The organism is Pseudomonas jinjuensis, from assembly GCF_900103845.1.
Classification (GTDB): domain Bacteria; phylum Pseudomonadota; class Gammaproteobacteria; order Pseudomonadales; family Pseudomonadaceae; genus Pseudomonas; species Pseudomonas jinjuensis.
In genome coordinates this window covers 113,611-197,042 of record NZ_FNIJ01000012.1, presented here as the reverse complement: position 1 = coordinate 197,042, position 83,432 = coordinate 113,611, and the positions used below count along the sequence as shown (strand labels likewise).

At 65.4% G+C, this 83,432-nt stretch carries 77 protein-coding genes and 1 pseudogene (1 of these 78 running past the window's edge); 51 read left to right on the top strand and 27 right to left on the bottom strand.

Annotation, left to right across the window (positions count from 1 at the left end; translation table 11 throughout):
- The 3 genes and pseudogenes from BLR75_RS18020 to BLR75_RS18010 form a co-directional block, all read left to right on the top strand.
- Positions 1 to 345, top strand: a pseudogene (locus BLR75_RS18020) (IS4 family transposase); the annotation flags it as partial.
- Between the two features lie 99 nt (positions 346 to 444).
- Positions 445 to 1,416, top strand: a complete 972-nt coding sequence (locus tag BLR75_RS18015) for a GGDEF domain-containing protein (protein WP_084311604.1) — start codon at positions 445 to 447, stop codon at positions 1,414 to 1,416.
- Positions 1,417 to 1,829: 413 nt separating this feature from the next.
- Positions 1,830 to 3,197: an OprD family porin gene (locus tag BLR75_RS18010; RefSeq protein WP_084311605.1), complete on the top strand. Its 1,368-nt coding sequence runs from the start codon at positions 1,830 to 1,832 to the stop codon at positions 3,195 to 3,197.
- A gap of 145 nt (positions 3,198 to 3,342) precedes the next feature.
- Here the strand turns inward: BLR75_RS18010 and aguA are convergent, their stop codons facing one another.
- From aguA to BLR75_RS17985, 5 genes are all read right to left on the bottom strand, one after another.
- Positions 3,343 to 4,449, bottom strand: coding sequence for an agmatine deiminase (aguA, locus tag BLR75_RS18005; protein WP_084311606.1), 1,107 nt, complete (start codon positions 4,447 to 4,449; stop codon positions 3,343 to 3,345).
- Between the two features lie 81 nt (positions 4,450 to 4,530).
- Entirely contained in the window at positions 4,531 to 5,412 is an 882-nt protein-coding gene (aguB, locus tag BLR75_RS18000) for an N-carbamoylputrescine amidase (protein ID WP_084311607.1), read from the bottom strand.
- A gap of 270 nt (positions 5,413 to 5,682) precedes the next feature.
- The gene (locus BLR75_RS17995; RefSeq protein WP_084311608.1) at positions 5,683 to 6,315 is read right to left on the bottom strand and encodes a TetR/AcrR family transcriptional regulator; all 633 of its coding nucleotides are present in this window, start codon (positions 6,313 to 6,315) and stop codon (positions 5,683 to 5,685) included.
- Positions 6,316 to 6,378: 63 nt separating this feature from the next.
- Positions 6,379 to 7,440 (bottom strand): polyamine ABC transporter substrate-binding protein, encoded by a 1,062-nt coding sequence (locus tag BLR75_RS17990; RefSeq protein WP_084311609.1) that lies wholly within the window; start codon positions 7,438 to 7,440, stop codon positions 6,379 to 6,381.
- A gap of 168 nt (positions 7,441 to 7,608) precedes the next feature.
- The gene (locus BLR75_RS17985) at positions 7,609 to 8,985 is read right to left on the bottom strand and encodes a glutamine synthetase family protein (protein WP_084311610.1); all 1,377 of its coding nucleotides are present in this window, start codon (positions 8,983 to 8,985) and stop codon (positions 7,609 to 7,611) included.
- A 277-nt stretch (positions 8,986 to 9,262) separates the two neighbouring features.
- Between BLR75_RS17985 and BLR75_RS17980 the strand changes: the two genes are divergently transcribed.
- From BLR75_RS17980 to BLR75_RS17945, 8 genes are all read left to right on the top strand, one after another.
- Complete coding sequence (locus BLR75_RS17980; protein WP_084311611.1) at positions 9,263 to 10,015, top strand: gamma-glutamyl-gamma-aminobutyrate hydrolase family protein; 753 nt, start codon at positions 9,263 to 9,265, stop codon at positions 10,013 to 10,015.
- 41 nt (positions 10,016 to 10,056) lie between these two features.
- Positions 10,057 to 11,415: a glutamine synthetase family protein gene (locus BLR75_RS17975; RefSeq protein ID WP_084311612.1), complete on the top strand. Its 1,359-nt coding sequence runs from the start codon at positions 10,057 to 10,059 to the stop codon at positions 11,413 to 11,415.
- Between the two features lie 58 nt (positions 11,416 to 11,473).
- Positions 11,474 to 12,838: an aspartate aminotransferase family protein gene (locus tag BLR75_RS17970; RefSeq protein WP_084311613.1), complete on the top strand. Its 1,365-nt coding sequence runs from the start codon at positions 11,474 to 11,476 to the stop codon at positions 12,836 to 12,838.
- Positions 12,839 to 12,952: 114 nt separating this feature from the next.
- Positions 12,953 to 14,053 (top strand): polyamine ABC transporter substrate-binding protein, encoded by a 1,101-nt coding sequence (locus tag BLR75_RS17965; protein WP_084311614.1) that lies wholly within the window; start codon positions 12,953 to 12,955, stop codon positions 14,051 to 14,053.
- Positions 14,054 to 14,277: 224 nt separating this feature from the next.
- The gene (locus BLR75_RS17960; protein WP_084311615.1) at positions 14,278 to 15,372 is read left to right on the top strand and encodes a polyamine ABC transporter substrate-binding protein; all 1,095 of its coding nucleotides are present in this window, start codon (positions 14,278 to 14,280) and stop codon (positions 15,370 to 15,372) included.
- A gap of 67 nt (positions 15,373 to 15,439) precedes the next feature.
- Positions 15,440 to 16,594 carry an ABC transporter ATP-binding protein gene (locus tag BLR75_RS17955; protein ID WP_084311616.1) on the top strand — a complete coding sequence of 385 codons (1,155 nt, stop codon included), beginning with the start codon at positions 15,440 to 15,442 and terminating at the stop codon, positions 16,592 to 16,594.
- Between the two features lie 23 nt (positions 16,595 to 16,617).
- Positions 16,618 to 17,499, top strand: a complete 882-nt coding sequence (locus BLR75_RS17950) for an ABC transporter permease subunit (protein WP_090416118.1) — start codon at positions 16,618 to 16,620, stop codon at positions 17,497 to 17,499.
- Positions 17,496 to 18,368 carry an ABC transporter permease subunit gene (locus BLR75_RS17945; RefSeq protein WP_084311618.1) on the top strand — a complete coding sequence of 291 codons (873 nt, stop codon included), beginning with the start codon at positions 17,496 to 17,498 and terminating at the stop codon, positions 18,366 to 18,368. Before BLR75_RS17950 ends, BLR75_RS17945 begins: the two co-directional genes overlap by 4 nt.
- A gap of 385 nt (positions 18,369 to 18,753) precedes the next feature.
- Here BLR75_RS17945 and BLR75_RS17940 read toward each other — a convergent pair whose 3' ends face one another.
- Together BLR75_RS17940 and BLR75_RS17935 are read right to left on the bottom strand one after the other, a co-directional pair.
- The gene (locus tag BLR75_RS17940) at positions 18,754 to 19,263 is read right to left on the bottom strand and encodes a transcriptional regulator (RefSeq protein WP_084311619.1); all 510 of its coding nucleotides are present in this window, start codon (positions 19,261 to 19,263) and stop codon (positions 18,754 to 18,756) included.
- A 65-nt stretch (positions 19,264 to 19,328) separates the two neighbouring features.
- Positions 19,329 to 19,904: a DUF6436 domain-containing protein gene (locus BLR75_RS17935; RefSeq protein WP_084311620.1), complete on the bottom strand. Its 576-nt coding sequence runs from the start codon at positions 19,902 to 19,904 to the stop codon at positions 19,329 to 19,331.
- A 111-nt stretch (positions 19,905 to 20,015) separates the two neighbouring features.
- Here BLR75_RS17935 and bipL point away from each other — a divergent pair, with 111 nt between their 5' ends.
- Positions 20,016 to 20,954: a phospholipase BipL gene (gene bipL, locus BLR75_RS17930; protein ID WP_084311621.1), complete on the top strand. Its 939-nt coding sequence runs from the start codon at positions 20,016 to 20,018 to the stop codon at positions 20,952 to 20,954.
- Between the two features lie 156 nt (positions 20,955 to 21,110).
- Here the strand turns inward: bipL and BLR75_RS17925 are convergent, their stop codons facing one another.
- Positions 21,111 to 21,845 carry a hypothetical protein gene (locus BLR75_RS17925; RefSeq protein WP_084311622.1) on the bottom strand — a complete coding sequence of 245 codons (735 nt, stop codon included), beginning with the start codon at positions 21,843 to 21,845 and terminating at the stop codon, positions 21,111 to 21,113.
- Between the two features lie 98 nt (positions 21,846 to 21,943).
- Here BLR75_RS17925 and BLR75_RS17920 point away from each other — a divergent pair, with 98 nt between their 5' ends.
- From BLR75_RS17920 to BLR75_RS17910, 3 genes are all read left to right on the top strand, one after another.
- Positions 21,944 to 22,567, top strand: a complete 624-nt coding sequence (locus tag BLR75_RS17920) for a 2OG-Fe(II) oxygenase (RefSeq protein WP_084311623.1) — start codon at positions 21,944 to 21,946, stop codon at positions 22,565 to 22,567.
- Between the two features lie 79 nt (positions 22,568 to 22,646).
- Positions 22,647 to 23,141 (top strand): 2-thiouracil desulfurase family protein, encoded by a 495-nt coding sequence (locus tag BLR75_RS17915; RefSeq protein WP_084311624.1) that lies wholly within the window; start codon positions 22,647 to 22,649, stop codon positions 23,139 to 23,141.
- Between the two features lie 104 nt (positions 23,142 to 23,245).
- Entirely contained in the window at positions 23,246 to 23,683 is a 438-nt protein-coding gene (locus BLR75_RS17910; RefSeq protein WP_084311625.1) for a DUF4399 domain-containing protein, read from the top strand.
- Positions 23,684 to 23,853: 170 nt separating this feature from the next.
- Here the strand turns inward: BLR75_RS17910 and serA are convergent, their stop codons facing one another.
- The gene (gene serA, locus BLR75_RS17905; protein WP_084311626.1) at positions 23,854 to 25,083 is read right to left on the bottom strand and encodes a phosphoglycerate dehydrogenase; all 1,230 of its coding nucleotides are present in this window, start codon (positions 25,081 to 25,083) and stop codon (positions 23,854 to 23,856) included.
- Between the two features lie 195 nt (positions 25,084 to 25,278).
- Here serA and BLR75_RS17900 point away from each other — a divergent pair, with 195 nt between their 5' ends.
- The 4 genes from BLR75_RS17900 to BLR75_RS17885 all read left to right on the top strand — a co-directional run bounded on the left by BLR75_RS17900 (position 25,279) and on the right by BLR75_RS17885 (position 28,978).
- Positions 25,279 to 26,673, top strand: coding sequence for an FAD-binding oxidoreductase (locus BLR75_RS17900; protein ID WP_084311627.1), 1,395 nt, complete (start codon positions 25,279 to 25,281; stop codon positions 26,671 to 26,673).
- Between the two features lie 152 nt (positions 26,674 to 26,825).
- The gene (locus BLR75_RS17895; protein WP_084311628.1) at positions 26,826 to 27,491 is read left to right on the top strand and encodes a fumarylacetoacetate hydrolase family protein; all 666 of its coding nucleotides are present in this window, start codon (positions 26,826 to 26,828) and stop codon (positions 27,489 to 27,491) included.
- 82 nt (positions 27,492 to 27,573) lie between these two features.
- Positions 27,574 to 28,512 carry an SdiA-regulated domain-containing protein gene (locus BLR75_RS17890; protein ID WP_084311629.1) on the top strand — a complete coding sequence of 313 codons (939 nt, stop codon included), beginning with the start codon at positions 27,574 to 27,576 and terminating at the stop codon, positions 28,510 to 28,512.
- Between the two features lie 94 nt (positions 28,513 to 28,606).
- On the top strand, positions 28,607 to 28,978 hold the full coding sequence (locus BLR75_RS17885) for a NirD/YgiW/YdeI family stress tolerance protein (RefSeq protein WP_084311630.1): 372 nt from the start codon (positions 28,607 to 28,609) through the stop codon (positions 28,976 to 28,978).
- Between the two features lie 165 nt (positions 28,979 to 29,143).
- Here BLR75_RS17885 and BLR75_RS17880 read toward each other — a convergent pair whose 3' ends face one another.
- The 6 genes from BLR75_RS17880 to BLR75_RS17855 all read right to left on the bottom strand — a co-directional run bounded on the left by BLR75_RS17880 (position 29,144) and on the right by BLR75_RS17855 (position 35,429).
- A complete protein-coding gene (locus BLR75_RS17880; RefSeq protein WP_084311631.1) occupies positions 29,144 to 30,175 on the bottom strand; it encodes a histone deacetylase family protein in 1,032 nt (343 codons plus the stop codon).
- Positions 30,176 to 30,253: 78 nt separating this feature from the next.
- Positions 30,254 to 31,300 (bottom strand): ABC transporter substrate-binding protein, encoded by a 1,047-nt coding sequence (locus tag BLR75_RS17875; protein ID WP_084311632.1) that lies wholly within the window; start codon positions 31,298 to 31,300, stop codon positions 30,254 to 30,256.
- Positions 31,301 to 31,336: 36 nt separating this feature from the next.
- Positions 31,337 to 32,125 (bottom strand): ABC transporter permease, encoded by a 789-nt coding sequence (locus BLR75_RS17870; protein ID WP_084311633.1) that lies wholly within the window; start codon positions 32,123 to 32,125, stop codon positions 31,337 to 31,339.
- Positions 32,122 to 33,042, bottom strand: coding sequence for an ABC transporter permease (locus tag BLR75_RS17865; RefSeq protein WP_084311634.1), 921 nt, complete (start codon positions 33,040 to 33,042; stop codon positions 32,122 to 32,124). The genes BLR75_RS17870 and BLR75_RS17865 overlap by 4 nt, the downstream gene beginning before the upstream one ends.
- Positions 33,039 to 34,088, bottom strand: a complete 1,050-nt coding sequence (locus BLR75_RS17860) for an ABC transporter ATP-binding protein (RefSeq protein ID WP_084311635.1) — start codon at positions 34,086 to 34,088, stop codon at positions 33,039 to 33,041. The genes BLR75_RS17865 and BLR75_RS17860 overlap by 4 nt, the downstream gene beginning before the upstream one ends.
- Positions 34,089 to 34,409: 321 nt before the next feature.
- Positions 34,410 to 35,429, bottom strand: coding sequence for an AraC family transcriptional regulator (locus tag BLR75_RS17855; RefSeq protein WP_084311636.1), 1,020 nt, complete (start codon positions 35,427 to 35,429; stop codon positions 34,410 to 34,412).
- Between the two features lie 150 nt (positions 35,430 to 35,579).
- On the opposite strand from BLR75_RS17855, the gene BLR75_RS17850 reads away from it, so the two are divergent.
- Positions 35,580 to 36,500 (top strand): SdiA-regulated domain-containing protein, encoded by a 921-nt coding sequence (locus BLR75_RS17850; protein WP_084311637.1) that lies wholly within the window; start codon positions 35,580 to 35,582, stop codon positions 36,498 to 36,500.
- 6 nt (positions 36,501 to 36,506) lie between these two features.
- Here BLR75_RS17850 and BLR75_RS17845 read toward each other — a convergent pair whose 3' ends face one another.
- Positions 36,507 to 36,839 (bottom strand): YegP family protein, encoded by a 333-nt coding sequence (locus tag BLR75_RS17845; protein WP_084311638.1) that lies wholly within the window; start codon positions 36,837 to 36,839, stop codon positions 36,507 to 36,509.
- Positions 36,840 to 37,090: 251 nt separating this feature from the next.
- A complete protein-coding gene (rpiA, locus tag BLR75_RS17840; protein ID WP_084311639.1) occupies positions 37,091 to 37,762 on the bottom strand; it encodes a ribose-5-phosphate isomerase RpiA in 672 nt (223 codons plus the stop codon).
- A gap of 134 nt (positions 37,763 to 37,896) precedes the next feature.
- On the opposite strand from rpiA, the gene ilvA reads away from it, so the two are divergent.
- Positions 37,897 to 39,411: a threonine ammonia-lyase, biosynthetic gene (gene ilvA, locus BLR75_RS17835; RefSeq protein WP_084311640.1), complete on the top strand. Its 1,515-nt coding sequence runs from the start codon at positions 37,897 to 37,899 to the stop codon at positions 39,409 to 39,411.
- 53 nt (positions 39,412 to 39,464) lie between these two features.
- A complete protein-coding gene (locus BLR75_RS17830; RefSeq protein ID WP_084311641.1) occupies positions 39,465 to 39,932 on the top strand; it encodes a DUF2269 domain-containing protein in 468 nt (155 codons plus the stop codon).
- A 109-nt stretch (positions 39,933 to 40,041) separates the two neighbouring features.
- Here BLR75_RS17830 and BLR75_RS17825 read toward each other — a convergent pair whose 3' ends face one another.
- Positions 40,042 to 40,701 (bottom strand): histidinol-phosphatase, encoded by a 660-nt coding sequence (locus BLR75_RS17825; protein WP_084311642.1) that lies wholly within the window; start codon positions 40,699 to 40,701, stop codon positions 40,042 to 40,044.
- 144 nt (positions 40,702 to 40,845) lie between these two features.
- On the opposite strand from BLR75_RS17825, the gene BLR75_RS17820 reads away from it, so the two are divergent.
- Positions 40,846 to 41,325 carry an RNA pyrophosphohydrolase gene (locus tag BLR75_RS17820; protein ID WP_084311643.1) on the top strand — a complete coding sequence of 160 codons (480 nt, stop codon included), beginning with the start codon at positions 40,846 to 40,848 and terminating at the stop codon, positions 41,323 to 41,325.
- A gap of 32 nt (positions 41,326 to 41,357) precedes the next feature.
- Positions 41,358 to 43,637: a phosphoenolpyruvate--protein phosphotransferase gene (gene ptsP, locus BLR75_RS17815; RefSeq protein WP_084311644.1), complete on the top strand. Its 2,280-nt coding sequence runs from the start codon at positions 41,358 to 41,360 to the stop codon at positions 43,635 to 43,637.
- Positions 43,638 to 43,721: 84 nt separating this feature from the next.
- On the opposite strand, the gene BLR75_RS17810 is transcribed toward ptsP, so the two are convergent.
- Positions 43,722 to 44,468: an NRDE family protein gene (locus BLR75_RS17810; RefSeq protein ID WP_084311645.1), complete on the bottom strand. Its 747-nt coding sequence runs from the start codon at positions 44,466 to 44,468 to the stop codon at positions 43,722 to 43,724.
- 336 nt (positions 44,469 to 44,804) lie between these two features.
- Between BLR75_RS17810 and trbB the strand changes: the two genes are divergently transcribed.
- From trbB to lgt, 23 genes are all read left to right on the top strand, one after another.
- Positions 44,805 to 45,761, top strand: coding sequence for a P-type conjugative transfer ATPase TrbB (gene trbB, locus BLR75_RS17805; RefSeq protein ID WP_084311646.1), 957 nt, complete (start codon positions 44,805 to 44,807; stop codon positions 45,759 to 45,761).
- Positions 45,762 to 45,775: 14 nt separating this feature from the next.
- Positions 45,776 to 46,174, top strand: coding sequence for a conjugal transfer system pilin TrbC (trbC, locus tag BLR75_RS17800; RefSeq protein ID WP_084311647.1), 399 nt, complete (start codon positions 45,776 to 45,778; stop codon positions 46,172 to 46,174).
- A 3-nt stretch (positions 46,175 to 46,177) separates the two neighbouring features.
- Positions 46,178 to 46,489 carry a conjugal transfer protein TrbD gene (locus BLR75_RS17795; RefSeq protein ID WP_084311648.1) on the top strand — a complete coding sequence of 104 codons (312 nt, stop codon included), beginning with the start codon at positions 46,178 to 46,180 and terminating at the stop codon, positions 46,487 to 46,489.
- Positions 46,486 to 49,044 carry a VirB4 family type IV secretion/conjugal transfer ATPase gene (locus BLR75_RS17790; protein ID WP_084311649.1) on the top strand — a complete coding sequence of 853 codons (2,559 nt, stop codon included), beginning with the start codon at positions 46,486 to 46,488 and terminating at the stop codon, positions 49,042 to 49,044. Before BLR75_RS17795 ends, BLR75_RS17790 begins: the two co-directional genes overlap by 4 nt.
- Positions 49,041 to 49,790, top strand: a complete 750-nt coding sequence (locus tag BLR75_RS17785) for a conjugal transfer protein TrbF (protein ID WP_084311650.1) — start codon at positions 49,041 to 49,043, stop codon at positions 49,788 to 49,790. The genes BLR75_RS17790 and BLR75_RS17785 overlap by 4 nt, the downstream gene beginning before the upstream one ends.
- 10 nt (positions 49,791 to 49,800) lie before the next feature.
- Complete coding sequence (gene trbG, locus BLR75_RS17780; RefSeq protein WP_084311651.1) at positions 49,801 to 50,691, top strand: P-type conjugative transfer protein TrbG; 891 nt, start codon at positions 49,801 to 49,803, stop codon at positions 50,689 to 50,691.
- Positions 50,692 to 50,693: 2 nt separating this feature from the next.
- On the top strand, positions 50,694 to 51,140 hold the full coding sequence (locus BLR75_RS17775) for a hypothetical protein (protein ID WP_084311652.1): 447 nt from the start codon (positions 50,694 to 50,696) through the stop codon (positions 51,138 to 51,140).
- Between the two features lie 6 nt (positions 51,141 to 51,146).
- Positions 51,147 to 52,550 (top strand): TrbI/VirB10 family protein, encoded by a 1,404-nt coding sequence (locus BLR75_RS17770; RefSeq protein ID WP_084311653.1) that lies wholly within the window; start codon positions 51,147 to 51,149, stop codon positions 52,548 to 52,550.
- A gap of 53 nt (positions 52,551 to 52,603) precedes the next feature.
- Positions 52,604 to 52,780 (top strand): hypothetical protein, encoded by a 177-nt coding sequence (locus BLR75_RS26780; RefSeq protein WP_169720245.1) that lies wholly within the window; start codon positions 52,604 to 52,606, stop codon positions 52,778 to 52,780.
- Between the two features lie 335 nt (positions 52,781 to 53,115).
- Positions 53,116 to 53,289, top strand: coding sequence for a hypothetical protein (locus BLR75_RS26775; RefSeq protein ID WP_169720246.1), 174 nt, complete (start codon positions 53,116 to 53,118; stop codon positions 53,287 to 53,289).
- A 99-nt stretch (positions 53,290 to 53,388) separates the two neighbouring features.
- Positions 53,389 to 54,150 (top strand): P-type conjugative transfer protein TrbJ, encoded by a 762-nt coding sequence (gene trbJ / locus BLR75_RS17765; RefSeq protein ID WP_084311763.1) that lies wholly within the window; start codon positions 53,389 to 53,391, stop codon positions 54,148 to 54,150.
- 2 nt (positions 54,151 to 54,152) lie between these two features.
- Positions 54,153 to 54,311, top strand: a complete 159-nt coding sequence (locus tag BLR75_RS26770; RefSeq protein ID WP_169720247.1) for a hypothetical protein — start codon at positions 54,153 to 54,155, stop codon at positions 54,309 to 54,311.
- Between the two features lie 103 nt (positions 54,312 to 54,414).
- Positions 54,415 to 56,034 carry a P-type conjugative transfer protein TrbL gene (gene trbL, locus BLR75_RS17760; protein ID WP_169720248.1) on the top strand — a complete coding sequence of 540 codons (1,620 nt, stop codon included), beginning with the start codon at positions 54,415 to 54,417 and terminating at the stop codon, positions 56,032 to 56,034.
- Positions 56,035 to 56,047: 13 nt separating this feature from the next.
- Positions 56,048 to 56,350, top strand: a complete 303-nt coding sequence (locus BLR75_RS17755; RefSeq protein WP_084311655.1) for a TrbM/KikA/MpfK family conjugal transfer protein — start codon at positions 56,048 to 56,050, stop codon at positions 56,348 to 56,350.
- A gap of 11 nt (positions 56,351 to 56,361) precedes the next feature.
- Positions 56,362 to 57,012 carry a lysozyme family protein gene (locus tag BLR75_RS17750; protein WP_084311656.1) on the top strand — a complete coding sequence of 217 codons (651 nt, stop codon included), beginning with the start codon at positions 56,362 to 56,364 and terminating at the stop codon, positions 57,010 to 57,012.
- 164 nt (positions 57,013 to 57,176) lie between these two features.
- Entirely contained in the window at positions 57,177 to 57,635 is a 459-nt protein-coding gene (locus tag BLR75_RS17745) for a hypothetical protein (RefSeq protein WP_084311657.1), read from the top strand.
- 69 nt (positions 57,636 to 57,704) lie between these two features.
- The gene (locus BLR75_RS17740) at positions 57,705 to 59,405 is read left to right on the top strand and encodes a phospholipase effector Tle1 domain-containing protein (RefSeq protein ID WP_084311658.1); all 1,701 of its coding nucleotides are present in this window, start codon (positions 57,705 to 57,707) and stop codon (positions 59,403 to 59,405) included.
- Positions 59,402 to 60,172, top strand: coding sequence for a TraX family protein (locus BLR75_RS17735; RefSeq protein WP_084311659.1), 771 nt, complete (start codon positions 59,402 to 59,404; stop codon positions 60,170 to 60,172). The genes BLR75_RS17740 and BLR75_RS17735 overlap by 4 nt, the downstream gene beginning before the upstream one ends.
- Before the next feature lie 11 nt (positions 60,173 to 60,183).
- On the top strand, positions 60,184 to 60,723 hold the full coding sequence (locus tag BLR75_RS17730; RefSeq protein ID WP_084311660.1) for an IncP plasmid survival protein KfrC family protein: 540 nt from the start codon (positions 60,184 to 60,186) through the stop codon (positions 60,721 to 60,723).
- Positions 60,720 to 62,597 (top strand): type IV secretory system conjugative DNA transfer family protein, encoded by a 1,878-nt coding sequence (locus BLR75_RS17725; protein ID WP_425439024.1) that lies wholly within the window; start codon positions 60,720 to 60,722, stop codon positions 62,595 to 62,597. Before BLR75_RS17730 ends, BLR75_RS17725 begins: the two co-directional genes overlap by 4 nt.
- Positions 62,594 to 63,133 (top strand): conjugative transfer signal peptidase TraF, encoded by a 540-nt coding sequence (gene traF / locus BLR75_RS17720; protein ID WP_090416114.1) that lies wholly within the window; start codon positions 62,594 to 62,596, stop codon positions 63,131 to 63,133. The genes BLR75_RS17725 and traF overlap by 4 nt, the downstream gene beginning before the upstream one ends.
- 76 nt (positions 63,134 to 63,209) lie before the next feature.
- Positions 63,210 to 63,992: a sulfite exporter TauE/SafE family protein gene (locus BLR75_RS17715; protein ID WP_084311663.1), complete on the top strand. Its 783-nt coding sequence runs from the start codon at positions 63,210 to 63,212 to the stop codon at positions 63,990 to 63,992.
- Positions 63,993 to 64,009: 17 nt separating this feature from the next.
- Positions 64,010 to 64,810, top strand: coding sequence for a prolipoprotein diacylglyceryl transferase (gene lgt / locus BLR75_RS17710; RefSeq protein ID WP_084311664.1), 801 nt, complete (start codon positions 64,010 to 64,012; stop codon positions 64,808 to 64,810).
- Positions 64,811 to 65,091: 281 nt separating this feature from the next.
- Here lgt and tfpB read toward each other — a convergent pair whose 3' ends face one another.
- From tfpB to BLR75_RS17690, 4 genes are all read right to left on the bottom strand, one after another.
- On the bottom strand, positions 65,092 to 66,882 hold the full coding sequence (gene tfpB, locus BLR75_RS17705; protein ID WP_084311665.1) for a type IV pilus assembly ATPase TfpB: 1,791 nt from the start codon (positions 66,880 to 66,882) through the stop codon (positions 65,092 to 65,094).
- A 64-nt stretch (positions 66,883 to 66,946) separates the two neighbouring features.
- Positions 66,947 to 68,302 carry a CYTH domain-containing protein gene (locus BLR75_RS17700; protein WP_084311666.1) on the bottom strand — a complete coding sequence of 452 codons (1,356 nt, stop codon included), beginning with the start codon at positions 68,300 to 68,302 and terminating at the stop codon, positions 66,947 to 66,949.
- A 166-nt stretch (positions 68,303 to 68,468) separates the two neighbouring features.
- Entirely contained in the window at positions 68,469 to 69,494 is a 1,026-nt protein-coding gene (locus BLR75_RS17695) for an SCO family protein (RefSeq protein WP_084311667.1), read from the bottom strand.
- 81 nt (positions 69,495 to 69,575) lie between these two features.
- Positions 69,576 to 72,365 (bottom strand): multicopper oxidase domain-containing protein, encoded by a 2,790-nt coding sequence (locus BLR75_RS17690; protein ID WP_371858123.1) that lies wholly within the window; start codon positions 72,363 to 72,365, stop codon positions 69,576 to 69,578.
- 653 nt (positions 72,366 to 73,018) lie between these two features.
- On the opposite strand from BLR75_RS17690, the gene argE reads away from it, so the two are divergent.
- Both argE and argA read left to right on the top strand, forming a co-directional pair.
- On the top strand, positions 73,019 to 74,158 hold the full coding sequence (gene argE, locus BLR75_RS17685) for an acetylornithine deacetylase (RefSeq protein WP_084311669.1): 1,140 nt from the start codon (positions 73,019 to 73,021) through the stop codon (positions 74,156 to 74,158).
- A 129-nt stretch (positions 74,159 to 74,287) separates the two neighbouring features.
- Entirely contained in the window at positions 74,288 to 75,586 is a 1,299-nt protein-coding gene (gene argA, locus BLR75_RS17680; protein ID WP_084311670.1) for an amino-acid N-acetyltransferase, read from the top strand.
- Between the two features lie 334 nt (positions 75,587 to 75,920).
- Here the strand turns inward: argA and gshA are convergent, their stop codons facing one another.
- The 3 genes from gshA to BLR75_RS17665 form a co-directional block, all read right to left on the bottom strand.
- Entirely contained in the window at positions 75,921 to 77,507 is a 1,587-nt protein-coding gene (gene gshA / locus BLR75_RS17675; protein ID WP_084311671.1) for a glutamate--cysteine ligase, read from the bottom strand.
- A 218-nt stretch (positions 77,508 to 77,725) separates the two neighbouring features.
- Positions 77,726 to 78,112: a PaaI family thioesterase gene (locus BLR75_RS17670; RefSeq protein ID WP_084311672.1), complete on the bottom strand. Its 387-nt coding sequence runs from the start codon at positions 78,110 to 78,112 to the stop codon at positions 77,726 to 77,728.
- 3 nt (positions 78,113 to 78,115) lie between these two features.
- Positions 78,116 to 80,446, bottom strand: a complete 2,331-nt coding sequence (locus BLR75_RS17665) for a Tex family protein (RefSeq protein ID WP_084311673.1) — start codon at positions 80,444 to 80,446, stop codon at positions 78,116 to 78,118.
- A gap of 191 nt (positions 80,447 to 80,637) precedes the next feature.
- Between BLR75_RS17665 and ompR the strand changes: the two genes are divergently transcribed.
- Positions 80,638 to 81,378: an osmolarity response regulator transcription factor OmpR gene (ompR, locus tag BLR75_RS17660; protein ID WP_084311674.1), complete on the top strand. Its 741-nt coding sequence runs from the start codon at positions 80,638 to 80,640 to the stop codon at positions 81,376 to 81,378.
- Positions 81,379 to 81,477: 99 nt separating this feature from the next.
- Complete coding sequence (locus tag BLR75_RS17655; RefSeq protein WP_084311675.1) at positions 81,478 to 82,797, top strand: ATP-binding protein; 1,320 nt, start codon at positions 81,478 to 81,480, stop codon at positions 82,795 to 82,797.
- A gap of 228 nt (positions 82,798 to 83,025) precedes the next feature.
- Here the strand turns inward: BLR75_RS17655 and rimK are convergent, their stop codons facing one another.
- Positions 83,026 to 83,432, bottom strand: the final stretch of a protein-coding gene (gene rimK, locus BLR75_RS17650; RefSeq protein ID WP_084311676.1) for a 30S ribosomal protein S6--L-glutamate ligase. Its footprint extends 499 nt past the window's final position; 407 of the gene's 906 nt are visible here — the last part of the coding sequence; the start codon falls outside the window, past its right edge; it ends in the stop codon at positions 83,026 to 83,028.

Here is an 83,432-nt window from a genome sequence, read left to right as displayed (position 1 = left end):
GCGGTCACCCTGCGCAGCAAGAAGGTCGAGCTTATCTATCAGGAAGTCTGGGGGTTGCTGCTGAGCTACAACGTCATTCGCCGTGAGGCGAGTCAGGCAGCGGTGGCCTTCGGCCGCTCAGTATCCGAGATACGCTTCAAGCCGGTAGCCCACTACATCGCCGTTCAACTGATCGTGATGGCAGCGGCCAATCCGATTTCTGCTACCGGAAGGCGATTGACAGAGTTGCGGGCCGGGATCGGCGGGCTGTTTCTGGATCGCCGTCCAAGGCCTACCAGGCCAAGGACGGTGAAGATCTCAAAGACTCGCTACCCGGTGAACCGCAAGGCCGCTCCGCTTAAGTGAACAGTATTACGCCGTTCGGCGGGCTTTTTGTTTTTCCTGCAACCGTCTATTTAACTAAGGGTCACATCTGCTTTCGATGAAAGATTCAGGAGTGGCGAAATGGACGGACAGGGACGGATCCCCAAGAGCGAAGAGGAGGCTCTGCTGGCGCTGCTGCACAGCCGCGCCGAGGTGGAGCGCCTGAAAGAGCGCGAGCAGCTGTTCAGCACCCTGCTGGCCAGCGTCAATGCGGTGCTCTGGGCCTACGACTGGCAGGCCCGGCGCATGGTCTACGTCAGCCCGGCGTACGAGCATATCTTCGGCCGTTCCGCCGCGCTGCTGCTGGCCGACTTCGACGAGTGGCGCAACTCGGTCTATCCGGACGACCTCGACTACGCCGAGAGTTCGCTGCTGCAGGTGCTGGAAACCGGCGCCGTGGAGCAGCGCGAATACCGCATCATCCGCGCCGACGGCGAGGTGCGCTGGCTCAGCGACAAGTGCTTCGTCGGCCATCACGGCGAGGCGGGACAGCCGCTGATGATCGTCGGCATCGCCGAGGACATCACCGACAAGAAGCACATGGAGAACGAATTGCAGCGGCTGGCGACCACCGACGTGCTGACCCAGAGCAGCAACCGCCGCTACTTCTTCGACAGCGCCGAGCAGGCCTTCAGGGACTGCCAGGCGGCGGGCACCGCGCTGGCCTTCCTGCTGCTGGACGTCGATGACTTCAAGCTGATCAACGACCGCTACGGCCACCAGGTCGGCGACCAGGTGCTGCAGCGCATCGCCCAGTGCGGCGCCTCGGCCCTGCGCCGCGGCGACCTGTTCGGGCGGATCGGCGGCGAGGAGTTCGCCGTGCTGCTCACCGGCTGCGACGAGAACACCGCGCGGCACATCGGCGAACGTCTGCAGCGCGAAGTCCAGCGCCTGCGCTTCTGCGAGACGGGGCAGTACTTCAGCGTATCCATCAGCCAGGGCATGACCCTGCTGCAGCCGGGCGACGAGAACCTTTCCGCCCTCTACAGCCGCGCCGACGCGGCGCTCTACGAGGCCAAACGCACCGGCAAGGACCGTCTGGTGCAGGGCTGACCGGCGATTTCGCCGGGCAGCGGATGCCGGAGATTTCCGGCATCCGCTGCCCGCTTTCCTTCTGGGGATACCTCTTCAGGCAGACAGACCGGGCACCTTGCTCGTGCTAAGATATATTCCCAAAAAGAATTACCTACAAATAATTAATTCTTTTTTGATTTATAAATCTTCTTTTATCTTTGCCGTCAGCTTTTTCGCACGGCCAAGAACCTCAGAAAAACAATGCGATCCGACGCCTATCTGCATCGATAAGCCAGGATCTCCCGCCTGTGCCTGATCACGGTCTGCCGCGATCGAATCACCGTCCGAACACCGTTGCCAGCGACCTGCCAGGGCTCGCGCGGCTGCGTGCGGCCGGCTGAAACGAGCGGAAGGCCAGCCAGCTTCAAGACCACAATGGGGACAACTACAACATGGACATTCGCAGCAAAGCGCAATCCGGCCTTTCTCTCGCCGTGGCCGCCGCGAGCCTCGGCCTCCTGGCCCAGTCGGCCGCCGCCGACGGATTCCTCGAAGACAGCAAGGCCAGCCTGACCTTGCGCAACTTCTACATCAACAGCGACAACCGCAACGGCAGCAACGCCCCGAACAAGCAGGAAGAGTGGGGGCAGGGCTTCCTGCTCAACTACCAGTCCGGCTTCACCGAAGGCACCGTCGGTGTCGGTGTCGACGCGCTGGGCCTGCTCGGCGTGCGTCTCGACAGCGGCAAGGGCACCCACTACAACCCGACCAGCAGCAGCTACTCCGGCACCGTCTTCCCCACCGATGGCGATGGCCGCGCGGTGGATGACTTCTCCAGCCTCGGCCTGACCGCCAAGGCGAAGGTGTCCAGCACCGAGTTCCGCTACGGCACCCTGCAGCCCAAGCTGCCGGTGGTGACCTACAACGACGGCCGCCTGCTGCCGCAGACCTTCGAGGGCGGCCAGGTGACCTCCAGCGAGATCAAGGGCCTGACCCTGATCGGCGGCCAGCTGGAACACGCCAAGGGACGCAGTTCGAGCAACAACGAAGGGCTGTCCATCGCCGGCGCGAACAACGCCCAGACCGGCGAGTTCGTCAACAAGTTCTACTACGCCGGCGGCGACTACAAGCTCACCGGCGACCTGACGCTGCAGTACTACTACGGCAACCTCGAGGACTTCTACAAACAGCACTTCCTCGGCCTGCTGCACAACTGGCAGATCGGCCCGGGCGTGCTGAAGACCGACCTGCGCTACTTCAACAGCCGCAACGACGGCGCCAACGGCCACGACCGGGCCTTCTTCACCACCGGCTACTACGGCAACGGCGTGACCAAGGGCGAAGTGGACAACCAGGCCTACAGCGGCCTGTTCACCTACACCGTCTCGGGCCACAGCTTCGGCGCGGGCTACCAGGTGCTGAACGGCGACAGCGACTTCCCGTTCATCAACAACGGCGACGGCGCCACCGCCTACCTGATCACCGACGTGCAGATCGGCAAGTTCCAGCGTGCCGGCGAGCGCACCTGGCAGGTCCGCTACGGCTACGACTTCGCCAAGCTCGGCCTGCCAGGCCTGACCTTCAGCACCCTCTACTTGCGCGGCGACGACATCAAGACCGGCCGCGGCGACCAGAGCGAGTGGGAACGCGACATCGCCCTGGCCTACGTGGTACCGGACGGCGCCCTCAAGGGCCTGGGCCTGGCCTGGAAGAACGCCTCGCTGCGCAGCGGCCTGCCGGTTTCCGGCACTGGCACCGCGACCCAGCGCGACCAGGACGAGAACCGCCTGATCGTCAGCTACACCATCCCGCTGCTGTAATTCTCCAGCGGCAAGAAAAAACCGCCGAACCCGTGAGGGTCGGCGGTTTTTTCGTTTCGGCGCTGCAGGAGCGAGCTTGCTCGCGAAAGGTTTCCGACAACGGAAGGGCCGGTTCGCGAGCAAGCTCGCTCCTGCACGGCGCAGATCAGTTCTTCTGCGGCGCCGGCTGCTGCTGGGTGATGCAGTGGATGTTGCCGCCGCCGAGAAGGATCTCCCGGCCCGGCACCATCACCACCTCGTGCTGCGGGAACACGCGCTTGAGGATGGCTTCGGCCTCGGCGTCCTTCGGGTCGCCGAAGCTCGGCGCGACGATGCCGCCGTTGACGATCAGGAAGTTGACGTAGGAACCGGCCAGGCGGATCGACGGATCGCGTTCCTGGGTGCCGGCGACCAGGTCGACGCCGGCGCATTCCTCCTCGGTCGCGTGGATCGGCCCGGGGATCGGCATCTTGTGCACCACCAGCTGGCGACCCTTGGCGTCGCGGGCGCTGTCGAGCACGCGCATGGCGGCCTGGCAGCGCGGGTAATTCGGGTCCTGCGGATCGTCGGTCCAGGCCAGCAGCACTTCGCCGGGGCGCACGTAGCAGCAGAAGTTATCCACATGGCCGTCGGTTTCGTCGTTGTACAGGCCGTCCGGCAGCCAGATCACCGTGTCGATGGCCAGGTGCTTGCGCAGGACCTGCTCGATCTGCTCGCGGGAGAGGTGCGGATTGCGGTTGCGGTTGAGCAGGCATTCCTCGGTGGTGATCAGGGTGCCTTCGCCGTCGACGTGGATCGAGCCGCCTTCCAGCACGAAGCCTTCAGTGCGGTAGCGCTGGCAGCGTTCGATCTCGAGGATCTTGCCGGCCACCCGGTCGTCGGTCTGCCACGGCGCGTAGAGGCCGCCGTCGAAGCCGCCCCAGGCGTTGAAGGTCCAGTCCACGCCGCGCACTTCGCCCTTGTCGTCGGTGACGAAGGTCGGGCCGGTGTCGCGCACCCAGGAATCATCGGTGCTGATCTCGACCACGCGGATATTGGCGTCGTCGAGGCGGGCGCGGGCGTTTTCGTATTGCCCGGCGGAAACGCAGACGGTGACCGGCTCGAAGCGCGCGATGGCCTTGGCCACGGCGGTGAAGGCGGCCTGCGCCGGCTTGCCGCCGTGGCGCCAGTTGTCCGGGCGCTCCGGCCAGACCATCCAGGTCTGGGTGTGGGGTTCCCATTCGGCCGGCATGCGGAAGCCGTCGGCGCGCGGGGTGCTGTTGAGAGTGGTCATATGCATGGACTCGCAGGTCTCTGGCAGGAGCCAGGGAACGCCTGGCTCCTGCAGGTCATCCCGCCAACGCGGGACGGGCCGTTATTCGGAGAGGTTCTCGCCGTCGAGGCTGGCGATCGGCCAGTAGAGGTTCGGCCGACGGTCGCGGAATACGCCCCAGGCGGTGCGGATCTTCTCCAGCGCGTCCAGATCGAAGCTGTGCACCAGCACGCCTTCCTCGGTCTCGTCGAGTTCCTCGACCTTCTTGCCGAACTGGTCGGCGATGAAGGAGGAACCGTAGAAGGTGATGTCGTAGCCGTCCTGCTCTTCCTTGCCGATGCGGTTGGAGGCCACCAGCGGCATCAGGTTGGCGCCGGCGTGGCCCTGCTGCACGCGCTGCCAGTGGTCGCGCGAGGTGATGGTCGGGTCATGCGGCTCGCTGCCGATGGCGGTCGGGTAGAAGAGGATTTCCGCGCCCATCAGCGCCATGCTGCGCGCCGTTTCCGGGAACCACTGGTCCCAGCAGATGGCCACTCCGATCTTCGCGTAGCGGGTCTGCCATACCTTGAAACCGGTGTCGCCCGGGTTGAAGTAGTACTTCTCGTGGTAGCCCGGGCCGTCCGGGATGTGGCTCTTGCGGTAGACGCCGAGCAGGCTGCCGTCGGCATCGATGATCGCGATGCTGTTGAAGCGGGCGCGGCCGGCGCGCTCGAAGAAGCTGATCGGCAGCACCACCTTCAGCTCGGCGGCGACCTTCCGGAAGTGCGCGATGGCTTCGTTCTCTTCCACGCTGGTGGCCAGCTGGGTGTAGTCGGCGTTCGGCTTCTGGCAGAAGTAGGGGGTCTCGAACAGTTCCTGGATCAGGATGATCTGCGCACCCTGCGCGGCCGCCTGGCGCACCAGCTTCTCGGCGTTGGCGATGTTGGCGGAGCGATCCCAGGAACAGGCCATCTGGGTGGCTGCGACGGTGACGTTGCGAGTCATTGGAACACCTCATATGCGGACGCGAATCGGCTTTCTGAGCTTGGCAGAGGCCGGTGACAGTTCTGCACGATAGCTTTCGTACAGGATTGTTCAATTTATATCCGATAAAAATCGGCTTTGAAAGCGATTTTTTACGAAGCGCCTCGCTTGACGGATTTTAATCCGGATAAATATCGATTATTGGCTTCAGGCTTCAGGCTTCAGGCTTCAGGCTTCAGGCTTCAGGCTTCAGGCTGGCGGCGAAGTCTGGTCTTGCCCGCCGCCCGCCGCCTAAAGCTGCCTTTTCGGCAGAAACGGCGGCAGATACAGCGCCAGGTAGGCATCGAACACGCGCATGCCTTCCTCCGCCAGGCGTTCGCTGATCAGGCCGTGGCGCTGCACGGAGAGGGCGTAGACGCGATCGCCGAGCTCCATCGCCAGGCTGAACACCTCGATATCCGTGGGCAGCGGCGGCAGCTGGAAGTGGCGGTCGAACAGGGCGCGCATGGATTCGCCGAGCTGCACGTCGTGCTGGCGGTCGGCGAGGGTGACGTCGGCCAGGCCGTGGCTGGCGAGGATCAGCTGGCGGGCGGCGGGGTCGCGGGCGTAGACCGTCAGCATGCGTTCCTCGACGATCCGCGACAGGTCGCGCCAGCTGCGCAGGGCGTCGTGGTCCACCGGTTCGGCCAGGCAGGCGCGGAAGGCGGCGTGGACCTCGCTGGTGAGCCCCTGGAGCAGGGCCGGCACGCTGGGGAAGAAGTGGTACACCGAGGACGGCGGCATTTCCGCGCGTTCGGCCACCACATAGATCGACAGCCCGGCGGCGCCGCTCTCGGCCAGCAGCGCGCGGGCGGCGTCGAGGATGGCGGCGATGCGCGCCTGGCTGCTGGCGCGGGGTTTGCGGGGGCTGGCGGCTTGCTGCATGGCGGTCTCCGGGGTTGAGCCGTTATTGGACGTCAGCCCGGGGCTCCCGGCAAGTCGACGGATTCAGCTGCCGTCGCCGCGCAGCTGGTTCCAGACTTCCTGCAGCACCGGCGCGCTCTTCTCCGGCAGGGTTTCCAGGGCGAACAGGCGGCGCTTGGTGGCCTGGTCCGGGTAGAGGCCCGGCTGGCTGCGCAGCGCCGGATCGAGGAATTCGGCGGCGTCGGCGTTGCCGCTGGGATAGAGCGTCGCCTGGGTGATCCGCGCGGCGACCTGCGGCTGCATCAGGTAGTCGATCAGGCGCAGGGCCAGGTCCGGGCGCGCGGCGCTGGCCGGCAGCACCAGGTTGTCGATGAACAGCACCGAGCCTTCCTCCGGCACCACGAAGCGCACCGGCTGGCCGGCACTGGCGGCGCGCAGGGCGTCGCCGACCCAGGCCATGGCGACGCACAGGTGGCCGCCGTCGAGGTCCTGGATGTAGCGCTCGCTGTCGATGTAGCGCAGGTTGGGGCGCAGCTCGCGAAGGCTTTCCCCGGCGCGGCGCAACTGCGAGGGCGCGCTGCGGGCGAAGTTGCGTCCCTGATAGTTCATCAGCACCGAGAAGGTCTCCTCGGGCGCATCCAGCAGGCTGATGCCGCAGCTCTTCAGGCGCTGGCTCTGCTGCGGGTCGAACAGCAGGCTCCAGCTGTCCGGCAGCGGCCCGCCGAAGGCCCGCTCGGCCTGCGGCTGGTTGATCGCCAGGCCCACGGCGCCCCACAGGTAGGGCACGGCATGGCGGTTGCCGGGGTCGGCCGCGGCCAGCTTGGCGAGCAGTTGCGGGTCCAGGTGGCGGCGGTTGGGCAGGCGGGCGAAGTCCAGCGGCTGCAGCAGCCCGTCCCTGATCAGCCCCGGCAGGTCGTTGTGCGAGGGAACGGCGACGTCGATGCGCTCGCCGCTGCGCAGGGCCTTGTCGAGCTCTTCGGCGGTGCTGTAGGTGTGGTATTCGACGCGGATGCCGGTGTCCTTGCGGAAGTCCTCCAGCACCGTGGGTTCGATGTAGTCGTTCCAGTTGTAGACGCGGATCAGGTCCTCGGCGTGGCCGAGCAGTGGGCAGAGCGCAAGGAACAGCAAGGCGGACAGGCGTGGCATTGGCATTCTCCATATGACAAGGCACAGCATGAAGCGAGGTGTTGCGGGTCTTGCTCTGGTGGCATCCGCAGGCGGATACGAAACGGGGCGAACCCCGATCGTCCGCGCTGGGATCGATCCGGATTCGCCCCGGGAGCGCCGGCGCGGGGCCGGCACGGGAGGCGCGGGTCAGACGGTGTGCAGGTACCAGTTGTACTCGAGGTCGGAGATCGAATACTCGAACTCCTGCATCTCGTGCTCCTTGCACGCGACGAAGATGTCGATGTACTCGGGGCTGATGTACTTGTTCATCACATCGCTGTCGTCCAACTCGCGCAGGGCGTCGCGCAGGTTGTTCGGCAGGCTCTGCTCCAGCTGCTCGTAGGCGTTGCCTTCGATCGGCGCGCCCGGCTCGACCTGGTTGGTCAGGCCGTGATGAATGCCGGCGAGCACCGCCGACAGCAGCAGGTAGGGGTTGGCGTCGGCACCGGCGACGCGATGCTCGATGCGCACCGCTTCCGGCGCGCCGGTGGGTACGCGCAGGGACACGGTGCGGTTGTCCAGGCCCCAGCTCGGTGCGTTCGGCACGAAGAAGGCCGAGCCGAAACGGCGGTACGAGTTGACGTTCGGGCAGAGGAACGCCATCGACGCCGGCAGGGTCTCGAGCACACCGCCGATCGCGTGGCGCAACGCGGCGTTCTGCTCGGGATCCTCGCTGGTGAAGATGTTCCGGCCGTCCTTGTCCAGCAGCGAGACGTGGACGTGCAGACCGTTGCCGGCCTGACCCGGATAGGGCTTGGCCATGAAGGTCGAGTCCATCTCGTGGTCGTAGGCGACGTTCTTGATCAGGCGCTTGAGCAGCACCGCGTAGTCGCAGGCCTTCAGCGCGTCGTCGACGTGGTGCAGGTTGACTTCGAACTGCGCCGGGGCGCTTTCCTTGACGATGGCGTCGGCCGGAATGCCCTGGGCGCGGGCGCCGTCGATGATGTCCTGCAGGCAGTCGGCGTATTCGTCGAGGTCGTCGATGGAATACACCTGCACCGATTGCGGGCGCTTGCCGGAAATCGGCGAACGCGGCGGCTGCGGACGGCCGTTCACGTTCTCCTGGTCGATCAGATAGAACTCCAGCTCGAAGGCCGCGACTATGGTCAGGCCCATGTCGGTGAACTTCTGGATCACCTGGCGCAGCACTTCACGCGGGTCGGCGAAGAACGGCCGGCCTTCCATTTCGTGCATGGTCATCAGCAGTTGCGCGGTCGGGCGCTTCTGCCAGGGTTCCATGGCCAGGGTGTCGGCGATGGGGTAGCAGACGCGATCGGCATCGCCGATGTCCAGGCCCAGGCCGGTGCTCTCGACGGTGGAACCGGTGATGTCGAGGGCGAACAGAGAGGCGGGGAGGTTGATGCCTTTCTCGAATACCTTGGGCAGGTTGGTGCGCTCTATGCGCTTGCCGCGCACCACACCATTCATGTCTGCAATAAGAAGGTCGACGAACTGGACCTCGGGGTGTTCCTTCAGGAACTCGGTCGCTTCGGAGACCGGAACGGCACTCGGGGGTACCGACATGATGTAACACCTTTTTTGTTAAAAATTTCAATCACGCGGGGGCTAGGGTGTGAGTCAATCCGAAAGGCCTGCCATTGTCAATAGCGGCCCCCGGCGCCTCCGTCTGGTGCGAGGTGGCCGTTTTTGGGGCATTTCAGGCCATTTCAGTGACTCCGATCTGCCTGGATGGGAGGGTGTTCAGTGGGTCGTGTTTGATTTTTTACATAGCTATTGTGTAAAAAATTGAACAAAGCTAAGCTCCATCGCAACCCATAACACATACAAATACGGGTGTCCCATGCCTCGCCTGCCGTTGATCGGCGTCAGCGCCTGCACCAAGCAGATCGGTCTCCATCCCTTCCACATTTCCGGCGACAAGTACCTGCGAGCAGTGGTCACCGGAGCGGGTGGTTTTCCGCTGATCATTCCTTCACTGGGCGAACTTCTCGACCAGCAAACCCTGCTCGATACGGTCGACGGTTTGCTGTTCACCGGCTCTCCGTCGAACATCGAGCCTCTTCATTATAGTGGCCCGGCGAGCGAAGCCGGCAGCGAACGTGACCCCGCGCGAGACAGCACTACACTTCCTCTTATACGCGCTGCGGTTGCCGCCGGTATTCCGGTGCTCGGCATCTGCCGTGGGTTCCAGGAAATGAATGTGGCTTTCGGCGGCACCCTGCACCAGAAGGTGCACGAAACCGGAACTTTCATGGACCACCGCGAGCCGGCCGACCAGCCGGTCGAGGTGCAGTACGCCCCCAGCCATGCGGTGCATGTGCAACCGGGCGGGATTCTCGCCGGCATCGGCTTGCCGGAGGAGATTCAGGTCAATTCCATCCATGGCCAGGGCGTTGAACGTCTGGCGCCGGGCCTTCGAGTCGAAGCGCTGGCGCCCGACGGGTTGGTCGAATCCTTCTCGGTCGAAGGTGCCAGGGCCTTCGCTCTCGGCGTGCAGTGGCACCCGGAGTGGCAGGTCGCAACGAACCCCAACTATCTCGCTATCTTCCAGGCTTTCGGCAAGGCCTGCAGCAAGAGGGCGGGGCAACGTTGAGTCCGGCGGTTGGGGCCGGGCTCTCAAACCCTGAGGTCTTTATGACTACCAAGCTAGACCAGCTGACCAGCTGGCTGAAGGAACGCAAGATCACTGAAGTCGAATGCCTGATTTCGGACCTGACCGGGATCGCGCGCGGCAAGATTTCGCCGACCAACAAGTTCCTCAACGAGAAGGGCATGCGTCTGCCGGAAAGCGTCCTGCTGCAGACCGTGACCGGCGACTACGTCGAGGACGACATCTATTACGACCTGCTGGACCCGGCCGACATCGATATGGTCTGCCGCCCGGACGAGAATGCCGTGTTCCTCGTCCCCTGGGCCATCGAGCCCACCGCGATGGTCATCCACGACTCCTTCGACAAGCTCGGCAACCCCATCGAGCTGTCGCCGCGCAACGTCCTCAAGCGCGTGCTCAAGCTGTACGCCGACAAGGGCTGGAAGCCGATCGTGGCGCCGGAGATGGAGTTCTACCTGACCAAGCGCAGCGACGACCCCGACTACCCGCTGCAGGCTCCGGTCGGCCGCTCCGGGCGCCAGGAAACCGGCCGCCAGTCCTTCTCCATCGACGCGGCGAACGAATTCGACCCGCTGTTCGAGGACATGTACGACTGGTGCGAGTCCCAGGGCCTGGACCTGGACACGCTGATCCACGAGGAAGGTACCGCGCAGATGGAGATCAACTTCCGTCACGGCGACGCCCTCGACCTGGCCGACCAGATCCTGGTGTTCAAGCGCACCATGCGCGAGGCCGCGCTCAAGCACAACGTGGCCGCCACCTTCATGGCCAAGCCGATGACCGGCGAGCCGGGCAGCGCCATGCACCTGCACCAGAGCATCGTCGACCTCAAGACCGGCGAGAACATCTTCTCCAATGCCGACGGCAGCATGAGCGAGCTGTTCCTGCACCACGTCGGCGGCCTGCAGAAGTTCATCCCGGAAGCGCTGCCGCTGTTCGCGCCCAACGTCAACTCGTTCCGCCGCTTCCTGCCGGATACCTCCGCGCCGGTGAACGTCGAGTGGGGCGAGGAGAACCGCACCGTCGGCCTGCGCGTGCCGGATTCCGATCCGCAGAACCGCCGGGTGGAGAACCGCCTGGCCGGCGCCGACGCCAACCCCTACCTGGCCCTGGCCGCCAGCCTGCTGTGCGGCTACATCGGCATGGTCGAGGGCATCGAGCCCAGCGCCCAGGTCAAGGGGCGCGGCTACGAGCGGCGTAACCTGCGCCTGCCGCTGACCATCGAGGCGGCGCTGGAACGCATGGAAAACAGCTCGGCGCTGGAGCAGTACCTGGGCGCCAAGTTCATCCGCGGCTACGTCGCGGTGAAGCGTGCCGAGCACGAGAACTACAAGCGGGTGATCAGTTCCTGGGAACGCGAGTTCCTCCTGCTGTCCGTTTGATCGTTGCGGGGCCGGCCCGGACGGCCGGCTTCCCGTCGTAATAGAGAGAGGTTGGAAAATGACTAAAGAGATCAGCGCCCAGACCCAGCATTGGCAGGCGCTCAGCCGTGAACACCACCTGGCACCGTTCACCGACTACAAGCAACTGAATGCCAAGGGCGCGCGGATCATCACCAAGGCCGAAGGCGTGTACCTGTGGGACAGCGAGGGCAACAAGATCCTCGACGGCATGGCCGGTCTCTGGTGCGTCAACGTCGGCTACGGCCGCAAGGAGCTGGCTGAAGCCGCCTACAAGCAGATGCAGGAGCTGCCCTACTACAACCTGTTCTTCCAGACCGCCCACCCGCCGGCACTGGAACTGGCCAAGGCGATCGCCGACATCGCGCCGGAAGGCATGAACCACGTGTTCTTCACCGGTTCCGGCTCGGAGTCCAACGACACCGTGCTGCGCATGGTCCGCCACTACTGGGCGATCAAGGGCCAGCCGCAGAAGAAGGTGGTGATCGGCCGCTGGAACGGCTACCACGGCTCCACCGTCGCCGGCGTCAGCCTCGGCGGCATGAAGGCGCTGCACGAGCAGGGCGACCTGCCGATCCCGGGCATCGAACACATCGCCCAGCCGTACTGGTTCGGCGAGGGCGGCGACATGGACCCGGAAGAGTTCGGCGTATGGGCGGCCGAGCAGCTGGAGAAGAAGATTCTCGAAGTCGGCGAGGACAAGGTCGCGGCCTTCATCGCCGAGCCGATCCAGGGCGCGGGCGGCGTGATCGTTCCGCCGGAAAGCTACTGGCCGAAGATCCGCGAGATCCTCGCCAGATACGACATCCTGTTCATCGCCGACGAAGTCATCTGCGGCTTCGGCCGTACCGGCGAGTGGTTCGGCAGCCAGTACTACGGCAACGCCCCGGACCTGATGCCGATCGCCAAGGGCCTGACTTCGGGGTACATCCCCATGGGTGGGGTGATCGTCCGCGACGAGATCGTCGAGACCCTCAACGAAGGCGGCGAGTTCTACCACGGCTTCACCTACTCCGGGCACCCGGTGGCGGCGGCGGTGGCGCTGGAGAACATCCGCATCCTGCGCGAAGAGAAGATCGTCGAGAAGGTGAAGAACGAAACGGCACCCTATTTGCAGCAGCGCTGGCAGGAGCTGGCCGATCACCCGCTGGTTGGCGAGGCGCGCGGCGTCGGCCTGGTGGCCGCGCTGGAGCTGGTCAAGAACAAGAAGACCCGCGAGCGCTTCGAGGGCGGTATCGGGATGCTGTGCCGCGAGCACTGCTTCCGTAACGGACTGATCATGCGTGCGGTTGGCGACACCATGATCATTTCGCCGCCGCTGGTGATCGAGAAGGCACAGATCGACGATCTGATCACTCTGGCGCGCAAGTGCCTCGATCAAACCGCCGCCGCTGTTCTGTCTTGAGTCCCTGACGGGACCTTGCCAGACTGCGCCTGTGCGTTGGCCAGGCTCACCGGGGGGTGACGTCGGACGGCGGCGCCACCCGGAAACAACAGAAAAACAAATGGAGCTACCCGCATGTTGAAAACCTTTGGCAAGACCCTGCTCGCCGTGACTCTGGCGGGCACTGTGGCCGGCATGGCGCAGGCTGACGACAAGGTGGTGCACGTCTACAACTGGTCCGACTACATCGCGCCGGATACCGTGGACAAGTTCACCAAGCAGACCGGCATCAAGGTCGTCTACGACGTCTATGACAGCAACGAAGTGCTGGAAGCCAAGCTGCTGGCCGGCAAGTCCGGCTACGACATCGTGGTTCCGTCCAACTCCTTCCTCGCCAAGCAGATCAAGGCCGGCGTCTACCAGCCGCTGGATCGCTCCAAGCTGCCGAACTGGAAGAACCTCAACCCGGACCTGATGAAGACCCTGGAAATCAGCGACCCGGGCAACAAGTACGCGATTCCCTACATGTGGGGCACCATCGGCATCGGCTACAACCCGGACAAGGTCAAGGCCGCCTTCGGCGACAACGCCCCGGTGGATTCCTGGGACCTGGTGTTCAAGCCGGAAAACATCGAGAAGCTGAAGCAGTGCGGCGTGAGCTTCCTCGACTCGCCGACCGAAATGCTCCCGGCGGCCCTGCACTACCTGGGCTACAAGCCGGACAGCAACGATCCGAAGGAACTCAAGGAAGCGGAAGAGCTGTTCCTGAAGATCCGCCCGTACGTCAGCTACTTCCACTCCTCCAAGTACATCTCGGACATCGCCAACGGCAACATCTGCGTCGCCATCGGCTATTCAGGCGACGTCTACCAGGCCAAGTCCCGTGCCGAGGAAGCGAAGAACAACGTGACCGTGAAGTACAACATTCCGAAGGAAGGCGCAGGCACCTTCTTCGACATGGTCGCGATCCCGAAAGACGCGGAAAACCCGGAAGCCGCCTACAAGTGGATCGACTTCCTGATGCAGCCCGAGGTCATGGCCGAGATCACCAACGTCGTGCAGTTCCCGAACGGCAACCTCGCTGCCACGCCGATGGTCGACGAGGCGATCCGCACCGACCCGGGCATCTACCCGACCGAAGAGGTGATGAAGAAGCTGTACGCCTTCCCGGACCTGCCGGCGAAGACCCAGCGCACCATGACCCGCAGCTGGACCAAGATCAAATCCGGCAAGTGACGGGCTGGCCGCTGCCGCCTTCCCGGGCGGCAGCGCATGCGTCAGGCAGGCGGGGCGTCGTGCGCCGCCTGCCCGGCGCCCTGTACGGGATAAGGCTGCACAGGTCGTGACGCTCTCGTTGCGCACCAGGTTCAGATGGCTGCGGCGCTATCCACGGATTGGTTCAACAGGCTGCATCGATACGTAACCGAGAGAAAGAATTAAAACAACGAGAGGACTGACGTGTGCGCATTTCCTTCAGCAAAACCCTGATCTCCGCGACCGTCGCGTTCGGTCTGGCTGCAACTGCGCAGGCTGCCGGCACGGTGCACATCTACAACTGGTCCGACTACATCGGCGAGACCACGCTGGACGATTTCCAGAAGGAAACCGGCATCAAGCCGGTGTATGACGTCTTCGATTCCAACGAGACCCTCGAAGGCAAGCTGCTGGCGGGGCGCACCGGCTACGACGTGGTGGTGCCGTCCAACCACTTCCTCGGCCGCCAGATCAAGGCCGGCGCGTTCCAGAAACTGGACCGCAGCCAGCTGCCCAACTGGTCGAACCTCGATGCGCACCTGATGAAGCAGCTCGAGGCCAACGACCCGGGCAACCAGTACGGCGTGCCCTACCTGTGGGGCACCAACGGCATCGGCTACAACGTCGAGAAGGTCAAGGCCGTGCTCGGCGTCGACAGCATCGACTCCTGGAGCGTGCTGTTCGAGCCGGAGAACATGAAGAAGCTCAGCCAGTGCGGCGTCAGCTTCCTCGATTCCGGCGACGAGATGATGCCGGCGGTGCTGCAGTACCTGGGCCTGGACCCGAACAGCAGCAACCCGGACGACTACAAGAAGGTGGAAGAGAAGCTGCTGGCGGTGCGCCCGTACGTCACCTATTTCCACTCGTCCAAGTACATATCCGACCTGGCGAACGGCAACATCTGCGTCGCCGCCGGCTTCTCCGGCGACATTCTCCAGGCGGCCACCCGTGCCGAAGAGGCCGGCAAGGGCGTGAAGATCGCCTATGCGATCCCGAAGGAAGGCTCCAACCTCTGGTTCGACATCCTCGCCATCCCGAAGGATGCGGAGAATCCCAAGGAAGCCCATGCCTTCATCAATTACCTGCTCAAGCCCGAAGTGATCGCCAAGGTCAGCGATTACGTCGGTTACGCCAACCCGAACTCCAAGGCTGGCGAATTCATGGATGAAGAAGTGCGCAACAATCCCGAGGTCTACCCGCCTCAGGAGGTGCTCGACAAGCTCTTCGTGTCGCACGAACTGCCACCGAAGATCCTGCGCCTGATGACCCGTTCCTGGACCAAGATCAAGTCCGGAAAGTAATCCGCTTCAGATATCCAAGCGTGCCCGGCCGCAGGGGCCGGGCTTCAATGAGTTGGGAGTTGTGGTAATGGCAATAGCCTCCGGTGCCTACAAGAAAGCCCTCGCGGGCGACCAGCAACCCAAAGAGGTGTTGGTAAAAATCGACCGGGTCAGCAAGCAGTTCGATGAGACGCTCGCGGTGGACACCGTTTCCCTGAACATCAAGAAGGGCGAGATCTTCGCCCTGCTCGGTGGATCGGGCTCGGGAAAGTCGACCCTGTTGCGCATGCTGGCCGGTTTCGAACGCCCCACCGAGGGCCGCATCTACCTGGATGGCCAGGACATCACCGATCTGCCGCCCTACGAGCGCCCGATCAACATGATGTTCCAGTCCTACGCGCTGTTCCCGCACATGAGTGTCGCGCAGAACATCGCCTTCGGCCTCAAGCAGGACGGCCTGCCAAGGGACGAGATCGACGCCCGCGTCGCCGAAATGCTCAAGCTGGTGCAGATGAGCCAGTACGCCAAGCGCAAGCCGCACCAGTTGTCCGGTGGTCAGCGCCAGCGCGTGGCCCTGGCGCGCTCTCTGGCGAAAAGCCCGAAGCTGCTGTTGCTCGATGAGCCGATGGGTGCGCTGGACAAGAAGCTGCGTTCGCAGATGCAACTGGAACTGGTGGAGATCATCGAGCGCGTGGGCGTGACCTGCGTGATGGTGACCCACGACCAGGAAGAGGCCATGACCATGGCCCAGCGCATCGCCATCATGCATCTCGGCTGCATCGAGCAGATCGGCAGCCCGATGGACATCTACGAGACCCCGGCCAGCCGCCTGGTCTGCGAGTTCATCGGCAACGTCAACCTGTTCGACGGCCAACTGGTCAAGGACGTCGAGGACCACGCGGTCATCGCCTGCCCTACCCTGGAAAACCCGATCTACATCGGCCACGGCATCAGCACCCGCGCCGAAGACAAGCGCATTACCTACGCGCTGCGTCCGGAGAAGGTCCAGATCACCACCGGCAAGCCCGAAGACCTCGAGCATCCCGAGTTCAACTGGGCCCAGGGCACCGTGTATGACATCGCCTATCTCGGCGGCCACTCGGTGTACTACATCAAGCTGGGCTCGGGGATGGTCGTGCAGGCCTTCATGGCCAACGCCGAGCGCCACGTCAAGCGCCCGACCTGGGACCAGCCGGTGTACATCAGCTGGTACGACGACGCGGGAGTGGTACTGCAATCATGAAGCTCTCCTCCGTCATGAAACGCCTGCCCAGGGGGCGGCATGCCGTGATCGGCGTGCCGTTCTTCTGGTTGTTCCTGTTCTTCCTGCTGCCCTTCATCATCGTGCTGAAGATCAGCCTGGCCGAGGCGGATGTCGCCATTCCGCCGTACACCGAGGTGTTCCAGTACGCCGACCAGACCCTGCAACTGGTGCTGAACTTCGGCAACTACGTGATGCTGACCGGCGATGCGCTGTACGTCGACGCCTATCTCGGCTCGCTGAAGATGGCGTTCATCAGCACCCTGATGTGCCTGTTGATCGGCTATCCGATGGCCTACTCCATCGCCCGTGCCAGCAAGGAAATGCAGACCGTGCTGCTGCTGCTGATCATGATGCCGACCTGGACGGCGATTCTGATCCGCGTGTACGCATGGATGGGCATCCTGTCCAACAACGGCCTGCTCAACAGCTTCCTGATGACCATCGGCGTCATCAGCGAGCCGCTGACCATCCTCAACACCAACCTGGCGGTGTACATCGGTATCGTCTATTCGTACCTGCCGTTCATGATCCTGCCGCTCTACGCCAACCTGGTGAAGCACGACATGAGCCTGCTGGAAGCCGCGTCCGACCTCGGCGCGAGCAACCTGACCAGCTTCTGGAAGATCACCGTGCCGCTGTCGAAGAACGGCATCATCGCCGGCTGCATGCTGGTGTTCATTCCGGCGGTGGGCGAGTTCGTCATCCCGGAACTGCTCGGCGGCCCCGAGACGCTGATGATCGGCAAGGTGCTGTGGCAGGAGTTCTTCAACAACCGTGACTGGCCGGTGGCGTCCGCGCTCGCCGTGGTCATGCTGGCGATCCTCATCGTGCCCATCATCCTGTTCAACAAGAACCAGGCGAAGGAACTGGAGGGCAAGGTATGAGCAAGCGCTGGTCCTTCCCGAACATCATGCTCATTGTTGGCCTGCTGTTCATCTACGTGCCCATGTTCATCATGGTCATCTACTCCTTCAACGCCTCCAAGCTGGTCACCGTCTGGGGCGGCTGGTCGCTGAAGTGGTACGTCGGCCTGCTGGACAACAACCAGCTGATCGGCTCGGTGTTCCGCTCCCTGGAGATCGCCGTGTACACCGCGGTCTCCTCGGTGATCCTCGGTACCCTGGCCGCCTTCGTGCTCACCCGCATCCCGCGCTTCCGTGGCCGCACGCTGTTCGGCGGCATGGTCACCGCGCCGCTGGTGATGCCCGAGGTGATCACTGGTCTGTCGCTGCTGCTGCTGTTCGTGGCGATGGCGCAGATGATCGGCTGGCCGCAGGAGCGCGGCATCGTGACCATCTGGATCGCCCACACCAGCTTCTGCTCGTCCTACGTGGCGGTAGTGGTGTCGGCGCGCCTGCGCGAGCTGGACCTGTCCATCGAGGAGGCCGCGATGGACCTGGGTGCCAAGCCGTGGAAGGTGTTCCTGCTGATCACCATCCCGATGATCGCGCCGTCGCTGGCGGCGGGCGGCATGATGTCCTTCGCCCTGTCGCTGGACGACCTGGTGCTGGCCAGCTTCGTCTCCGGCCCGGGCTCCACCACCCTGCCGATGGAAGTGTTCTCCGCCGTGCGCCTCGGCGTGAAGCCGGAGATCAACGCCGTCGCCAGCCTGATCCTGCTGACCGTGTCGATGTTCACCTTCTTCGCCTGGTACTTCACCCGCCAGGCCGAGGAACGTCGCAAGCGCGCCGTGCAGGAAGCCATGGAGGCGACCGCCACCGACTGGCAGAAGGGTTCGACAGCCACCGCCTGACGCCGTCTTGTCGGCCGGCTGATCCGGTTCTGTCGATGTACGGGCCACCTTCGGGTGGCCCGTTTTTGTTCGTGCCTCCGGGCGCGGGACTTATCGGAAATTTCTATGGCTTTTTGACGTCATCATCCTGCCGATCGCCGACTAGTATTTCCTTTGTTCGCTGGCGCTCTGCCGGTCCTTCTCCCCGCACCGGATCGGCTGCAGCCCATGAACGTCCTGCGCTCCACCGCGGGAGATGGCGCGGAATACAACACCCCGGTCCCTTGCGGGAAATAACGCGCCAAGGAGCTACGGCATCTCCTGCAGTTCCCCTGCAAGCGAAGAACCCCGCCATCCGGCGGGGTTCTTTGCCTGCGGGGCGTTCATGTCCCCACCGGCGGGCGGGTCACTCGACCAGCGGGATCTCGCGGCTGGTTTCGATCAGCGCAACGGCGTCGAGCTGGTCCTCGATCTGCAGGAAGCGCAGCGAGCGTTTCGGCGAGACTTCCTTGGCCATCCGCTCGACGTACTTCTCCTTCAGTTCCTGCTTGTCTTCCTGCAGGTCCAGCACGCGTTCCTGCAGCTTCTTCGCCTGGTCGTCGGTGATGTCGCCCTGGTGGGCGTTATAGGCGCGGGCGTAGTCGAGGATGATCGCCAGGGTGCCCTTGTTGAGCTTTTCCACCTCGGTGCGGTAGCTGTTGTAGATCCGCCAGAAGGCTTCGGATTCGCCGGCGGCCAGGCCCATGTTGGCCTCGACGATGCGCCGGCGCTTGTAGTCGATGTCGGCCAGGGTGTTCTGGATTTCCTGCTTGTGCTCGCTCATCACCTGCGAGGTGCTCGGCTGCGGGTCGGCGGCGGACGCTGCCAGCGGCAGGCCGAGCAGGGCGCAGAAGGCCAAAGCGGGGCGTAGTTGCATGACGTACTCCTTGGTGCGGAAAAGGTCCGTCGTGGACCGGCCGCAACAAGTGTAGCCAGCGTGGCTCAGTCCGCCGGGCGCGCCCAGGCGCAGTAGCAGCCCACCGCCAGGGTGTGGGTGGCCTCGACCTTGCGCCCGGCCACCAGCGCCTCGAGGATCGGCTCGATGAAGCTGTTCGCCGAGGTGCAGGTGGCGCCTTCGCTGTAGGGGCCGAAGTAGGCGAGCCGGCCCTGCGCATCCCAGATCGCCACCGCCGGGCTGGCCGGCAGCTGCTGCATGCCCGGCAGCGCGTCGAGCGGCTTCAGCGCGGCGAGGGTTTCCGGCAGCCTGCCGTGGCTGCCGGGCTTCTGCACGGCGAAGAACTCCACGCCCTGCGGGGCGAAGCGGCCGATCAGTTCGGCGAGGTGCTGCTGGTTGCCGACGTTGCACGGGCAGCCGGGGTCCCAGAAGTGCACCAGGCGGACCGGCCCCGGGCCCGCCAGTTCGCGGGGTAGCTGCAGGATGTCGCCGGAGAACAGCGTGGGCTGCTCGCTGAAGGGGCGGATGTAGCGCGACTGGAACCACCACCAGGCGGTCGCCAGGCTGGCGGCGCAGACGATCGCGAGCAGGCAGATGAGCAGGGTTTTGCGGCGGGAGGTCATGGCGAATACCGGTAAGATAGCCGCCAAGCTTGCCACGATGCGCCCTGCGGCTGAATATCCTGAAGGTGCGCGCGAGCGCTCCCCCGAACCATCCCGAAAGCGGAAACCCCGATGCCAGAAGTCTTCGAGCCCTCCCTGCTGCGTCAGCGTCTGCGACCACTGGCCGCAGCCGAGCTGGATGGCGACATCTGCCGCTACCAGCGTTTCTACGGGCTCGACCTGTCGCGTCACTACCCAGGCGCGGAAAGCCGCCTGGGCAGTTTCCAGGCGGGCGGCTACCGGATCGCAGCGCAGTACTGGCGGCCGCCGCTGGCCAGGGGCAGCCTGCTGCTGCTGCACGGCTACTACGACCACATGGGGCTGTACCGGCATGTGGTCGACTGGGCATTGCAGATGGGCTTCGCCGTGCTGGCCTGCGACCTGCCGGGGCACGGGCTGTCCGACGGCACGGTCGCCAGCATCGGCGACTTCGCCGAATACCAGGCGGTGCTGAACGGGCTGCTGGACCAGGCCGAGACCCTCGGCCTGCCGCAGCCCTGGCACCTGTGCGGGCAGAGCACCGGCGGCGCCATCCTGCTCGACTACCTGCTGACCGGGGCGCCGCGCCCCGACCTCGGCCAGACCATCCTCCTCGCGCCGCTGGTGCGCCCGCGCGCCTGGGGCTGGTCGAAGTTCAGCTACCAGGTGCTGCGGCCCTTCGTCGGCTCGATCCCGCGCAAGTTCACCGCCAATTCCAACGACGCCGAGTTCCTCGACTTCCTGCGCGAGCGCGATCCGCTGCAGCCGCGCATCCTGCCGACGGCCTGGGTCGGCGCGCTGGCGCGCTGGATTCCGCGTATCGAAGCGGCGGCGCCGACGCCGCAGAGCGTGCTGGTGGTGCAGGGCGACGAGGACGAGACGGTGGACTGGCGCTACAACCTGAAGGTGCTGGAAGACAAGTTCGAGCGGATCGACTGCCTGCTGCTCAGCGGCGCGAAGCATCATCTGGCGAACGAGAGCGAAACGCTGCGCACGCGCTACTTCGATTTTCTCAGCGAGAGACTGGGCTAGGGCGGGGGAGTAGGCGGGGGGAGCTGAAGTCGGGGGCGTTTCCCTTGATCCCTGCGCCTATTTCCTTCAGGCGCCACCCCCTTGCTTCAGCGGGAGAAGTCTATGAGAAAAGTTCCTCGGAATGGTCGCGTGGCCGCGTAGGACGCTTCCGGCGGCTCACTGGCCGCCGGCATCCACCGCCAGCCCGGCGCGCAGGGCGCTCAGCGCCGCCCGGTAGTAGTCCCGGCCCGCCGGCGATTCGGCGAAGTCGGCGAACTGCGCCAGCTCGCCGTCGGACAGCTCGCGATAGACGTAGAGCAGGGTATTGTCCAGGTCGGCGCCGATCTGCCCCATGAGCTTCTGCCGTTGTCCTTCGAGCATCTGCTGGGGCTGGCCGAGCAGGCCGGGCAGCATCTGGCTGAGGCTGTCGGCGGCGACCGCGGCGAGCGCCAGGCTGACCTCGGCGCCGGCCTCGCGGGCCGGAAGCACCTCGCCCAGGCGGCGAACCAGCTGGCGGCGCTGCTCGCTGGCCGGCTGGCGGGGCAGGCCGTTGGCGTGCTGGGCGAGCTGGTCGCTGCGGGTGGCGAAGGTTTCCGCGGCAGTCACCTTGCGTCCCAGCGGCGATTCGAAGAACGCCAGGGCGGCGGAACTGTCGGCCAGGTTCTGGCGCAGGCTGCCAAGGGCGCGCTGGTCGACCTCGGCCGGGGCGAAGCGGCGGTTGCTGTTGTCCACCAGGGTCTGGTACAGCGCCGGCGGCAGGTTGGCCTGGTAGCGCTTCTGCGCGGCGTGCAGCGCATCGTTGAAGTGCGCGCGCTGTTCCGGCCAGCCGGCGGCCTGGTACAGGCGCTGGTAGTCGTCGGCCAGGGCCGGCATGCCCAGCATGAGCAGGGTGAAGGCTAGCAGTACACGCAATTGGAGCTCCTCGGGGCGGCGGGGACGTCGCCGCCGGCTATTGTCGGCAAGCCGTGCCTCGCTTGTCGAGACGCATGCGCCGGACGTTACAATGGCGCATGTCTTTCCTCCCTGATCCTTCCCTCCTGCAGCGCATCGTCGACGACGTGGCCGAACGGGGCTGGTCGCGGCAGGACGCCTTCCTGCCCGCCGAGCTGACCGCTGCCCTCGCCGGGGAATGTCGCGAGCGCGACCTCGCCGGCCGGCTGAGCGCGGCCGGCATCGGTCGCGGCGAGGGCCTGGAAGTGCGCGAGGGCATTCGCGGCGACCGCATCCAGTGGCTGGAGCCAGGCCAGTCGCCCAGCTGCGACCGCTACCTGGCCGTCCTGGACGCGCTGCGCCTGGAACTGAATCGCGGTCTGTACCTGGGCCTGGAGGATTTCGAAGGCCACTTCGCCCTCTATCCGCCGGGCGCCTTCTACCAGAAGCACCTCGACCGCTTCCGCGACGATGACCGGCGCAGCGTGTCGGCGGTGTTCTACCTCAACGCGGACTGGCAGGCGGAGCAGGGCGGCGCGCTGCGCATGTATCTGCCCGGCGGCGAGGAGCGCGACGTACTGCCGCTGGCCGGCACGCTGGTGGTGTTCCTTTCCGCCGACCTGCCCCACGCGGTGCTGCCGGCGACGCGCGAGCGGCTGTCGCTGACCGGCTGGTTCCGCCGCCGCGGCAACGGACCCTTCTGAGTGCCGTCCGGCAGCAAGGGATTTCCCTGCGCGAAGTCGACGGTCTAGTCTGGATCGCTCGGCAACGGAGTTTGCAGCCATGCAGAAAGTCCTCGTCAGTCGCTGTCTGCTGGGGCATCAGGTGCGCTACGACGGCGGTGCCCACGGTCCCTTCGATATCCTCATCCGCTGGCAGGCCCAGGGGCGGGTGGTGCCCCTGTGTCCGGAAGTCGCCGGTGGGCTGCCGACGCCACGACCGCCGGCGGAGATCGCCGGCGGCCAGGGCGGCGAGGTGCTGGAAGGCTCGGTCAGGGTGACCACGGTGGACGGCGAGGATGTCACCTGGGCGTTCATCCAGGGCGCCGAACAGGCCGCCGAACTGGTGCGCCGCTACGAGATCCGCATGGCCGTGCTGAAGGCGCGCAGCCCGTCGTGCGGCAATCGCGAGAACTACGACGGCAGTTTCAGCGGGCGGCGGGTGGCCGGCGAGGGCGTGACCGCGGCGGCGCTGAAGCGCATGGGCGTGCTGGTGTTCAGCGAGGAAGAACTGGATGCGGCGGCGGTGTGCCTGGCCGGTCTGGAGGCCGGCGGCTGAAAGATGCGGTAAAGGCCCGACTTTGAGCCTCGCGCCGAAGACCTCTATGCTGACTGTTCTTCCGGAGGGGGATCCCTCCGTCGTTTCAGCATAAGGAGAAATACATGAAAGCCTTGTTGCCTTGCCTTGGTCTCGCCGCACTGCTGGGCGCCTCTTCCGCCGCCCTGGCGGCCGATGCCCCGCCGCGCACCCCGGCCCCCGAAGGTGCGAAGGTGTACTTCATCGAGCCGGCCGATGGCGCGACCGTCGGCAAGACCTTCACCGTCAGCTTCGGCCTCAAGGGCATGGGCGTGGCGCCGGCGGGCACCGATGCGCCGGCCACCGGTCACCATCACCTGCTGGTCGATGTGCAGGAGCAGCCGGCGATGGACAAGCCGCTGCCGGCGAACGACCACATCCGCCACTTCGGCAAGGGCCAGACCGAGACCGAGCTGACCCTGCCGCCGGGCAAGCACACCCTGCAGCTGCTGGTGGCCGACAAGAACCACGTGCCGTTCAACCCGCCGGTGGAGTCGCAGCAGATCACTGTCAACGTCAAGTGAGCCTGGAAGGCCGAAGCTTTTCGTAGGACCGAGGGGGACGCCCAGTCCTTGCTCGCGAACCGCGTCATTGCGGATTGTTCGCGAGCAAGCTCGCTCCTACAGGGCAAACGCCCGGCGCGTAAACGAAAAAGGAGGCCGAAGCCTCCTTTGTTCTTTCCAGCGAGCAGCGCTTAGAACAGCACGCGGCTGCGGATGGTGCCGTTGACGTGCTGCAGCTTCTCCAGCGCCAGGTCCGAGTACTCGGCGTCGACGTCGATCACCACGTAGCCGACCTTCTCGTTGGTCTGCAGGTACTGGCCGGAGATGTTGATGCCGTTGTCGGCGAACACCTTGTTGATTTCGCTCATCACGCCCGGGATGTTGGCGTGGATGTGCAGCAGGCGGTGCTTGCCCGGGTGCGACGGCAGGGCCACTTCCGGGAAGTTGACGGACGAAACCGAGGTACCGTTGTCGCTGTACTTGACCAGCTTCTCGGCCACTTCCAGGCCGATGTTGGCCTGCGCCTCGGCGGTGGAGCCGCCGATGTGCGGGGTCAGGATCACGCGATCCAGGCCGCGCAGCGGGCTTTCGAATTCCTCGTCGTTGGACTTCGGCTCGACCGGGAACACGTCGATGGCGGCGCCGATCAGGCGCTCTTCCTTGATCGCGTCGGCCAGGTGGTCCAGCTCGACCACGGTGCCGCGGGCGGCGTTGATGAGGATGCCGCCCTTCTTCATGGCGCGGATTTCCTTCTCGCCGATCATCCACTGGGTGGACGGCAGCTCCGGTACGTGCAGCGAGACGATGTCGCACATGCCCAGCAGTTCGTGCAGGTTGCCGATCTGTACCGCGTTGCCCAGCGGCAGCTTGGTCACCACGTCGTAGAAGTAGACCTGCATGCCCAGGGCCTCGGCCAGAACCGACAGCTGGGTGCCGATCGAGCCGTAGCCGACGATGCCGAGCTTCTTGCCGCGGATCTCGAAGGAGTTGGCCGCCGACTTGATCCAGCCGCCGCGGTGGCAGGAGGCGTTCTTCTCGGGGATGCCGCGCAGCAGCAGGATGGCTTCGGCCAGCACCAGTTCGGCCACCGAGCGGGTGTTCGAGTAGGGCGCGTTGAACACCGCGATGCCGCGTTCGCGGGCGGCGTTCAGGTTGACCTGGTTGGTGCCGATGCAGAAGCAGCCGACGGCGATCAGTTTCTTCGCGCAGTCGAAGACTTCCTCGGTCAGCTGGGTGCGGGAGCGGATGCCGATGAAGTGGGCGTCGGCGATCTTTTCCTTCAGCTCGTCACCGGACAGTGCGGTCTTGAGGTACTCGATGTTGGTGTAGCCGGCGGCCTTCAGGGTGTCCACGGCATTCTGGTGAACGCCTTCGAGGAGAAGGAATTTGATCTTGCTCTTGTCGAGAGAGGTCTTGCTCATCTGCGTAAACCCGTTGTCCCGTGGGGAAATTGACTTGAACCGAACAGCGCGGATGGAACCGGCCGGCACCTGGCAGCTCGGCGCCAGGTGGCACTCTGCGTGGGGTGCGTATGCTAGCATGTTCTCCCTTTTCCTTGCCCGGTTGCGACCTGAGCGGTTCTCAGGACGACCATGAACCAAATGAGAGTTCCTTCAATGACCCGCGAAGCCCTGATCGAATCGCTGAAGCCCCTGGTAGAGCCCGGCAAGCTGCTGACCGACGCCGATTCCCTGGAGGCCTACGGCAAGGACTGGACCAAGCATTTCGCCCCGGCGCCGCTGGCCATCGCCTTCCCGAAGACCATCGAGCAGGTGCAGGCCATCGTCCGCTGGGCCAACGAGCAGAAGATCGGCCTGGTGCCGTCCGGCGGCCGTACCGGGCTGTCCGCCGCCGCCGTGGCGGCCAACGGTGAAGTGGTCGTGTCGTTCGACTACATGAACAAAATTCTCGATTTCAACGCCTTCGACCGCACCGTGGTGTGCCAGCCGGGCGTGGTCACCAAGCAGCTGCAAACCTTCGCCGAAGAAAACGGCCTGTACTATCCGGTCGATTTCGCTTCCTCCGGTTCCAGCCAGATTGGCGGCAACATCGGCACCAATGCCGGCGGGATCAAGGTGATTCGCTACGGCATGACCCGCAACTGGGTGGCCGGCCTGAAAGTGGTCACCGGCAAGGGCGACCTGCTCGAGCTGAACAAGGACCTGATCAAGAACGCCACCGGCTACGACATGCGCCAGCTGTTCATCGGCGCCGAAGGCACCCTCGGCTTCGTCGTCGAAGCCACCATGCGCCTGGAGCGCGCGCCGAAGAACCTCACCGCGATGGTCCTCGGCACCCCCGACTTCGATTCGATCATGCCGGTGCTGCATGCCTTCCAGAGCAAGCTCGACCTCACCGCCTTCGAATTCTTCTCCGACAAGGCGCTGGCCAAGGTGATGGCGCGCGGCGACGTGCCGCCGGCCTTCGAGACCGACTGCCCGTTCTACGCCCTGCTGGAGTTCGAGGCCACCACCGAGGAAGTCGCCAACGAGGCCCTGGCCACCTTCGAGCACTGCGTCGAGCAGGGCTGGGTGCTGGACGGCGTGATGAGCCAGAGCGAGCAGCAGCTGCAGAACCTGTGGAAGCTGCGCGAGTACATCTCCGAGACCATCTCGCACTGGACGCCGTACAAGAACGACATCTCGGTCACCGTCGGCAAGGTCCCGGCCTTCCTCAAGGACATCGACGCCATCGTCGAGGCCAACTACCCGGACTTCGAAGTGGTGTGGTTCGGCCACATCGGCGACGGCAACCTGCACCTGAACATCCTCAAGCCGGAGAACCTGTCCAAGGACGAGTTCTTCGCCAGGTGCGCTACCGTGAACAAGTGGGTGTTCGAGACCGTGCAGAAGTACAACGGCTCGATCTCCGCCGAGCACGGCGTGGGCATGACCAAGCGCGACTACCTCGGCTACAGCCGCTCGGAAGCCGAGATCGGCTACATGAAGGCGCTGAAGGCGGTCTTCGATCCGAACGGGATCATGAATCCGGGGAAAATCTTCCCGGTCTGATTGTGCGCTCGCAAGCTGCTTCAATTCGCTCCGAAGCGGCTGCGATTAGCTGGATTCCCGCGTTCGCGGGAATGACGAAGGTGTGTTGAGCTTCTCGCGGCACCGTCATCCTCGCGAATGCGGGGATCCAATGAACCATTCAGGAGTCGACCATGAGCTACCAGCACCACTACAGCGACGGCACCCCGATCCACTTCCCGCTGGGCAAGGTGGTCTGCGTCGGGCGCAACTATGCCGAGCACGCGAAGGAGCTGAACAATCCCATCCCCAGCGAGCCGCTGCTGTTCATCAAGCCGGGCTCCTGCGTGGTGTCCAGCGAGGGCGGCTTCTCCATTCCCGAGGAGCGCGGCGCGGTGCACTTCGAGGCGGAAATCGCGGTGCTGATCGGCAAGCCGCTGTCGCCCCAGCCGAACCGCGAGGAAGTGCTGGACGCCATCTCCGGCTACGCCCCGGCGCTGGACCTGACCCTGCGCGACGTGCAGGCGCGGCTGAAGGAAAAGGGCCTGCCCTGGGAGCTGTCCAAGTCCTTCGACGGCGCCTTCGTGCTGGCGCCCTTCGTCAGCGCCGACCAGTTCCCCGACCCGGCCGACATCGGCATCCGCCTGAGCATCGACGGCCAGGTGCGCCAGGACGGCAACAGCCGCGACATGCTCAACCCGATCGTGCCGCTGATCCAGTACATCAGCGGGCACTTCTCGCTGCAGCCGGGCGACGTGGTCTCCACCGGCACGCCGGCGGGCGTCGGTCCCCTGGAGCGCGGCAGCGAACTGCTGCTGGAACTGCCGGGCGCCAGCCGCTTCGCCACGCGGGTCCTCTGAACCGCTCTCTTCGGGCCGCGGCGTGCGCGGCCCTTCCCTGGCCGGGCACATGGCCCGGCGCCTGACAGAACAAGAGTCATAGATGACCAAGGCCCTTACGTTTCTCCGCGCACGCTGGCTGCTGCTGGCGATCCTCTTCATCCTGCTGCTGCTCGCCGTGCTGACCCGGCTGTTCCACTGGGACGACCGCGCCCGCCTCTGGTACCAGGAGCAGTACACCAGCCAGCAGGAGCGCGCCGAAAGCATCTGGCTGCCCGGCTACCGCGCGGTGATCCAGGGCAAGCCGCTGAAGGGCGGCCTGGAGGGCGAGGAGACGTCCGACCTCGCCTACAACCCGGTGACCCGCACCCTGTTCACCGTCACCGGCAACCGTCCGCTGCTGGCCGAACTGTCGCTGGATGGCGAGGTGCTGCGGGTGATCCCGCTGCTCGGCCTGAGCAACCCGGAGGGCGTCGCCGTGCTGGAGGACGGCAACATCGCGATCACCGACGAGCGACGCAATTCGCTGACCATCTTCCACGTCGACCCGCAGACCCGCGAGCTGCGCACGGCGAAGCTGGGCGAATTCGAGCTGGGCAACCTCGGCAGGAAGAACAAGGGCTTCGAGGGCATCGCCTGGGACCCCCGCCGGCAGCGCCTGGTGCTGGGCCGCGAGCGCGACCCGATGAGCCTGTTCAGCTGGGCCAGCGACGGCGGTTCGAGCCTGGCCGGGGCGATGCAGCCGCTGCCCAGCGACCAGCTGTACATGCGCAACGTCTCCGCACTCAGCGTCGATCCGCGCACCGGGCACATGCTGGTGCTGTCGGCCGAGTCGCACCTGCTGCTGGAGCTCGACGAGAAGGGCGAGCCGGTCAGCTTCATCAGCCTGCTGGCCGGGCTCAACGGCCTGCACGAGAAGATTCCGCGCGCCGAAGGCGTGGCCATCGACGAGCAGGGCACCATCTACATGGTCAGCGAGCCCGACCTGTTCTACGTGTTCCGCAGGGAACCGGCGCCCGGCGAGCAGGCGGCGCGGGAGTGATCTTCGTCTTAAGCCTGGATTAAGCGCCGATTCAGGCTGACTTCAGCGGTTGTGGCTAACCTGAGCTCATCGAAACCAGCCAGGAGGCTAACCCATGAAACTTCGCGACTTCTCCCTGCTCGCCGCCACCACCCTGTTTTCCGCAGCCACCCTGGCCGCCGGCTACACCGGCCCGGGCAGCGAGGCGCCGCGTGCCGCCAGCACCCAGGTGACCACCGTCAAGGCTGCGGAAGCCGCCGCCGACGATACCCCCGCCGTACTGGAAGGCACCGTGGTCAAGCGCATCCGTGGCGAGCACTACGAGTTCAAGGACGCTACCGGCAGCATCCGTGTCGAGATCGACGACGAGGACTGGCCGAGCGGCGCCCAGGTTTCCGACAGCACCAAGGTGCGCCTGGTCGGCGAAGTGGACAACGACCGCGACGGTCGCGAGATCGACGTGGACCGGGTGGAACTGGTCCAGTAACCGCAACTTCCCGCGAAAGCGCCGGCCCTGTGCCGGCGCTTTCGTTTGCACCTCGGGATATCCCCAGGAGCCGGGTGGATGGCGCTCTTCCATCCACCATTCGAGCTATCCGCACCCGCGATGGTGGATCGATGGAGCCTGATCCACCCTACGATCAACGCTCCCTCAGGTGCGGCTCTCGAACCCCTGCAGCACGTTCACCGCATTGATGCCGATTTCCTCCACCGCGTAGCCGCCCTCCATCACGAACAGCGTCGGCAGGCCCAGCGCGGCGATGTGCTCGCCCATGCGCAGGTAGTCCGGGCTGTCCAGCTTGAACTGCGAGATCGGGTCTTCCTTGAAGGTATCCACGCCGAGGGAAACGATCAGCAGGTCCGGCGCGTAGGCCCTGATCTGGCGGATCGCCGCCTGCAGGGCGAGGCTCCAGACCGACCAGTCGCTGCCGGATGCCAGCGGGTAGTTGAAGTTGTAGCCCTCGCCGACGCCCAGGCCCTTCTCGTCGGCGTAGCCGAGGAAGTAGGGGTACTCGAAGCGCGGGTCGCCGTGGATCGAGGTGAACAGCACGTCGGCGCGGTCGTAGAAGATGTCCTGGGTGCCGTTGCCGTGGTGGTAGTCGACGTCGAGGATCGCCACCCGGCCGGCGCCCTGGTCCAGCGCGGCCTGGGCGGCGATGGCGGCGTTGTTGAAGAAGCAGTAGCCGCCCATGTAGTCGACCGAGGCGTGGTGTCCCGGCGGGCGGCACAGCGAGAACACCGGGCCGGCGCCGCGGGACAGCTCGGCCAGGCCGGTCAGCGCCACGTTCACCGAGCTGGTGATGGCCTGCCAGGTGCCGGCGGTGATCGGTGCGCCGGCGTCGAAGGAGTAGTAGCCGAGGCGGCCGTCGATGCAGTCCGGCTCCTTCTGCCGCAGCCGCCGGGTCGGCCAGGCGATGGGCAGCATGTCGTGGGTCCGCCCGGTGGCCAGCCAGTCGCGCCAGGCGTGCTGCAGGAAGCGCACGAAGCCCTCGCTGTGCACCCGCAGGATCGGCTCCAGGCCGAAGGCGCGGGGCGTCTGGATGTCGCCGAGATTCACCGCCTTCACCCGGTCGAGCACCATGTCGGCGCGGCTGGGCTTCTCGTAGCAGGGGGTGAACTGGCCGTCGATCAGTTCGTGCTGGCCGTGGTGCAGGCGATGGTCGTCGCTGTAGATGGTCAACATCGGGGATTTTCCTCGGGCAATGGTCGGCCGCGCCCCCGGCGCTGCGGAGGCTCGCGTTGATGTGGGCCTGCGTGGCGCTTATTTCTTCAGCTTGGTCCAGACCTTCGAGCGCAGCGCCATGGCCTTCGGCGAGCACAGCTCGAAGGGCTTCAGGCGGTCGAGCTTGTCGGCCGGAGTGTTGATCGCCGGGTCGTCGAACAGCTCCTTCTCCATGAACTTGTCGGAGCCCTCGATGGCGTTGTTGTACTTGGCGAAGTTGGAGGCGGCGGCGATGTTCTCCGGCTGCATCATCCAGTCGAGGAAGACGTGGGCTTCCCTGACGTTGGTGGCGTCCTTGGGAATCGCCAGGTTGTCGATGAACAGGCGGATGCCTTCCTTCGGATAGACGTAGGTGAGGCTGGCGCGCTGGGCGTGGGCGCGGTGGAAGGCGCCGTTCCACTGCTGGTGCATGGACACCTCGCCGGCGGCCATGCGCTCGATGGTGCCGTCGCTGTTGTACATGGCCAGCATCGGCTTCTGCCTGAGCAGCAGCTCCTGGATCTTCAGCGCCTCCTTCGGATTCTCGGTGCATTCGCTGACGCCCAGGTAATAGGAGGCAGGTGCATACAGCTCCTCGATGGAGTTCAGCGCCACCACCTTGCCCTTCAGATCGGCCGGCGGCTCGAAGAACGGCTTCCAGCTTTCCTCCAGCTTGCCGCCCGGCACCTGGGCGCTGTCGTAGCTGTAGCCGGTGGTGCCCCACAGGTAGGGCACGGTGTAGTCGTGGCCGGGGTCGTAGTTGAGCGTTCTGAACTTGTCCTTGAGGTTGGCCAGGTTCGGCAGCTGCGACTTGTCGAGCTTCTGCAGCAGGTCTTCCTTGATGAAGATCTCGATGAAACTGTCCGACGGCACCACCACGTCGTAGGCGCCGCCGCCGGCCTTGAGCTTGGCCAGCAGGGTCTCGTTGCTGTCGTAGGAATCCAGCGTGGCGTTGATGCCGGTGTCCTTCTCGAATTTCTTCAGCAGTTCCGGCGGGAAGTAGTCCGACCAGTTGGCGAAGTGCAGGGTGCCTTCGGCCTGGGCCTGGCCGGCGAGCGCCAGGCCGGCGAACAGGGAAAGCGCGAGCGGGGTGCGGCGGAAATTCATCGGTGAAGCTCCTGATGCTGTTGTTATGGGAGGCAGTCAGCGACGGCGTTGGCCGACGTAGTACGACAGGGCGACGAAAGCGATGGATATCAGGAGGATGATCGACGAAATCGCGTTGATCTTCGGCGATATCCCCATTCTTATGGAGCTGAAGATGTACACCGGCAGGGTGGTGGCCCCGGCGCCGGCGACGAAGTAGGTGATGACGAAGTCGTCCATCGAGATGATGAAGGCGAGCATCGCCCCGGACAGGATGCCCGGCATCAGCAGCGGGAAGGTCACCCGCCAGAACGCCCGCCACGGCGAGGCGTACAGATCGGCCGCGGCCTCCGCCAGGCGCGGGTCCATGCCTTCCAGGCGGGCGCGGATCGGCAGGTAGGCGAAGGGGATGCAGAACACCACGTGGGCGATGAGGATGGTGAACAGCGACAGTTTCAGGCCGACGAAGGCGAAGAACATCAGCGTCGCCACCGCGGTGACGATCTCCGGCACCAGCAGCGGCAGGCCGAGCACGCCGTTCATCAGCGACTGCCCGCGGAAGGCGCGGCCGCGCATGCCCAGCGCGGCGAGAGTCGCCAGGCTGGTGGCGATCAGTGTGGCGAAGGTGGCGACGATCAGCGAGTTCTTCGCCGCGCGGAGGATTTCCGGGTCGTCGGCGACCACCGCGTACCAGCGCAGGCTGAAGCTTTCCCACAGCGTGGCCGACTGTCCGCTGTTGAAGCTCAGCACCACCAGCACGACGATCGGCACGTAGAGGAAGGCGAAGAACAGCCAGGCGGCCGGGCGCACGCCGGCGAAGCGCCAGAGCGGATTCAGCGGGCTCATGGGTGGCCTCCGGTGGCGTCCTGCCGGAAGCGCAGGCTGTAGACCAGCATCGCCAGCAGGACGAAGGCGAGCAGGGCGAAGGACAGCGCGGCGCCGAACGGCCAGTTGTGCGCGCTGCCGAACTGCAGCTGGATCAGGTTGCCGATCATCAGCGACTTACCGCCGCCGAGCAGCTCGGGAATGATGTAGCTGCCCAGCGAGGGGATGAACACCAGGATGCAGCCGGCGACGATCCCCGGCATGGCCAGCGGGATGATGATCCGCCGCATCGCTTTCCAGCGGTTGGCGCCGAGGTCGAACGCCGCCTCCACCAGGCGCCAGTCCATCTTCTCCAGGCTGGTGTAGATCGGCAGCACCATGAACGGCAGGTAGGTGTAGAGCAGGCCGATCACCACCGCCGTATCGGTATAGAGAATGCCCAGCGCCTTGTCGGAGAGACCTAAGCCATGCAGGCCGGCGTCCACCAGACCGCCATTGCGCAGCAGCAGGATCCAGGCGTAGACGCGCACCAGCAGGTTGGTCCAGAACGGCACCGTGACCAGGAACAGCAGCAGGTTGCGCCGCCGCTCGTCCTGCAGGGCGAGGTACAGCGCGGTGGGGAAGCCGATCAGCAGGCAGCCGGCGGTGGTCAGGATCGACAGCCAGAACGAGCGCTGGAAGATGCCCAGGTAGTCGACGTTGAAGGTCAGGCTGTCGTCGAGGTCGCGTTCCCAGAGGAAGTTGATGTAGGCCTCGACGCTGTGCTGGCCCCACTTCACGCCGCCGTAGTCGCCGGGCGCCTGGATCGACACGGCGAACATGATTCCCAGCGGCAGCACCAGGAACACCAGCAGCATCAGCATCGCCGGGCTGGTCAGCGCCAGGCGCTGGCGCAGGCTCTTGCGTTCGGCCCGCAGGCGGAGGGTCAGCGTGCTCATTCGGCGAGTACCCGTATCGCGTGGCTGGGAACCCGCACGCGCACCTCGGCGCCGGGCGCGTGCAGCGAATGGGCGCCGTCGCGGTTCTGCTGGCGCACGCGGAAACCGCCCTGGCCGGCGACCTTGAGGTGGTACACGGTGTCGGTGCCGACGTAGACGATGTTCTCCACCACGCCGGCGAGCTGGCCGTCGTGGGCCAGTTCGGTGCGTTCCGGGCGGATCGCCAGGGTGACCTTGCCGGGCAGGGTGGTGGCGGCGGGAATCAGCTGCCCGTCGGCCAGGCGCACGCCGTCGGCCTGGGCCACGCCTTCGAGGAAGTTGGTCTCGCCGATGAAGTCCGCCACCAGCCGGTTCACCGGCGCCTCGTAGATGTCCGTCGGCGTGCCGACCTGCATGACCTCGCCGCGGCTCATCACGGCGATGCGGTCGGACATGGTCAGCGCTTCTTCCTGGTCGTGGGTGACGAAGATGAAGGTGATGCCGGTCTCGTGCTGCAGGCGCTTCAGCTCGATCTGCATTTCCTTGCGCAGCTTGAGGTCCAGCGCCGACAGCGACTCGTCGAGCAGCAGCACCTTGGGCCGGCTGGCCAGCGCGCGGGCCAGGGCGATGCGCTGCTGCTGGCCGCCGGAGAGCTGGTCGGCGCGGCGTTTGCCGACGTCGGGCAGGCGCACCAGTTCGAGCATGGCTCCGACCGTGGCGTCGATCTCGCTACGCGGCTTGCCCTGCATCTCCAGGCCGAAGGCGATGTTCTCCGCCACCGTCATGTGCGGGAACAGCGCGTAGCTCTGGAACACCGTGTTGACCGGGCGGCGGAAGGGCGGCAGTCCTTCCATGGGCTCGCCGTAGAGGCGGATGCTGCCGGAGGTGGGCTGTTCGAAGCCGGCGATCAGGCGCAGCAGCGTGGTCTTGCCGCAACCGGAGGGGCCGAGGAGGGTGAAGAATTCGTTGGCGCGGATATCCAGCGACACATCGTCCAGGGCCTTCAACCCCTGGCCGGGCGTACCGAATTCCATGCATATCCGCTCGATGGCGATCGCACTGGTCATGTTCGGAACCTGCAGGCAAGCTATTGTTATTGTTGAGGTTTTCGCCTTCTTTCGAGGCGTTTGACCTGGCTGCGGAACGATAATGACCGGCGTGCCCGGCGGGCAGAACGATAGATCAGGCCAATAAGGGATAAATCAGGCCAAGTTGGTGGGGTTGCTCCGCCACACAGAATTCGCGAGCAAGCTCAGCAGGTACAGGGAGACGACTGGAAATGTAGGAGCGGGCCATGCCCGCGACCTGCCGCGATTTCGCGGGCATGGCCCGCTCCTACAGGGAGTTCCCGCCAGGACAAGGGCGGGTTCAACGCGCCTCCCGAACCCTCACCCCCGAAACAGGCTGGGACAGGCCCCGCTCCAGCGCTGGAAGGCATGGCGGAAGCTGGCCGTCTCGCTGTAGCCGAGCCGTTCGGCGATCAGGTAGATCGGCAGGTCGGTGTCCTTCAGCAGCTGCCGCGCCTTGTCGTAGCGCACCTCGTCGAGCACCTGCTGGAAGCTGGTGTTCCTCTGTTGCAGGTGGCGGCGCAGGGTGCGCGCCGAACGGTGCAGGTGGCGGGCCACGGAGTCCAGGTCGCGCGCCTCGTGGAGATGGCTGGCGAGATGCTGGCGGATCAGTTCGAGGATGTCGCTGCGGCTGCGGAACGCCGCGCTCAGGTTCATGCACTGCTGCAGGCCGTTGTGGCAGCTCACCGGGTCGGCCAGCGGCAGCGGGCGGTCGAGCAGGGCGGGGCTGAAGCACAGGGCGCTGACCGGCGCGCCGAATTCCACCGGGCAGCCGAGGCGTTCGGTATAGACCTGCGCGTGCAGTGGCGGTCGATAGGCGAGCAGCAGGCGGCGCGGACGCACCGATTCGCCGAGCAGGTCGCGGATCACCGTCAGCAGCGAGGCCAGGCACAGCTCGGTGTTGAACACCGTCAGTTCCGGTGCGTAGCGGTAGCCGTCGGCGGTCAGGCGGACCTCGTCGTCGTGGCTCTGCAGGGCCAGGCGGAAGTAGGTGCCGAGCAGTTCCGGATGGGCCAGCGCCAGTTCCAGCGCGTCGCGCAGGGTGCGGCTGGCGAGCATGCTGTAGCCGAGGATGCCGTAGGCCGAGACGTGCATGCGCAGCCCCAGGCAGAGGCCGAGGGCCGGATCGTGCTGGCAGTTCAGCGCGTTGGCGAACACCCGCAGTTCCTGGGCGTGGGTGATCAGCTTGTCCGGCGTCTGCAGGTCGGCCTCGGCGACGCCGCTGCCCTCCAGCAGCCGCGTGCGCGGAATGCCGGCGTGGCTGAGCACCTCGGTGGCCAGCGCCACGGTGTGCAGGGTGGCCAGGGCGCGTTGTTCGGGAAGCTGGGATGTTGTGGCCATCTGGACTTCTCTTGTAGGAATTCGGCGATGTTTCGTGCGCTAATCTGACTCTAACCCGCAGATTTTTCCTCTGACTAGAGGGAGTTAAGCCTCGTTTCAGTTGCCTGCAGTAGGGTCTGCGCCATTCCCCCGTTCCCGCCAGAGTCGCCCATGTCCCGCTTTCCCTCCATCCTTCGCCGCCTGTTGCTGGTCCTGCTGCTGATCGTGCTGGCGGCGCTGGCCTGGCTCGGCCAGGAGTACCGCGTCTATGAGCGGGCCTGGTTCAGCCTGCGCGAGTGGCGCCATGCGGAGAGCTGGAGCGAGCGGTCGATCTGGCTGCCGGACTACCGCGTGGCGATCGAGGGGCAGCCCATCGAGGGACTGGACGACGACGTCTCGGCGCTGACCTACGATCCCGACCGGCGCAGCCTGTTCAGCGTCACCAACCAGAAGCAGCAGGTCGTCGAGCTGTCCCTGGATGGGCGCGTGCTGCGCAGGATTCCGCTGACCGGTTTCGGCGATCCGGAGGCGATCGAATACATCTCGCCGGGCATCTACGTCATCGTCGACGAACGCCTCCAGCGCCTGATCAGGGTGCGCCTGGACGACAGCACGCGCTTCATCGACGCGGCCGACGGCGAACAGCTGTCCATCGGCATCGGCCTGAGCGGCAACAAGGGTTTCGAGGGGCTGGCCTACGACGCCGCCGGCAAGCGCCTGTTCGTCGCCAAGGAGCGCGATCCGGTGCGCATCTACGAGATCCGCGGCTTCCCGCATACCGAGGCGGACCAGCCGTTCGCCGTGCACGTGCTGGACGACCCGCGGCGCGACAGGCGGCTGTTCGTCCGCGATCTTTCCAGTCTGCAGTTCGACGGGCGCAGCGGGCACCTGCTGGCGCTCTCCGACGAATCGCGGCTGGTGATCGAGCTGGACGTAGACGGCAGGCCGATCAGCAGCCTGTCGCTGCTGGGCGGCATGCAGGGCCTGGAGCGCAGCGTGCCGCAGGCCGAGGGCGTGGCGATGGACGAGGCGGGCACACTGTACCTGGTCAGCGAGCCCAACCTGTTCTACGTGTTCCGCAAGGCGGAGTGAGCCGCCTCAGGTCTCGTCGCTGACCCCGGCTTCCGGCGCATAGCGCCTGACCGCCGCGACGCCTGCCTCGGCATTGGCCTGGCTGGCGTAGAGCTGGCTCTGGCCGACGACCTGGCCGTTGGTGGCCTTGAGCACGAAGTGGAACTTGCCGTTGCTCGCCGCCTTCACCTCGAAGGCGCCTTCGCGCTGCGAGTTCCTGCGCACCGACTCGATGCCGTCCAGGGCCGAGGGCTTGGCCTTGTACAGCTCGCTGGTGAGGACGATCTCGCCATTGCTGGCGTGGAGATTGAAATGGAACTGGCCATCGCTGGCCTTCTTCAGGTGGAATTTGCCGGCCATGGGCGAGCCTCCGGGCGGTTGGGGGACTCACTAAGCGTAGCCGCAGCGCCAATGTTTTCACGTGCTCGCCGTAGGGCGGGTGCAACCCGCCGCTGCGCGGAAGACCGGCGGATTGCACCCGCCCTACGGCTGATGGTGGATAACGCTGGCGCGTTATGCATATACGGTCCTGTAGGAGCGGGCCATGCCCGCGACCGATCGCGCCCAGGTGCGCTCCTACATGGGGCTGAAGATCATCACGCCGAGGTGTATCAGGCGCGCAGTTCCTTCACGCCTTCGGCGGTGCCAAGCAGCAGCAGGTCGGCCGGGCGTGCGGCGAACAGGCCGTTGGTGACCACGCCGACGATGTTGTTGATCTGTTCTTCCAGCTTGATCGGGCTGTCGATCTGCATGTTGAACACATCGAGGATGATGTTGCCGTTGTCGGTCAGCACGCCCTCGCGGTACACCGGGTCGCCGCCCAGCTTCACCAGCTCGCGGGCGACGTGGCTGCGCGCCATGGGGATGACTTCCACCGGCAGCGGGAAGGCGCCGAGGATCGGCACCAGCTTGCTGGCGTCGGCGATGCAGATGAAGGTCTTGGCCACCGCGGCGACGATCTTCTCGCGGGTCAGCGCGGCGCCGCCGCCCTTGATCAGTTCCAGGCGCTCGTTGCTCTCGTCGGCGCCGTCCACGTAGAACTCCAGCTCGCTCACGGTGTTCAGGTCGTACACGGGGATGCCGTGGCCCTTCAGGCGCTGGGCGGTGGCCTCGGAGCTGGCCACGGCGCCGTCGAACTCGGCCTTGTGCCTGGCCAGCAGGTCGATGAAGAAGTTCGCGGTGGAGCCGGTGCCGACGCCGACGATGCTCTTGCTGTCGAGGTGCGGAAGAATGTGGTCGACGGCGGCCTGGGCGACGGCCTGCTTGAGCTGGTCCTGGTTCATGAGGGAGTTCCGGGAGGGATGACAGAAAGGCCGAATTATAGCGGCCGCACCCCGGCGAATGTTGATTAGCCAACCAATGGTCGATTTCCTTGGGTTAGACTGCCTGTTTCCCGTCAGCCCGCCGCGAAATCGCCATGCTCGAACAGTACGTCAAGAAGATCCTCACCTCGCGCGTCTACGACGTCGCCGTGGAAACTCCCCTGCAGCCGGCCCGCCAGCTTTCCCAGCGGCTGGGCAACCAGATCCTGCTCAAGCGCGAGGATCTGCAGCCGGTGTTCTCCTTCAAGATTCGCGGCGCCTACAACAAGCTGGCGCAGCTGTCCCGCGAGGAGCTGGAGCGCGGCGTGGTCACCGCCTCCGCCGGCAACCATGCGCAGGGCGTGGCGCTGGCCGCCCGCGAGCTGGGCATCAAGGCGACCATCGTGATGCCGCGCACCACCCCGGAACTGAAGGTGCAGGGCGTGCGCGCCCGCGGCGGCAAGGCGGTGCTGCACGGCGACGCCTTCCCCGAGGCGCTGGCGTATTCGCTGAAGCTGGTGGAGGAGAAGGGCTACGTCTACATCCACCCCTACGACGATCCGGAAGTGATCGCCGGACAGGGCACCGTGGCCATGGAAATCCTCCGCCAGCACCCCGGCCAACTGGACGCGATCTTCGTCCCGGTGGGCGGCGGCGGGCTGGTCGCCGGCATCGCCGCGTACGTCAAGTACCTGCGTCCCGAGGTCAAGGTGATCGGCGTCGAGCCGGACGATTCCAACTGCCTGCAGGCCGCCATGGACGCCGGCGAGCGGGTGGTGCTGAGCCAGGTCGGGCTGTTCGCCGACGGCGTCGCGGTGGCGCAGATCGGCCAGCACACCTTCGACATCTGCCGGAAGTACGTCGACGAGGTGATCACCGTCAGCACCGACGAGATCTGCGCGGCGATCAAGGACATCTACGACGACACCCGCTCGATCACCGAGCCGGCCGGCGCCCTCGCTGTGGCCGGGATCAAGAAGTACGTCGAGCGCGAGAGCGCCAGCGGCCAGACCCTGGTCGCCATCGATTCCGGCGCCAACATCAACTTCGACCGCTTGCGCCATGTGGCCGAGCGCGCCGAACTGGGCGAGAAGCGCGAGGCGATCATCGCGGTGACCATCCCCGAGCAGCCGGGCAGCTTCAAGACCTTCTGCGAGGCGATCGGCAAGCGCCAGATCACCGAGTTCAACTACCGCTACAACACCGCCCAGGAAGCGCACATCTTCGTCGGCGTGCAGACGCACCCGGAGAACGACCCGCGCGAGGTGCTGGTGGAGCAGCTGCGCGAGCAGGGCTTCCCGGTGGTCGACCTGACCGACAACGAGCTGGCCAAGCTGCACATCCGCCACATGGTCGGCGGGCGCGCGGCCTGGGTCAGCGACGAGATGATCTTCCGCTTCGAATTCCCGGAACGCCCCGGCGCGCTGTTCAACTTCCTCAACAAGCTCGGTGGGCGCTGGAACATCAGCATGTTCCACTACCGCAACCACGGCGCCGCCGACGGCCGCGTGGTGGCCGGCCTGCAGGTGCCGGAGGATGAACGCCACCTGGTGGCGGCGGCACTGGAAGAAATCGGCTATCCGTACTGGGACGAGAGCGACAACCAGGCCTACCGGCTGTTCCTCGGCTGATCGGGGCGCGGCCTTCGGCTAGTCTCTAGTGAGTCATCACAGGGAAGCAGGAGATGGATGAGCTGCAGAATCTGAGGATCATGCACGGCGCCGCCGTGGCGCTGCTGTTCCTCGCCGTCATCGGACTGGCCTTCTACGGCTGGCGCAGCTGGCGCAGCGGAGACGCCGCCAGTATCGCCAGGGCGTTCCTGCGCATCGGCCTGCTCGGCTGGGTGCTGGTGGCCGGCAGCGTCGCCAGCCTGCCGGTGACCGGCTGGCTGCTGGTGCACCGGATCGGCTGGCCGCTGGGCCAGACCTGGCTGCTCGGCAGCGCCATCCTGCTGATCGTCGCGGCGGTGTTCTGGCTGTTGTTCACCTCGCGCCTGTGGCGCATCCGCGACCTCGCGGTGATCGCCCAGAGCAGCGGCGAGCCGCTGGGCGCGCAGGCTTCCCGTCATCTGAAGTTCGGCCTGGCGTTCTTCGGCCTGGCGTTGCTGACGGTTGGCGTGATCCTCGGCCTGATGATTGCCAAGCCGGTCTGACCCATCCGGCATACGTCTGTCGTAGGAGCGAGCTTGCCCTGGAACAGATTCCAGTTAGCGGGCTATTTGCGAGCAAGCTCGCTCCTACTGGGCATTCTCCGGCAAATGCTCAACCACGCAGCGAAATCACCGGCCAGCCGCGCTCCAGCGCGACGGCGCGCAAGGTGTCGTCCGGGTCGACCGCCACCGGGTTGGCGACCACTTCCAGCAGCGGCAGGTCGTTGCGCGAATCGCTGTAGAAATAGCTGTCGTCCAGGCTTAGTCCGGTCTCTTCCAGCCAGCGCTGCAGGCGGGTGACCTTGCCCGCCTGGTAGCAGGGCACGTCGGTGCAGCGGCCGGTGTAGCGGCCATCGAGCATCTCGCATTCGGTGGCGAGCAGGGTGTCGACGCCCAGGCGGGCGGCGATCGGGCCGGTGACGAAGCGGTTGGTGGCGGTGATGATCACCAGCCGGTCGCCCGCCGTGCGGTGCTTCTCCAGCAGCGCCTCGCCCCGGGCCAGGATGATCGGCTCGATCACCTCTTCCATGAACTGCGCGTGCCAGGCGTTCACCTGCTCCAGCGAGTTGCGGCCGAGGATCGCCTGGGTGAAGTCCTGGTAGGCGACCACGTCCAGCCGGCCGGCCAGGTAGTCCTCATAGAAGGCATCGTTGCGTGCCTGGTACTCGCTGGCATCCACCAGCCCGCGGCGGCACAGCCAGTCGCCCCAGGCATGGTCGCTGTCACCGGCCAGGAGGGTGTTGTCGAGATCGAAGAGAGCCAGTCGCGCCATGGTCTACCGTCATTTGTCAAAGCGGAAAAAACGCCTAGAGTAACGGCTTTTGGGCGCCCTGCACATGTCGCCGCGCCTCGCGTTGCCGCTGTCACGAGCTTTGTGGAACAATGCGTGCACATGCGATTTCGAGGATGTCCAGCCGTGATCGATTCCGATGGTTTTCGCCCGAATGTCGGCATCATCCTTTCCAACGAGGCGGGACAGGTGCTGTGGGCACGGCGCATCAACCAGGATGCCTGGCAGTTTCCACAGGGCGGTATCAATCCCCGTGAAACCCCCGAGCAGGCGCTGTTCCGCGAATTGAACGAGGAAATCGGCCTCGAGGAGCAGGATGTTGAAATCCTCGCCTGCACCCGGGGCTGGTTGCGTTACCGACTGCCGCAGCGCCTGGTGCGCACCAACAGCCAGCCGCTGTGCATCGGCCAGAAACAGAAGTGGTTCCTGTTGCGCCTGACCGGCGACGAGAGCCGGGTGCGCATGGACGTCACCGGCAAGCCGGAGTTCGACGGCTGGCGCTGGGTGAGCTACTGGTACCCGCTGGGACAGGTGGTGACCTTCAAGCGCGAGGTCTACCGGCGCGCACTCAAGGAACTGGCGCCGCGCCTGCCGATCCGCGACTAGCCAAGACAGATCAAGGAGTTAGACCCCGAGCCATGCTCAACACGCTGCGTAAGATCGTCCAGGAAGTCAACTCCGCCAAGGATCTCAAGGCGGCGCTGGGCATCATCGTGCAGCGCGTCAAGGAGGCGATGGGGACGCAGGTCTGCTCGGTCTATCTGCTGGATGCGGACACCAACCGCTTCGTGCTGATGGCGTCCGATGGCCTGAACAAGCGCTCCATCGGCAAGGTGAGCATGGCGCCGAACGAGGGCCTGGTCGGCCTGGTCGGCAGCCGCGAGGAACCGCTCAACCTGGAGAACGCCTCCGAACACCCGCGCTACCGCTACTTCGCCGAGACCGGCGAGGAGCGCTACGCCTCCTTCCTCGGCGCGCCGATCATCCACCACCGCCGGGTGATGGGCGTCCTGGTCGTGCAGCAGAAGGAAAAACGCCAGTTCGACGAGGGCGAGGAAGCCTTCCTGGTGACCATGAGCGCGCAGCTCGCCGGGGTCATCGCCCACGCCGAGGCGACCGGTTCGATCCGCGGCCTGGGCAAGCCCGGCAAGGGCATCACCGAAGCCAAGTTCGTCGGCGTGCCTGGCGCGCCCGGCGTCGCCGTGGGCAAGGCGGTGGTGGTGCTGCCGCCGGCCGACCTGGAAGTGGTGCCGGACAAGCCGATCGACGACGTCGAGGCCGAGGTCGAGCGGTTCAAGCAGGCCCTGGAATCGGTGCGCCAGGACATGCGCAACCTGTCCAGCAAGCTCGCCACCCAGCTGCGCAAGGAAGAGCGCGCGCTGTTCGACGTCTACCTGATGATGCTCGACGACGCCTCCATCGGCCTCGAAGTGAAGCGCGTGATCCGCACCGGCCAGTGGGCCCAGGGCGCCCTGCGCCAGGTGGTGATGGAGCACGTCAAGCGCTTCGAGCTGATGGACGACGCCTACCTGCGCGAGCGCGCCGCCGACGTCAAGGACATCGGCCGGCGCATCCTCGCCTACCTGCAGGAAGAGCGGCAGCAGACCCTGACCTATCCGGACCAGACCATCATCGTCAGCGAGGAACTGTCGCCGGCGATGCTCGGCGAAGTGCCGGAAGGCAAGCTGGCCGGCCTGATTTCGGTACTTGGTTCCGGTAACTCCCACGTCGCCATCCTCGCCCGCGCCATGGGCATCCCGACCGTGATGGGCGCGGTCGACCTGCCGTATTCCAAGATGGACGGCATCGACCTGATCGTCGACGGCTACCACGGCGAGATCTACACCAACCCGTCGCCGCAGCTGGTCAAGCAGTACAGCGACGTGGTCGCCGAAGAGAAGGAGCTGAGCAAGGGCCTCGCCGCCCTGCGCGAGCTGCCGTGCGAGACACTGGATGGCCACCGCATGCCGCTGTGGGTCAACACCGGCCTGCTGGCCGACGTCGCCCGCGCCCAGGAGCGCGGCGCCGAAGGGGTCGGCCTGTACCGCACGGAAGTGCCGTTCATGATCAACGACCGCTTCCCCAGCGAAAAGGAGCAACTGGCGATCTACCGCGAGCAGCTCACCGCCTTCCACCCGCTGCCGGTGACCATGCGCACCCTGGATATCGGTGGCGACAAGGCGCTGTCGTACTTCCCGATCAAGGAAGAGAACCCCTTCCTCGGCTGGCGCGGCATCCGCGTCACCCTCGACCACCCGGAAATCTTCCTGGTGCAGACCCGCGCCATGCTCAAGTCCAGCGAGGGCCTGAACAACCTGCGCATCCTCCTGCCGATGATCTCCGGCACCCATGAGCTGGAAGAGGCGCTGCACCTGATCCACCGCGCCTGGGGCGAGATTCGCGACGAAGGCGTGGACATCCCCATGCCGCCGATCGGCATGATGGTGGAGATCCCCGCCGCCGTGTACCAGACCCGCGAACTGGCGCGGCAGGTGGATTTCGTCTCGGTCGGCTCCAACGACCTGACCCAGTACCTGCTGGCGGTGGACCGCAACAATCCGCGCGTCGCCGACCTCTACGACTACCTGCACCCTGCGGTGCTGCAGGCGCTGAAGAAGGTGGTCGAGGACTCCCACGCCGAAGGCAAGCCGGTGAGCATCTGCGGCGAGATGGCCGGCGACCCGGCGGCGGCGGTGCTGCTGATGGCGATGGGCTTCGACTCGCTGTCGATGAACGCCACCAACCTGCCCAAGGTGAAGTGGCTGCTGCGGCAGATCACCCTGGCCAAGGCGAAGGAACTGCTCGCCGAGCTGATGACCTTCGACAACCCGCAGGTCATCCACAGCACCCTGCATCTGGCGCTGCGCAACCTCGGCCTCGGCCGGGTAATCAATCCGGCGTCGGCGATTCAGGCCTGACCCCCTGGGTCGCGGGCATGGCCCGCTCCTACAAAAGAGTCATGCCCCGCTGCCTGTAGGAGCGGGCCATGCCCGCGACAGACGCTAGACCAGCAACCTCACCTCACCCAGCCGCGCCCCCGAGGGCCCGAAGCTGCGCTCGGCCATTTCGCGGCGGCCGTCGGCGTGGACGATCAATGCCGTGCTGGCACGGGTGCCATAGTTCTGGCTGGCGATGAACACGCTGGACAGCAGACGCTCGGTGGCCAGGCCGACGCCGGTTTCCGGCAGGCGCTCGTCTTCCGGGCGCTGGGTATCGGCCAGCAATGCCAGCAGCGAATCCGTATCCGGCTGCGCCAGGCTTTCGCGCAGGGCGGCGCGGGCGCGTTCGAGTTTCGGCCAGGGCGTGTCCAGCGCCGCGTTGGACAGGCCGTGCACGCCGGCTTCCAGTTCCCGGGGCAGGCCGGTGCGCGGATTGAAATAGCAGAGCTGGCGCGCGTCGCCGACCAGCAGGTTGAAGCCGGAATATTCGCCGGCCCGGCGTTGCACGTGATGCAGGTATTCCAATGGCGCCTCGCTGCCGAGCAGGAAACCGGCCACCAGCTCGCCGCGCGAGCGCGCGCCCACCGGCTGGCCGGGGTCGCGGATGTTGGTCAGGGCGGCGAAGCGCCCGCCCGGGGCGATGCCCAGCCAGGTGCCGCCGGCTTCCAGATCGCGCCCGGCATACAGCGCGGGTGCTTCCTCCCAGGCGGCCAGCGGCAGGGTGGGGCGGGCATAGAATTCGTCGCGGTTGGCGGCCACCACCAGTGGAATGGTGTGCCCGGGGCGCCAGGCGAAAACGATCAGACACATGGAAACTTCCCGAGCACTCTGTTTTTTGGCGGTGAAACCGCCTTCTCTTGGGGCGATGGTGTGGTAACTCGCGCGGCCACATGGCGTCGAACTCACTGCATTGGTGAGTTCGAAATATGGATCGCTCAATGCAAGTTTGAATTTGGGACAGTTTTCAATAATCGAAAATTGCGACATATCACGTATCAGCGCCAACCCCTTTCAACATTGGAGCGATGTTGCACGCACGAGAAATGGCTTACAAGCACAGAAGATAGTCCTGATTTCGTCGCTGGCAGGCGTCCGGATAAGGTCCTCAGTCCAAGGACTGAGGTATGCCCTCATCGGACGGAACTCGTGGAAATTGCAGAACCTGCCAGCTTGAAAGAGCGCGCGAAGAAAAAACTTGAGCGCGATGCCGGTAATCTCATCATCGACGCCCTGAGCGATCCGCAGACCGTCGAGTTAATGTGCAATGGCGATGGCAAGCTCTGGCTCGAGAAGCTAGGACAGCCGATGAAACATATCGGCGACCTTCGTCCGGCTCAGGCTGAGTCGATCATCAAGACCGTGGCCGGTTACCACGGCAAGGAAGTGACGCGCAGCAAGCCGCTGCTCGAAGGCGAATGGCCGCTGGACGGTTCGCGCTTCGCCGGACAGCTTCCTCCGGTGGTCCGCGCGGCCACCTTCGCCATTCGCAAGAAGGCGGTGGCCATCTACACCCTCGATCAGTACGTCGAATCGGGGATCATGAGCCCCGTGCAGTGCGACGCCGTTAAGCGTGCCATTCGCGAGCACCGCAACATCCTAGTGATCGGTGGCACCGGCACCGGCAAGACCACCCTGGTCAACGCGGTCATCAACGAGATGGTCGTCGAGTTCCCCAGCGAGCGCGTGTTCATCATCGAAGACACTGGCGAGATCCAGTGCGCGGCCAGCAACTTCGTGCAGTACCACACCACCGTGGACGTGAGCATGACCCATCTGCTCAAGACTTCCCTGCGCATGCGTCCGGACCGCATTCTGGTGGGCGAGGTTCGCGGCGAGGAAGCCCTCGACCTGATCGACGCCTGGAACACCGGTCACCCCGGTGGTGCTGCGACCCTGCACGCGAACAGTGCGTCCGAGGGGCTCACTCGGCTGAAGTCCCTGATTTCCCGAAACAAATCCGCTCCGGCAGAAATTGAGCCGCTGATTGGCGAGGCGGTTCATGTCGTCATTTCCATCGCCAGAACCCCGGAAGGCCGCCGCATCCAGGAAATCCTCGAGGTTTCCGGGTACGAGAGCGGCCGCTACATCCTGCGCAACCTGTAAGGAAAACACTGCACATGCAAGCCAAGCACTCCCTCTCGCGCTTCAACGCTCCGTTGTTCGGTTACCTGGCGTTCAGTTTCCTGCTGCTGGTAGTTCTGCTCGCACCGGAGCACGCCTTCGCCGCCTCCAGTGGCGGCGGCTCTCTGCCCTACGAAAGCTGGCTGACTTCCTTGCGTGAGTCGGTCACCGGCCCGGTCGCCTTCGCCCTGTCGATCATCGGCATCGTGGTCGCTGGAGGCGTGCTGATCTTCGGCGGCGACCTCAACGGCTTCTTCCGCACCCTGATCTTCCTGGTGCTGGTCATGGCCCTGATCGTCGGCGCGAACAACGTCATGAAAAACTTCTTCGGCACCAGCGCCGAGCTGGTTCAGTTGCAACTGAACCAGCCGAGCCAGGTGCGGGGGCAGGCCTGAGCCATGGCGCTGCGCACGATTCCCATCCGCCGGGCTGGCAACCGGGACAACCTGTTCATGGGCGGGGATCGCGAGCTGGTGATGTTTTCCGGGCTGCTCGCGTTCGCGCTGATCTTCAGCGCCCAGGAACTGAGAGCGACCCTGGTGGGCCTGGCACTGTGGTTCGGCTCGCTGTTCATGCTCCGCGTGATGGCCAAGTCGGACCCGAAGATGCGCCTCGTCTACCTGCGTCACCGGCGCTACAGGTCGTACTACCCGGCGCGTAGCACGCCATTCAGGGACAATCCTCCAAGTCAGGGAAGTCAATACAAATGATCGAAGGTATTGCGTACTCCATCGCAGCCCTCGGTGCCTTGCTCGTCCTCCTGCTGGTCCAGCGTCTGATGCAGGTGGATGCGGAGCTCAAGCTGAAGAAGCATCGCTCGAAGGAGGCCGGCCTGGCCGACCTGCTGAACCATGCGGCGATGGTTGAAGATGGTGTGATCGTCGGAAAGAACGGCTCCTTCATGGCCGCATGGCTGTACCGGGGCGACGATAATGCCAGCAGCACCGAAGAGCAGCGCGAACTAGTCTCGCTGCGGATCAACCAGGCGCTGGCTGGCCTGGGCAACGGCTGGATGATTCACGTCGACGCGGTGCGCCGTCCGGCGCCGAGCTATTCCTCCAAGGGGGTCTCGCACTTCACCGATCGACTGACCCGGGCCATCGACGAGGAGCGGCGATCGTTCTTCGAGTCGCTGGGGACCCTGTATGAAGGCTACTTCGTGCTGACCCTCACCTATTTCCCGCCGCTCCTGGCCCAGCAGAAATTCGTCGAGCTGATGTTCGACGACGACACTGCGCCGCCAGACGCCAAGGTGCGAACCCGCAACCTGGTCGAGCAGTTCAAGCGCGACTGCGCCAGCGTCGAGGGCAGCCTGTCCTCGGTACTCAAGCTGACCCGCCTGAAGGGCAACCGGCAGGTTACCGAGGAGGGCGCGCAGATCACCCACGACGATTTCCTCAGCTGGCTGCAATTCTGCGTCACCGGAGTGAGCCAGCCGATGCTGTTGCCCAGCAATCCGATGTACCTGGACTCGGTCATCGGTGGCAAGGAGCTCTGGGGGGGCGTGGTACCGAAGATCGGCCGCAACTTCATCCAGGTGGTGGCCATCGAAGGCTTCCCGCTGGAGTCCGCTCCGGGCGTCCTCGCCGCCCTGGCTGAGCTGTCGTGCGAGTATCGCTGGTCGAGCCGCTTCATCTTCATGGATACCCACGAGGCGGTGCAGCATCTGGAGAAGTACCGCAAGAAGTGGAAGCAGAAGGTCCGTGGCTTCTTCGACCAGGTGTTCAACACCAACTCCGGAAACATCGACCAGGACGCCCTGGCCATGGTCCAGGATGCCGCCGATGCCATCGCCGAGGTCAACAGCGGCCTGGTCGCGCAGGGCTACTATACCAGTGTGGTGGTGCTCATGGGTGAAGATCGTAGCCGCCTGGAGGAGGCCGCGCGCAGTGTCGAGAAGGCCATTGAGCGCCTGGGCTTCGCCGCCCGCATCGAGTCGATCAATACCCTGGATGCCTACCTGGGCAGCTTGCCGGGCCACGGCGTGGAAAACGTGCGCCGGCCGTTGATCAATACGCTGAACCTGGCCGACCTGCTGCCCACCAGCAGCATCTGGATCGGCAGCGCCGAGGCCCCCTGTCCGCTCTATCCGCCGCTGTCGCCGGCGCTGATGCATTGCGTGACCAGCGGCGCCACGCCGTTCCGCCTCAACCTGCACGTGCGCGACCTGGGCCACACCTTCATGTTCGGCCCCACCGGTGCGGGCAAGTCCACCCACCTGGCGCTGATCGCGGCCCAGTTGCGTCGTTACCAGGACATGTCGATCTTTGCGTTCGACAAGGGCATGTCCATGTACCCGCTGGCGGCCGGCATCCGCGCCGAGAGCAATGGCCGCTCCGGACGCCACTTCACCGTGGCGGCGGACGACGAGCGCCTGGCCTTCTGCCCGTTGCAGTTCCTCGAGACCAAGGGCGACCGCGCCTGGGCGATGGAGTGGCTGGACACCCTGCTGGCGCTCAATGGCCTGGAAACCACCGCTGCCCAGCGCAACGAAATCGGCCATGCGGTGATGACCATGTACCGCGACGGTTCCCGCACCCTCTCCGAATTCTGCGTCATCGTGCAGGATGAGGCGGTCCGCGAGACTCTGCGCCAGTACACGGTGGACGGCACCATGGGCCACCTGCTCGACGCCGAGGAGGACGGGCTGGCGCTCTCCGATTTCACCGTGTTCGAGATCGAGGAGCTGATGAACCTGGGCGACAAGTACGCCCTGCCGGTGCTGCTCTACCTGTTCCGCCGCATCGAGTGTGCGCTCAAGGGCCAGCCGGCGGTGATCATCCTCGACGAAGCCTGGTTGATGCTCGGCCATCCGGCCTTCCGCGAAAAGATCCGCGAATGGCTCAAGGTACTGCGCAAGGCCAACTGTCTGGTGCTGATGGCGACTCAGAGCCTGTCGGATGCGGCGAACTCCGGGATTCTCGACGTCATCGTCGAGTCCACCGCGACCAAGATCTTCCTGCCCAACGTCTACGCCCGCGACGAGGACACCTCCGCTCTCTATCGGCGCATGGGTCTGAACGCCCGCCAGATCGAGATCCTCGCCACCGCCATTCCCAAGCGCCAGTACTACTACGTTTCGGAAAGCGGCCGGCGCCTCTACGACCTGGCCCTTGGCCCGCTGGCCCTGGCCTTTGTCGGCTCGTCCGACAAGGACTCGGTGGCGGCCATCAAACGCCTGGAAGCCAAGTACGGCAACGGATGGGTGGCGGAGTGGCTGGCCTCCAGGGGCCTGAGACTGAATGACTATGGAGTGGCCGCATGAGCTTCGCTGACAGCATCAAGGGACTGATCTTCAAGCGTCCCGACAGTGCCCCCGCCAAGGCGGAGGCTCCCCGGGGCGCCGTTCTCGACAATCCCTACCTGACCGCCCGTCGCACCTGGAACGACCATGTCGGCAGCCTGGTGACCTCCCGCCAGTCCTGGCAGGTGGTGGGCATCCTCTCGATGATGGTAGCCCTCGCCGGTGTTGGCGGCATCATCCACATCGGCAGCCAGTCGAAGTTCGTGCCCTACGTGGTCGAGGTCGACAAGCTCGGCCAATCCATGGCCGTGACCCCCGCCCAGGTGGCCGCACCGGTGGACCTGAGGGTGCTGAAGTCGCAGGTGGCGTCCTTCGTCGCCGATGCGCGCACGGTCACTCCCGACGTCGCCCTGCAGCGCAAGTCCATTTTCCGCCTCTACGCGCTGCTGGCGCCGAACGATCCGGCGACCCAGAAGATGAACGAGTGGCTCAACGGCACCAAGGAATCGAGCCCCTTCGTACGCGCCGCCGAGGAAACCGTCAGCGTCGACATCCGCTCGGTCATGCAGCAGACCCCGGAGACCTGGCAGGTGGACTGGGAAGAAAGCACCCGCGACCGCCAGGGCCTGCTCAAGAGCAAGGCCACCTGGCGTGCCCTGGTGACCACCTATGTCGCAGAACCCACTACCCAGACCAGCGAGGAACAGGTACGGATGAACCCGATCGGGACCTTCGTCCGTGACTTCTCCTGGTCCAAGCAACTCTGAAGGACCGACCATGAACCGTTACCTTTGCGCCATGCTCGCGGTATTCCTGCCCGCGTTCGCGCAGGCCGCGCCAGGAACCAGCGAGGCCGATCTGTATTTCTCCGACGCCAACCCGACGCTGACTCCCCAGGAGCGCGCGGCGTTGTCGATCTCCCAGCGCTGGCAGCAGGCCAGCGCCACCGGCATCAAGCCGGTGGACGGCGGCGACGGCACCGTTCGTTTCATCTTCGGAGCCCAGCAGCCGAGCATCGTCTGCGCGGTACTGCAGGTGTGCGACATCGCCCTGCAGGCCGGTGAGCAGGTCAACTCGATCAACCTCGGCGATACCGCGCGCTGGACGGTCGAGCCGGCGATCACCGGGGTGGGGGAGAGCGAGGTCCAGCACCTGATCGTCAAGCCGATGGATGTCGGCCTGGAGACCTCTCTGGTGGTCACCACCAACCGCCGCGCCTACCACTTCAAGCTGCGCTCGCACCGTACCCAGTACATGCCGCAGGTCGCCTTCACTTATCCGGATGAGGCAATGGCCAAGTGGAACCTGATCAAGACCCGCGAGGCGGTCGAGCGCAAGAAGGCGACCATCCCGGAGACCGGCGAGTACCTGGGCAACCTGAGCTTCGACTACAGCCTCAGCGGCGAAACCTCCTGGAAGCCGGTGCGCGTCTACAACGACGGCAGCAAGACCATTATCCAGATGCCGCGCGCCATGGCACAGACCGAGGCGCCGACGCTGCTGGTGGTGCGCAAGGACGGCGGCTGGTTCCGCGACGACGAGACGGTGATGGTCAACTACCGCGTCCAGGGCGATCGCTACATCGTCGACACCGTGTTCGACAAGGCGATCCTCATTGCCGGCGTCGGCAAGTCGCAGGACCGCATCACCATCCTGCGGGGTAAATGACGATGCGCGCATGGATCGCTCTCTTCGTCTGCGCCTGGCTGGCCGCCTGCGCAAACAGCCCCTACGGCAACTTCGCCGAGCACAGCACACCGGCGATCAACCAGCAGATGGCGAGCGCCACCGCTCGCCAGTTGGCCACTTTGTATCCGCCAGCCAGCACGCGTCTGCAGATGGGCCAGGAGGCCACCGACGGCTATGGCATCGCCCTGGTGCGCTCGCTGCGGGCCTCGGGCTATTCGGTGCGGGAATTCAATCCCCAGGCCCGGGCCGCGGACAAGCCAGCCAACACGACGGCTTCGCCCCTGCTGGTCAACTACATCGTCGACGCGCCCATGGACAGCAACCTCTACCGAATCACCCTGCTGGTGGGGCGCGAATCCCTCAGCCGCGCCTACGCGGTACAGAACGACCGGCTGCAGGCGGCCGGCGTCTGGGTGCGCAAGGAGTGACGAGCGATGACCAGTAGCCACAACGACGCAATGTCCCCGGACGCATCGCCCGGCACGCTCAATCGCAACAGCGGCGTGCGCCGGGTCAACAACTGGCCAATGTACATCATCGGTGCCGCCGCCATGGTCTTCCTGCTGATCATGCTGCTGGTTGCCGCCGACCGCGCCGAGCAGGAGAACCAGCCAGTGGAGAAAGATGCGGAGAAGGCCGGCAACAGCAGCCTGTTCGCTCAGCAGATCAAGGGTATTGACCAGGACGGCATCATTCCCAGTAAGGCTGAACCGCCGGCCATGCCAACGTTGGATGAGACGTCGACGCAGCAACCGGCGGGCCTGCAGATAGTGCGGCCCACCAACCTCGATGCACCTCCGCTACCACCGCGCGAACTGCCGCCTAATGTCGACGCCGACGAGCTGGAGCGCATTCGCCGAGTGAAGATGCAGCAGTTCCAGGAAGCCGTTCGCGCACGCAGCACCGTTCAGGTCGATGCGCCTCGTAGCCGTGGCTCGAGCTCGGGCTCCAGCGCATCGGCCGGGGCGCCGCTTAGCCAGCAGGACGCCTTGGCCCGCATCGCAGCGGCCCGCCAGCGTCTGCAGGAGCAATCCCACAGCGACCCGACCGCGGCCTACAAGGCGCGGCTGGCCGAGTTGCGCGCCGCCGGTATCGGCGGTAGTGGCGGCATGGGTGGTGGTACGGAGAGCGAATCGCCCTTCCTGGTGCAGACGGCCGGGAGCACCGGCAAGGACTACAACCAGTTCGGCAACCAGGGTGCCGAAGACCGCTGGCGGCTGGACTCCAGCATCGAAGCGCCGCGCTTCCCCTATGAGTTGCGCGCCGGCTTCGTGATTCCCGCCACGCTGATTTCGGGCATCAACTCCGAGCTGCCCGGGCAGATTATCGCCCAGGTCTCGCAGGGCGTGTACGACACGCCCACCGGCAAGCATCTGTTGCTGCCGCAGGGCTCGCGCCTGGTCGGCTCCTATTCCAGCGATGTGGCCTACGGGCAGTCGCGGGTGCTGGTGGCCTGGCAGCGCATAGTCTTCCCCGATGGCAAGGCGATGGACATCGGCTCCATGCGCGGTTCCGACAGCGCCGGCTATTCGGGCCTGAACGACAAGGTCAACAACCACTACCTGCGCATCTTCGGTTCGGCCTTCCTGATGTCCGGCATCGTCGCCGGCATCAGCCTCAGCCAGGACCGCAACGAAAACGGCGACAACGACCGCACCACCGCCAGCAGCGCCATGAGCGAAGCGCTCGGCCAGCAGCTGGGCCAGGTGACCGCGCACATGATCGCGAAGAACCTCAACATCGCCCCGACCATCGAAATCCGTCCGGGCTATCGCTTCAACGTGATGGTCACCAAGGACATGACGTTCTCGAAGCCCTACCAGTCGTTCGACTACTGAGACAAGGAGGACAGCATGGAACTCACCATGTCACCCAGGCCAGGAGATACCCCATGAAACGCGCCATTGGGACCTTCGTCGTCGTTACGGTGGGCACATTGCTGCTTGCCGGTTGTTGGGAGCCCAAAGCTGAAAAGAAGGCCAAGGAACAGCAACAGCAGGCCGCCAGCGAGAGTTTCTGGAATATCACCCCGCCGGATCGCAGCAAAGACGAAGGGTTTAAGCCATGAAGCACATCGTTAGCGTCGCCATTCTCGCCACCGTCATTCCCCTGCTGCTTAGCGGCTGCTGGGACTCCGAGGTCGAGTAGAAGGCCAAGGAACAGGCTGAGAGTTCCAAAAAATTCTGGGATATGGGTGGCCTGACCGACCGCAGCAAAGACAAAGGATTCACGCCATGAAGCGCACCGTCAGCGCCACCGTTTTACCACCGCCATTGCCCTGTTGCTCAGCGGCTGCTGGGGCTCCGAGGCTGAGCAGAAGGCCAAGGAGCAAGAGCAGCACTCCAAGGACTTCTGGGATATGGGCGGCCCGACCGATCGGAGCAAAGACAAGGGGTACTGACTATGAAGTGCACTGCCACTACCGCGATTCTTGCCGCCGTCATTTCGCTGCTGCTCAGCGGCTGCTGGGATTCCGAGGCTGAACAGAAAGCTAAGGCACAGGCTGAACACTCAAAAAAGTTCTTGGACATGGGTGAAGAGCCAGACCTCAGCAAAAGCAAGGGATTTACGCCATGAAGCTCATCGCCAGCCGGTCGATCTCAGCAAGAGCAAGGGCTTCTGAACAAGGGCAATGCCATGGCTTGCTCGATGTCTTATGAAATCAAGGAGAACAGCATGAGACCCGCGCGTTTGTTGAAGACCGCCATTCCGCTAGTGGGCGGTTTCATATTCACTTTTCAGGCCCACGCCGGCATTCCCGTTATCGACGGCGGCAATCTCACACAGAATGTCATGACCGCCCTGGAATCGGTGGCGCAGACAGCCAAGCAGATCGAGCAGTACCAGACGCAACTTGAGCAATACGAAAACCAGTTGCAGAACACCATGGCGCCAGCCTCGTATATCTGGGATCAGGCCCAGGACACCATCAACAAGCTGGCCCAGGCAACCGACACGCTGGCGTACTACAAGCAGCAGCTCGGTAGCCTCGACAGCTACCTGGAGCAGTTCCAGGATCTGGATTACTACAAGAACAGCCCCTGTTTCACCTCGGCGGGTTGCTCGGACACTGAGCGTGCCGCTCTGGAGAAAAACCAGGAGTTGGCCAGCGAGAGCCAGAAGAAGGCCAACGATGCCGTATTCCGGGGGCTCGATGAGCAACAACGCAACCTCAAGCGCGATGCATCGACCCTCCAGGACCTCCAGTACAACGCCCAGGGCGCCAAGGGCCAGATGGAGGCCATCAGCTATGCCAACCAACTGGCCAGCCAACAGGCCAACCAGTTGCTTCAGATTCGCTCGCTGCTGATGACCCAGCAGAACGCACTCGCCACCAAGATGCAGGCTGATGCTGACAAAGAAGCCATGGAACAAGCCGCTAGTGATCGGTTCTGGAAGATCTCTCCCCCCGACCGCAGCAAGAGTAAGGGGTACTAGCCATGATGCGCATCCTCTCCACTTTTCTCATTGCCACAGCCCTGCTGCTGAGCGGCTGCTGGGACTCCGAATCCGAACAGAAGGCCAAAGAACAAGAACAGCGCTCAAAGAATTTCTGGCACGTCACCCCGCCTGACCGCAGCAAGAGTAAGGGGTACTAGCCATGATGCGCATCCTCACGACTTTCTTCATTGCTCAAAGGATTTCTGGCAGTAAGGACGAGGGCTTTAGATTATGAGAGCCCCTCTCCAGCTAGCTATCCTCGTGAGTGTACTGCTGTTGTCGCAGACAGCAGCCGCAGAAACCGGGGGAATACTTAACGACGTTAGCGATGACTTCTTGAATGCCTCCGCTAAATGGGCAAGCGTCATATCAGCCTATGCGACATGGTTGTTTTGGACGCTAGCGACCATCTCGCTGGTCTGGACCTTCGGCTTCATGGCCCTGCGAAAAGCGGATATCGGCGAATTCTTCGCCGAGTTCATCCGCTTTTCCATCTTCACCGGGTTCTACCTGTGGCTACTACGCCACGGCCCTGAATACGCCATGGACATCATCAACTCCATGCGGCAGATCGGCGCTAAGGCAGGAGGCCTGAAGGAGTTAAGCCCCTCAACGCCAATCGACATAGGCTTCGACATCGTCGCTAGGGCATACAAGAGCGTCAGCGTTTTCAAGCCCGCCGATAGCCTATCCGTCGTTATTGTCAGTCTGGTTATTCTGCTATGCCTGGCGACTGTCGCCGCCAATGTCCTGATGGCTTTGGTGAGCGCGTGGATCATGGCTTACGCCGGGATGTTCGTCCTTGGTTTCGGAGGCTCTCGCTGGACTTCCGATATCGCCATAGGCTACTTCCGGAACGTCGCAGGCCTTGCCCTCAAGCTGATGACCATGACCCTGATGATTGGTATCGCCACGTCAGTCCTGGACAACCATCTGAAGAAGATCCAGGACGGCGCCACGGTCGAGCAGCTCTTGGTCCCCTGCGTGGTGGCATTCGTTCTCGCGCTACTCATCCACTCCCTGCCCAACGTCATCGCTGGCCTGATCCCTGGCGGCAGTGGGGCTGCCTCGGCCACGGGGTCGTTCAGCGCAGGGGCTGTGGCTGGCGCTGCTATTGGTGCAGCCTCCACCGCCGCATCCGTCGCCGGTGCCGTTGCGTCCGGCGGTGCATCCCTGGCGGCCAACGGCGGTGCATCCCTGGCGGCCAACCTGGCCGGCGGCGCTCAATCCTTGTATTCAGCATTCAAAGGCGCCCAGTCCAACGTCGCAGCGGGAGCGGATATCGCTTCTCGAATGGCTGGCATGCTTGGTGGCGGTGGCGGTGGCGGTGGCGGCGGTGCGAGCCCCCTGGGTGGCGCCATGGGCTTGGCGTCTGCGCCGTCCGGTGGCCTGGGCGGTGGTTCTGCGGCCTCATCCATGGCTTCCGCTGGAGGGGAAGAATCTGGCGGTGGTTCGGGAGGCTCTGGCGCCTCGGGCGGCGGCGCTGGTGCCATGGCTCAAGCAGCCGATGCCGATGGCGGAGGTATATCGACCGAGGCCGGCGGCACGAGCGCCGGTGGTGGTGGCCAAGGAGCAGCCGACGGCGCAGGCGATGGTCAGGCCAGGGGAGGCTCCGGTGGCAGTGGTGGAAGTGGCTCCTCCAGCAAGATGGGAACCGCCGGGCGTATCGCCCTGGACATGGGGGGCAACCTGGTCTCCGGCATGGGGCGCATGGCGCAATCGCGCATCGATCAATCGATGGGCGGGCGGCTTGCCGCGGAAATCTCCAATCCCGGCTCCAGCAACAAGAATTCGAACCTGGACACTGGCTCGTCCAGCCGCAATTTCGACCCGGCCTCCGAAGTGGCGGCCTATCGCGACAGCAAACAGGAAAACAGTTGAACAAGGAGTGCTCATGACTATCGCCAGGATTCTTCCGGCAGCCGTGCTGGCCGCCAGTTTTGCCATCGCCCTGCCGGCCCAGGCCAAGGACCCGTGCGCCACCGTGCTGTGTATGTGGGGCAAGCTCAAGGGCGCCGGTACGGTGGAGAACTGCGACGGCCCAGTCGCCGACTACTTCGACATCGTCAAGCGGAAGAAGGGCAAGATCAAACTGAGCCAGACCGCGGATGCGCGCCAGTCCTTCCTTGATAGTTGTCCGACGGCCGACCCGGGTGCGACCAAGGCGATTAACAACAAGTTCGGCAAGGTCATCTGAGGCGCGCCGCGATGCCGTTCATTGCTGACGTTCCGCCACCCGCCCTGAGCGAGCCGGTCGCCTGTTCGATCATGGCGGCGGTGAAGTATGAGTTGCCGGTGAACATCGTACTGGCGGTGTCCGGCCAGGAGAGCGGCAAGCCGGGGCAGTGGGTGCGCAACAGCAATGGCACCTACGACGTGGGCCCCATGCAGTTCAATACCGCATACCTGCGTGAGCTGTCGCGCTATGGCATCACCCCCGAGGATGTGGAAAAGGGTGGCTGCTATTCCTATGACCTGGCCGCTTGGCGCATCCGCGGCCATGTGCGCAACGACAGTGGAGACCTGTGGACACGGGTCGCCAATTACCACTCGCGCACACCGGCGATCAATGCGCGCTACCGTCAGCTGATCATGCGCGGTGCGGCCTATTGGGCCGACTGGCTGGATGAGCGTTTCGCCACACAGCAGGTCGCACAGCATTCGGTATTCTCCGGCGCATCGACTGGAACCCCTGCGGCCACTGCCGAGGCAAAACCGCAGATGAAGGCGGCTCGCTCGCCGCGGGATGTCACTCCAGCGTCGGTGCCGGCGTCCGCTTATGTACCCCGGCGCCTGCTGGTGGGGAGCGAAATGAATCAGGGACCCGCCATGAGGCGGCTGCAGGGAGAGATCGATTGAACCACTCAACCGCCGGTGCCAACGCACCTTTCGCCGATACGGCCTTGCGCCGCCTCGGGGGCTTCCGGGCGCGGCTGCGCCTGAGCTCGCTGATACCCCTCGTGCTGGGAGCCTGTGTGCTCCTGCCTTCCACTTCTTCTCCGCTTCACGCCCAGGAGTTTTCCATGAAAGACAAACAAGGCCATTACCAACCCTACACCCCTGGCATGAAGCTGCCTGATGGTGTGTTTCCGCCCATGCCCGGTTACACCCACGGCGATCTGATCGCCGCCGCCGCCGTACGCGTGGAGGCCTTCCTCAAGGCCAACGACGTGGACCCTACGCTGACCCGGGAAACGCTGATCGCGCTGGCATCCCATCTCAACGCCAAGTTCGAGGAGGAGGGCGCCGAATACCAGATTTCCAGTTGGTATCAAAAGCCCTACGATGATCCTGCTGCGCGGACGCGCAGTGTTGATCGTATGGGGGAGCACTTTGGTGGGCTTGCCATAAAGGGGGCGGCCGAGTCGCTGAGAGGATCGCCACTACTTCATAAGGGGCGCGAATTTTATGGCGATTTTGGTAGGGCCGCAGGGAATGGTGTTTATGACCTGATCGTGGCCCTGAACAAACCAGGCTCCTGACCTCTACCTGTAGGGGCTCTCTCGCAGGTTGCCCCATCAATGGATGGGCCCGCTTCATAGGGACATGCAATGAGCGATGCACTGCGTTTCACGGTGTATTTCGACGGCACCGGCAACAACAAGGACCTGAATACACCCGAAGGTACGCAGACCAACGTCGCCCGGCTTTATGAGCTGGACACCGCTAAGGGCACCAACCTGGCGCTCAATTCGGGTCATGTGCCGCAGCAGTACGATGCCCATGAGCGCTCCGGCCAATCGGAGAAGGTCTATTTCGACGGAGTTGGCAGCCAGGCCGGCATTACTCCGCGTTCCGTGCTGGAAGGTGGTACCGGGCTGGGCGGGCAGGAGCGTATCGACCAGGCCTATGACGCCATCGTGGCCTTCCACAACAAGTATCCAGACCAGAAAGTCGACGTGAATATCGTCGGCTTCAGCCGTGGCGCGGCGCAGGCCCGCGCGTTGGCCAACGAGTTCATCGAACGCGGTGTGCCCAAGCTCGATGCCCAGGGCCGTGCAACTGGGGACTATCTGATTCCGCCGGGCCGGGCCCATGTGAACAAGTTGGGCATATTCGATACCGTGGCTTCCTTCGGCAACGCCTATTCCGATGTGCACCTGGGCAAGGACCTGGCCATCGGCAAGAACATCGATTCCACCACTCACCTGGTGGCGATGAACGAGTACCGCGACACCTTCCGCCTCACCAGCGCGCTGCGCAACGACGACAATTCGCGCATCGAGGAACTACGCTTCGCCGGGGCACACTCCCAGGTAGGAGGCGGCTACCGCAACGATGTACTGGCGGCGGGGCCATTGGCCGTGATGTACGACCGCTTGCAGGCTGCCGGCATCGAATTGCAGCCGATGCGGCAGGAGGACGTGCAGCGCGTCGAGCAGTACAACGAGCTGATCAAGAGCACGGAAAAGGTCCACGAGGCGCTGATCGACTCGCGCATCAAGGCCGGCAATGAGGCCTTCACCCGCAGCGCTGACGGCGCCTATCAGGTGGTGGACAACACGCCCTTCCCGATGCAAAAGGGCACGCTCAACGTCTTTGCTCGGCAGAACCGCCCGTTCGAGCAGGAGGCCAATGGACGGGGTGTCATCTTCGAGAACGATGACTCGCTGAGTAAGAGCAAGGTACAGCGCGGTGTTGAAGCGGTTGGCGATTGGTTTGCCCAGACTGCAGGGAAGCTCAAGGATGGCGTTGCTGAGTTCTTTGGTCGCTACGATCGGAATACGGTCGAAGAGTCCATTAAGCAGGATGACTACGACGCTGCGCTGAAAGAATTGCAGCAAGCCTCCGCGCTCGATCAGGGCCGAGAGCTCGAAAGCTCTCTGACCTCTTCCCGACCCGACAGCCAATACATCGAAGGCTTGAACCTGCAAGCGGTACCCCTACCGCAAAACACCAGGCCCAATCAGCAAGCAGACCCGCACGCCCAACAACGCAGTGACTCCTTCAAGGCCATGGAGGAAAAGGTCCGATCACACACGCCCTCTGCCACCGTGGGTGAAGCCTCCCAGGGCGGACGCAGGACCGTCAGCGGCCTGGTGGTGGCGATGGATGATCACCACATCCTGCAGAAGGTCGGCCAGACCAGCGAATTCGTCATCCACGACCGCCGCGACTGCGATCCGAACCGCACCTACCAGGTGGGCAAGAGCACCGCGATCGTTCACGACAAGGGCATCGATGACCTGGCGCGCAACCTGGCGCCGAAACTGGAGCAGGACGCCGGCCTGAGCAAGGCCATGCGCCGATGATCAGGGATGCTCTGCCGGCCTCCACGGCATTGGCCGCAACCGGGGCAGGCCGCTGGCTGCCCCGGTTGCGGCTTGCAGATGGTGCGCTGGAGGCCCTGAAGTGGCTGGCGTTGCTGCTGATGACCGGCGACCACCTGAACAAGTACCTGTTCAACGAAACCCTGCCGCTGCTGTTCGAGACCGGGCGCGTGGCCATGCCGCTTTTCGTGGTCGTACTGGCCTGCAACCTGGCTCGCCGAGGCGCAGGGGCGAGGGGTGCCTACCGCCGTACCGCGTTGCGCCTGGCTCTGTTCGGGGTACTGGCGACGCCGCCGTTCATTGCCCTGGGCGGGCTGCTGAAGGGTTGGTATCCGCTGAACATCCTCTTCACGCTGTTGGTGATCACCCTGGCGACCGCGGCCTGCGAGCGTGCAGCGGCCGGCCGGTCGCTCTACTGGGGCGTCGTGGCGGCGGTGGTCATCCTCGGCGGGACCTGTGTCGAGTTCTGGTGGCCGGCCGTGCTGCTGGGGTTGAGCGTCGGTTGGTACGTTCGGCGTCCCGGTCTGGCGCCGGCGGCGGGCATTCTCTTGTCGCTCGCGGCGCTCTGCCCGCTCAACGGTAATGCCTGGGCGTTCGCCGCCTTGCCGCTGGTGCTGGCCGCCACCCGCGTCACCCCGACGGTACCGCGCTGGCGCTGGCTGTTCTACGTCTATTACCCGCTGCACCTGCTGGCGCTCTGGTTGATCCGCATTCCGATGGCCAAGGCTGGCTACCTCTTCCTGATATGAAGCACGACTCCATGGATGATCCCTCGAAGACAAAGGCGCCACCTGGCGATGACGGTCAAGCGCTGGAGGCCCAGGCTCAGGCGCTGGCCAGCGAGCAGACCGCGCTGCTCGAGGGTAGCCCGCTGCAGGCACGCTACAACCAGGCATTGGGCGAGTATGTTGAGCAGAAGGTGGAACAGGCCCAGACTCTGGAGCTGCGTCTGGAAACCCTGGTGGAGCGCCAACAGGCCCAGTTGCAGCAGAGCCTGTCGGCGCGGCCCGGCTGGCTGGCCATGCCTTCCACCCGCGCTGCCTGGCAGCAGCGCAATGAGCGTTGCCAGGCTCGTCTGCTGGAACTGCAGGGCCGACTGGATCGTGTGCAGGACCTGCACCACGGCATGGGGCTGTACGCCCCGCGCCTGGAGGAACTGGCGGCTCGCCGATTGCGTGCTGAGCAGCCGGAGCTGGCGGAGCAGTGGAGCCTGCAGCGCCAGGCCGAACGGACGCTGACGGAGTCGCAGCGACGCACCCAGGCCAATGAGGCTGGGCGTTCGCGCACGTCCTCGCCCTGAAATCCCTATTCCACCTTCGTTCACGGAGCGAACCCATTAAGCACAACAACGCTGTCGGCCCGCAGATCCGCGGGGGCAAGCGCAGTGGCGCGAGTCCCTGGCAGGCCTTGCTGGCGATCTTTTTCCTGCTGGCAGGGCTCGCGACAGCCACGCAGTACTTTGCTTACCTGTATGACCAGCATTCAGCACTGGGCGCCAACCTGGGCGGCGTCTACGCGCCCTGGATGATCCTGGTCTGGGCGAGCAAATGGGCCGATCGGTATCAGGACGCGCTGATGCGCGCCGGCTCCCTCGGCGTGCTGGTAACGGGGGCGGGCATGATGGCGCTGGTGGTGATCCGCCTGATCCAGCGCAACACCGCCTCTGCCAATGCATTTCTCCACGGTTCGGCGCGTTGGGGTGAGCGCAAGGACATCGAAAACGCCGGCCTGCTGGCAGACGAGGGCGTTTATGTCGGCGCCTGGATGGACAAGCGCAACAAGCTTCACTACCTGCGCCACAACGGCCCGGAACATATTCTGACCTTCGCGCCCACGCGTAGCGGCAAGGGCGTCGGCCTAGTGATCCCGACCCTGCTGTCGTGGAAGCACAGCGCTGTGATCACCGACCTCAAGGGCGAGCTGTGGGCGTTGACCGCCGGCTGGCGGCAGCAGCACGCCGGCAACCGCGTGCTGCGCTTCGAGCCGGCCACCGCCCACGGCTGCGTGGGCTGGAATCCGCTGGAGGAAATCCGCCTGGGCACCGAGTTCGAGGTTGGCGACGTGCAGAACCTGGCGATGCTGATCGTCGATCCGGACGGCAAGGGCCTCAACGACCACTGGCAGAAGACCTCCCAGGCCATGCTGGTCGGCTGCATCCTGCACCTGTGCTATCGCTCGCTGGACGAGGGCGGCGTGGCCAGCCTGCCTGCGCTGGATGCCATGCTGGCAGACCCCTCGCGGCCGATCAGCGAGCTCTGGCAGGAGATGACCCTCTACGGGCACCTCAATGGCGAGAACCACCCGCTGGTGGGCTCCGCCGCGCGGGACATGCTCGACCGGCCGGTGGAGGAGGCCGGCTCGGTGCTGTCCACCGCCAAGTCCTACCTGTCGTTGTTCCGCGACCCGATCGTGGCGCGCAACGTCAGCCGCTCGGAGTTCAAGATCCGCGACTTGATGAACCACGACGATCCGCTGAGCCTGTACATCATCACCCAGCCCAACGACAAGGCACGCCTGCGCCCGCTGGTGCGCATCCTGGTGAACATGATCGTGCGCCTGCTGGCGGACAAGATGGACTTCGAGGATGGCCGGCCCAAGGCGCACTACAAGCACCGCCTGCTGATGATGCTCGACGAGTTCCCCAGCCTCGGCAAGCTTGACATCATGCAGGAGTCGCTGGCCTTCGTGGCCGGCTACGGCATCAAGTGCTATCTCATCATCCAGGACCTGTCGCAGCTGCAGGAGTTCTACGGGCAGAACGAGAGCATCACCTCCAACTGCCATATCCAGAACGCCTATCCGCCGAACCGGGTCGAGACGGCGGAGCACCTGTCCAAGCTCACTGGCCAGACCACTATCGTCAAGGAGCAGATCACCACCAGTGGGCGGCGTTCCAGCGCGCTGCTCGGCCAGGTGTCGCGCACCATCCAGGAAGTGCAGCGGCCGCTGTTGACCACCGACGAGGCCCTGCGCATGCCCGGCCCGCGCAAGGACAGCCAGGGCAACATTCAGGAAGCTGGCGACATGGTGGTGTACTGCGCCGGTTATCCGGCCTTCTACGGCAAGCAGCCGCTGTATTTCCAGGACCCGGTGTTCCTGGCGCGGGCCAAGGTGCCGGCGCCGCGTGAAAGCGATCGCACAATCGATCTGTGCGGAACGACGGCATCCGCATGAGGCGACCGTTGAGCCTGGTCGCGGCGCTGGCGATCCTGGCCTTCTGCGCCTTGCCGCTGTTGTTGTTGGCCGGAGCCCGGATCAACACCACCAGCAGCTTTCCGCCAGGCATCTACTGGGTGGTCGACAAGGCGCCGGAAAAGGGCGACCTGATGCTGTTCTGCCCGCCACGGCAGGAAGTCTTCCGCCTGGCCCGCGAGCGCGGCTACCTGAGCAGCGGAACCTGCCCGGGCGGCTACATGCGTATGCTCAAGCGCCTGGTCGCGGTAGCCGGGGACGATGTGCTCATCGCCCCGGAGGGCGTCAGCATCAATGGCCGGCTCCAGCAGCGCAGCCAGCCGTTGCAGCGGGACCCGCGCGGGCGGCGCATGCCGCATCCGCAGCCGCCGCGCTTCCAGTTGGCGAGCGGAGAGGTGCTGATGCTTTCCGATTACAGCCGGCTGTCCTTCGATGGCCGCTACTTCGGTGCCGTGCCACAGGCCCAACTGGGTGAGGTGGTAAAGCCCTGGCTGGTCTGGAACCGGTCGCGCGAGTAGTCGGTCGTCGGTGCAGCGCCTGCCGTCTACCGTTCGTTTTGGGTACCATGGCGGTTTTTCCCAATAAGGCGGAACCATGGAGTTCGTACTCTATCTAGTGCTGGGCGCCTGCGCCGGCGTGCTTGCCGGGCTGTTCGGCGTCGGTGGCGGCCTGATCATCGTGCCGGTGCTGGTGTACAGCTTCACCGCCCATGGCTTCCCGGTCGAAGTGCTGACGCAGATGGCGGTGGGCACTTCGCTGGCGACCATCGTCTTCACCTCGGTCAACTCGATCATCGAACACCATCGCCGCGGCGCCGTGCGCTGGCCGGTGTTCCTCTGGATGACCGTTGGCATCCTCGTCGGCAGCGCCCTTGGCGCGGTGACCGCGGCGAAGATCCAGGGGCCGATCCTGCAGAAGATCATCGGCACCTTCGCCATCCTGGTCTCGATCCAGATGACCTTCGGGCTGCAGCCCAGGGCCGCCGGCACCCTGCCCGGCAGGACCGGCCTCGGTCTCGCCGGTGGCGTGGTCGGCTGGGCTTCGGCGATCTTCGGCATCGGCGGCGGTTCGCTGACCGTGCCGTTCCTCTCCTGGCGAGGCGTGCCCATGCAACAAGCGGTTGCGACTTCGGCGGCCTGCGGGTTACCGATCGCCATCGCCGGTGCGCTATCGTTCATCGCCGTCGGCTGGCACAACGCGCAGCTGCCGGAGCTGAGCTTCGGTTTCGTCTACCTGCCGGCGCTGGTCGGTATCGCCGCCACCAGCATGATCTTCGCCCGCTTCGGTGCGCGCCTGGCCCACCGCCTGCCGCCGAAGGTGCTGAAGCGCCTGTTCGCCTTGCTGCTGTTCTGCATTGGCCTGAGTTTCCTGATTTGAGTTGGTAGGAGAAAAGGATGCTGCCTTATCCGCAGATAGACCCGGTCGCGATTTCCCTCGGGCCGCTGCAAATCCACTGGTACGGCCTGATGTACCTGATCGGCATCGGCGGCGCCTGGCTGCTGGCGTCGCGCAAGCTCGAGCAGTTCGACCCGAGCTGGACCAAGGAGACGCTCTCCGATCTGGTGTTTTGGGTGGCCTGCGGCGTGGTGGTCGGCGGGCGGCTGGGCTACGTGCTGTTCTACAACCTGGAGGAATACATCGCCAATCCGACGCTGATCCTCGAGGTGTGGAAGGGTGGCATGTCGTTCCACGGCGGCCTGATCGGTGTGATCCTGGCGACCCTGTGGTTCGGCAGGCGTCACCACAAGAGCTTCTTCCAACTGATGGACTTCATCGCCCCGCTGGTGCCGATCGGCCTGGGCGCCGGGCGCATCGGCAACTTCATCAACGGCGAGCTGTGGGGCAAGGTGACCGACGTGCCCTGGGCGATGGTCTTCCCCACCGGCGGCGACCTGCCGCGGCATCCGTCGCAGCTGTACCAGTTCGCCCTGGAAGGCGTGGCGCTGTTCGTCATCCTCTGGCTGTTCACCCGCAAGCCGCGGCCGACGGCGTCGGTCTCCGGGCTGTTCGTACTGTGCTACGGGATCTTCCGCTTCATCGTCGAGTTCGTCCGCGTGCCGGACGCCCAGCTCGGCTACCTGGCCTGGGGCTGGCTGACCATGGGGCAGGTGCTGTGCGTGCCGATGATCCTCGGCGGCATCGGGCTGATGGTCTGGGCCTACCGCCGGGCGCCGGCGCAGCCGTTGCCGAACTGACCGTTGCCTGAATGAGGGAACCCGCCGATTGGCGGGTTTTTTCATGAGCGTAGCGGCGACGCTGTAGGAGCAGTTGTCTTCGCGCCATGACCAATCGCTGGTGTAGGACGAATGAAGCGGAACGCTTCATCCGCCGATAAGGCCACGCCGAAGGAATGGCGGATAACGCTGTCGCGTTATGCGCCCTACCCGGACACTCCTGCGAAACCTTGTAGGAGCGGGCCATGCCCGCGACCGGTCGCGCCCAGGTGCGCTCCTACAGGAACGCCGCCCTGCGGGACCTATTTCTGCTCGCTCTGCGGCGTCACCCGCAGCACTTCCTCGATGGTGGTCTGCCCGGCGGCGATCTTCTGTGCGCCGGAAAGGCGCAGGCTGCGCATGCCTTCCTTGAAGGCCTGGCGGCGCAGCGCGACCAGGTCGGTTTCCGGGCCGATCAGCTGCTTGATGTTCTCGCTCAGCAGCATGATCTCGTAGACCCCGGCGCGGCCGCGGTAGCCGGTGTCGCGGCATTCCAGGCAGCCGACCGCCTTGTGCGCGGCGGTGGGCAGCGGGGCGTTCCACGGGCGGGTGAGCTCCTGCCAGTCGGTCTCGTCCAGCGTCGTCGGCGCCTTGCAGTGCGGGCAGAGGGTGCGCACCAGGCGCTGGGCCATGACGCCGAGCACCGTGGCGCGGATCAGGTAGTAGGGCACGCCGAGTTCCAGCAGGCGGGCGATGGCGGTGGGCGAGTCGTTGGTGTGCAGGGTGGAGAGCACCAGGTGCCCGGTGAGCGCCGCCTGGATAGCCATCTCGGCGGTCTCCAGGTCGCGGATCTCGCCGACCATGATGATGTCCGGGTCCTGCCGCATCAGGGCGCGCACGCCGCTGGCGAAGGTCAGGTCGATGTTGTGCTGCACCTGCATCTGGTTGAACGCCGGCTCGATCATCTCGATCGGGTCCTCGATGGTGCAGACGTTCACTTCCTGGGTCGCCAGCTGCTTGAGCGTGGTGTACAGCGTGGTGGTCTTGCCCGAGCCGGTAGGGCCGGTGACCAGGATGATGCCGTTGGGCTGGCTGGTCATGCTCTGCCAGCGGCGCAGGTCGTCCGCCGAGAAGCCGAGCTGGTCGAAGCTCTTCAGCAGCACCTCCGGGTCGAAGATGCGCATCACCATCTTCTCGCCGAAGGCCGTGGGCAGGGTCGACAGGCGCAGTTCCACCTCGGTGCCGTCCGGGGTCTTGGTCTTCACCCGGCCGTCCTGCGGCTTGCGCTTCTCCGCCACGTTCATCCGGCCCAGGGACTTCAGGCGGCTGACCACCGCCATGGTGACCTGCGGCGGGAACTGGTAGACGTTGTGCAGCACGCCGTCGATGCGGAAGCGCACGGTGCCCTGTTCGCGGCGCGGCTCGATGTGGATATCGCTGGCGCGCTGCTGGAAGGCGTACTGGAACAGCCAGTCGACGATGGTGACGATGTGCGCGTCGTTGGCATCCGGCTCCTGGTCGCTGGCGCCGAGGTTGAGCAGCTGCTCGAAGTTGCCGACGCCGCTGATCTTCTGCTCGCTGGAGCTGGCGCCGCTGACCGACTTGGCCAGCCGGTAGAACTCCACGGTGAAGCGCTGGATGTCCACCGGGTTGGCCACCACGCGGCGGATCGGACGCTTCAGCACGTGGGTCAGGTTGCTTTCCCAGCCGTGCACGAAGGGCTGCGCGCTGGCGATGGTGACGTGGTCCGGGGCGACCGCCACGGCGAGGATCTTGTGGCGCTGGGTGAAGGCGTAGGACATCAGCGGGGTGACCGCGGCGACGTCGATCTTCAGCGGGTCGATGCGCAGGTAGGGCTGGCCGGAATAGTCGGCCAGCCAGTGCACCAGGCTTTCCAGGTCCAGGGTGCGGCCGGGGTGCTGGCGGTCTTCCACCTGCTGCGCGGCGAGGAACTCCAGCGGGTGCTGCTGGTTGTTCACCGCGCTGCGGCGGATCGCCAGGCACTGCTCCGCATCGTTCTGGCTGATGCGACCCTGGCTGACCAGTTCGTGGAGGATCTCCGCGAGATCCAGCCAGCGATCCCTGGTCGGGGACGAGGTGGCGGAGAAGGGCATTCGGACTCCCTGCGTTGGCCTGTGAAAGTGCCGCCGCTCTCCGCGGCGACAGCGGCGTCACAGCTTATTTCAAAAGCGCCTTCCACGGCTTGAGAGTGAGCACAGTATGGGCCTGGGCAGCGAGGTTCTCCATGTCCTCCGGGCCGGTGAGCAGCTGCTGCAGCTTGGTCAGCTCGCCATACAGGCGGTCGGTTTCCGGCAGCTCCAGCACCGGGCGTGCCAGGCGCAGCCAGACCAGCATGCGCTGCAGGCGCGGCAACTGGTCGGCGAGTACTTCCGGCTGGTGCTGGGCGCGCGCCAGCGGCATGGCCTGGGCGTCCTCGGCGAGACTGCGCTGCAGCCACTTGCCGACCGCCGCGGCGCCCTGGCGGTTGCCCTTGTCGTTGCGCGCGGCGATCCACGCCTTGCCCAGCAGCCAGCGCGAGGCGGCGAGGGAGAAGCGGCCCCAGCGGGTGTCGTCCAGCTCGGCGCGGAAGGCCTCCGGCGCCTGCTGGCGCACGCTTTCGTCGTCCTCGCCCTGGACCACTCGCGGTTGCCAGTCGGCGATCAGCGCGTCGAGCATCTCGCGCAGCTCGCGGCTGCTGGCGCGCGGTACGGCCTGGCCGAGGCTGCCGAGCAGGGCGCGCAGGTCGACCAGCTGCTGCAGCCATTCCTGCAGCAGGCGCCAGTGGCCGTTGAAGCGGTACTGCTCGGCGAGACGCTGGCTGTTGCCCAGCAGCAGCCAGGCGAGGGCGGAGAAGGCGCCGTCCAGAGGGGTTTCCGCGAGGACCTTCTGGCCCTGCGGATAGACGTTGTAGCTGGCCGGGTCGAACAGCCGGTAGCCGCGTTCGGCCTTGCTGATGTCGCAGGGCATCAGCGGCAGGTCGGCGGCCAGCTCGGCGGCCAGTTCCAGCAGCGCTTCCGGTTCGCCCTGGCGCAGTTCCAGCTCCAGCTCGCAGATTTCCTCTTCCGCCTGGTCGGCGACCACCTTGCCGAGGTCGAGGGCGGCTTCCACCACCACCCTGGCCTTGCCGCGGCCCCAGGCGATTTCCGCCTTCTCGCGGACGAAATCGGTGGTGAAGATCGGCGCCAGATGGCTCTTGTCGAGATCGGCGAGGGCGGCGGGCCAGCACTGGTCGTCGAGCTTTGCCAGGTCCAGCTGCGGCAGGTCCAGCTGCCAGTCCCACTCGTTGCGCTCGGACAGGCCGGCGACGCTGTGGCCGCGGCCCTTGAGCGTCTGGATGTAGTGTTCGCCGTCGCGGCGCAGGCGCAGCGCGACCTTGGCCCGCGCCAGTTCGCGGGCGGGGGTGTCGTAGTACTGGTTGAACAGCTCGCGGCGTTCCCAGCCGGACTTGTTGCGTTTCTTCAGCAGCGGATGGTCGCGCAGGGCGGTGAGGGTCGCGCGGCTGGCGCGGAGCTTGATTTCGGTTTCTTTCTGCATGACAGGTTCCGGGCTGGGGGCGGTCGCGCCCCTGATAGCGTAGATGGCCCGCAGCGCGGTGGCGCTCGGGCGAAGCGGGGAGGTGGCTGCGGAGTGCCGCCTGCCGAGCCGCCGGGGAGGCGTAGTGTACAGGACAACGCCCCCGGGCGGCCGGGGGCGCGGCGTTTCAGTCGGCCTTGCCGACCTGGCTGGCGTCGGCCTGCGGCTGCAGGCGCAGGGTTTCCTCGTCCATGTAGGCGATGATCGCCTCGATGTCGCCGTCGCTCAGCAGCAGGTTGGGCATGGCCACCCGGTCGTACTGTTCGTAGAGCTGCAGGGCCAGCGGGTCCTTCTCCTTGAGCATGACGTCCGGCTCCTTGATCCAGCGGGTCAGCCAGGCGCGGTCGCGCACGCGGGTGACGCCGAGCAGGTCGGGGCCGATGTTGCGCAGCTCGCCGAGCTGGCCTTCCACCGGGCCGAGGCTGTGGCAGGAGTTGCAGCGGGTGCGGTAGAGCTGTTCGCCGGTGGACGGCGCGCGGATCTTCGGCGCGCTGGCGTAGTCGTTGCCGGCGGTGTTGAGGTGCTTCCAGTTCTGCAGGTTGTTGCCCAGCTTGTCGGCGAGGATGTAGGGGTTCTCGAAGGGCGAGACCTTGATCCACTGGTTGGTGTTCTGGTTGCCGATCACCACGCTGAGGCTGTGCTGGCTGAGCTTGGCGAGGTCCTCGTTGGGGGCGATCAGGCCGAGGCGGTCGCGCAGCAGGTTGATGTCGTCGACGTCGCCGGTGAAGAAGCGCCAGCCGGGGCCGATGTGGAATTTCTGCATGTATTCGCGGAGCCGTTCCGGCGTGTCGCTGACCGGATCGATGCTGATGGAATAGAAGTGCACCTCCTTGCCGAGGCGGTCGCCGAGCAGGTTCTGCACTTGGCGCAGGCGCGCGGTTTCCAGCGGGCAGGAGTCGCCGCAGCCGGTGAAGATGAAGTTGACCAGCACGACCTTGCCCTTGATCAGGTCGTCGAAGAAGCGCACCTTGCGGCCGTCCTGGTCGATCAGGCGCACGTTGGGGAAGTACTCGCCGTCCCAGGAGCCCGTCGCCTCCTCGCTCTGCTCGCCGTCGCCCTGCCGGGCCTGCCACGCCTGCCAGCCGCCGAACCCGACGGCCAGCAGCGCCGCCAGGCCGAGCGCGGCGAATGCGATCCCTCTGCTTCTTGTCATTGTCGTCGCTCCCTGTGGACTGCTCCGTATGGCAGCCGGGCCGCACCCCTCGCGGGGCCGGCCCGGCGCCTGTTCGCTACGTCAGTTGCCCGCCTGCGGACCCCGGCCGTCGCCGCTGTGGTAGGTCGGCAGGGCTGCGGAGGCCGCGTAGGTCACGCCGTCCCAGGTCGGCAGCGGAGTCGGCATCAGCTGCACCTGGCCAGGATGCTCTATGTCCCAGCGTAGCAGCATGGAGTTGTCCTCATGCTGGGTGTTGTGGCAGTGCTCGACGTAGGTTCCGGCGAACTCGCGGAAGTTGAGCGCCACCTCGACTTCCTCGCCGTTGTCGGGATCGTCGCCGCCCACCCGGTACACGTCCTTGCGCGCGCCCTGTTCCCACACCGGCGGTTTCCTGCCGTCGCGGGAGAGGATGATGCCTTCCTCGAAGTGAATGTGGACCGGATGCTCCCAGCCGTTGCCGCCGTTCTCGATCCTCCAGATCTCCAGCGTACCCGGCTTCGTCGGTGCTCCGCCCTCGGTCGGACCGCCGGCCAGTTGCACCCCGGCCGAAATGCGCCGCGGGTCCATGGCGAAGCCGAGGCCGCCGTCGGTCTTGATGGTCCAGGGCTGCTCGTCGGTGCCGTCGGACCGGCCGAAGATGAAGGTGCGGTGCCGGGCCTGGGCGAGCAGGGCCTTGTCGGCGTTGCGATCCAGCTTCAGCGGGATCATCACCTTGCCTTCCGGCTTGGCTGCCTTGCCCTTGGTCGCCGGCTTGGCCGGCTCGTAGTCCGCCGGATTCATCGCCAGGTCCTGGCCGTCGTACTGCTGCACGCGCAGCTGCAGGAAGATGCCGACGCCCGGGTCACCCTTGTCCCACTTGGTCTTGTCCGGCCGGTCGGCGTCCTTGAGCACCGCCTTGTAGTCCTCGGACAGCACCTCATCCAGCGGGATCGCCTCCTTGGTGCCCTTGCCGGTGTCGTGCTCCATCAGGTTGACGAAGTAGATCTTGTCGCCCGGCTTGATGCCGTTCTTGCCGAAGTTGACGACGATGTCGTAGCGCTCGGCGATGCCCTGTATCGGCAGGATGCCGAAGTTGTCCTTCAGGTCGCCGTTGCCGTTGAGATCCATGCTGCCGTCGAAGGGCACGGCGTGCTCCATGATGTTGCCGTCGTTGGCGATCATGTGGAACGGCACGCGGTCGTAGGTGATCTTCGAGGTCGGTCCCTTGAACTCGCCGCCCTTGCCCTGCACCTCCTTGACGATCGCCAGCTTGAAGTAGCGCGACACCGAACCGTTGAGAATGCGGAAACGGTAGCTGCGTGCGCGCACGTCCAGGTAGGGTTTCCAGGTCCAGTTGACGAGGATCTGGTCGCCGAGGAAGCCGTCGGTGTTGAACGGGTTGAACCACAGCTGGCCGTTGCGATCCCACGCCTTGTCCGCGATCAGCAGGTTGATGTCGTAGTCGCGGTTGCCCCACGCGCGCGCGGTGCCGCTGGGGAGGCGCAGGTTCGGGTCCTTGTCGTCGCCGGATGCCGGCGGGCCCTCGTAGCCGCGGTCGATGGCGCTGTAGTAGTTCATCATCGCGGCGTTGCCCTTGTAGACGTTCTGGGCGGTGAAATCCATCATGTGGTCGTGGTACCAGTGGGTACTCATGGTCTCCCGCCAGTCGCCGCGAATCTTGATCCGCCCGTTCTCGCACTGCTTCAGGCCCGGGTGCGCGTCGTTCACGTACAGCGTCTCGCCCGGTTCGCAGGGGAAGGCCGCGCGGTCGTCCTGCGCATCGGTGTTGATGCTGTCATAGCCGGCCAGCTGCAGCGGCCAGCGATAGTCGTAGTACTGCCCGGGGAAGAAGAAGGCGTTGGCGAAACCGTCGCTTTCCGCCGGGTTGTGGCCGTTGTGCTCGTGGGTGGTGATGGTGTGCAGGCCGAAGCCCATGTTCGCCGCGGGGTCGATCGGCAAGGCGTTGTAGTGGCGCATCACGATCGGCTGGCCGTAACGGGCCATCAGCAGCTTCGGTGGCATGGTGCCGTCGAAGGTCCATACCGACTTGTGGTCCTGGACCGGCATGTCCGGGTGGAAGCGCACGCCGATGCCCCTGGTGGTGCCGCGGACCTTGAACGCCGGGACCTTGCTGTCGCCGTCGAACTTGTAGGTGTCGTAGTACAGCCCGCCGGGCGCGAATTCGCCGCCGGCATAGCCGTGCAGCTGGTAGTGGTCGCGCGGGCCGTTGTTGACCCGGGCGCCGGCCTGCACGGTCTTGAACTCGCCCTGCGGGAAGAACTCGTTGTAGCGCTGGTGCGCCCAGCCCTGCCCCGGCGGCCGGCCCTCGGCCGGGGAGTACACGGCGCGCTTGAGGTAGTCGCCGATCTGCGGGGCCCAGGGGTTGGGATCGCGGTCGTTGGAGTATTCGGTGGGCGCCGGGTACAGCCCCGGATGGCTGAGGAAGGCATCCAGTTCGGTGCCCAGCGGGCCGCTGCGCGATATCACCGGGTCGAGTTCCGGCCCGCTGCCCGCAACGGGTTGCGGGAATCCGCCGGGGAACGGCTCGGGGTTGGATTCGTAGGGTTCCGGGCCGAACTCCTCGAACCGCAGCATCGACTGGCTGAACGGCTTGGCGCCGAACAGCGGGCTCGGCCGGCCATTGGTGGGAATCTTGAAGGAGGTCTGCGCGTTCTGCGGAATGGCGTTCTCCTTCAGCGGCGTCTTGCGGTCGCCTTCGAGGCCGTCGGGCAGTTCGAAGGAGCCGTGGTTGCCGTCCTCCGCGCCGGTCAGCAGGTACGCCAGCGGGTCGCTCGGCGGGTCGTTGTAGTGCGACGGGTCGTAGGAGGGCGGGTCGCCGAAGTAGTCCAGCGAGGTGGCCGCGGCGGCGACGGAAAGGCCCAGCAGGAGCAGTGTGCCGGGAACCACGTTGGATGCGCTGAGTTTCGAACGGGGCCTGCGCTCCGTGCTGTCTGTGCTAGGGGATGAATCCGCTGTCTCTGCCCTGGCGTTCCGGTGATGCAGTTTCATGTGACATCTCCATTGTTATCCCCCCCCGCGGAAAAACTCCCTGTAGGAAGAACCCTGGTGTGCCTGGAGCTTTCTTGTGCTGGTGCCCTGAGGCTCCACCGGGTTGTCACCGGGTCCGCCCGACGTTCACAACGTCCTGGCGGATTCGGCCGTTACGCTTCTGGACATCCGTAAGCCGTTGATTGCGAATGGCTTGCCTGCATTTTTCTGCGCTCAGTAACGTTTTGAATTGATTTTTAGTGTCGGCTATTTGACTTTTGCCCAGGCGAATGCAGTTTGCAATCACATTTTGTCAAATATTTGTTAATTGAGCTGCATTTTTTGATAGCACGTTGCTATTAACCAACAGAAAGTGATGATTAAATGCAAAAAAACGTGCAGGGATAGCAGGGGTGAGAAGGTGGGATTGGGCATGGATTGTCAATAAAATGACACGGCGGCGCCTCGCATCCGTATATGCGCCTGGCGGGAGTGGCTGTGGTTCCTTCCCCGGATTCAATGGGCGATCATGAAAAACCACCGATCCGGAGAAGCCCATGCCGCTGCCTTCCCTGAAAGAACGATTCGCCGCGCTGGTCGCCAGCCCTTCCGTGAGCTGTACCCAGGCGGCGCTGGACCAGTCCAACCGGCCGGTGGTGGAACTGCTCGCCGGCTGGCTGGGCGACCTGGGATTCGCCTGCGAACTCCAGGAAGTCGCCCCGGGCAAGTTCAACCTGCTCGCCAGCCTGGGTTCCGGCCCGGGCGGCCTGGTGCTGGCGGGTCATACCGATACGGTTCCCTGCGACGAAGCCCTGTGGAAAAGCGATCCGCTGCGCCTGGACGAGCGTGACGGCCGCTGGTTCGGCCTCGGCACCTGCGACATGAAAGGCTTCTTCGCGCTGGTCATCGAGGCTGCCCTGGGGCTACCTCTGCAACAGCTGCGCCAACCTCTGCTGATCCTCGCCACCTGCGACGAGGAAAGCTCCATGGCCGGCGCCCGGGCCCTTGCCGCAGCCGGGCGGCCGCTGGGGCGTGCGGCGGTGATCGGCGAGCCGACCAACCTGCGGCCGATCCGCCTGCACAAGGGCGTGATGATGGAGCGGGTGGAAATAGTGGGGAAAAGCGGGCATTCCTCCGACCCATCCCTGGGGAATAGCGCCCTGGAGGCGATGCACGCGGCGATCGGCGAACTGCTCGCGCTACGCGGGGAATGGCAGCTGAAGTACCGCAACCCGCAGTTCGGCGTGCCGCAGCCGACGCTCAACCTCGGCTGCATCCACGGCGGCGACAACCCCAACCGCATCTGCGGCCAGTGCGCCCTGGAATTCGACATCCGTCCGCTGCCGGGCATGCCGCCGGAGGCCCTGCGCGAGGCCATCCGCAACCGCCTGCAACCGCTGGGCGAGCGCTTCGGCGTGAGCATCGACTACCAGCCGCTGTTCCCCGCCGTGCCGCCCTTCGAGCAGGCCGCCGACACCGAGCTGGTGCGCCTCGCCGAGCGGCTCAGCGGACATTCGGCGGAAGCGGTAGCCTTTGGCACCGAAGCACCGTATCTTCAGCAGCTTGGTTGCGAGACGCTGGTGCTCGGCCCGGGCGACATCGCCTGCGCCCACCAGCCGGACGAGCACCTGGAGCTGGCGCGCATCACCCCCACGGTGGAACTGCTGCGCCAGCTGATCCGGCATTACTGCCTGTAAAGAGCCTGAACGAACCTTGGAGAGGAGAGCTTTGTCGATGTACATGCGACGACGATAACCGCGCCGCCCGCCGCACAGCGGCCGCACCGACAGAGCTTCCATTTCACCGCAGACAGGCTTCTTCGCACGATGTACGACTACGTCAACTGGTTACGTCACGCCTCCCCCTACATCAACGCCCACCGGGACCGCACCTTCGTGGTGATGCTGCCCGGCGACGGCGTGGATCATCCGAACTTCGGCAACATCGTCCATGACCTGGTGCTGCTGCACAGCCTCGGCGTGCGCCTGGTGCTGGTCCACGGCTCGCGTCCGCAGATCGAGGCGCGTCTGACCTCGCGCGGGCTGACCCCGCACTTCCACCGCGGCCTGCGGGTCACCGACGCGCCGACCCTGGAATGCGTGATCGACGCCGTGGGCAGCCTGCGCATCGCCATCGAGGCGCGCCTGTCGATGGACATGGCCGCCTCGCCGATGCAGGGCGCGCGCCTGCGCGTGGCCGCCGGCAACCTGGTCACCGCGCGGCCGATCGGCGTGCTCGACGGCGTCGACTACCACCACACCGGCGAAGTCCGGCGGATCGACCGCAAGGGCATCAACCGCCTGCTCGACGAGCGCAGCATCGTGCTGCTGTCGCCGCTCGGCTATTCGCCCACCGGGGAAATCTTCAACCTCGCCTGCGAGGACGTGGCCATGCGCGCGGCCATCGACCTCGACGCCGAGAAGCTGATCCTCTACGGCGCCGAGCGCGGCCTGATCGACGAGCGCGGCCGGCTGGTGCGCGAACTGCGCCCGCAGCAGGTGTCGCCGCACCTGGAGCGGCTGGGCACGAACTACCAGGCCGAGCTGCTCGACGCCGCCGCCCAGGCCTGCCGCGCCGGCGTGCCGCGCAGCCACATGGTCAGCTACGTCGAGGACGGCTCGCTGCTCACCGAACTGTTCACCCGCGACGGCGGCGGCACCCTGGTGACCCAGGAGCAGTTCGAACAGCTGCGCGAGGCCACCATCGAGGACGTCGGCGGCCTGCTCGAACTGATCCGCCCGCTGGAAGAGCAGGGCATCCTGGTGCGCCGCTCGCGCGAGGTGCTGGAGCGCGAGATCGAGCAGTTCACCATCGTCGAACGCGACGGCCTGATCATCGCCTGCGCCGCGCTCTACCCGATCGCCGACTCCGACGCCGGCGAACTGGCCTGCCTGGCGGTGAACCCGGAATACCGCCGCGGCGGCCGCGGCGACGAGCTGCTGGAACGCATCGAGGAACGCGCCCGGGCGATGGGCCTGAAGAACCTGTTCGTGCTCACCACCCGCACCGCCCACTGGTTCCGCGAGCGCGGCTTCCAGCCGAGCAGCGTCGAACGCCTGCCGGCGGCACGGGCGTCGCTGTACAACTACCAGCGCAATTCGCAGGTGTTCGAGAAGGGGCTCTGATAGCTCCGCCGTTGCGCATCGATGGCGGGTTGCACCCGCCCGCGGAACACAGGGGGGCAGCGAAACGTAGGGTGGATGGCGCTCTTCCATCCACCATTCCGGGGCCGCCTGCGCGGCCGTGGTGGATCGATGGAGCGTGATCCACCCTACGTACTGTTCGCGAGCAAGCTCGCTCCTACAGTTGTGCATCCCAGGACGCTCCTGCGTCCGCAATCACGGCGGATAACGCTGGCGCGTCATGCGCCCTGCGCGAAGGCCCGGCGGAACTGTAGGACGGGCGGGGACGCCTAGTCCATGCCCGCGACCTTAGGGCAGGTGCAACCCGCCCTAAGGCTCACACCCTGATCAACCCCAGGATGCTCGCCTGGTATGCCGCCACGAAGGTATCGAAATCCCCCTCCGGATGACGCTCCAGCTCGGCCTGTTCGGCCTGCGAGTTCTTCGCCAGCGTCTCGAAATGCGCCTCGTCCGCCGCCGCGAGCGGTTCGGCCCGGAACTGCTCCGCGTGCTCGCGGCTCCTGCGCAGGGCGAAGGCGGCGAAGCTCTCGCCGCGCTCGCGCATTTCCGCGAGGACCTGCGCCGATGGGGTGAGCGCCGGGTCGGCGACCTTCGCCCGCTGTTGCTCCAGGCTATGCCCGTGGGCGCCGTTGCCTTGGGCGCGGTCGAGCAGGGCGGCGATCGGGGCGATGCGCTCGAGCAGTTCGGCGGCCCAGTCGCGCAGCAATACGGACTGGCCGCCGCGCTGCAGGTGCAGGCCCGGCCGGCGGCCTTCCTTGACCACCTTGAGGAAGTTGTCGGTGCAGCTGTGGCATTCGCCGTCGGCCAGCAGCGGGCTGTCCTGCAATGCGCAATAGAGCAGGAAGGCGTCGAGGAAGCGCGCTTCCGGGGCGTCGATGCCCAGCGGCAGGAACGGGTTGATGTCCAGGCAGCGCGCCTCGACGTACTGCACGCCGCGCGACATCAGCGCCTGGATCGGCCGCTCGCCGGTGTAGGTGACGCGCTTCGGGCGGATGCTCGAGTAGTACTCGTTCTCGATCTGCAGCACGTTGGTGTTCAGTTGCAGCCATTCGCCGTCGCGCTTGGTGCCGATCTTCTCGTACGGCGGGTAGGCCGTGCCGACCGCCCGGCGCAGGCTCTCGATGTAGCTGTCGAGGTCGTTGTAGCAGGGCGTCAGGCCGGCCTGGGCGTTGTTCTGGTAGCCCAGGTCGCTCATCCGCAGGCTGGTGGCGTAGGGCAGGTACAGCGTGTGCTCGTCGAAGCTTTCCAGATGGTGCGGCCGCCCGCGCAGGAAGCCGGCGTCCAGCGCCGGCGAGGCGCCGAACAGGTACATCAGCAGCCAGCTGTAGCGGCGGAAGTTGCGGATCAGCGCGATGTAGTGGGCGGACTGGAAGTCGCGCAGCGTCTGGCTGCCGTCCTCGTGGCGCTGCAGCAGTTGCCAGAGCCCTTCCGGCAGCGAGAAGTTGTAGTGGATGCCGGCGATGCACTGCATGGTCTTGCCGTAGCGCAGCGCCAGGCCCTTGCGGTAGACGTACTTCAGCCGGCCGATGTGCGAGCTGCCGTAGCGGGCGATGGGAATGGTCTCCTCGTCCGGCAGGTCGCAGGGCATCGACGGACTCCACAGGTACTCGCCCTGCAGCCGCGAACTGGCGAAACGGTGGATCTTCGCCAGGCCGTCGAGGGTTTCCTCGACGCTGGTGGTGGCGGGCGTGATGAATTCCAGCAGCGCCTCGGAGTAGTCGGTGGTGATCTGCGGATGGGTCAGCGCCGAACCCAGTGCGCGCGGATGCGGGGTCAGGGCCAGCCTGCCCTGCTCGTCGACGCGCAGGCATTCGCGCTCGATGCCGTGCAGGCACCGGCTGAGCAGGGGCAGGTTGGCAGCCTCGCCGAGCAGGGCCAGGCGGCGGAAGAATTGGTCGCTCAAGTTGGGTAGTCCTTCTCGCGGCAGTCGCCCCACTATGGGGGTGGACCGGGCGGTCTACAAGAGGAAAGCATGCCGGCGTCGTCGCCTGGGCAAAGGGAGAAATGCCGATAGCCTAGTCGCGCGCGAGGCGCGGTGGAAGCGGGCGTCGCGGCGCGTGGCGATTTGGGATAAGCCTGCGCCGTTTTGGCCGAAAGGGCGCCTTTGGGCGCCCTTTCATTTCAAGTACGGATGAAGGTCGCCTGTGCCTTGGCCACCAGCTTTTCGCCCTGCCAGGTGTCCGCCTCGACCACCAGCGTGCGCCTGCTGGCGTTGAGCACCCAGGCGCGGCAGATCACCTCGCCGTCGCTGACCGGGCGGATGTAGTTGATCTTGCTCTCCAGGGTCACGCTCTGCGCCACGCCGCCGGACAGGCTGTGGCAGGCCTGGCCCATGGCGGTGTCGATCAGCGAGAACAGCGCGCCGCCGTGCAGCTTGCCGTGCACGTTGCGCAGGCCGTCGTGCATGTTCATGTGCACTTCGGCCTTGCCGTCCGCGGCCTGGACGATCTCCAGGCCGAGCAGTCGGCTGAAGGCGCTGCCGCCGGAAACATCGAGTTCTTCGGCCATCGGCTACTTCCTCAGCTGCTTGGCATTGGCGAACAGCGAGGCCATGGCGTTGTTCGCCGGCGGCGCCGACTGGCCGCGCGGAGCGCCACGCTCGCCACGCGGCTGGCCGCCCGGACGGCCGCCGCGCTGGCCTTCGATCTTCTCGCCGGGGGTGTCGCCCATGCGCATGGACAGGCCGACGCGGTTGCGCGGGATGTCCACTTCCATGACCTTGACCTTGACGATGTCGCCGGCCTTGACCACCTCGTACGGGTCCTTGACGAACTTCTCCGACAGCGCCGAGATGTGCACCAGGCCGTCCTGGTGGACGCCGATGTCGACGAAGGCGCCGAAGTTGGTGACGTTGGTCACCACGCCTTCCAGCACCATGCCCGGCTTGAGGTCCTTGAGGCTTTCCACGCCTTCCTGGAACTCGGCGGTCTTGAACTCCGGACGCGGGTCGCGGCCGGGCTTGTCGAGTTCCTTGAGGATGTCGGTGACGGTCGGCAGGCCGAAGTGCTCGTCGGTGAACTTCTTCGGATCGAGGCGCTTGAGGAAGCCCGAATCGCCGATCAGCGAGCGGATGTCGCGGCCGGTGTCTGCGGCGATGCGCTGCACCAGCGGATAGGTTTCCGGGTGCACCGCGGAGGCGTCCAGCGGGTTGTCGCCGTTCATCACGCGGAGGAAGCCGGCGGCCTGCTCGAAGGTCTTCTCGCCGAGGCGGCTGACCTTCTTCAGCTCGTCGCGGGTCTTGAAGGCGCCGTTGGCATCGCGGTGCGCGACGATGTTCTGCGCCAGGGTGCCGTTGAGGCCGGAAATGCGCGCCAGCAGGGCGGCGGAGGCGGTGTTCACATCCACGCCCACGGCGTTCACGCAGTCCTCGACCACCGCGTCCAGGCTGCGCGCCAGCTTCAGCTGGGACACGTCGTGCTGGTACTGGCCGACGCCGATGGACTTCGGCTCGATCTTCACCAGCTCGGCCAGCGGGTCCTGCAGGCGGCGGGCGATGGAGACGGCGCCGCGCAGGGAGACGTCCAGGTCCGGGAATTCCTTCGCCGCCAGCTCGGAGGCGGAATACACCGACGCGCCGGCCTCGCTGACCATGATCTTGGTGCACTTCAGCGCCGGGTATTTCCTGATCAGCTCGGCGGCCAGCTTGTCGGTCTCGCGGCTGGCGGTGCCGTTGCCGATGGCGATCAGTTCCACGTTGTGCTTGGCGCACAGCGCGGCGAGCACGGCGATGGTCTGGTCCCACTGGTTCTTCGGCTGGTGCGGGTAGACGGTGGCGGTATCCAGCAGCTTGCCGGTGGCGTCGACCACGGCGACCTTCACGCCGGTACGCAGGCCCGGGTCGAGGCCGAGGGTGGCGCGCGGGCCGGCCGGGGCGGCCAGCAGCAGGTCGTGCAGGTTGCGCGCGAAGACGCTGATCGCCTCGTCCTCGGCCTTGTCGCGCAGCTCGCCGAGCAGGTCGGTTTCCAGGTGGGTGTAGAGCTTGACCTTCCAGGTCCAGCGCACCACTTCGCCCAGCCACTTGTCGGCGGCGCGGCCCTGGTTACTGATGCCGAAGCGCTCGCCGATCATCACTTCGCACGGATGCACGGTGCCCGGCAGCTCCTCGCCGACCTTCAGCGATGCACTCAGCACGCCCTCGTTGCGGCCGCGGAAGATCGCCAGGGCGCGGTGCGACGGGGCGTTCTTCAGCGGCTCGTCGTGCTCGAAGTAGTCGCTGAACTTGGCGCCTTCGGTTTCCTTGCCGGGAATCAGGCGGGCGGTCAGGGTGGCGTTGTCCTTCATGAACACGCGCAGGCGGTCGAGCAGGGTGGCGTCCTCGGCGAAGCGCTCCATGAGGATGTACTTGGCGCCTTCCAGCACGGCCTTGATGTCGGCGTAGCCCTTCTCGGCATCGACGAAGCGCGCGGCTTCGGTTTCCGGGGTCAGGGTCGGGTCGGCGAACAGGGCATCGGCCAGTTCGCCGAGGCCGGCTTCCAGGGCGATCTGGCCCTTGGTGCGGCGCTTCTGCTTGTACGGCAGGTAGAGGTCTTCCAGGCGGGTCTTGGTGTCGGCCAGTCTGATCTCGCGGGCCAGTTCCGGGGTCAGCTTGCCCTGTTCCTCGATGCTGGCGAGGATCGCCACGCGGCGCTCGTCCAGTTCGCGCAGGTAGCGCAGGCGCTCTTCGAGCATGCGCAGCTGGGTGTCGTCGAGGCTGCCGGTCACCTCTTTGCGGTAACGGGCGATGAACGGAACGGTGGAACCTTCGTCGAGCAGGGCGACGGCGGCGGCGACCTGTTGCGGGAGAACGCGGCCGGAGGGCAGTGCGGAGAGCTCTTCGGCGATACGGGTGTTGATGCTGTCCATGAATCCACCTGGCAATGCAGAATCGAAAACGGGCCCTGTAGACAACGGCCCGCCGCAAAAGCGCGGCATTATACCCGCCACGTTTCGCCGCAGCGCCCGCTCGGTCGGGGAAAAATCTGCTAACAATGGATGGGCCGGGCGACCCGGTGTCTGGGCGATAATGCCCGCCTGTCCCGATTCCTGGAGTTTCCATGTCGAATCCTGCCCCCCTGCCGGAAGGCGAAAAGATCCTCGTGGTCGACGACGATGCGCGCCTGCGCCGCCTGCTGGAGCGCTTCCTCGACGAGCAGGGCTATCGCGTGCGCGCGGTGGAAAGCACCGAACAGATGGACCGCCTGCTGGCTCGCGAGCTGTTCCAGCTGGTGGTGCTCGACCTGATGATGCCCGGCGAGGACGGCCTGTCCGCCTGCCGCCGGCTGCGTGAGCAGGGCAACCAGATCCCGATCATCATGCTCACCGCCAAGGGCGACGAGAGTAGCCGCATCCAGGGCCTGGAGCTGGGTGCCGACGACTACCTGGCCAAGCCGTTCAACCCGCGCGAACTGCTGGCGCGGATCAAGGCCGTGCTGCGCCGCCAGGCGCCGCTGGTGCCGGGCGCGCCGGCCGGCGAGGATGAGGTGGTGACCTTCGGCGACTACGCGCTGCACCTGGCCACCCGCGAGCTGAAGAAGGGCGACGAGGTGAACATGCTCACCACCGGCGAGTTCGCCGTGCTCAAGGCGCTGGTGCAGCACGCCCGCGAGCCGCTGACCCGCGACAAGCTGATGAACCTCGCCCGCGGCCGCGAGTGGGATGCCCTGGAGCGTTCCATCGACGTGCAGATCTCGCGCCTGCGGCGGATGATCGAGCCCGATCCGTCGAAGCCGCGCTACATCCAGACGGTGTGGGGCGTGGGCTATGTGTTCGTGCCGGATGGTTCGACGAGAAAATGATCTCTTGTAGGAGCGAGCTTGCTCGCGAATATTCCAGAGAGGTTCGCGAGCAATGACTAGGCGTCCCCCTCGCTCCTACGATTCACCCGGACCCCGCACTTGAAAACTCCCCTCTGGTTCCCGCAAAGCTTCTTCGCCCGCACCCTGTGGATGGTGCTGATCGTCGTGCTGTTCTCCAAGGCGCTGACGCTGGTCTACCTGCTGATGAACGAGGACATGCTGGTCGACCGCCAGTACAGCCACGGCGCGGCGCTGACCGTGCGCGCCTACTGGGCGGCGGACGAGGACTCGCGGGTACGGATCGCCGAATCCGCCGGGCTGAAATGGGCCTCCCACGAGCAGGGCCAGCCGGAGGAACACCACTGGCCGTACACCGAGATCTTCCAGCGGCAGATGCGCATGGAGCTGGGGCCGGACACCGAGACCCGCCTGCGCATCCACCATCCGTCGATGCTCTGGGTCCACGCGCCGAACCTCGGCGAGGGCTGGATCGGCGTGCCGCTCTACCCGCACCCGCTGCGCGGCCAGCAGATCTGGAGCGTGCTCGGCTGGTTCCTCGGCATCGGCCTGCTGTCCACCGCCGCCGCGTGGATCTTCGTGCGCCTGCTCGGCCAGCCGCTCAAGCGCCTGGTCTTCGCTTCCCGCGAGTTCGGCAAGGGGCGCAGCGTGCGCCTGGTGCTGGGGCCGGAAATCCCCAGCGAGATGGCCGAGGTGTACCGCGCCTTCAACCAGATGGCCGAGGACGTCGAACAGGCCGGCCGTGAGCGCGAACTGATGCTCGCCGGCGTCTCCCATGACCTGCGCACGCCGCTGACGCGCATGCGCCTGTCGCTGGAGCTGATGCCGGAAAGCGAGCGCGAGATGGTCGACGACATGGTGCGCGACATCGAGGACATGGACGCCATCCTCGACCAGTTCCTCGCCTTCATCCGCGACGGCCGCGACGAGCCGGTGGAGATCGGCGACCTCAACGAGCTGGTGCGCGAGGTGGCGGCGCCGTTCAACCAGGGCGAGGAGCGCGTGCGCCTGAGCCTGGAGCCGCTGCCGGAATTCCCGCTGCGCCGGGTGTCGATGAAGCGCCTGCTCGGCAACCTGATCGAGAACGCCCTCAACCACGGCGGCAGCGGCGTCGAAGTGGCCGCCCACGTCGCCGGCGACGGCGGCGCGCCCTACGTGGTGCTGAGCGTGCTCGACCGCGGCGCCGGCATCGACCCGCAGGAACTGGGCGAGGTCTTCAACCCCTTCATCCGCGGCGACAAGGCCCGCGGCGGCAAGGGCACCGGGCTCGGCCTGGCGATCGTCAAGCGCATCGCCGCGCAGCACGGCGGCAGCGTCGAACTGCGCAACCGCGAGGGCGGCGGCATGGAGGCGCGGGTCTGCCTGCCGCTGGGGCTGATGCTGCCGCGGGGAGCGGCGTAAGAGGCGACACTGCCTGTAGGAGCGGGCCATGCCCGCGACCCGCAGGTGCCGTGTCTCTACCCGTGGGGGCAAGGCCAGTAGTAGGGTGGATCACGCTCCATCGATCCACCTCGGCCGCGCAGGCGGCCCCGCAATGGTGGATGGAAGAGCGCCATCCACCCTACGGTTCGCTGACCTCCTGTGTTTCGCAAGGGCGGGTGAAACCCGCCGACGTTGCGGAATTCCCGCTCAGCCCTTGCCCTTGGTCCGCGCCAGGTGCGGCCCGCCGTTCTTCTCCAGGTACTCGATGATCACCGCGGCGATGTCCTTGCCGGTGGTGGTCTCGATGCCTTCCAGCCCCGGCGAGGAATTCACCTCCATCACCAGCGGGCCGTGGTGCGAGCGCAGGATGTCCACCCCGGCGACGTTCAGGCCCATCACCTTCGCCGCGCGGATGGCGGTCATGCGTTCTTCCGGGGTGATCTTGATCAGGCTGGCGCAGCCGCCGCGGTGCAGGTTGGAGCGGAATTCGCCGGGCTTGGCCTGGCGCTTCATCGCGGCGATCACCTTGTCGCCGACCACGAAGCAGCGGATGTCGGCGCCGCCGGCTTCCTTTATGTACTCCTGCACCATGATGTTGTGCTTCAGCCCCATGA

Coding starts and splice junctions, on each gene's coding strand:
- BLR75_RS18015 (WP_084311604.1), top strand. CDS start 445: ATGGACGGACAGGGACGGATCCCCAAGAGCGAAGAGGAGGCTCTGCTG.
- BLR75_RS18010 (WP_084311605.1), top strand. CDS start 1,830: ATGGACATTCGCAGCAAAGCGCAATCCGGCCTTTCTCTCGCCGTGGCC.
- aguA (WP_084311606.1), bottom strand. CDS start 4,449: ATGACCACTCTCAACAGCACCCCGCGCGCCGACGGCTTCCGCATGCCG.
- aguB (WP_084311607.1), bottom strand. CDS start 5,412: ATGACTCGCAACGTCACCGTCGCAGCCACCCAGATGGCCTGTTCCTGG.
- BLR75_RS17995 (WP_084311608.1), bottom strand. CDS start 6,315: ATGCAGCAAGCCGCCAGCCCCCGCAAACCCCGCGCCAGCAGCCAGGCG.
- BLR75_RS17990 (WP_084311609.1), bottom strand. CDS start 7,440: ATGCCACGCCTGTCCGCCTTGCTGTTCCTTGCGCTCTGCCCACTGCTC.
- BLR75_RS17985 (WP_084311610.1), bottom strand. CDS start 8,985: ATGTCGGTACCCCCGAGTGCCGTTCCGGTCTCCGAAGCGACCGAGTTC.
- BLR75_RS17980 (WP_084311611.1), top strand. CDS start 9,263: ATGCCTCGCCTGCCGTTGATCGGCGTCAGCGCCTGCACCAAGCAGATC.
- BLR75_RS17975 (WP_084311612.1), top strand. CDS start 10,057: ATGACTACCAAGCTAGACCAGCTGACCAGCTGGCTGAAGGAACGCAAG.
- BLR75_RS17970 (WP_084311613.1), top strand. CDS start 11,474: ATGACTAAAGAGATCAGCGCCCAGACCCAGCATTGGCAGGCGCTCAGC.
- BLR75_RS17965 (WP_084311614.1), top strand. CDS start 12,953: ATGTTGAAAACCTTTGGCAAGACCCTGCTCGCCGTGACTCTGGCGGGC.
- BLR75_RS17955 (WP_084311616.1), top strand. CDS start 15,440: ATGGCAATAGCCTCCGGTGCCTACAAGAAAGCCCTCGCGGGCGACCAG.
- BLR75_RS17945 (WP_084311618.1), top strand. CDS start 17,496: ATGAGCAAGCGCTGGTCCTTCCCGAACATCATGCTCATTGTTGGCCTG.
- BLR75_RS17940 (WP_084311619.1), bottom strand. CDS start 19,263: ATGCAACTACGCCCCGCTTTGGCCTTCTGCGCCCTGCTCGGCCTGCCG.
- BLR75_RS17935 (WP_084311620.1), bottom strand. CDS start 19,904: ATGACCTCCCGCCGCAAAACCCTGCTCATCTGCCTGCTCGCGATCGTC.
- bipL (WP_084311621.1), top strand. CDS start 20,016: ATGCCAGAAGTCTTCGAGCCCTCCCTGCTGCGTCAGCGTCTGCGACCA.
- BLR75_RS17920 (WP_084311623.1), top strand. CDS start 21,944: ATGTCTTTCCTCCCTGATCCTTCCCTCCTGCAGCGCATCGTCGACGAC.
- BLR75_RS17915 (WP_084311624.1), top strand. CDS start 22,647: ATGCAGAAAGTCCTCGTCAGTCGCTGTCTGCTGGGGCATCAGGTGCGC.
- BLR75_RS17910 (WP_084311625.1), top strand. CDS start 23,246: ATGAAAGCCTTGTTGCCTTGCCTTGGTCTCGCCGCACTGCTGGGCGCC.
- serA (WP_084311626.1), bottom strand. CDS start 25,083: ATGAGCAAGACCTCTCTCGACAAGAGCAAGATCAAATTCCTTCTCCTC.
- BLR75_RS17900 (WP_084311627.1), top strand. CDS start 25,279: ATGACCCGCGAAGCCCTGATCGAATCGCTGAAGCCCCTGGTAGAGCCC.
- BLR75_RS17895 (WP_084311628.1), top strand. CDS start 26,826: ATGAGCTACCAGCACCACTACAGCGACGGCACCCCGATCCACTTCCCG.
- BLR75_RS17890 (WP_084311629.1), top strand. CDS start 27,574: ATGACCAAGGCCCTTACGTTTCTCCGCGCACGCTGGCTGCTGCTGGCG.
- BLR75_RS17885 (WP_084311630.1), top strand. CDS start 28,607: ATGAAACTTCGCGACTTCTCCCTGCTCGCCGCCACCACCCTGTTTTCC.
- BLR75_RS17880 (WP_084311631.1), bottom strand. CDS start 30,175: ATGTTGACCATCTACAGCGACGACCATCGCCTGCACCACGGCCAGCAC.
- BLR75_RS17875 (WP_084311632.1), bottom strand. CDS start 31,300: ATGAATTTCCGCCGCACCCCGCTCGCGCTTTCCCTGTTCGCCGGCCTG.
- BLR75_RS17870 (WP_084311633.1), bottom strand. CDS start 32,125: ATGAGCCCGCTGAATCCGCTCTGGCGCTTCGCCGGCGTGCGCCCGGCC.
- BLR75_RS17865 (WP_084311634.1), bottom strand. CDS start 33,042: ATGAGCACGCTGACCCTCCGCCTGCGGGCCGAACGCAAGAGCCTGCGC.
- BLR75_RS17860 (WP_084311635.1), bottom strand. CDS start 34,088: ATGACCAGTGCGATCGCCATCGAGCGGATATGCATGGAATTCGGTACG.
- BLR75_RS17855 (WP_084311636.1), bottom strand. CDS start 35,429: ATGGCCACAACATCCCAGCTTCCCGAACAACGCGCCCTGGCCACCCTG.
- BLR75_RS17850 (WP_084311637.1), top strand. CDS start 35,580: ATGTCCCGCTTTCCCTCCATCCTTCGCCGCCTGTTGCTGGTCCTGCTG.
- BLR75_RS17845 (WP_084311638.1), bottom strand. CDS start 36,839: ATGGCCGGCAAATTCCACCTGAAGAAGGCCAGCGATGGCCAGTTCCAT.
- rpiA (WP_084311639.1), bottom strand. CDS start 37,762: ATGAACCAGGACCAGCTCAAGCAGGCCGTCGCCCAGGCCGCCGTCGAC.
- ilvA (WP_084311640.1), top strand. CDS start 37,897: ATGCTCGAACAGTACGTCAAGAAGATCCTCACCTCGCGCGTCTACGAC.
- BLR75_RS17830 (WP_084311641.1), top strand. CDS start 39,465: ATGGATGAGCTGCAGAATCTGAGGATCATGCACGGCGCCGCCGTGGCG.
- BLR75_RS17825 (WP_084311642.1), bottom strand. CDS start 40,701: ATGGCGCGACTGGCTCTCTTCGATCTCGACAACACCCTCCTGGCCGGT.
- ptsP (WP_084311644.1), top strand. CDS start 41,358: ATGCTCAACACGCTGCGTAAGATCGTCCAGGAAGTCAACTCCGCCAAG.
- BLR75_RS17810 (WP_084311645.1), bottom strand. CDS start 44,468: ATGTGTCTGATCGTTTTCGCCTGGCGCCCCGGGCACACCATTCCACTG.
- trbC (WP_084311647.1), top strand. CDS start 45,776: ATGCAAGCCAAGCACTCCCTCTCGCGCTTCAACGCTCCGTTGTTCGGT.
- BLR75_RS17795 (WP_084311648.1), top strand. CDS start 46,178: ATGGCGCTGCGCACGATTCCCATCCGCCGGGCTGGCAACCGGGACAAC.
- BLR75_RS17790 (WP_084311649.1), top strand. CDS start 46,486: ATGATCGAAGGTATTGCGTACTCCATCGCAGCCCTCGGTGCCTTGCTC.
- BLR75_RS17785 (WP_084311650.1), top strand. CDS start 49,041: ATGAGCTTCGCTGACAGCATCAAGGGACTGATCTTCAAGCGTCCCGAC.
- trbG (WP_084311651.1), top strand. CDS start 49,801: ATGAACCGTTACCTTTGCGCCATGCTCGCGGTATTCCTGCCCGCGTTC.
- BLR75_RS17775 (WP_084311652.1), top strand. CDS start 50,694: ATGCGCGCATGGATCGCTCTCTTCGTCTGCGCCTGGCTGGCCGCCTGC.
- BLR75_RS17770 (WP_084311653.1), top strand. CDS start 51,147: ATGACCAGTAGCCACAACGACGCAATGTCCCCGGACGCATCGCCCGGC.
- BLR75_RS26780 (WP_169720245.1), top strand. CDS start 52,604: ATGAAACGCGCCATTGGGACCTTCGTCGTCGTTACGGTGGGCACATTG.
- BLR75_RS26775 (WP_169720246.1), top strand. CDS start 53,116: ATGAAGTGCACTGCCACTACCGCGATTCTTGCCGCCGTCATTTCGCTG.
- trbJ (WP_084311763.1), top strand. CDS start 53,389: ATGAGACCCGCGCGTTTGTTGAAGACCGCCATTCCGCTAGTGGGCGGT.
- BLR75_RS26770 (WP_169720247.1), top strand. CDS start 54,153: ATGATGCGCATCCTCTCCACTTTTCTCATTGCCACAGCCCTGCTGCTG.
- BLR75_RS17755 (WP_084311655.1), top strand. CDS start 56,048: ATGACTATCGCCAGGATTCTTCCGGCAGCCGTGCTGGCCGCCAGTTTT.
- BLR75_RS17750 (WP_084311656.1), top strand. CDS start 56,362: ATGCCGTTCATTGCTGACGTTCCGCCACCCGCCCTGAGCGAGCCGGTC.
- BLR75_RS17745 (WP_084311657.1), top strand. CDS start 57,177: ATGAAAGACAAACAAGGCCATTACCAACCCTACACCCCTGGCATGAAG.
- BLR75_RS17740 (WP_084311658.1), top strand. CDS start 57,705: ATGAGCGATGCACTGCGTTTCACGGTGTATTTCGACGGCACCGGCAAC.
- BLR75_RS17735 (WP_084311659.1), top strand. CDS start 59,402: ATGATCAGGGATGCTCTGCCGGCCTCCACGGCATTGGCCGCAACCGGG.
- BLR75_RS17730 (WP_084311660.1), top strand. CDS start 60,184: ATGGATGATCCCTCGAAGACAAAGGCGCCACCTGGCGATGACGGTCAA.
- traF (WP_090416114.1), top strand. CDS start 62,594: ATGAGGCGACCGTTGAGCCTGGTCGCGGCGCTGGCGATCCTGGCCTTC.
- BLR75_RS17715 (WP_084311663.1), top strand. CDS start 63,210: ATGGAGTTCGTACTCTATCTAGTGCTGGGCGCCTGCGCCGGCGTGCTT.
- lgt (WP_084311664.1), top strand. CDS start 64,010: ATGCTGCCTTATCCGCAGATAGACCCGGTCGCGATTTCCCTCGGGCCG.
- tfpB (WP_084311665.1), bottom strand. CDS start 66,882: ATGCCCTTCTCCGCCACCTCGTCCCCGACCAGGGATCGCTGGCTGGAT.
- BLR75_RS17700 (WP_084311666.1), bottom strand. CDS start 68,302: ATGCAGAAAGAAACCGAAATCAAGCTCCGCGCCAGCCGCGCGACCCTC.
- BLR75_RS17695 (WP_084311667.1), bottom strand. CDS start 69,494: ATGACAAGAAGCAGAGGGATCGCATTCGCCGCGCTCGGCCTGGCGGCG.
- argE (WP_084311669.1), top strand. CDS start 73,019: ATGCCGCTGCCTTCCCTGAAAGAACGATTCGCCGCGCTGGTCGCCAGC.
- argA (WP_084311670.1), top strand. CDS start 74,288: ATGTACGACTACGTCAACTGGTTACGTCACGCCTCCCCCTACATCAAC.
- BLR75_RS17670 (WP_084311672.1), bottom strand. CDS start 78,112: ATGGCCGAAGAACTCGATGTTTCCGGCGGCAGCGCCTTCAGCCGACTG.
- BLR75_RS17665 (WP_084311673.1), bottom strand. CDS start 80,446: ATGGACAGCATCAACACCCGTATCGCCGAAGAGCTCTCCGCACTGCCC.
- ompR (WP_084311674.1), top strand. CDS start 80,638: ATGTCGAATCCTGCCCCCCTGCCGGAAGGCGAAAAGATCCTCGTGGTC.